The 111,966-nt window shown below is 60.3% G+C and carries 117 protein-coding genes and 1 pseudogene (2 of these 118 cut by a window edge); 63 read left to right on the forward strand and 55 right to left on the reverse strand.

Features of this window, described 5'->3' with window-relative positions:
• From KX729_RS16390 to KX729_RS16405, 4 genes are all read left to right on the forward strand, one after another.
• Window positions 1-625 carry the 3' end of a DUF4159 domain-containing protein gene (locus KX729_RS16390; RefSeq protein ID WP_219743739.1) on the forward strand. Its footprint begins 2,237 nt before the window's first position, so only the last 625 of its 2,862 coding nucleotides appear in the window; its start codon lies off the left edge, out of view; the stop codon is at window positions 623-625.
• A gap of 301 nt (window positions 626-926) precedes the next feature.
• Complete coding sequence (locus KX729_RS16395; protein WP_219743537.1) at window positions 927-2,993, forward strand: hypothetical protein; 2,067 nt, start codon at window positions 927-929, stop codon at window positions 2,991-2,993.
• Window positions 2,994-2,997: 4 nt separating this feature from the next.
• Window positions 2,998-3,414 (forward strand): GNAT family N-acetyltransferase, encoded by a 417-nt coding sequence (locus KX729_RS16400; RefSeq protein ID WP_219743538.1) that lies wholly within the window; start codon window positions 2,998-3,000, stop codon window positions 3,412-3,414.
• 59 nt (window positions 3,415-3,473) lie between these two features.
• Window positions 3,474-3,887, forward strand: a complete 414-nt coding sequence (locus tag KX729_RS16405) for a GNAT family N-acetyltransferase (RefSeq protein WP_376775989.1) — start codon at window positions 3,474-3,476, stop codon at window positions 3,885-3,887.
• A gap of 109 nt (window positions 3,888-3,996) precedes the next feature.
• Here KX729_RS16405 and KX729_RS16410 read toward each other — a convergent pair whose 3' ends face one another.
• Window positions 3,997-5,310, reverse strand: coding sequence for an MFS transporter (locus tag KX729_RS16410; RefSeq protein ID WP_219743540.1), 1,314 nt, complete (start codon window positions 5,308-5,310; stop codon window positions 3,997-3,999).
• Between the two features lie 128 nt (window positions 5,311-5,438).
• On the reverse strand, window positions 5,439-5,960 hold the full coding sequence (locus KX729_RS16415; RefSeq protein ID WP_219743541.1) for a GNAT family N-acetyltransferase: 522 nt from the start codon (window positions 5,958-5,960) through the stop codon (window positions 5,439-5,441).
• Window positions 5,961-6,242: 282 nt separating this feature from the next.
• Here KX729_RS16415 and KX729_RS16420 point away from each other — a divergent pair, with 282 nt between their 5' ends.
• Entirely contained in the window at window positions 6,243-7,232 is a 990-nt protein-coding gene (locus KX729_RS16420) for a glutathione S-transferase family protein (protein ID WP_219743542.1), read from the forward strand.
• 4 nt (window positions 7,233-7,236) lie between these two features.
• Here KX729_RS16420 and KX729_RS16425 read toward each other — a convergent pair whose 3' ends face one another.
• A complete protein-coding gene (locus KX729_RS16425) occupies window positions 7,237-7,725 on the reverse strand; it encodes an NUDIX domain-containing protein (protein ID WP_219743543.1) in 489 nt (162 codons plus the stop codon).
• Between the two features lie 65 nt (window positions 7,726-7,790).
• On the opposite strand from KX729_RS16425, the gene KX729_RS16430 reads away from it, so the two are divergent.
• From KX729_RS16430 to KX729_RS16445, 4 genes are all read left to right on the forward strand, one after another.
• Window positions 7,791-8,744 carry a metallophosphoesterase family protein gene (locus KX729_RS16430; RefSeq protein ID WP_219743740.1) on the forward strand — a complete coding sequence of 318 codons (954 nt, stop codon included), beginning with the start codon at window positions 7,791-7,793 and terminating at the stop codon, window positions 8,742-8,744.
• A gap of 99 nt (window positions 8,745-8,843) precedes the next feature.
• Window positions 8,844-9,320 carry a sigma factor gene (locus KX729_RS16435; protein ID WP_219743544.1) on the forward strand — a complete coding sequence of 159 codons (477 nt, stop codon included), beginning with the start codon at window positions 8,844-8,846 and terminating at the stop codon, window positions 9,318-9,320.
• A gap of 4 nt (window positions 9,321-9,324) precedes the next feature.
• Window positions 9,325-10,170: an anti-sigma factor family protein gene (locus tag KX729_RS16440; RefSeq protein ID WP_219743545.1), complete on the forward strand. Its 846-nt coding sequence runs from the start codon at window positions 9,325-9,327 to the stop codon at window positions 10,168-10,170.
• A gap of 67 nt (window positions 10,171-10,237) precedes the next feature.
• On the forward strand, window positions 10,238-10,390 hold the full coding sequence (locus tag KX729_RS16445; protein ID WP_219743752.1) for a hypothetical protein: 153 nt from the start codon (window positions 10,238-10,240) through the stop codon (window positions 10,388-10,390).
• 178 nt (window positions 10,391-10,568) lie between these two features.
• Here KX729_RS16445 and leuA read toward each other — a convergent pair whose 3' ends face one another.
• Window positions 10,569-12,278, reverse strand: coding sequence for a 2-isopropylmalate synthase (gene leuA, locus KX729_RS16450; protein WP_219743546.1), 1,710 nt, complete (start codon window positions 12,276-12,278; stop codon window positions 10,569-10,571).
• A gap of 327 nt (window positions 12,279-12,605) precedes the next feature.
• Window positions 12,606-13,790: a benzoate/H(+) symporter BenE family transporter gene (locus KX729_RS16455; protein ID WP_219743547.1), complete on the reverse strand. Its 1,185-nt coding sequence runs from the start codon at window positions 13,788-13,790 to the stop codon at window positions 12,606-12,608.
• A 273-nt stretch (window positions 13,791-14,063) separates the two neighbouring features.
• On the opposite strand from KX729_RS16455, the gene KX729_RS16460 reads away from it, so the two are divergent.
• The 3 genes and pseudogenes from KX729_RS16460 (at window position 14,064) to KX729_RS16475 (ending at window position 18,962) form a co-directional block, all read left to right on the forward strand.
• Window positions 14,064-15,011, forward strand: a complete 948-nt coding sequence (locus KX729_RS16460; protein WP_219743548.1) for a sensor domain-containing diguanylate cyclase — start codon at window positions 14,064-14,066, stop codon at window positions 15,009-15,011.
• Between the two features lie 369 nt (window positions 15,012-15,380).
• Window positions 15,381-17,825 (forward strand): annotated as a pseudogene (locus KX729_RS16465) (bifunctional diguanylate cyclase/phosphodiesterase).
• 102 nt (window positions 17,826-17,927) lie between these two features.
• A complete protein-coding gene (locus KX729_RS16475; RefSeq protein WP_219743551.1) occupies window positions 17,928-18,962 on the forward strand; it encodes a MerR family transcriptional regulator in 1,035 nt (344 codons plus the stop codon).
• Between the two features lie 6 nt (window positions 18,963-18,968).
• Here KX729_RS16475 and KX729_RS16480 read toward each other — a convergent pair whose 3' ends face one another.
• Both KX729_RS16480 and KX729_RS16485 read right to left on the reverse strand, forming a co-directional pair.
• Window positions 18,969-19,451: a cupin domain-containing protein gene (locus tag KX729_RS16480; protein WP_219743552.1), complete on the reverse strand. Its 483-nt coding sequence runs from the start codon at window positions 19,449-19,451 to the stop codon at window positions 18,969-18,971.
• Between the two features lie 74 nt (window positions 19,452-19,525).
• Window positions 19,526-20,116, reverse strand: coding sequence for an ATP-dependent Clp protease proteolytic subunit (locus KX729_RS16485; RefSeq protein ID WP_312991092.1), 591 nt, complete (start codon window positions 20,114-20,116; stop codon window positions 19,526-19,528).
• A gap of 217 nt (window positions 20,117-20,333) precedes the next feature.
• Between KX729_RS16485 and KX729_RS16490 the strand changes: the two genes are divergently transcribed.
• The 3 genes from KX729_RS16490 to KX729_RS16500 all read left to right on the forward strand — a co-directional run bounded on the left by KX729_RS16490 (window position 20,334) and on the right by KX729_RS16500 (window position 22,509).
• Window positions 20,334-20,921 (forward strand): HupE/UreJ family protein, encoded by a 588-nt coding sequence (locus KX729_RS16490; protein WP_219743554.1) that lies wholly within the window; start codon window positions 20,334-20,336, stop codon window positions 20,919-20,921.
• Window positions 20,922-21,033: 112 nt separating this feature from the next.
• The gene (locus KX729_RS16495; RefSeq protein ID WP_219743555.1) at window positions 21,034-21,825 is read left to right on the forward strand and encodes a DUF2076 domain-containing protein; all 792 of its coding nucleotides are present in this window, start codon (window positions 21,034-21,036) and stop codon (window positions 21,823-21,825) included.
• A gap of 99 nt (window positions 21,826-21,924) precedes the next feature.
• On the forward strand, window positions 21,925-22,509 hold the full coding sequence (locus KX729_RS16500) for a hypothetical protein (RefSeq protein ID WP_219743556.1): 585 nt from the start codon (window positions 21,925-21,927) through the stop codon (window positions 22,507-22,509).
• Between the two features lie 25 nt (window positions 22,510-22,534).
• On the opposite strand, the gene queF is transcribed toward KX729_RS16500, so the two are convergent.
• Together queF and KX729_RS16510 are read right to left on the reverse strand one after the other, a co-directional pair.
• Window positions 22,535-22,999 (reverse strand): preQ(1) synthase, encoded by a 465-nt coding sequence (gene queF, locus KX729_RS16505; protein WP_219743557.1) that lies wholly within the window; start codon window positions 22,997-22,999, stop codon window positions 22,535-22,537.
• Entirely contained in the window at window positions 22,996-23,928 is a 933-nt protein-coding gene (locus tag KX729_RS16510; protein ID WP_219743558.1) for a cation diffusion facilitator family transporter, read from the reverse strand. Before KX729_RS16510 ends, queF begins: the two co-directional genes overlap by 4 nt.
• Before the next feature lie 297 nt (window positions 23,929-24,225).
• On the opposite strand from KX729_RS16510, the gene KX729_RS16515 reads away from it, so the two are divergent.
• Window positions 24,226-24,543: a hypothetical protein gene (locus KX729_RS16515; RefSeq protein ID WP_219743559.1), complete on the forward strand. Its 318-nt coding sequence runs from the start codon at window positions 24,226-24,228 to the stop codon at window positions 24,541-24,543.
• A gap of 11 nt (window positions 24,544-24,554) precedes the next feature.
• On the opposite strand, the gene KX729_RS16520 is transcribed toward KX729_RS16515, so the two are convergent.
• From KX729_RS16520 to KX729_RS16530, 3 genes are read right to left on the reverse strand one after another with little or no spacing between them, the layout of a single operon-like run.
• A complete protein-coding gene (locus KX729_RS16520; protein ID WP_219743560.1) occupies window positions 24,555-25,061 on the reverse strand; it encodes a GNAT family N-acetyltransferase in 507 nt (168 codons plus the stop codon).
• On the reverse strand, window positions 25,058-25,489 hold the full coding sequence (locus tag KX729_RS16525; protein WP_219743561.1) for a hypothetical protein: 432 nt from the start codon (window positions 25,487-25,489) through the stop codon (window positions 25,058-25,060). The genes KX729_RS16520 and KX729_RS16525 overlap by 4 nt, the downstream gene beginning before the upstream one ends.
• Window positions 25,489-27,678, reverse strand: coding sequence for an anthranilate synthase (locus KX729_RS16530; protein WP_219743562.1), 2,190 nt, complete (start codon window positions 27,676-27,678; stop codon window positions 25,489-25,491). Before KX729_RS16530 ends, KX729_RS16525 begins: the two co-directional genes overlap by 1 nt.
• A gap of 307 nt (window positions 27,679-27,985) precedes the next feature.
• Between KX729_RS16530 and KX729_RS16535 the strand changes: the two genes are divergently transcribed.
• Window positions 27,986-29,185 (forward strand): extensin family protein, encoded by a 1,200-nt coding sequence (locus KX729_RS16535; protein WP_246617631.1) that lies wholly within the window; start codon window positions 27,986-27,988, stop codon window positions 29,183-29,185.
• On the opposite strand, the gene KX729_RS16540 is transcribed toward KX729_RS16535, so the two are convergent.
• From KX729_RS16540 to KX729_RS16555, 4 genes are all read right to left on the reverse strand, one after another.
• Entirely contained in the window at window positions 29,182-30,237 is a 1,056-nt protein-coding gene (locus KX729_RS16540) for an acyltransferase family protein (RefSeq protein WP_219743563.1), read from the reverse strand. The genes KX729_RS16535 and KX729_RS16540 overlap by 4 nt on opposite strands.
• Before the next feature lie 203 nt (window positions 30,238-30,440).
• Window positions 30,441-30,827, reverse strand: coding sequence for a VOC family protein (locus tag KX729_RS16545; RefSeq protein WP_219743564.1), 387 nt, complete (start codon window positions 30,825-30,827; stop codon window positions 30,441-30,443).
• Between the two features lie 248 nt (window positions 30,828-31,075).
• Entirely contained in the window at window positions 31,076-31,369 is a 294-nt protein-coding gene (locus tag KX729_RS16550) for a hypothetical protein (RefSeq protein WP_219743565.1), read from the reverse strand.
• A 90-nt stretch (window positions 31,370-31,459) separates the two neighbouring features.
• Complete coding sequence (locus KX729_RS16555) at window positions 31,460-33,139, reverse strand: formate--tetrahydrofolate ligase (protein WP_219743566.1); 1,680 nt, start codon at window positions 33,137-33,139, stop codon at window positions 31,460-31,462.
• A gap of 302 nt (window positions 33,140-33,441) precedes the next feature.
• Between KX729_RS16555 and KX729_RS16560 the strand changes: the two genes are divergently transcribed.
• Together KX729_RS16560 and KX729_RS16565 are read left to right on the forward strand one after the other, a co-directional pair.
• On the forward strand, window positions 33,442-35,715 hold the full coding sequence (locus tag KX729_RS16560) for a TonB-dependent hemoglobin/transferrin/lactoferrin family receptor (RefSeq protein ID WP_219743567.1): 2,274 nt from the start codon (window positions 33,442-33,444) through the stop codon (window positions 35,713-35,715).
• A 128-nt stretch (window positions 35,716-35,843) separates the two neighbouring features.
• A complete protein-coding gene (locus tag KX729_RS16565; protein WP_219743568.1) occupies window positions 35,844-36,359 on the forward strand; it encodes a TIGR00645 family protein in 516 nt (171 codons plus the stop codon).
• A 57-nt stretch (window positions 36,360-36,416) separates the two neighbouring features.
• Here KX729_RS16565 and KX729_RS16570 read toward each other — a convergent pair whose 3' ends face one another.
• Window positions 36,417-37,343 carry a COG3904 family protein gene (locus KX729_RS16570; RefSeq protein WP_219743569.1) on the reverse strand — a complete coding sequence of 309 codons (927 nt, stop codon included), beginning with the start codon at window positions 37,341-37,343 and terminating at the stop codon, window positions 36,417-36,419.
• Window positions 37,344-37,912: 569 nt separating this feature from the next.
• Between KX729_RS16570 and KX729_RS16575 the strand changes: the two genes are divergently transcribed.
• Window positions 37,913-38,578: a helix-turn-helix transcriptional regulator gene (locus KX729_RS16575; protein WP_312991094.1), complete on the forward strand. Its 666-nt coding sequence runs from the start codon at window positions 37,913-37,915 to the stop codon at window positions 38,576-38,578.
• A gap of 33 nt (window positions 38,579-38,611) precedes the next feature.
• Entirely contained in the window at window positions 38,612-39,073 is a 462-nt protein-coding gene (locus tag KX729_RS16580) for a PAS domain-containing protein (RefSeq protein WP_246617632.1), read from the forward strand.
• A 12-nt stretch (window positions 39,074-39,085) separates the two neighbouring features.
• Here the strand turns inward: KX729_RS16580 and KX729_RS16585 are convergent, their stop codons facing one another.
• The 5 genes from KX729_RS16585 to KX729_RS16605 all read right to left on the reverse strand — a co-directional run bounded on the left by KX729_RS16585 (window position 39,086) and on the right by KX729_RS16605 (window position 42,774).
• A complete protein-coding gene (locus KX729_RS16585) occupies window positions 39,086-40,243 on the reverse strand; it encodes a DUF2333 family protein (RefSeq protein WP_219743571.1) in 1,158 nt (385 codons plus the stop codon).
• Between the two features lie 126 nt (window positions 40,244-40,369).
• Window positions 40,370-41,305 carry a hypothetical protein gene (locus KX729_RS16590; RefSeq protein WP_219743572.1) on the reverse strand — a complete coding sequence of 312 codons (936 nt, stop codon included), beginning with the start codon at window positions 41,303-41,305 and terminating at the stop codon, window positions 40,370-40,372.
• Window positions 41,306-41,386: 81 nt separating this feature from the next.
• The gene (locus KX729_RS16595) at window positions 41,387-41,845 is read right to left on the reverse strand and encodes a pseudoazurin (protein ID WP_025602778.1); all 459 of its coding nucleotides are present in this window, start codon (window positions 41,843-41,845) and stop codon (window positions 41,387-41,389) included.
• 124 nt (window positions 41,846-41,969) lie between these two features.
• Window positions 41,970-42,557, reverse strand: coding sequence for a thymidine kinase (locus KX729_RS16600; RefSeq protein WP_025602780.1), 588 nt, complete (start codon window positions 42,555-42,557; stop codon window positions 41,970-41,972).
• A 13-nt stretch (window positions 42,558-42,570) separates the two neighbouring features.
• Complete coding sequence (locus KX729_RS16605; RefSeq protein ID WP_219743573.1) at window positions 42,571-42,774, reverse strand: hypothetical protein; 204 nt, start codon at window positions 42,772-42,774, stop codon at window positions 42,571-42,573.
• Here KX729_RS16605 and KX729_RS16610 point away from each other — a divergent pair.
• The 7 genes from KX729_RS16610 to KX729_RS16640 all read left to right on the forward strand — a co-directional run bounded on the left by KX729_RS16610 (window position 42,767) and on the right by KX729_RS16640 (window position 49,090).
• Window positions 42,767-43,708 carry a choline ABC transporter substrate-binding protein gene (locus tag KX729_RS16610; protein ID WP_219743574.1) on the forward strand — a complete coding sequence of 314 codons (942 nt, stop codon included), beginning with the start codon at window positions 42,767-42,769 and terminating at the stop codon, window positions 43,706-43,708. The genes KX729_RS16605 and KX729_RS16610 overlap by 8 nt on opposite strands.
• 73 nt (window positions 43,709-43,781) lie before the next feature.
• On the forward strand, window positions 43,782-44,645 hold the full coding sequence (gene choW / locus KX729_RS16615; RefSeq protein WP_219743575.1) for a choline ABC transporter permease subunit: 864 nt from the start codon (window positions 43,782-43,784) through the stop codon (window positions 44,643-44,645).
• Window positions 44,642-45,688, forward strand: a complete 1,047-nt coding sequence (gene choV, locus KX729_RS16620) for a choline ABC transporter ATP-binding protein (protein ID WP_219743576.1) — start codon at window positions 44,642-44,644, stop codon at window positions 45,686-45,688. Before choW ends, choV begins: the two co-directional genes overlap by 4 nt.
• Window positions 45,689-45,781: 93 nt before the next feature.
• On the forward strand, window positions 45,782-46,567 hold the full coding sequence (locus KX729_RS16625; protein WP_219743577.1) for a HugZ family pyridoxamine 5'-phosphate oxidase: 786 nt from the start codon (window positions 45,782-45,784) through the stop codon (window positions 46,565-46,567).
• Between the two features lie 122 nt (window positions 46,568-46,689).
• A complete protein-coding gene (locus tag KX729_RS16630) occupies window positions 46,690-47,010 on the forward strand; it encodes an ArsR/SmtB family transcription factor (RefSeq protein ID WP_025602790.1) in 321 nt (106 codons plus the stop codon).
• A gap of 342 nt (window positions 47,011-47,352) precedes the next feature.
• Complete coding sequence (gene aptA, locus KX729_RS16635; RefSeq protein WP_219743578.1) at window positions 47,353-48,678, forward strand: omega-aminotransferase AptA; 1,326 nt, start codon at window positions 47,353-47,355, stop codon at window positions 48,676-48,678.
• A gap of 61 nt (window positions 48,679-48,739) precedes the next feature.
• Window positions 48,740-49,090, forward strand: coding sequence for a DUF2185 domain-containing protein (locus tag KX729_RS16640; protein ID WP_025602794.1), 351 nt, complete (start codon window positions 48,740-48,742; stop codon window positions 49,088-49,090).
• Between the two features lie 25 nt (window positions 49,091-49,115).
• Here KX729_RS16640 and KX729_RS16645 read toward each other — a convergent pair whose 3' ends face one another.
• Window positions 49,116-49,613, reverse strand: a complete 498-nt coding sequence (locus tag KX729_RS16645; protein ID WP_219743579.1) for an RICIN domain-containing protein — start codon at window positions 49,611-49,613, stop codon at window positions 49,116-49,118.
• A 235-nt stretch (window positions 49,614-49,848) separates the two neighbouring features.
• Here KX729_RS16645 and KX729_RS16650 point away from each other — a divergent pair, with 235 nt between their 5' ends.
• Window positions 49,849-50,595 carry a sulfite exporter TauE/SafE family protein gene (locus KX729_RS16650; RefSeq protein ID WP_219743580.1) on the forward strand — a complete coding sequence of 249 codons (747 nt, stop codon included), beginning with the start codon at window positions 49,849-49,851 and terminating at the stop codon, window positions 50,593-50,595.
• Between the two features lie 63 nt (window positions 50,596-50,658).
• On the opposite strand, the gene KX729_RS16655 is transcribed toward KX729_RS16650, so the two are convergent.
• Window positions 50,659-51,498 (reverse strand): alpha/beta fold hydrolase, encoded by an 840-nt coding sequence (locus KX729_RS16655; protein ID WP_219743581.1) that lies wholly within the window; start codon window positions 51,496-51,498, stop codon window positions 50,659-50,661.
• A gap of 278 nt (window positions 51,499-51,776) precedes the next feature.
• On the opposite strand from KX729_RS16655, the gene KX729_RS16660 reads away from it, so the two are divergent.
• Window positions 51,777-52,217, forward strand: a complete 441-nt coding sequence (locus tag KX729_RS16660) for a MarR family winged helix-turn-helix transcriptional regulator (protein ID WP_219743582.1) — start codon at window positions 51,777-51,779, stop codon at window positions 52,215-52,217.
• A 303-nt stretch (window positions 52,218-52,520) separates the two neighbouring features.
• On the forward strand, window positions 52,521-53,627 hold the full coding sequence (locus KX729_RS16665; RefSeq protein WP_219743583.1) for a branched-chain amino acid ABC transporter substrate-binding protein: 1,107 nt from the start codon (window positions 52,521-52,523) through the stop codon (window positions 53,625-53,627).
• Window positions 53,628-53,821: 194 nt separating this feature from the next.
• On the opposite strand, the gene KX729_RS16670 is transcribed toward KX729_RS16665, so the two are convergent.
• Window positions 53,822-54,352 carry a dihydrofolate reductase family protein gene (locus KX729_RS16670; protein ID WP_219743584.1) on the reverse strand — a complete coding sequence of 177 codons (531 nt, stop codon included), beginning with the start codon at window positions 54,350-54,352 and terminating at the stop codon, window positions 53,822-53,824.
• A 137-nt stretch (window positions 54,353-54,489) separates the two neighbouring features.
• Window positions 54,490-54,951 carry an Lrp/AsnC family transcriptional regulator gene (locus KX729_RS16675; protein ID WP_219743585.1) on the reverse strand — a complete coding sequence of 154 codons (462 nt, stop codon included), beginning with the start codon at window positions 54,949-54,951 and terminating at the stop codon, window positions 54,490-54,492.
• Between the two features lie 99 nt (window positions 54,952-55,050).
• On the opposite strand from KX729_RS16675, the gene KX729_RS16680 reads away from it, so the two are divergent.
• The 3 genes from KX729_RS16680 to KX729_RS16690 all read left to right on the forward strand — a co-directional run bounded on the left by KX729_RS16680 (window position 55,051) and on the right by KX729_RS16690 (window position 58,045).
• The gene (locus tag KX729_RS16680; protein ID WP_219743586.1) at window positions 55,051-56,010 is read left to right on the forward strand and encodes a threonine ammonia-lyase; all 960 of its coding nucleotides are present in this window, start codon (window positions 55,051-55,053) and stop codon (window positions 56,008-56,010) included.
• Window positions 56,011-56,092: 82 nt separating this feature from the next.
• Entirely contained in the window at window positions 56,093-57,787 is a 1,695-nt protein-coding gene (gene ade, locus KX729_RS16685; RefSeq protein WP_219743587.1) for an adenine deaminase, read from the forward strand.
• A gap of 57 nt (window positions 57,788-57,844) precedes the next feature.
• Window positions 57,845-58,045, forward strand: coding sequence for a hypothetical protein (locus KX729_RS16690; protein ID WP_219743588.1), 201 nt, complete (start codon window positions 57,845-57,847; stop codon window positions 58,043-58,045).
• Window positions 58,046-58,295: 250 nt separating this feature from the next.
• On the opposite strand, the gene KX729_RS16695 is transcribed toward KX729_RS16690, so the two are convergent.
• Window positions 58,296-58,664 (reverse strand): Atu4866 domain-containing protein, encoded by a 369-nt coding sequence (locus KX729_RS16695; RefSeq protein WP_219743744.1) that lies wholly within the window; start codon window positions 58,662-58,664, stop codon window positions 58,296-58,298.
• Window positions 58,665-59,011: 347 nt separating this feature from the next.
• On the opposite strand from KX729_RS16695, the gene KX729_RS16700 reads away from it, so the two are divergent.
• The 4 genes from KX729_RS16700 to KX729_RS16715 all read left to right on the forward strand — a co-directional run bounded on the left by KX729_RS16700 (window position 59,012) and on the right by KX729_RS16715 (window position 61,546).
• Window positions 59,012-59,914: an AraC family transcriptional regulator gene (locus KX729_RS16700; protein WP_219743589.1), complete on the forward strand. Its 903-nt coding sequence runs from the start codon at window positions 59,012-59,014 to the stop codon at window positions 59,912-59,914.
• An 81-nt stretch (window positions 59,915-59,995) separates the two neighbouring features.
• Window positions 59,996-60,412 (forward strand): ArsR/SmtB family transcription factor, encoded by a 417-nt coding sequence (locus KX729_RS16705; protein ID WP_219743590.1) that lies wholly within the window; start codon window positions 59,996-59,998, stop codon window positions 60,410-60,412.
• Window positions 60,409-60,945, forward strand: a complete 537-nt coding sequence (locus KX729_RS16710; RefSeq protein ID WP_219743591.1) for an SRPBCC family protein — start codon at window positions 60,409-60,411, stop codon at window positions 60,943-60,945. Before KX729_RS16705 ends, KX729_RS16710 begins: the two co-directional genes overlap by 4 nt.
• Before the next feature lie 184 nt (window positions 60,946-61,129).
• Entirely contained in the window at window positions 61,130-61,546 is a 417-nt protein-coding gene (locus tag KX729_RS16715; protein WP_219743592.1) for a GFA family protein, read from the forward strand.
• Between the two features lie 24 nt (window positions 61,547-61,570).
• Here the strand turns inward: KX729_RS16715 and bglA are convergent, their stop codons facing one another.
• On the reverse strand, window positions 61,571-63,232 hold the full coding sequence (bglA, locus tag KX729_RS16720) for a beta-galactosidase BglA (protein ID WP_219743593.1): 1,662 nt from the start codon (window positions 63,230-63,232) through the stop codon (window positions 61,571-61,573).
• Between the two features lie 143 nt (window positions 63,233-63,375).
• On the opposite strand from bglA, the gene KX729_RS16725 reads away from it, so the two are divergent.
• On the forward strand, window positions 63,376-64,290 hold the full coding sequence (locus KX729_RS16725) for a sugar kinase (RefSeq protein ID WP_219743594.1): 915 nt from the start codon (window positions 63,376-63,378) through the stop codon (window positions 64,288-64,290).
• Window positions 64,291-64,314: 24 nt separating this feature from the next.
• Here KX729_RS16725 and KX729_RS16730 read toward each other — a convergent pair whose 3' ends face one another.
• Together KX729_RS16730 and KX729_RS16735 are read right to left on the reverse strand one after the other, a co-directional pair.
• A complete protein-coding gene (locus KX729_RS16730) occupies window positions 64,315-64,743 on the reverse strand; it encodes a type II toxin-antitoxin system VapC family toxin (protein ID WP_376775975.1) in 429 nt (142 codons plus the stop codon).
• A complete protein-coding gene (locus KX729_RS16735) occupies window positions 64,743-64,988 on the reverse strand; it encodes a type II toxin-antitoxin system VapB family antitoxin (protein ID WP_219743596.1) in 246 nt (81 codons plus the stop codon). The genes KX729_RS16730 and KX729_RS16735 overlap by 1 nt, the downstream gene beginning before the upstream one ends.
• Before the next feature lie 174 nt (window positions 64,989-65,162).
• Here KX729_RS16735 and KX729_RS16740 point away from each other — a divergent pair, with 174 nt between their 5' ends.
• Window positions 65,163-66,227 (forward strand): glycosyltransferase family 4 protein, encoded by a 1,065-nt coding sequence (locus tag KX729_RS16740; protein WP_219743597.1) that lies wholly within the window; start codon window positions 65,163-65,165, stop codon window positions 66,225-66,227.
• Window positions 66,228-66,556: 329 nt separating this feature from the next.
• Here the strand turns inward: KX729_RS16740 and KX729_RS16745 are convergent, their stop codons facing one another.
• From KX729_RS16745 to KX729_RS16755, 3 genes are all read right to left on the reverse strand, one after another.
• On the reverse strand, window positions 66,557-66,889 hold the full coding sequence (locus KX729_RS16745; RefSeq protein WP_219743598.1) for a hypothetical protein: 333 nt from the start codon (window positions 66,887-66,889) through the stop codon (window positions 66,557-66,559).
• A 102-nt stretch (window positions 66,890-66,991) separates the two neighbouring features.
• Entirely contained in the window at window positions 66,992-68,419 is a 1,428-nt protein-coding gene (gene der / locus KX729_RS16750; RefSeq protein WP_219743599.1) for a ribosome biogenesis GTPase Der, read from the reverse strand.
• Window positions 68,420-68,450: 31 nt separating this feature from the next.
• A complete protein-coding gene (locus tag KX729_RS16755) occupies window positions 68,451-69,122 on the reverse strand; it encodes a tetratricopeptide repeat protein (protein ID WP_219743600.1) in 672 nt (223 codons plus the stop codon).
• Between the two features lie 220 nt (window positions 69,123-69,342).
• Here KX729_RS16755 and KX729_RS16760 point away from each other — a divergent pair, with 220 nt between their 5' ends.
• The gene (locus tag KX729_RS16760; RefSeq protein WP_246617633.1) at window positions 69,343-70,338 is read left to right on the forward strand and encodes a polysaccharide deacetylase family protein; all 996 of its coding nucleotides are present in this window, start codon (window positions 69,343-69,345) and stop codon (window positions 70,336-70,338) included.
• A gap of 372 nt (window positions 70,339-70,710) precedes the next feature.
• Here the strand turns inward: KX729_RS16760 and sbmA are convergent, their stop codons facing one another.
• Window positions 70,711-72,009 carry a peptide antibiotic transporter SbmA gene (gene sbmA / locus KX729_RS16765; protein WP_219743601.1) on the reverse strand — a complete coding sequence of 433 codons (1,299 nt, stop codon included), beginning with the start codon at window positions 72,007-72,009 and terminating at the stop codon, window positions 70,711-70,713.
• A gap of 195 nt (window positions 72,010-72,204) precedes the next feature.
• Window positions 72,205-73,380, reverse strand: a complete 1,176-nt coding sequence (locus KX729_RS16770; RefSeq protein WP_219743602.1) for a YbfB/YjiJ family MFS transporter — start codon at window positions 73,378-73,380, stop codon at window positions 72,205-72,207.
• A 280-nt stretch (window positions 73,381-73,660) separates the two neighbouring features.
• Between KX729_RS16770 and KX729_RS16775 the strand changes: the two genes are divergently transcribed.
• A complete protein-coding gene (locus KX729_RS16775; RefSeq protein WP_219743603.1) occupies window positions 73,661-73,879 on the forward strand; it encodes a hypothetical protein in 219 nt (72 codons plus the stop codon).
• A 30-nt stretch (window positions 73,880-73,909) separates the two neighbouring features.
• On the opposite strand, the gene KX729_RS16780 is transcribed toward KX729_RS16775, so the two are convergent.
• The 5 genes from KX729_RS16780 to KX729_RS16800 form a co-directional block, all read right to left on the reverse strand.
• Complete coding sequence (locus tag KX729_RS16780) at window positions 73,910-74,365, reverse strand: GNAT family N-acetyltransferase (protein ID WP_312991103.1); 456 nt, start codon at window positions 74,363-74,365, stop codon at window positions 73,910-73,912.
• 22 nt (window positions 74,366-74,387) lie between these two features.
• Window positions 74,388-75,143 carry a type I methionyl aminopeptidase gene (map, locus tag KX729_RS16785; protein WP_219743604.1) on the reverse strand — a complete coding sequence of 252 codons (756 nt, stop codon included), beginning with the start codon at window positions 75,141-75,143 and terminating at the stop codon, window positions 74,388-74,390.
• Window positions 75,144-75,227: 84 nt separating this feature from the next.
• Complete coding sequence (locus KX729_RS16790) at window positions 75,228-76,307, reverse strand: LLM class flavin-dependent oxidoreductase (RefSeq protein WP_219743746.1); 1,080 nt, start codon at window positions 76,305-76,307, stop codon at window positions 75,228-75,230.
• Window positions 76,308-76,455: 148 nt separating this feature from the next.
• Window positions 76,456-76,935 carry a nuclear transport factor 2 family protein gene (locus KX729_RS16795; RefSeq protein ID WP_219743605.1) on the reverse strand — a complete coding sequence of 160 codons (480 nt, stop codon included), beginning with the start codon at window positions 76,933-76,935 and terminating at the stop codon, window positions 76,456-76,458.
• The gene (locus KX729_RS16800; protein ID WP_219743606.1) at window positions 76,932-77,549 is read right to left on the reverse strand and encodes a pyridoxamine 5'-phosphate oxidase family protein; all 618 of its coding nucleotides are present in this window, start codon (window positions 77,547-77,549) and stop codon (window positions 76,932-76,934) included. Before KX729_RS16800 ends, KX729_RS16795 begins: the two co-directional genes overlap by 4 nt.
• 118 nt (window positions 77,550-77,667) lie before the next feature.
• On the opposite strand from KX729_RS16800, the gene KX729_RS16805 reads away from it, so the two are divergent.
• On the forward strand, window positions 77,668-78,597 hold the full coding sequence (locus tag KX729_RS16805; protein ID WP_219743607.1) for a LysR family transcriptional regulator: 930 nt from the start codon (window positions 77,668-77,670) through the stop codon (window positions 78,595-78,597).
• An 85-nt stretch (window positions 78,598-78,682) separates the two neighbouring features.
• Window positions 78,683-79,855, forward strand: coding sequence for a sensor domain-containing diguanylate cyclase (locus tag KX729_RS16810; protein WP_219743608.1), 1,173 nt, complete (start codon window positions 78,683-78,685; stop codon window positions 79,853-79,855).
• A 107-nt stretch (window positions 79,856-79,962) separates the two neighbouring features.
• Here the strand turns inward: KX729_RS16810 and KX729_RS16815 are convergent, their stop codons facing one another.
• From KX729_RS16815 to KX729_RS16825, 4 genes are all read right to left on the reverse strand, one after another.
• The gene (locus KX729_RS16815; protein WP_219743609.1) at window positions 79,963-80,325 is read right to left on the reverse strand and encodes a response regulator; all 363 of its coding nucleotides are present in this window, start codon (window positions 80,323-80,325) and stop codon (window positions 79,963-79,965) included.
• Between the two features lie 4 nt (window positions 80,326-80,329).
• Window positions 80,330-81,355, reverse strand: a complete 1,026-nt coding sequence (locus tag KX729_RS33530; protein WP_312991104.1) for a sensor histidine kinase — start codon at window positions 81,353-81,355, stop codon at window positions 80,330-80,332.
• Window positions 81,352-81,774: a hypothetical protein gene (locus KX729_RS33535; protein WP_246617634.1), complete on the reverse strand. Its 423-nt coding sequence runs from the start codon at window positions 81,772-81,774 to the stop codon at window positions 81,352-81,354. The genes KX729_RS33530 and KX729_RS33535 overlap by 4 nt, the downstream gene beginning before the upstream one ends.
• A gap of 326 nt (window positions 81,775-82,100) precedes the next feature.
• Entirely contained in the window at window positions 82,101-82,574 is a 474-nt protein-coding gene (locus KX729_RS16825) for an SRPBCC family protein (RefSeq protein WP_219743610.1), read from the reverse strand.
• Between the two features lie 166 nt (window positions 82,575-82,740).
• Between KX729_RS16825 and KX729_RS16830 the strand changes: the two genes are divergently transcribed.
• Complete coding sequence (locus KX729_RS16830) at window positions 82,741-83,040, forward strand: DUF1905 domain-containing protein (protein ID WP_219743611.1); 300 nt, start codon at window positions 82,741-82,743, stop codon at window positions 83,038-83,040.
• A gap of 168 nt (window positions 83,041-83,208) precedes the next feature.
• Here the strand turns inward: KX729_RS16830 and KX729_RS16835 are convergent, their stop codons facing one another.
• From KX729_RS16835 to KX729_RS16845, 3 genes are all read right to left on the reverse strand, one after another.
• Window positions 83,209-84,462: an RNA polymerase sigma factor gene (locus KX729_RS16835; protein ID WP_219743612.1), complete on the reverse strand. Its 1,254-nt coding sequence runs from the start codon at window positions 84,460-84,462 to the stop codon at window positions 83,209-83,211.
• Entirely contained in the window at window positions 84,459-84,848 is a 390-nt protein-coding gene (locus KX729_RS16840) for a YciI family protein (protein WP_219743613.1), read from the reverse strand. The genes KX729_RS16835 and KX729_RS16840 overlap by 4 nt, the downstream gene beginning before the upstream one ends.
• Before the next feature lie 77 nt (window positions 84,849-84,925).
• Window positions 84,926-85,789 (reverse strand): helix-turn-helix domain-containing protein, encoded by an 864-nt coding sequence (locus KX729_RS16845; protein WP_219743614.1) that lies wholly within the window; start codon window positions 85,787-85,789, stop codon window positions 84,926-84,928.
• A 135-nt stretch (window positions 85,790-85,924) separates the two neighbouring features.
• On the opposite strand from KX729_RS16845, the gene KX729_RS16850 reads away from it, so the two are divergent.
• From KX729_RS16850 to KX729_RS16870, 5 genes are all read left to right on the forward strand, one after another.
• Window positions 85,925-86,764: an N-acyl homoserine lactonase family protein gene (locus KX729_RS16850; RefSeq protein WP_219743615.1), complete on the forward strand. Its 840-nt coding sequence runs from the start codon at window positions 85,925-85,927 to the stop codon at window positions 86,762-86,764.
• A 121-nt stretch (window positions 86,765-86,885) separates the two neighbouring features.
• Window positions 86,886-87,593, forward strand: coding sequence for a glutathione S-transferase N-terminal domain-containing protein (locus KX729_RS16855; protein WP_219743616.1), 708 nt, complete (start codon window positions 86,886-86,888; stop codon window positions 87,591-87,593).
• Between the two features lie 67 nt (window positions 87,594-87,660).
• A complete protein-coding gene (locus tag KX729_RS16860; RefSeq protein WP_219743617.1) occupies window positions 87,661-88,113 on the forward strand; it encodes a GFA family protein in 453 nt (150 codons plus the stop codon).
• Between the two features lie 90 nt (window positions 88,114-88,203).
• Complete coding sequence (locus KX729_RS16865; protein ID WP_219743618.1) at window positions 88,204-88,632, forward strand: VOC family protein; 429 nt, start codon at window positions 88,204-88,206, stop codon at window positions 88,630-88,632.
• 126 nt (window positions 88,633-88,758) lie between these two features.
• The gene (locus KX729_RS16870; RefSeq protein WP_219743619.1) at window positions 88,759-89,310 is read left to right on the forward strand and encodes an SH3 domain-containing protein; all 552 of its coding nucleotides are present in this window, start codon (window positions 88,759-88,761) and stop codon (window positions 89,308-89,310) included.
• A 7-nt stretch (window positions 89,311-89,317) separates the two neighbouring features.
• On the opposite strand, the gene KX729_RS16875 is transcribed toward KX729_RS16870, so the two are convergent.
• Both KX729_RS16875 and glpK read right to left on the reverse strand, forming a co-directional pair.
• Window positions 89,318-90,568 carry a D-alanyl-D-alanine carboxypeptidase family protein gene (locus KX729_RS16875; RefSeq protein ID WP_219743620.1) on the reverse strand — a complete coding sequence of 417 codons (1,251 nt, stop codon included), beginning with the start codon at window positions 90,566-90,568 and terminating at the stop codon, window positions 89,318-89,320.
• A 109-nt stretch (window positions 90,569-90,677) separates the two neighbouring features.
• Complete coding sequence (gene glpK / locus KX729_RS16880; RefSeq protein ID WP_219743621.1) at window positions 90,678-92,171, reverse strand: glycerol kinase GlpK; 1,494 nt, start codon at window positions 92,169-92,171, stop codon at window positions 90,678-90,680.
• A gap of 221 nt (window positions 92,172-92,392) precedes the next feature.
• Between glpK and KX729_RS16885 the strand changes: the two genes are divergently transcribed.
• Complete coding sequence (locus tag KX729_RS16885; RefSeq protein WP_219743622.1) at window positions 92,393-93,301, forward strand: GGDEF domain-containing protein; 909 nt, start codon at window positions 92,393-92,395, stop codon at window positions 93,299-93,301.
• A gap of 245 nt (window positions 93,302-93,546) precedes the next feature.
• A complete protein-coding gene (locus KX729_RS34265; RefSeq protein ID WP_219743623.1) occupies window positions 93,547-96,129 on the forward strand; it encodes a calcium-binding protein in 2,583 nt (860 codons plus the stop codon).
• 175 nt (window positions 96,130-96,304) lie between these two features.
• On the opposite strand, the gene KX729_RS16895 is transcribed toward KX729_RS34265, so the two are convergent.
• Entirely contained in the window at window positions 96,305-96,763 is a 459-nt protein-coding gene (locus KX729_RS16895) for a hypothetical protein (protein WP_219743747.1), read from the reverse strand.
• Window positions 96,764-96,863: 100 nt separating this feature from the next.
• The gene (locus KX729_RS16900) at window positions 96,864-97,211 is read right to left on the reverse strand and encodes a YidB family protein (protein ID WP_219743624.1); all 348 of its coding nucleotides are present in this window, start codon (window positions 97,209-97,211) and stop codon (window positions 96,864-96,866) included.
• 201 nt (window positions 97,212-97,412) lie between these two features.
• Here KX729_RS16900 and KX729_RS16905 point away from each other — a divergent pair, with 201 nt between their 5' ends.
• The 5 genes from KX729_RS16905 to KX729_RS16925 all read left to right on the forward strand — a co-directional run bounded on the left by KX729_RS16905 (window position 97,413) and on the right by KX729_RS16925 (window position 103,504).
• A complete protein-coding gene (locus tag KX729_RS16905; protein ID WP_219743625.1) occupies window positions 97,413-98,213 on the forward strand; it encodes a 3-hydroxybutyrate dehydrogenase in 801 nt (266 codons plus the stop codon).
• Between the two features lie 153 nt (window positions 98,214-98,366).
• Window positions 98,367-99,851: a xanthine dehydrogenase small subunit gene (gene xdhA / locus KX729_RS16910; RefSeq protein ID WP_219743626.1), complete on the forward strand. Its 1,485-nt coding sequence runs from the start codon at window positions 98,367-98,369 to the stop codon at window positions 99,849-99,851.
• 265 nt (window positions 99,852-100,116) lie between these two features.
• Window positions 100,117-102,453 (forward strand): xanthine dehydrogenase molybdopterin binding subunit, encoded by a 2,337-nt coding sequence (gene xdhB / locus KX729_RS16915; RefSeq protein WP_219743627.1) that lies wholly within the window; start codon window positions 100,117-100,119, stop codon window positions 102,451-102,453.
• A gap of 109 nt (window positions 102,454-102,562) precedes the next feature.
• On the forward strand, window positions 102,563-102,994 hold the full coding sequence (locus tag KX729_RS16920) for a hypothetical protein (protein WP_219743628.1): 432 nt from the start codon (window positions 102,563-102,565) through the stop codon (window positions 102,992-102,994).
• Between the two features lie 9 nt (window positions 102,995-103,003).
• Window positions 103,004-103,504 carry a GNAT family N-acetyltransferase gene (locus KX729_RS16925; RefSeq protein ID WP_219743629.1) on the forward strand — a complete coding sequence of 167 codons (501 nt, stop codon included), beginning with the start codon at window positions 103,004-103,006 and terminating at the stop codon, window positions 103,502-103,504.
• Between the two features lie 3 nt (window positions 103,505-103,507).
• Here KX729_RS16925 and KX729_RS16930 read toward each other — a convergent pair whose 3' ends face one another.
• Window positions 103,508-104,422, reverse strand: coding sequence for a DMT family transporter (locus KX729_RS16930; RefSeq protein ID WP_219743630.1), 915 nt, complete (start codon window positions 104,420-104,422; stop codon window positions 103,508-103,510).
• Window positions 104,423-104,605: 183 nt separating this feature from the next.
• On the opposite strand from KX729_RS16930, the gene KX729_RS16935 reads away from it, so the two are divergent.
• Together KX729_RS16935 and xdhC are read left to right on the forward strand one after the other, a co-directional pair.
• The gene (locus tag KX729_RS16935) at window positions 104,606-105,310 is read left to right on the forward strand and encodes a DUF899 family protein (RefSeq protein ID WP_219743631.1); all 705 of its coding nucleotides are present in this window, start codon (window positions 104,606-104,608) and stop codon (window positions 105,308-105,310) included.
• Window positions 105,311-105,381: 71 nt separating this feature from the next.
• Window positions 105,382-106,218: a xanthine dehydrogenase accessory protein XdhC gene (xdhC, locus tag KX729_RS16940; protein ID WP_219743748.1), complete on the forward strand. Its 837-nt coding sequence runs from the start codon at window positions 105,382-105,384 to the stop codon at window positions 106,216-106,218.
• On the opposite strand, the gene KX729_RS16945 is transcribed toward xdhC, so the two are convergent.
• Window positions 106,192-106,440 carry a hypothetical protein gene (locus KX729_RS16945; protein ID WP_219743632.1) on the reverse strand — a complete coding sequence of 83 codons (249 nt, stop codon included), beginning with the start codon at window positions 106,438-106,440 and terminating at the stop codon, window positions 106,192-106,194. The two genes, xdhC and KX729_RS16945, sit on opposite strands and share 27 nt — an antisense overlap.
• Window positions 106,441-106,550: 110 nt before the next feature.
• Between KX729_RS16945 and KX729_RS16950 the strand changes: the two genes are divergently transcribed.
• A complete protein-coding gene (locus tag KX729_RS16950) occupies window positions 106,551-107,480 on the forward strand; it encodes a LysR substrate-binding domain-containing protein (protein ID WP_219743633.1) in 930 nt (309 codons plus the stop codon).
• A gap of 15 nt (window positions 107,481-107,495) precedes the next feature.
• Here the strand turns inward: KX729_RS16950 and KX729_RS16955 are convergent, their stop codons facing one another.
• A complete protein-coding gene (locus KX729_RS16955; protein WP_219743634.1) occupies window positions 107,496-107,723 on the reverse strand; it encodes a hypothetical protein in 228 nt (75 codons plus the stop codon).
• 96 nt (window positions 107,724-107,819) lie between these two features.
• Between KX729_RS16955 and KX729_RS16960 the strand changes: the two genes are divergently transcribed.
• On the forward strand, window positions 107,820-108,734 hold the full coding sequence (locus KX729_RS16960) for a LysR substrate-binding domain-containing protein (protein WP_219743635.1): 915 nt from the start codon (window positions 107,820-107,822) through the stop codon (window positions 108,732-108,734).
• 57 nt (window positions 108,735-108,791) lie between these two features.
• Here the strand turns inward: KX729_RS16960 and KX729_RS16965 are convergent, their stop codons facing one another.
• Window positions 108,792-109,148, reverse strand: a complete 357-nt coding sequence (locus tag KX729_RS16965) for a hypothetical protein (protein ID WP_219743749.1) — start codon at window positions 109,146-109,148, stop codon at window positions 108,792-108,794.
• 322 nt (window positions 109,149-109,470) lie between these two features.
• On the opposite strand from KX729_RS16965, the gene puuD reads away from it, so the two are divergent.
• Window positions 109,471-110,697: a urate hydroxylase PuuD gene (gene puuD, locus KX729_RS16970; RefSeq protein ID WP_219743636.1), complete on the forward strand. Its 1,227-nt coding sequence runs from the start codon at window positions 109,471-109,473 to the stop codon at window positions 110,695-110,697.
• Window positions 110,694-111,966: the 5' portion of a guanine deaminase gene (guaD, locus tag KX729_RS16975; protein ID WP_219743637.1), read on the forward strand. The gene runs 44 nt beyond the window's last position; only the first 1,273 of its 1,317 coding nucleotides appear in the window; the start codon lies at window positions 110,694-110,696; its stop codon lies off the right edge, out of view. The genes puuD and guaD overlap by 4 nt, the downstream gene beginning before the upstream one ends.

Here is a 111,966-nt window from a genome sequence, read left to right on the forward strand (position 1 = left end):
GACGACGCTCGAACCCGGCGCCCCTGTCGGCCTCGATATCACCAAGGACGAACTGTCCTTCTTCCCGATCATCTACTGGCCGATCTCTGCCACGGCCCCGATGCCGTCGCAGGCCGCGATCTCGCGCATCGACGCCTATATGCGCAATGGCGGCACGGTTCTGTTCGACACCCGCGACCAGTATTCCTCGCTCGATGCCGGCGGCACCAGCCCGAACAGCCAGCGCCTGCAGGCGATCCTCGCCAATATCGACATTCCACCGCTGGAGCCGACGCCGCAGGATCATGTCCTGACCCGCTCCTTCTATCTGCTCAACAATTTCCCCGGCCGCTATACCGGCAGCCCGCTCTGGGTCGAGGCCCGGCAGGACGCCCGCACCTCCGGCGCCAAGCTCACATCCTCCGGCGACGGCGTGACGCCGCTTTTGATCACTGGCAACGACTTCGCCGGCGCCTGGGCGATCGATCAGCAAGGCGGTCCCGTCCTGCCTACGGTGCCGCCCGATGAAATGCAGCGCGAATACGCCTACCGCTCCGGCGTCAACATCATGATGTACATGCTGACCGGCAACTATAAGGCGGATCAGGTGCATGTGCCGGCGCTGCTTGAACGACTTGGGCAGTGAGGGGGATGACAATGATCTCTCACCACTCATCTGCTTCTGATTTCGTACCGTTCGTAGCCAAGAGCGTTGCCTGTTGGCAAAGCGGTGCTCCCAGCCAATCTCCCCCCTTGAGGGGGAGATGCCCGGCAGGGCAGAGGGGGGTGTCCAGGGCGCTCACGTCGACCGTTTCCATTCGCGGCAAGCGCCGCATACCCCCCTCTGTCACTCACGTGACATCTCCCCCTCAAGGGGGGAGATTGTTTGGAGCATGCCGCGCCCTCTCCCGGCAAACGGCACCCTCGACCCATAGAGGGAAAACCTCATGACCATCGAATTCGCCCCCTTCTTCTCCTGGCCGATCATTGCTGCACTCGGCGTGCTCGCCATCATCCTCGCCGGCCTCGCCTTCTGGCGCGGCGTGCGTGGCGCGACACTGCGCACACTGGCGCTGGCCGCCCTGCTGCTGGCGCTCGCCAACCCGACTCTGCTGCAGGAAGACCGCGAACAGCTCTCTACCATCGTGCCTGTCGTCGTCGACCGGTCGCAGAGCCAGGATACGGCCCAGCGCAAACAGCAGACGGATCAGGCGCTCACTGAACTCAACGCGCGTTTCGCCCGTTACCCCCGTATCGAGACCCGCGTCGTCGAAGTCGCCGACGATGCGGATTCCGACACACCGTCGACCAAGCTTTTCACCGCCTTGCGTTCGGCAATTTCCGACGTTCCGCCGGCCCGGATCGGCGGCGCGATCTTCCTGACCGACGGCCAGATCCACGATCTCCCGGGCGTCAATCAGGATCTCGGCTTCAACGCCCCGGTCCATGGCCTGATCACCGGCCAGCCGAACGAATTCGACCGCCGCGTCGAAGTCGTCCGCGCCCCCCGTTTCGGCATTGTGGGCGAAGAACAGGAACTGACCCTGCGGGTCTTCGACGACGGTCGCCAAGGCGGCGGCAATGCGCAGGTGACGATCAAGATGAACGGTCAGCCGATCGCCACGCTGCAGGCCCGTCCGGGTGTCGAGACGCCGTTCTCCTTCACCGTGCCGCGCGGCGGCAACAACGTCATGGAATTTTCGGTCGCCGAGCTTCCCGGCGAAGTGACGACCGCCAACAATCGCGCAGTACACGTCATCGACGGCATCCGCCAGAACCTGCGCGTCCTGCTCGTCTCCGGTGAACCGCATGCCGGCGAGCGCGCCTGGCGCAACCTGCTGAAATCCGATGCATCGGTCGATCTCGTCCACTTCACCATCCTGCGCCCGCCGGAAAAGCAGGACGGTACACCGATCAACGAACTGTCGCTGATCGCCTTCCCGACCCGCGAACTTTTCGTCGAGAAGATCAAGGATTTCGACCTGATCATCTTCGACCGCTACAAGCACCGTGGCGTGCTGCCGATCCTCTATTACGATTACATCGCCCAATACGTGAACAATGGCGGCGCGCTGTTGATCGCAGCCGGCCCCGAGCATGCCGGCGAGGATTCGATCGCCTCGACGCCGTTGGAACAGGTCCTGCCGGCCGCCCCGACCGGCGATATCCATAGTGCCGCCTTCTATCCGCATCTGTCGGAGGCCGGTCAGAAACACCCGGTCACCCGTGGCCTGGACGGTTCCAACCAGAACCCGCCGGCGTGGGGCCGCTGGTTCCGCACTATCGACGTCGATACGCCACAGGGCCAGACGGTGATGGAAGGCGATGGCAATCGTCCCCTCCTCGTCCTCAACCGTCAGGGCCAGGGCCGCGTCGCCATGCTGTTGTCCGACCAGGGCTGGCTCTGGGCGCGCGGCTTCGAAGGCGGCGGCCCGCATGTGTCGCTCTATCGCCGCATCGCCCACTGGCTGATGAAAGAGCCGGAACTCGAGGAAGAAGCGCTGACCGCCCGCGCCGTTGGTCGCACGCTGGAAGCGACGCGCCAGACAATCGGCGACGACCCCGGTCCTGCGACGATCAAATACCCGTCCGGCCGCTCGGAAATCGTGCCGATGACGGCAGCCGGCCCAGGGCAATACAGGCTGGAGCGTCGCACGGAGGAAACCGGGCTGTTCGAGGTCACGAACGGCGAGTTCTCGACATTGGTCCATGTCGGTGCGGTTGATGCGCCGGAATTCAAGGCGATGATTTCTACCGAGAACACGCTGAAGCCCTATGCCGACAAGACGCGCGGCCTCGTCACCCGTGTGGCATCCGGTGACAGCGTATCGCTTCCGGATATCTTGCCCGTTCGCGGCGAAGTCCGCGTCAACGATCCGGGCCGGATGGTGATCCGCCTGACCGATGAAACCGTGCTACGCGGCATCAACACGCTGCCGCTGTTTGCCGGTTTTGCCGGACTCGGCGTGCTTCTGCTTGCCGTCTCGGCCATGTGGTGGCGCGAGGGCCGATAATCGTATGACGCAATTGCAGGTAACAGCCTCGCCCTCCCCCGAGGAACTGGCCGTCATCGCGGAAGGCCTCACGGCTTTCAACGATGCCGATGTCGGCCCATCCGGCCGCCAGCTGCTCGTCGTGCTGATCCGCGATATCGAGGGCAATGTCATCGGCGGGCTGAACGGTTATACCGCCTGGGGCTGGCTCTTTACCCAATTGCTGTTCATTCCCGAAGCTTTGCGCGGCAATGGCATGGCGGGCAAGCTGTTGACCGAGGCGGAAGCGGAAGCCCGCAATCGTGGCTGCCACGGCGCCTGGATCGACACGTTCAGCCCTGTTGCCCGCAAGGCCTACATGCGCCAGGGTTATGAAATCTTCGGCGAATTGCCGGAATTTCCGAAGGGCCGCACCCGCACCTTCCTCAAGAAGATGCTTTAGTTTATCCATTCGCTTCAATGCATCTGCAGTGTCGTAAAGCGTAGACGGTTTGCATGGACATCGAGTTGAAACTAACCGAGGGCGTCTCCCCCGAAGACGAGGATATCATCCTCGAACATCTGAAGGCCTACAACGTTGCGACCTTCGGACAGAGCGACCGGCGGGAACTCGCGATACCGATCTACGACGAACACAACAATCTGCTCGGCGGGCTGACGGGCTACACTGGCCGTGGCTGGCTCTATATCGGCATGCTGTTCGTGCCGGAAGAGATGCGCGGCAAAGGCTTGGCCGCACGCATGCTCGACATGGCGGAACAGGAAGCCCGCGCCCGTGGCTGCATCGGCGCCTATATCGACACGATGAACCCGGATGCGCTGAGCGTCTACCTCAAGCAAGGTTATATCGAGATCGGCAGATTGAAGGGTCTCGCCCGAGGCCATGATGTGACCTGGCTGGAAAAGCGCTTCTAGGAGCGTTCCAAACGCCCGAAATACGAGCCGTCCCATCAACAAGAACAACTGGTTAGGCGAGCCACCTGATTCGATCCGAGAGCGGCTCGCCATGTCTTCGTGTTTTACATCAGGCCAGCGATGCCTGACGGGTTTCCGCATTGATCATGAGACCCGCAACGGCGGCGACCACCAACAGGCCGGCAAAAATGCCGATCGTCAGTTCAAGGCCATGGACCACGACGTACCCCATGAGCGACGGCGCAAGCAGCCCGCCGAGGCGTGCCATCGCACCGGCGGCCCCCATTCCGGTAGCGCGCGTCGTCGTCGGATAGAGCTCGGGCGTATAGGCGTAAAGCGCGCCCCAGGTGCCGAGCAACGCGAAGCTCATCAGAAGCAGTGCGGCCCCAACCAGGACGGCGCTCCATGCCAGCACGAAGAGCAGGCAGCCCAGCGCCGAGAGCAGGCAGAATCCTACCAGTGTCGGCTTGCGGCCCCACTTTTCAACGCCGTAAGCGGCCAGCGCATAGCCCGGAATCTGAGCCAGTGCGACAAGCACCAGGAAACCATAGCCGCGCACGAAACCGAACCCTTCGCCCGCCAGCCTAGCCGGCATCCAGGTGAAGACACCGTAATAGGAGACCGAAACCAGGAACCAGATCGCCAGGATCATGATGCTGCGCTGGCGCAACTCGCCGGAAAAGATACCGGTTGCCGTCACCGTTTTCGGCGAGGCGAGGCTGGTGCCGGGGGCAAGCTGCGGGTGACCGTTGACGACCAGCATGCGATCGACGATCGCCCTCGCCTCGTCGCCGCGGCCCGAGCGCAGCAGGTAAAGCGGCGATTCCGGCACGAGGAAACGCAGGCCGATACCGGCCAGCGCCGGGATAGCGGTGACCGCGAAAATGTAACGCCAGGCATCCGCGACGCCTGCAAGGCTCGCACCCCAGGCGGCCAGTGCCACGATCAGCGTACCGATGGCCCAAAAACCTTCCAGCAGGACCAGCCAACGTCCGCGGTTCTTCGCCGGCAGGAATTCCGCCATCATCGCATAATCGACCGGCAGCGTGCCGCCGACGGCAGCGCCGGTCAGGAAACGCAGCACGAGAAGGATTTCGAAATTCGGTGCGAAGACGGAAAGCGTCCCGAACACTGCATCGCAGGCAACGGTGACGATCAGCACACGACGGCGACCGATCCGGTCGGCCAGCTTGCCGAAGCCGATGGCACCGAGCAGCATTCCGAGAAAGAACAGCGTTCCCGTCTGCAGTGCCTGCGGCACCGTCAGGCCAAATGTCGCGGCGATCGAGGCAGCGGTAAATCCAACCGCCAGAACCTGCATCGCATCCGCGGTCCAGACCAGACCGAATATGCCCATCAGCCGTCGCTGATAGGACCCAGCCCCGGCGCGATCAAGCGCTTCATCCATAGTGATTGCCGTCATGCACCCCATCCCCCGAGTACCGCATGTGCCGAAGACATCACTCATGTGCCAGGCAGATCATGCGTAAGACACGAATCGCGCCGACAGTCATCGCCGGCGCCAAGCAGGGTTGGCTTAACGGACTTGTTCTATTCGCGCCAGCCAATAGTTCCTTTGAGACGCGGATGAACATCCTCGCCGATTGGAACGACAAGGACACGGCCCGGATCGACCGGCCCGGGGAAATCCAGCGCGTTATAGGCAACCTTCTGGAAGCCGAGCGGGCCATAATACGGCGGGTCGCCGACCAGGATCACCGCTTCCGATCCCTTGCGCCTCGCCGCTTCGATGGCAATCCGCACCAGCTCGCGGCCGATGCCCATGTTCTTGTGCGACGGCCGCACGGCGAGCGGCCCAAGCAGATGACCTTTGACACCTCCGGCCAGAACCGGGGTCATCCGCACCGACGCGATCGTCTCGCCGTCATCGGCGCAGATAAAGGAAAGCGAGCGGTCATGGGCGCCCTGCTCACGGATGCGTGCTGCGGCACGGGTATGCCGCCCGGGGCCGAAAGCCTCGGCATTGATCAACTCGATGACGTCGTCATGCGATGCGTCTTCGGTGAGATAGACGAGTTCGTGCTTGTAGAGGTGCTGATGCTGCTGAGACATAGGGAGACTGAAGCCGTAGAAAATGAGCGGACAGGACAAGGCATCTCGTTGGCGCCATTCAAGGCGCCTTCATCGAAGATCAGCGTCGTCGCAGTGCCCGTGCTTCAGTCATGGAAAGCCTTGGTCCCCAGAATTGTGACAAGCGACGTAGCAGGAAAATTTTATCGCGTCCAATCCAAAACGCAGCGTTCATAAAAACTTGCCTCGCATTCTTTTCGCCCTGTCGTATCTATGGCGTCAAGGACACACCTCGCCCTTCAAGGGCGCACCAAGGAGATGAACATGGGCATGCTCGTCGATGGAAAATGGCAGGACGTCTGGTACGATACCAAGGCGAGCAAGGGTCATTTCAAGCGCAGCGAATCGCAGTTCCGCAACTGGCTGACGGCGGATGGCTCTGCCGGACCGACCGGCAAGGGCGGCTTCAAGGCGGAAGCCGGGCGTTACCACCTTTATGTTTCCTACGCCTGTCCCTGGGCGCACCGCACGCTGATCTTCCGCAAGCTGAAAAAGCTCGAGGACCTGATCTCAGTTTCCGTCGTGGACTATCTGATGCTGGAAAACGGCTGGGAGTTCAAAACGCGTGATGGCGCCACTGGGGATGACCTCTATGGCCTCGATTATCTCTATCAGCTCTATCTGAAGGCCGATCCGAATTATACTGGCCGCGTCACCGTGCCGATCCTGTGGGACAAGCAGGAGCAGACGATCGTCTCCAACGAGAGCGCGGAAATCATCCGCATGCTCAATACCGCTTTCGACGACCTCACCGGATCGACGGCGGATTATTATCCGGAAGCGCTGCGCAGCGAGATCGATGCGCTCAATGCAACGATCTACGACACCGTCAACAACGGCGTCTACAAGGCCGGCTTCGCCACCACGCAGGACGCCTATGAGCAGGCGATCGGCAAGCTTTTCGAAACGCTGGATACGCTGGACAAGCGCCTTTCCGCCAGCCGTTATCTTTTCGGAGATCAGCAGACGGAAGCCGATTGGCGGCTATTCACCACGCTGCTTCGCTTCGATCCGGTCTATGTCGGCCACTTCAAATGCAACATCCGCCGGATCGAGGACTATCCGAACATTTCCGGATATCTGCGCGACCTCTACCAGCATCCCGGCGTGGCTGAGACCTGCAATCTCCTGCATATCAAGAACCACTATTACCAGAGCCACAAGACGATCAATCCGACCGGCATCGTGCCTGTCGGCCCCATGATCGATCTCGATGCGCCACATGGGCGGGAGAATATCCGGCAGGCAGCCTGAAGGCCTACCATTCGTCGGACTTCGCGGCCTCGCCGCTCAGTTCCTTCAGGCGCCGGACGGTCGCGCTCGTCACCTCCTTCGGGAGAGCGTCGAGCGCGAAGAACCCGCTTTCGGCGATCTCGCGATCCGGCTTCCGCGGCGCCGTCTGCTCCACCGTCACGCGATAGAAGATCACATGGTCGCGCTTGCTGACGCGCCGATTGTAATAGACGTGGAAAAGCTGCGGCTCGCCGATGATTTCCAGGTTGCCCTCCTCGCGCAGCTCCTTGCGAAGCGCGCCGATCGCCGTTTCGCGCAGCTCCATGCCGCCGCCCGGCATATACCAGCCCGGCACATAGGTATGGCGTACCAAGAACACGCGGCCCTCGCGATCGAAACAGGCCGCCCGCACCCCAAGCGTCATGCCCCGCAGAATGAAGAAGGCGCGGTGCAGCAGCCAGGTGACGATCCTCGTCCAGGGACCACGGATTTCCGGGATTCCTTGTTCGCTCATTCATAACTCCGGGAGCCGCCAGAAATTCGATAACGATTTACCGGCTTATGCGTTATGTCTGCGCCATGTTCAAATTCGCGCATATTTCAGACATCCATCTCGGGCCACTTCCAAAGCTGACGCTCAGGGAACTCTTTTCCAAGCGGATCACCGGCTTTGTGAACTGGCACCGCAACCGGCGCAAGCATCTTTTCGTCAATACGCTCGACCTGCTGTTGAGCGATCTGAAAATGCACGAACCGGACCAGCTCGTTATTACCGGCGATCTCGTCAATCTTGCGACCAAGATCGAGACCCGGCTGGCGGGCGAATGGCTGCGCACCATCGGCGATCCGCATGACACGACCGTCGTCCCCGGCAATCACGACGCCTATGTGCCGGGCGCCCACGACAAGTCCGTCAACGAATGGTATCCGTTCATCAAGAGCGACGACGATCCGGCAGAATGGCCAGAAGACGACCATATCTTTCCGACTATGCGACGCCGCGGACCGCTCGCCATCATCGGTTGCTCGACCTCGAACGCCACCCTGCCCTTTTCCGCATCCGGCTATTATGGCTCGAGGCAGGCGCGCGAAACCGTCAACCTCTTGAAGAAGGCCGGCGAAGAAGGCCTCTTCCGCGTCGTGCTGATCCATCATCCGCCGATCCGCGGTGCGGCATCTTCTCACAAGCGGATGCTCGGCATCCGCCGTTTCGCTGCAGCGATTTCCACCGGCGGCGCCGAGCTCGTGCTGCATGGCCACACCCATCTCAACACGCTCTATTGGCTGAAAAGCCATAGCGGTCAGGTGCCGGTAATCGGCATCGCATCCGCCTCCCAAGGGCCTGGCGGTCACAAGCCGCGCGCCGCCTACAATCTTTTCACACTCTCCGGTGAACCGGGCGCCTGGAACCTGCTCTGGGATCGCCACAGCCTGACGGAAAGCGGCGATGGGGTAGCGCTCGACAACAGCCGGCTTCTGTCCGGTGAAATTCCTGCGCCCATGGCGATTCCCGAAGCGGCCAGAATGTTGTAGAATATTGGCTGGGATTGTTGCGGTATCGCCACATTCCCGTCATAGCTGATATAGATCGACGACATCGTAACGCATATCGAGTGAAGCCGTCCCCTGTTCATGAGCCAGCCGAGCCCCACGACCGACATCCGGCGCGATATCGTCGCCCTCCTGCCGCGCCTGCGCCGGTTTGCGCTGACGCTTGCCGGAAAGGCCGCCGAGGCCGATGACCTGGTGCGCGGGGCGACCACCCGGGCGATCCAGAAAAGCCATCACTGGAAAGGCGAAGGCCGCATCGAGAATTGGCTTTTCAGCCTGATCCGCGCCACATGGGCCGACGAATTGAAGAAGCGCCGCCGGGCTGGGCAAAACACGGTCATGGGTCACGATAAGGAGGACCGCCGCGCCACGCCCTCGGCACTGTTGCTTCCCGAGGGATTTGCAAGCGCTATCCTGCTGACGGATGTCGAAGGGTTTACCTATACCGAGGCGGCCGCCATCCTGGGCATCCCCACCGATCTCCTCTCCTCTCGCCTCTGCGCCGCCCGCCTCAGCCTGGCTGCAGCCGGAAACGAGACAAGCGAGCGGAGAGCCTGAGAACATGAATGCCCTGCAACCCTCGCCGCTGGAATTGCGGCTTTCCGCCTATATCGACGGACAGGCCGACGAACAGGAAAGGCACGACCTTGAGGCTTTGCTGGTCAACGATCCGCAGGCGCGCGCATTGCATGAAGTTCTCAAACGCGGCGCCGATCTCGGCCGCCGCGTTTTCGACGACATGCTGAAGGAACCGGTGCCGCTCGATCTGGTTCGCGGCATCAAGAATGCGCCCCTGCCCCGCAAAGCGGTTCGCCTGCCGCATGCGCCCCGCCCGAACTTTGCTTTCAAACCATCCGCACCACAATTTCTGGGCGTGTGCCTGGCTCTGTTTCTGGTCGGCGGCGGCATCGGCTACGTGGTCGGGACCAATCCGATCGTTCCGGAACAGCTGAGATTTTCCGCAGCGTCTGCCAGCAACCGCGACTGGCTGGACGATATCGTCGCTCATTACCGGCTCTACTCGCGCCAGACCAACCACCTGACGGAAATCCCGGCGGACCGGCCAGCCGACATCCTCGAATGGCTGACCACCAATACCGGTGTCAGCTTCCGTATCCCCGATCTCAGCGTCAGCGGCCTGACCTTCCAGGGCGCCCGCCTGTTCGCCGCCGGCGGCGTGCCGGTCGGCCAGTTGATCTATCGCCGTAACGACGGCGACGGTGACCCGGACGTGATCGCCATCACCTTCACCAAGACGCGCCCCGAGGGCAATCGCTCGATCGAGGAAATCCGCAACGATACCGGCCTCGTCACCTGGGTCTCCCCGCTCGCGACCTACATGATCGTCGGCCCGTCTTCGGCGGCAGACCTGGACGATATTGCGGCGAAGGCTGCAGGGCTGCTCTGATTTTGCCGTAGGACAAAAACCCGGCGGCCTTTCAAAACCTCTTGCAATTTATACCGCAAATCCGCGTATGATCGGCAATCAACAAGAGGAGCGAGTGATGGCTAAAGGTCAAGTTCGGAGCAACAAGGAAACCCGCAAACCGAAAAAGGACAAGGCGCCGGCAAAAGCCAGCCCGACTCTCGGTTCGCAGGTCAAGGACAGCGACACCAAGAAAAAGTAAGCACCGGCGCATTTTCGCCGACCGGCTGAAGCGCCGGGTCACGACGTGATCCGGCGGCACGGTGTTTGGCGGGCTTGCGCGGAGAATACGGGTATTTGTCCAAAACTAAAAAGGCTGCCCTACAAGAGAGGCGGCCTTTCATATTTTTGAACACTGACGGCGCGCGCTCAGTCGCCGCTCAGCGTTTCTCTTCCAGCACCCGGTTCGCCGCCGAGACGATCGCCTCCAGCGAAGCCGCCACGATGTTCTTGTTCACACCGGCGCCGAACAGTTTTCCGCCCGGATGCTCCATCTCCACATAGGCGATGGCCGAAGCGTTCGAGCCGTGCTGCAGCGAGTGCTCCGAATAGTCGTTCACGGAGAGCTCAATGCCGAGATAGGTCGACAGCGCGTTGATAAAGCCGTCGATCGGGCCGGTTCCCTTGCCCTCGATGCGCTTCACCTCACCGCCGTCGGTGATCTCGGCAGCCACGACCCGGATGCCCCTATGGTCGGCGCCGGCCGGATAGGTGTGGTGATCGACGAATTTTAATCGCGCACCCGGCTGCTCGACATAACGCTCCATAAAGCGTTCGTAGATCTTCTTCGAAGGAAGCTCCTTGCCCTCTTCGTCGGTAATCCGCTGGATTTCCTCACGATACTCGACCTGCAGGTTGCGCGGCAGGTTCAAGCCGTAGTCTTCCTGCAGGATATAGGCGATGCCGCCTTTGCCGGACTGCGAGTTGATACGGATGATCGCCTCGTAAGACCGGCCGACATCGCGCGGATCGATCGGCAGGTAAGGCACTTCCCAGACCGGATGATTGGCGACCTTGATCGCCTTCATGCCCTTGTTGATCGCATCCTGGTGGGAGCCGGAAAACGCGGTGTAGACCAGCTCACCGACGTAAGGATGACGCTCCGGAATGACCATTTCGTTGGAATATTCGTAGACGGTCTTGATCCGCTCGATATCGGAGCAATCCAGTTCCGGATCGACGCCTTGCGTGTACATGTTGAGCGCCAACGTCACGACGTCGACATTACCGGTGCGCTCGCCATTGCCGAATAGCGTGCCTTCGACACGATCCGCACCCGCCATCAGGCCAAGCTCGGTCGCGGCAATGCCGGTGCCGCGGTCGTTATGGGGATGCAACGAGATGATGATGTTTTCGCGGTTGTCGATCTGTCGGCACATCCACTCGATCTGGTCGGCGTAGATGTTCGGCGTCGCCATCTCGACGGTCGACGGCAGGTTGATGATCAGCTTGTTGTCGGCGGTCGGCTTCACTTCGGCGATGACCGCATTGCAGATTTCCAAAGCCACTTCCAGCTCTGTACCGGTAAAGCTCTCCGGCGAATACTGGAAACGGTAACCGCCGCCAGCCTTTGCTGCCATGTCGGTGATCATCTTGGCAGCATCCACCGCGATCTGCTTGATGCCATTGACGTCCTTGGCGAACACCACGCGGCGCTGCAATTCAGACGTCGAATTGTAGAAGTGGATGATCGGCTTGTGGGCGCCCTGCAACGACTCGAACGTCCGGGTGATCAGCTCGGGCCGGCACTGAACCAGCACCTGCAGGGAAACATCCTCCGGCACGCCGCCCTCTTCGACGCACCAGCGGGCAAAGTCGAAATCGGTCTGCGAGGCCGACGGAAAGCCGATCTCGATTTCCTTGAAGCCCATGTCGAGCAACAGCTTGAACATGCGGGCCTTGCGGTCGTGGCCCATCGGGTTGACCAGCGACTGGTTGCCGTCGCGCAGGTCGACCGAGCACCAGATCGGCGCTTTGTCTATGACCTTCGAAGGCCAGGTGCGGTCGGGAATGTTGATGGTCGGATAGGCGCGATATTTCATCGCCGCGCTGGGCATGCCGGATTTCTGGGAGGAGTTGTTGGCGTCCATGGTCGTCGTCTCTTCTCGCTTCACGCGTCGAACGGCACCCATCAAGGGAAAAAGCCGTCGCTGACACGGACCTTTATCGGTCTAGTATAGCAGGGTCTTGAATGTTCGTGAGAGGAGCTCTTACGCCGGGCGGGCTTTTCGGCCGCCGGGCGCTCCTCAACGGACCCGGCAACCGCGCGTAAGGTCGAGGCTAAGAAGCGAGGAAAGCGCAAAGAACCGTACCCCGGCCGCGGTGCGGCTGGTGAAGGAACGGTCAGACATGATTGCGCCTGTCATGATCATGGCAGGATGTATAGCCGTGGCCGAAAAACGTGGCAAGCCCTTGGTTCACGTTTTCGCCGGCCGGATGAAACGTGTGAGCGCCATCATAAGCCCGCCGGCAACCAGCCCCCAGAAAGCCCCGGAAACACCGGCGAATGAGGTTCCGGAAGCAGTGACGAGGAAGGTGATCGCCGACGCCTCCCGCGTTTCCGGCTCCCTATAAGCGGCAAACGCCGCATTCGAAAACGCCCCGATCAGGCCAAGGCCTGCGACCGCCTGCAGGAGAATCGGTGGCGCCAGAGACACGAAGGCGATGATGCCCCCGGCGATCAGACCCAGCACGATATAGCCAAAGCCGCCGACAATCGCTGCCCAGTAGCGTTTGGCCGGATCAGGGTTCGCGTCGTCGCTGCAGCACATCGCCGCCGTGATCGCCGCCATATTGACCGGCACGCCGCCGACCAGTCCGCCGAGAATCGAGAACATGCCCGTTCCGGCAAACAGCACGCCGGGTGGCGGCTCGTAATGATGCACCTTCAGGATGGCGATGCCGGGAATGTTCTGCGAGGCCATGGTGACGATAAACAGCGGGATCGCCACCGAGATCGCTCCATGGATCGTGAAGACCGGCGCAATGAACGTCAGATCCGGGTGGATCGCGGCACCGATCTGCGCCATCGCATCCGGTGGCAGATCGACGCCGAAGATCAGCACGAGGATCAGGGCGCCGAGCGAAGCCGGTACCGCCCAGAGCCGCCAGCGGGCGACGACCACCATCCAGGTCAGCACGATCGGCAGACCGAGCGCCGCATTGAAGGCGACCGCCTTTACCGGCGCCAGGCAGAGGCTGAGCAGGATGCCGGCCAGCATGGCATTGGCGAGTGGCGCGGGAATTGCCCGGATCGCCCGCCCGAGCGGCCGGAACAGGCCCGACAGGACGATCAGCGCGCCGCAGATGACGAAGGCGCCGACAGCCGCCGGAAATCCGCCTTCGATCATGCCGATACCGGAAAGCAGCGCCGCTCCGGGCGTTGACCAGGCGATGCTGATCGGCATGCGCAGCCAGCTTGAAAAGACGATCGCCAGAAGGCCCATCGACACCGACTGTGCTAACAACGCCGAGGCGATTTCAGGCGCGCTCGCACCCATCGCCTGCAGGCCCTGCATGATGACGGCGAAAGAGCTGATGAAGCCGACGAACGCGGTGAGAAGCCCCATCATCAGGGCGGAGACGGAAAAATCCTTGAGCATGCCGAGAACTCGTCAATTCGAAAGTCCGCATGGAGCATAAGGCTGCGGCGAAACGCAAGGTGTTACCGGGGCAATTCGGTTCGCTTCCAGCCATGCTTCTGGACGGTGGCAATCGGCGCTTGTAGAACTGCGGGAAACACTTGGAACATTTCTTCGAATATTCGCATACGTTGATACTTTCGAAGTAAGTTTATTCCATCCTCCTGACAAAGTTCGTGCCGGCCGGCTGCGTTACTCGCGCCGCATTGGCACAACCACAGCCCGGGACCAAAGATGAGCCTACCGACAGGTCGACTTGAAAAGATCGAAATTGCGCGGGAATCCGATTTTTCCCATCAGCAGCTTTATTTCATTCTCTCAGCGCTGCCCGATCCCTGTTTCATCCTCACCCGCAGCGGCCGCTATGCGGCGATTTTCGGCGGCAAGGACAGCCGCTTTTATCACGACGGCAGCAGCCTGATCGGCCGCAACATCCACGACGTCCTGCAATACGAAAAAGCCAATCGCTTCGTGCGTGAGATCGACAAGGCGCTCGCTTCCCGCACCCTGCACATCGTCGAATACAGTCTTTCGGGCAGTGACATCAAAGGACTGGAAAGCGCCGGGCCGGGCAATGCCATCTGGTTCGAAGGCCGGGTGCAGGCCCTGGATTTTCCGGTTGACGGCGAGGACGCCGTCATCTGGGTGGCCAGCAACATCACCGAGAAGAACGCCGTCGAAAACCGGTTACGCCATCAGAGCGAAACGGATGCGTTGACGGGTTTCTTCAATCGCCGCAAGCTGATGGACGTGCTGGCGCTGAAATTCGAGCTTTTCCAGGAAGAACACATTCCGACATCCGTGCTGATGTTCGACATAGACCACTTCAAGACCGTCAATGACGAACTCGGCCACGCCATGGGCGACGCGGTGCTGCAGGCGATCGCCGATGTCTGTCGGCGCGAGCTGCGCAAGACGGATTTCCTGGCCCGTCTCGGCGGCGATGAATTCGTGGTCGTCATGCCGGCGACGCATCGCGAACATGGCATCGTCATCGCCAACCGGCTTCGTCAGCGTATCGCTGCGGAGATCGGCGATACGCTGAAACACCATTCAACGATCAGCGGCGGGCTCAGCGAATTCGAGCGCAGCGACACCTCATTCGAGGACGTCATGAAGCGGGCGGACGACGGGCTTTACCGCTCGAAGCGGGCCGGTCGCAACCAGATTTCGACAATCTGAGCAATGCTCGCGTTTGTATTCTTGTCCGACATTGCAAATGCAAATTAGATAATCTTAAAGTTTCTGGGCCATATTTTTCGGGCACCACCGGAAACACCAATGACGTCATTGCCTTTCATCAGGAAGTTCCAGTCCTCCCGCCCAAATCTTCTCGGCCTTAGCTACTTCATCCCAGCTATCCTTGCTGTGGCGGGCGTGCTGATCGGTGTGGTCCGCGCCGACATCGAGAAGCGCGAGCAGTTTCATGTCGCCCAGCAGGTCAAGGCGGCCGAACAACTTGCCAAGGTCGCGGCCAGCCTGGAAACCAACATTCACGGCAACGTCAACCTGATCTACGGTCTCGTCGCGGCGGTTGCAGCCAATCCGAACATGACGCAGCCGCAGTTCTCGGCTCTGTCCGAACGTATTCTCGGCGTTCCATCACAGCTCAGAAACCTTGCCGGGGCGCAGGATCTGGTCGTCAATCTCGTCTATCCTGACGAGGCGAACCGCTCGACCATCGGCCTCGATTATCGCGCGAACGAGGCCCAGCGCGACGCAGTCAACAAGGCGATCGAACGGCGCACCCTTATTATTACCGGCCCCGTTAACCTCGTGCAGGGCGGCACCGGGCTGATTGCGCGCTATCCGGTCTTCACGCTTTCCAGCGGCCGTTTCTGGGGCATTATTTCAGCCGTCATCGATCTCAACCGGCTCTACACCGACAGCAATGTCAACACGCAGCGCCAGACGCTCGATATCGCCATCGCCGAGCGCCCGATACCCGGTGAAAAGGACATTTTTCTCGGTGATCTCAAGGTGTTTTCCGACGATCCCGTCAAGAGCCGCATCGAACTCGGTTACGACACCTGGTATCTCGCAGCCCGGCCGAAGGGCGGCTGGGAGGCATTGCCGTCCGATATCATCAGTTTCCGCCTGACTGCGCTTCTGATCACCATTTCTATCGTTGCCCCGCTCATCTGGGCGGGTATCCTGATGAAACAGCGTCACCGCAACATCATCACCCTGCAACAGCGCGAAGAACAGCTTGAAACCCTTTCGCAGCGCCTGGAAATGGCGCTGGAATCATCGTCCGTTGGTGTCTGGGAATACGAACCTTCCACCAATACGCTCATCTGGGATCGGCGAATGCGCGATCTGTATGGAGTGCCACCGGAGAAGGCGGTCTGCGACTACAGCGACTGGCGCAAGGCCCTGCATCCCGATGACCTCGAAATAGCGGAAGCGGATTTTGCGAGGTCGGTGCGTGAAGAAGTAAGCTATCTTACCGAATTCCGCATCGTAACGCCGGAAGGCCACATCCGTCATGTCCGCGCCCATGGCGCGACCTATCGCACCACGAGCGGCGTCAAGCGCGTCGTCGGCGCCAATTGGGACGTCACACATGACGTGACGCTGAACACAGAACTTCGCAATGCCCAGGCCAAGGCCGAGCGGCAGAACGACGAACTGCGCTCCGCCCGCCGCACCCTGGAACACCAGTCGCTTCACGATGCCTTGACCGGCCTGCCGAACCGCCGTTTTCTCGACCAGTTCATGACCTCGGAAGAGGCCGCCCCCTCCGATCACCGTCTGGCGTTCATCCATATCGATCTCGACCGCTTCAAGGAGGTCAACGACACGCTCGGCCATGCCGCGGGCGACGCCGTGTTGCGCGCAGCGACCGCGCGCCTTCTGAAACTGATCGGTCACGACGAGTTCGCCTCCCGCATCGGCGGCGACGAATTCGTGGTGGTAACGGGCGGCAAGGAGCCGCTGGAGCGGGCGCAACATCTCGCACAGGCGATCGTCAAGGCGCTGGCAAAACCGATCGACATCGACGACCACCACTGTCGGATCGGCTGCAGCGCCGGCATCGCCTGCCAGTCTTCGCCGGACGAAAACCTCGCTCAGCTGCTGATCAACGCCGATATCGCGCTGTATGAAGCCAAAAAGCATGGCCGCAACCGCGTCGAAATCTTCTCGGAGAAACTGCGGTCGGCCGCCATCCTGACCAAACGGCTTTCCGACGAATTCCTGACGGCGCTGGAACACGACGAGATCATCCCTTATTTCCAGCCGCAATTCGATGCCAACTCCCTGGCGATCGTCGGCGTCGAAGCGCTGGCCCGTTGGGACCACCCCACCCGTGGAGTGCTGTCGCCGGACAAGTTCCTGGGTATTGCGGAAACCCTGCATCGTGCCGGCGATATCGATACCGTCATTCTCGAAAAAGCTCTTTTCGAGAAAGCCCAGTGGCAGGCAGCGGGTCTCGATATCCCCCACCTCTCGGTCAATATCTCCGCACAGCGCCTGAAGGATTAGCGGCTGTTCAAGCGGCTTGCCGAATTGCCGATCCTGCCCGGCACGCTATCCTTCGAACTGCTCGAATCCATCTCGTTCGAAGGCCAGGACGAGAGCCTGAAAAACGCTATTCTCAAGCTCAAGTCCTTCGGCATCGACATCGAGATCGACGATTTCGGCACCGGCCATGCTTCGATCGTCAGCCTGCTGGAGCTCGGCCCGAAGCGTCTGAAGATCGACCGCAAGCTGGTCGCCCCGCTCGAAGCCTCCGGATCTCAGCGCCGGCTGGTTGCCTCGATCGTCGAAATCGGCCGCTCGCAGGGCATCGAGATCGTCGCGGAAGGTGTCGAGACGGCCAATCACGTGGAAATCCTGCGCAGCCTCGGCTGCCACGTTCTGCAGGGTTATGCGTTTGCCAAGCCGATGTCGCCAAAGGATCTCGTCGCATTTGCAAGCAATTGGCAGAGGGGCGAACGAACATTCGCCGATCTCTCCCCTCCCGCGAAATCGAGCCGCCGCAAGATCGCCTGATCCGCCGGCACTGACTTCGAACGCTCTCGCCAAAAACCTCTTGACCCGGCCCCTGGGACCGCGCCGATAAGGCATGCGGTCAACAACCGAAGAGGTGATTCCTTGAGTTCTTCCGCACGCTATCTCAACCCGTCCGAAGCCGCCGAGCGGCTTGGGATTTCGCAGAAAGCCCTGAGGCTTTACGAAAAGCAGGGGCTTCTGACGCCAGACCGGACCGCAGCGGGCTGGCGGACCTATGGTCCAGCCGAAATGGCTCGGGCCACGGAGATCGCCGCCCTCAGGGCACTCGGCCTCAGCCTTGCCCAGGTGAAACGCGTCCTGAACGGTGATCCGCAGTCGCTTGCGCCAGCGCTTGCCGCGCATCAGAAAAAACTTGAAGAAGAGCTCGGCCGGCTTGCCACAGCCGTTGCCACCGTACGCGACCTGCGCAGCAACCTCGCCGACGGCCATCCGCCGCGGATGCACGAACTTTCGCGCCTCGCCCGGCCGGCCTCCGAAGCGCTCGCCACCTTCGATCTTCCCTGGCCTTGGGGCGGCGAACGTTTCGAGCTCCGTGACGTGAAGCCGCTCAACTTCATCATCGGGCCGCTCGGCTCCGGCAAGACGCGACTTGCCCGGGCGATTGCCGACAACCTGCCGGGCGCCGTTTTCATCGGCCTTGAAAGAGGCGCCGACGGTGGTGCCGGAGCGCTCGCGCGCATGGCGGCGGATCCGGACCTCAAGGCCCGCGTCGAACAGACGATCGCCTGGCTTGTGGAGGAAGGCGCTACGACATCCAGCGACCTCACAGCCCTCGTCGTGACGCTGGAAACGAGCCGCGAGGAAACCGCGGTCATCGACATGATCGAGCAGGGTCTCGACCAGGAAACACAGGAGGCGGTGATTGCCCATCTGCGCCGTCGTGGCGCGGGAGCAAGGCCGATCTTCATGCTGACCCGCTCCTCGGCAATCCTCGATCTCGCCGAAATCGGCGCAGACGAAACGATCACGCTCTGCCCGGCCAATCACAGTCCGCCGACGCGTGTCATGCCGATACCCGGCGCACCCGGTTACGAAGCGGTGGCGACGTGCCTTGCCACACCCGAAGTCCGGGCCCGCACGGAAGGCGTGATCGCCTTCAGGCCGCAGATCGCCTGAGCCTGATCAGGCTTCCTCAACAGGAACCGAAAGTGGCGGGCCGAGAAATTCGACCTGCCATTTTTTCGCGAAAGCATTCAGCGCCTCCGTATCCGGACGGCCGTCGCGCATCACGTCCGCAAGCCCGGTGAAGAAGCTTTCCGCATCAAGCCCCGGCTGGATGAGGATATACTGGCGAGCTGGTTTATCTGTAACATTGACGAAGGCATGCACCGCACCGCCCGGCACGGTAATCACGTCCCCCTCCTCCGCATAGAACTGCTCTCCATCGACCTCGAAAAGGTATCGGCCCTCCATTACGCGGAACACTTCGGTTTCCGTATGGCGATGACGCGGCGGGCCGAAACCCGGCGCATTCACCGTATCGATGAAGCAGAACTCACCGCCTGTGGTGGATGGCGCGACACGCACCTTGAGATCGAGCCCGATCGCTGGGATCAGAATGCTGTCTTCGCTGGCCTTGGAATGAGATTTGGGAATGGTCGTCATGGGCAAAATTCCTGCAGGCAAAAGAAAACCCCCGCCGAAGCTCGGCGGGGGTTTGTTGTTTCAAGAGATCGTTCTCAGATTTCGCTCTGGGACGTGACGATCTTCGAGACCAGACCGTAGTCCTTCGCCTCTTCGGCGGAGAGCCAGAGGTCGCGGTCGATGTCCTTGGCGATCTTTTCTTCCGACTGGCCGGTGGCCTTTGCATAGATCGCGATCAGGCGCTTGTTCATCTTGATGATTTCGCGGGCCTGGATCTCGATATCGGAGGCCATGCCGCGCGTGCCGCCGGACGGCTGATGGATGAGGAAGCGGGTATTCGGGAGCGAGATACGACGCTCCTTCGGAACCGCCACATAGATCAGCGAGCCCGCGGAAGCGACCCAGCCGGTACCGATCATCCAGACCTTCGGCTTGATGAACTTCACCATGTCATGGATCGAATCGCCCGATTCGACGTGACCGCCAGGCGAGTTCACGTAAACGCGGATGTCTTCGTCGCTGGCCGCGGCAAGCGCCACAAGCTGCGTATTGACCTTCTGCGCCAGTTCCTGGGTGATCGGCCCATAGATGAAGATCGAACGCGACTTGAAAAGGTTCGCCTCCGTTTCCTTGCCGAGCGGCAGTTCCTTGGTCTTGTCGTCCTTGTCGTCTTCGTCGTCGAGCACGGTCAATGTCTCCTGCATCAGATTCATATACGGGACATAATGTGTTCGCGGCCGTAAAACAATGGAGACGAGGTCTAAGACGGCAACCTTCCAGAGACTAAGGTGAATGACGTAGTTACCAGCCGGACTGCAATGCCGTTGCGTGTGGACAAGCCCAATCCGCCTGCCCTATCTTTCCTTCATTCCGCATGATGGAAAAATAACAAGGGGACCCAAGATGCTGAAACGCCTTCCACTCGCCGCCGCCGTGTTCGCGGCCGCTGCTGCGCCCGCCTTCGCCCATCTCAATCCGGAAGAGCACGGATCGTTCATGGCCGGTGTCTCGCATCCGCTGTTCGGTTTAGACCATATTCTGGTCATGGTCGCCGTCGGCCTCTGGGCCGCTCAGATCGCCGCCGGCGAGAGCAGCCGCAAGGCACTGTTCCTCGTTCCGACCGCTTTCGTCTGCATGATGGCTTTCGGCTTCTTCCTTGCCGTCTCCGGCACTGAACTTCCCTTCGTCGAACCGGCGATCCTCGCCTCCGTCATCGCCCTCGGCCTATTGGTCGCCATGGCCACCCGCCTGCCGACCGCGGCCTGCGCTGCCATCGTCGGCCTTTTCGCGCTTTTCCACGGCCATGCGCATGGCGGCGAACTCGGCTCGGCCGGTGCCATGCAGTTCGGCATCGGCTTCATGATCGCAACCGCCTTCCTGCATGTCGCCGGCATCGCGCTCGGCCTCGGCATTGCCCGCTTCAGCCCCTATGTCGCCCGCATCCTCGGCGGCATCACCGCACTGGCCGGCCTGTCGCTCGCCTTCAGCTAAGCCATCGCATTACCGAAATGTAAGGGATTCCCGCTTTGAAAAGCGGGAATCCCATCCTACTTCCTTGATGACACCAACCTGTTGAAACAGACAGGGCGCCAAGGAGGCACACATGTCACCGGAAGAACGCCAGCTTCTCACCACGCTCTTTGATCGTGTCCGCACCGCATCAGCCACGCCGCGCGATCGCGACGCGGAAGCCTTCATCGAGCAAGGCACCCGTGAGCAGCCCTACGCGACCTATTACCTGGCCCAGGCCGTGATCGTGCAGGAAAAAGGTCTGGAAGCGGCCGCCAACCGCATCCGCGAGCTTGAAGAGCGTGTCCAGCAGCTCGAAGCAAACGAGAGTGAACATCACCGCGGCGAACAGAGCGGAGGTTTCCTGAGCTCCATCTTCGGCTCCGGTCAGTCGCAGCAGAGCGCTTCCGCCAATGCGTCCGGCCCATGGGGCAGTCACGAGCCGCGGCAAAGCTACCGCACCGGCAGCGACTATAACGACAGCTATCGCGCGCCTCCCCCACCGGCAGGTCCCTGGACCCAGCAGGCCGCGCCGTCTGCCGGGGGCAGCTTCCTGCGCGGCGCACTCGGAACGGCCGCCGGCGTCGCAGGCGGCATGCTGCTTGCCAATTCGCTTTCCAGTATTTTCAGCAGCCACACCAATGCACTCGGCTGGGGCTCCCCCTTTGCCGGCAGCAATCCCTTCGGCACGCCTGAAGCTCCGGCGCAGGAAACCGTCATCAACAACAACTATTTCGGCGATGATGCGGTTCGCGAAGCCGCAGGCGACAGCAACGATCGCTCTGGCTCGAACGACAACGGCGGCTGGCAACAGGCCGATTATGACGACAACGGCCAATCGGACAACGGCGATTTCGGCGGCGGCGATGATTCGTTGAATGTCTGAAGGACGTGTGGCGACCAACGGAGAATCCAAAACCTATTGCAGTATTCCCGTCGTGCGCCGTACACCGCTACGAAACCTGACGCGGGAAGAAGGTGTTTGATGGGGGCTTTCTATGTGAACTGCTGCGTTCGAGGCGCAATTTCGCAGGAGATTTTAGATTTTTTACGCCGTCATGACCGAAGCGGATATGTAGGGCCGACCGAAAACGGCTGGGCTGCATTTGTAGCAAGTGATCTGGAAAAACAGAACGACCGGATCACAACAAGCTATGGCGAAGCGATCACACATGACACCGATCGCATCGCCGTAGTCTTTCTTTGCCACGATGAAGACCTTTTAAAGATCACCCTTTTTGCCAGAGGCAAGAAATTGGGCGAGTTCGATTCCAATCCCGCTTATTTTTACGATCACGGGGAATTTAATCCAGACACGATGACCTTCTCAAATCCGCCACCTAGCGAGGAACAGTCGAAGCCAAAGCTAGATGGCGCTGATGAATTCGCACGGTTTTTTGAACTCGATGGAGATGTCATCGAGCAGCTCTCAACGCCGAACTTGATCGAAGGGGCGATTGAACTGCATGCCCGTTGGGCTGAGGCTATCGGTGTGCCCGCCTACTCCGTAGGTATGGGTTTTCGATATGTTGAAAGAGCTGAGAGCGATGTCGAATGGACCCGAAGGTAAGCCGCCAACATAGACGTGTGTTTTCTCACCCACGTCCCCGATAGGTCGCCACCCCCTGCTCCGGCAGCCAGACGCCCTTCGGAGCCTCACCCGTCTGCCAGAACACATCGATCGGAATACCGCCGCGCGGGTACCAGTAGGCGCCGATCCGCAGCCATTTCGGGTCGAGAAGATCGACGATCCGTTTGGCGATATAGATCGAGCAATCCTCGTGGAAGGCACCGTGGTTGCGGAAGGAATGCAGGAAGAGCTTCAGCGACTTCGATTCCACCAGAAACCCGTCCGGAATATAATCGATGACGATATGCGCGAAATCCGGCTGGCCGGTCATCGGGCAGAGCGAGGTGAATTCCGGCGCGGTGAAGCGCACTACATAATCTGTGCCCTGGTTGCCGTTCGGCACCTTTTCCAGCACCGCCGTTTCGGGGCTCGCCGGAGCCTCGACCTGATTGCCGAGCTGCGACAGCCCGCTGACATCCGTCATCGTCATTTGCCCATTCCTTCCAAACCTGTCAGTCCTTCGACGTCGACCTTCTGTCCATGGGCGTGCTCCGTTTCAGGTTCCACATGGATGGCCAATGTGGCGCCCGGAATAATCCCTTTGATCGCATCTTCCAAGCGGTCGCAGATATGATGCGCCTCTTCGACCGTCATATCCGCCGGCACGACAAGGTGGAAATCGATAAACGCCGCGGCCCCGGCCCGGCGCGACTTCAGGTCGTGGACGCCGAGAGCACCGACCGAGTGCAGGGTAATCGCCTCGCGCACCGCCGCTTCCTCGTCCGGCTCCAGCGCCTTGTCCATCAGCCCGCCCAGCGAGTGTGAGATGACCTTGTAACCCTGCCAGATGATATTACACGCGACCAGAATGGCGAGGATCGGGTCGAGCACCGCATTGCCGGTGATCAGCACCAGGATCAGGCCGATAAGAACACCGGCCGAGGTCACGACATCCGACATGATGTGCCGCCCGTCAGCTTCCAGGGCGACAGAACGATGCTTGCGCCCCTCGCGGATCAACGTCTGCGCCCAGACGGCATTGATGACGGCGGCGATCGCATTGATCCCGAGACCCAGAGCCGGGGCTTCCGGCAGCTTCGGCGACACCAGCCCCTGCCAGGCCTCGTTGATGATCAGCATCGCGGCGATGACGATCAGCACGCCTTCGACCACCGCAGACAGATATTCTGCCTTGTGATGGCCGAACTGATGGTCGTGATCGGCCGGCCGCTGTGCATAACGGATCACGAAATAAGCCATCACGGCCGCAGCAACGTTGACGATCGATTCCAGACCGTCCGACAGCAGCGCCACCGAGCCCGTCACCCACCATGCCAGCATCTTCAGTGCGATCACGACGATCGAGATAGGAATGCCCCAGAAGGCCAGTCGCTCAATGATGTTGCTGTCTTTCGTCACGTTTTCATTCCTTGTTGCGCGTGCGAACGATTTGCAAAACGCAAAGCCCAAAACGACGAAACCGCCGCGGCGAGAAGCATCTCGCCGCGGCGGTTTCGGATGGCGTGCATATGACTCAGATCCTTCCGGTTGTCAAAGAGAAGAATGAGCAAAACCTAAAGCACGATGTGCCGACTTTGCGACACGCCGTCAGCCTTAAAATTTAACGTTAAGCCTACCTTCAGGAAATCCAGCAGGACGCCACTTCCGTATATAGATTAGACAAAACTAAATCGGGGTCGGGAGGAGCGTACCACCATGAAGTTCTTCGTCGAAATCGACCGCGAGACGATCAAGCAGATCGACGTCACCATGCAGCCGGGGCCTGTTTTCCGCGCCCGGATCAGCCTGCTTCTCGATCGGGGCCGGCAAGCAGGCATCTCCCTGACCGAACTGAAGGGAACCCCGGCACTCCGCAACTTCCTCGAAAGTCAGGGCGTCGCGGAAGAAGCGATCATTGCGGAATTGGGCGAAAAGCCGCAGAGGACCAGCCATCGCTGGCATCTCTCTGCGACAACGCTCGCCTGCTTCGTTCTGGCAGGCGGAAGCATGGCGCTGGCGCATTACTGGATGTGAGGGAAACTCCCCTATCCGAAGATCACCGCCATGCCGATACTGTCGATGAACTGGCCATCGATCTTCACCTCGTCGCGCGCCACGCCCTCACGCACCAACCCCACCTTCTCGTAAAGCGCGATCGCCCGCGTATTCGTCGCATAGACCTGCAACTGCACCCGGTGGAAGCCCCGCTCCTTCGCTAGATCGAGCGCCGCGATGATGAGCCGCGTACCAAGCCCCTTGTCGCGATAACCCGGAATGATGCCCATGCCGAGCGTGCCACAATGCGCATGCGTCGGCCGATCGCTGCGGCGAATGTCACACCAGCCAACCACCTTGCCGCCGTCCACGGCCACCACTTGCGGATGGCCGCCGCTGATCATGTCCAGCACGAAAGGCCGCACATTCTCCAGCGGCGGCGCTTCGAGGAAGCTCAGATATTTGCGCTCGCGCGAGACCGTATCGAGAGCATGGTGGAAGCTCTCGATATGCTCTTCACGGATATGTTCGATCGCAATTTCATCTCCTGAAATCATCTGCCATCTCTTATGAATTCAATCTTCTCAATGCCGGCTTTTATCGAGCCGTAAGCTCCATAACATTGGCCGAAAAAGAGTTCCAAATCACTAGGCGAGTTTGTGTCACTATCCTCGCCCTGACGTAAATGGGGGCGAGAAATAACCAGTCGATTGATGACGTTCTGATGGCCGAAATCCTTGAGGTCGATGTCGATCCATGGCTTCAGGCTGAAAGCAAAAGTTGCCCATCGGTCTCCGTCAGTGACAGCGAGGACGAGCTTGCTGCCGCTGGCGTAATCGAGCGTCAGGCTGACGATCTCCGCATCATGGAAACCCGCCCAATCCTTCAAAAACGTCAGGACAGCATCTCCGCCGGGTATTTCCTTCAGCAAAGCTGCCGTCTGGGCTCTCTCGCGCTCTTTTTCGGCCTGGATGTCCGCATCCATCACGCCGCCTTCGTCTCGCGCTTCCTGGAAAGATGCGCCACGACATTCTCGATCATCCGCATGCCAGCATCACCGCCGAGCGTCATGATCGATTCCGGGTGGAACTGCACCGCCGCGATCGGTTCCCGGGCGTGCTCGAAACCCATGATCGTGCCGTCTTCGCTTTCCGCCGTGATGATGAAATCGGCCGGCAGAGTCGTGGGGTCGGCAAAGATCGAGTGATAGCGGCCGACGGTGACTTCCTTGGCGAGACCGGAGAACACGATGCCCGGCTCCAGCACGCGGATGCGTGACGGTTTGCCGTGCATCGGCAGCGCCAGATGGCGAAGCTCGCCGCCATAGGCTTCGGCAATCGCCTGCAGGCCGAGGCAGACGCCGAAGATCGGCAGGTTTCTCGCCCGCACCTTCTTGATCGTTGCCTTGCAGTCGAAATCCTTCGGATTGCCGGGGCCGGGCGACAACACGACGAGGTCCGGATCGAACTGGTCGAGCACCTCTTCCGCGACCGGCGAGCGCACCGTCGAAACTGTCGCCCCCGTCTGGCGGAAATAATTGGCGAGCGTATGGACGAAACTGTCCTCGTGATCGACGAGCAGGATTTTGACGCCGAGCCCGACGCGTGCCACGTCGCGGCCGGCCTTGCCGGTATTACCGGAGCGGGCATCGCGGATCGCGGCAATCATTGCCGAAGCTTTGAGTTCGGTTTCGGCCTCTTCCTCGTGGGGATCGCTGTCGTTCAAAAGCGTCGCTCCTGCCCTTACCTCTGCAATGCCGTCCTTGACGCGAATGGTGCGCAGCGTCAGGCCGGTATTCATGTCGCCGTTGAAGCCGACCATACCGATCGCCCCGCCATACCAGGCGCGCGGGCTCTTCTCATGGCTTTCGATGAAGCGCATCGCCCACAGCTTCGGAGCACCGGTAACGGTGACCGCCCAGGCATGGGAGAGGAAGCCATCGAACGCATCCATATCCGGCCGCAAACGGCCTTCGATATGGTCGACCGTGTGGATGAGGCGCGAATACATCTCGATCTGGCGGCGGCCGATCACCTTGACGGAACCCGGCTCGCAGACGCGCGATTTGTCGTTGCGATCGACATCCGAGCACATGGTGAGTTCGGATTCGTCCTTCTTCGAGTTCAAAAGCTTCAGGATCTGCTCGCTATCGGAAATCGCATCCTCGCCGCGTCTGATCGTGCCGGAGATCGGGCAGGTCTCGATACGACGGCCCGAGACACGCACGAACATTTCCGGCGAGGCACCGACCAGATATTCCTGTTCGCCTAGGTTGATGAAGAAGGAATAAGGCGACGGATTGATCGCCTTCAGCCGGTTGGAAATCTCGGATGGCTTCGAGTCACAGCGCTCCATGAACTTCTGACCGGGCACGACCTCGAACAGGTCACCGCGACGAAAACTTTCCTTCGCTTTGGTGACGAGAGCGGCATATTCGCCCGGCTTGTGATCGCCCTTAGGCGGGATCGTATCGGTGCGTTTGAACGGATCGGGCGCGATCTCGGTCGATTGGCCGTCCGTCGTCACGTCACCCTTGGAAAAGTCGTAACGGTCGATCCAGGCCTTGGCGGCATGGTGGTCGACGACGAGGATTTCGTCCGGCAGGTAAAGCACCATGTCGCGCTGGTCTTCCGGGCGCTGCATGGAGAGCTTGATCGCGTCGAACTGGAAGGCCAGATCGTAGCCGAATGCACCGAACAGGCCTATCGCCGAATCCGCTTCCGAATAGAAGAGATCGACCACGGCGCGCAGCACGGTAAACACCGTCGGCATCTTGGAGCGCTCTTCCTCGGTGAAGATGCGCGAAGGCTCGTTGACGGTAAGGTCCAGCCGCCGCGACGTCTGCTGACCCAGAGTCAGGTCGGCGACGGTCTTCAATTTGTCGGCGACAAAGCCGAGCAACACTTCACCGCGGCCATTATAAGCATCGATCCAGACCTTGCGCCCGTTGGAGGAAAAGCCCAGCGGCGGATCGGCGATGGCCGTATCCCAACGGGTGTAACGGCCCGGATATTCGTAATTGGAGGAGAAAACCGCGCCACGGCGCTCATCCAGCCGGTCGACATAGGAAGAGATCGCAGTCGCATAATCTGCCGCGCGCCGCTGACGGCTGACGGTGAGCCCGCCCCTGGTCTCGTAGGTTTCCGAACCGTCATCCCGAATGATCGTTACCATTTGTCCTGCCTCTTCGATCGTATGGTCTCAAGCCCGATCCCTGAGCGGCCAACAAAAAAGCCGCCTCGGGTTTCGGGCGGCTTTGGTCTTGTCGATGGACATGACTGGTCAAGGCCGCGTTGAGCGTGCCGGCCACCAGTTGCCAATGTTCATCGAAATCGTCATGGGCGAAATTGTTAGCCGCACTGCGGGCGCCACGCAAGCGATTTTCTTGGGGTACCGATGCGACCAAATCCGGGTCTTCCGCGTTGCCTATCCGCCAAACCGCCCCGGAGACTATCGGCATGGGGGGCGAGAGGAGGCCAGGATGATGAAGCGATCCCTCTGCCTGCTTGCGATCACCGCACCTCTGCTGCTGAGCGCGGCCCTACCGCCGTTGAGGCCTATTCCTCATGAGCGGCCGTCAGATATCGTGCAGGTGAACTTCCTCACCCGTTTGCTGGAAGGCAATACGGGAAACCGTCGCTCGTCATCTCATCGCCGCGCGAACCGTTCCTCCCAGGAACGCGCCGCGACGCCCCAACCACCGGCTCCAGCAAACGTTCCTGTTCCGCTGCCCAAGCCGACGGAACAGGCACAGGCAAATACCGATGCGCCGAAAGACAATGCCATTCAGCCCGACGACAAGACCAAGGATTTGACTGTCGAGAAGGCTCAGGAGGAAAAGAAGTCTCCCCCAGCCCCGATCGCCCCGGTAGAACCGCAACGACAAGCAAAGGCGCCGAAGGACGAACAGCCGCGGAAGGAAGAGGCGCAAGCTCCCGCCCCCGACAACGCCGAACCACAGGCCAATCCGCCGGCCATCGCCGAAGTGCCGGTACCGCAGTCGAAACCCGCGACACCGGAGCAACCGGTAACCGCAGCGACGGATATCGGCCCCAAGCCGGATGGCAAGGAAATCGAGGAGCAGAAGGCCGAAGCCCCGCCACCACCTCCCCCGCTGGTCAAGGAAAACCCGGAGGAGCTGAAAGCCTGCCTCGCCGAACTTACCACGCTCGGTGCAAAATTCGAGCCGACCGACCCCATCGACGACGGCAACGGCTGTGGCATCGAGCACCCGATCGATGTCGACGAGGTGCTGCCCGGCGTCAACCTCGGCGGCGCGACGATGCGCTGCAAGACGGCCGTCACCATGGCCCATTGGCTGAAGGATACTGTCCAGCCGGCCATGAACATCGCCATGCCCGGTCGAAAGATCGTCGGCCTCGTGCCCGGCTCCACCTATGCCTGCCGCCTGCGCAACAGCGCGGCAACCGGCAAGATCTCCGAACACGCCCGCGGCAACGCCTATGACGTCGCCGCTTTCAAGCTGGATAATGGGGAGCGCATGGAAATGAAGCCGCGCGTCGAGGATTCGACGATCGAAGGCGCCTTCCAGCGCACCGCCACCGCCGGCGCCTGCCTGCACTTCACCACCGTCCTGTCACCCGGAAGTGACGCTGCGCACGAAACCCATCTGCATCTGGATGTGCTGGAGCGGAAAGGTGGGTATCGGTATTGCCGTTAGGCCCGCGAGCCCGCGGCCGCACGCTCTCCACTTTCGTCGAGAGATGCTGCAGGTCTGCGCCCGACCATATTGTTGAGATACCGGCGGCACGGCTGTTCAATAATATAGAAGCTGCAAAGGCCTACTATCACGGTACCGGACACTGCGAGTGCCACGCCGATCATATCCGCCGCCAGATAGAAAGGCTGCTGCCACAGATAAAGTGAGTAGGAAAGCGTTCCGAGATATACCATCACCCGCAGGCTGAGCGCCCGACGCAACACCGGCAGAGCTACGTCGAGGGCGTTGATTGCAACGGCGAGAAGCAATGTTGCGACAGAATATTTGAGCCATATCGGGAAGATATTGAGATTGAGCACGACCGCGCCGACCAGACATGCCGGCGTGAGCAACCCGATGATCACGTTTCCTGCTCTGGCCTCAAGCCATGGCTTGAGCAGAAGATAGAAGCCGAACGAAAAGAACACGGAAGCAGCGCGGACATCGGTTCGCCAATAAAGCTCATGTTCGCTTTGGTTCGTATAGATACCCTGCAGAATACCGGAAAGCATCATCGCCGCCGCTACTGCAATGGCAATGATTGCGGATGTTTTTAAATTGCGGGAACTCAGCACCGCAATGACCGCCAAAATCGCATAGGAATGCTCTTCAACGCTCAACGACCAGATGTGTTCGAGAACCGTGGTCATTCCCAGAAGAGAGGTCGTGTAGTTCATCAGAAAGAATACGGCGGCCAGAAATTCGGGCAATCCCACAGCCTTCGGCACGTGTTTACCCACAACCGACGCCGCCACTGATACCAGCAGCATAGCCAGGCAGAAAGCGAACAGTGCCGGGAAAATTCTTGAGAAGCGGCGCCAGAAGAACAGCTTCAACGGCGTCTGTCTCCGGATGAGGATTTCCGCCATCAATCGTCCGCTCAAGACGAAGAAAAGCTCGACGCCGAACGGTCCCAGATTGAGAGCACTAAACTCACCGAAATGCCCCAACAAAACAGCGGCAATTGCCAAGCCGCGCCATCCGTCAAGATAAGGAATATGATCGTGCTTCATGAAAACCTCTGCCCGCTCTACCGGTTTATCAGTGGCCACAAACAACGATATCTTGCAATCGCTTATTCCCTTAATGGTGAATTACTGCGCGACTGCGTGCAAAAAGCCACCAAGCGAAGCATTGACCTGAACGACAAATAACAAACCAGAAGTATTGAATGAAATAGAAGATTTCCAAAAGTTGCAGTGATTTCGACTGGGCCCTATACGGGACTTGATCGCCATCCCACCTCGATCAGCACCCGGCCCGGCGCCAGGCAATAGAACAGATACCCGCCTCGCATCTCGCGCGGCTCGCCGACCAGTTCGGCATCGCTTTCCTTGAGTTCGCGGTAAAGCCGATCAACCTCTTCCAGTTCCGTCTGGATGAAACCAAGATGGTAGGTTACCAGCCCAAGCGCCTGCTGTTCGCTGCCGCCGAATTTTTCAATTGGATGGCTGACGACGATTTCGAGGCCTGCATCGTCGTCAAGAATGGCAAGCCCGCCTGCCCCGCGCATCTCCCGCAGAGTCAGGCCGAAATGGCGCACGAGAAAGTTGCTCGTTGCCGCAACGTCAGGCACATGGATATCGATATGGTTCATTCGCATCATTCATTCCTTCAAGGTTAGTCGGCGGAATGCGATGCATGACGCGCACGGAATCCGCCGAGAGCGGCGCGGGATGCGCCGTTTCTCGTCGCGGGTTCTCACTGCACTTTGAAGTAGCTGCGGATTAGAGCTTCCGAATGCGCCCAAGCGCTTTTGCGGAAGGGGCCGTGCTTACCATATCCGACCCTGCCTTTTTCGACGCCTGACGTTTACCACCCGCGAGACGGTCGAAGCAAGCAGGCAGAACCTTAGAGGTCGGGCGAAAGATCGAGCGGCTTGAAGCAGACGTCGACAAACTTGACGATATTCGGCTCGGTCACCTTCAGGGTCTGGCACTCGCGAACGACACGCCGCACATACGTCGTGCGGATGACCCGCGGCCGCTCGCGCTGCACATAGACCCGGTGTGGCCGCTCCGCATAATAACCGCGAACCGGATCGGCCGCCTGAGCCGGCGCCTGGAAGGCCAGTATCGCAGTAACACCGCCAAGAGCGAGGATAGAGGTTTTCGTCATCAGGGTTTTCGTCGGGGCAATCGGCATCGGGCTTCTCCGCGCGTGAGGTCCAGAAAGCAGCCATTCCAGCCACTTCAGCGGAACATCAATTCGCGAATGGGCCCAATGTTCCCGCCCCTAGAACAACCCTTCGACAAACCCGTCTTCGTTGAGAAAAATCCGCTCTGCCGAAGGCACGCTCGGCAGGCCAGGCATGGTCATGATCTCGCCGGTGATCGCCACGACGAAGCCGGCACCGGCCGAAAGCCGCACCTCTCGGACATGCACCACATGCCCTTCCGGTGCGCCGCGCAGATTGGGATCGGTCGAGAAGGAATATTGCGTCTTCGCCATGCAGACCGGCAGGTCGCCATACCCCTGCTCTTCCCAGGCCTTCAGCTGGTCGCGCACGCCCCGGTCGGCCGTCACCTCGGCGGCATGGTATATCTTCGACGCGACGATCTCGATCTTCTCCATCAGCGGCAGCCTGTCGGCATAAAGCGGCTGGAATTTCGCCTGGCCGCTTTCGGCAAGTTCGACCACCTTCTGCGCCAGTTCCTCGATGCCGGCCGAGCCATCCGCCCAGTGCCGGCAAAGGATCGCATCCGCGCCATGCCGCGCCACATAGTCCTTCACAGCAGCGACTTCGGCCTCCGTATCGGAGGTGAAATGGTTGATCGCCACCACCACCGGCACGCCGAATTTCCGGACATTGGCAATGTGACGTCCGAGGTTCGAACAGCCGCGCTGCAGCGCCTCGACATTTTCGGCGCCGAGGTCTTCCTTCTTCACGCCGCCATTCATCTTCAACGCCCGCACGGTCGCAACGATGACCGCGGCATCCGGCTTCAGCCCCGCCTTCCGGCATTTGATGTCGAAGAATTTTTCAGCGCCGAGATCGGCGCCAAAGCCCGCTTCCGTCACCACATAGTCGCCAAGCTTCAAGGCGGTCCGCGTCGCGATCACCGAATTGCAACCATGCGCGATATTGGCGAACGGGCCGCCATGCACCAGGGCCGGATTGTTTTCCAGCGTCTGCACCAGGTTTGGCTGCATGGCGTCCTTCAAGAGCACGGTCATCGCCTTATGCGCCTTCAGATCGCGCGCAAAAACCGGCGAGCGGTCGAAGCGGTAACCGATGACGATATCGCCCAGCCGCCGCTCGAGATCGGCCAGATCGGATGAAAGACAGAGGATCGCCATGACCTCCGACGCCACGGTGATGTCAAAACCGCTTTCACGCGGAAAACCGTTGGAGACGCCGCCGAGCGATGTCACCACCTGGCGAAGTGCGCGATCGTTCATGTCCATCACCCGCCGCCAGCTGATGCGGCGCGTATCGATATTCTCCTTGTTGCCCCAGTAGATATGGTTGTCGATCATCGTCGACAGGAGATTGTGGGCCGAGGTGATGGCGTGGAAATCGCCGGTGAAATGCAGGTTGATATCTTCCATCGGCACGACCTGCGCATATCCGCCGCCGGCCGCCCCACCCTTTACGCCGAAACAAGGACCGAGCGACGGCTCGCGCACGCAGATAACCGCCTTCTTGCCGATTCGGTTCAAACCATCACCGAGGCCGACCGTCGTCGTCGTTTTCCCCTCACCCGCGGGTGTCGGATTAATGGCCGTGACGAGGATCAGCTTGCCGTCTTTGCGATCCGAGAGGGAGGCGATGAAGTCGGCACCGATTTTAGCCTTGTCATAACCATAAGGCGCCAGCGCCTCGGGCGGGATGCCGAGCTTCGCTCCGATCTCCGCAATCGGCTTCTTCACTGCCGCGCGTGCGATTTCGATATCCGATTTGACGGCAGCCATACCCACTCTCCTTACCCTTCACGGGTCTCGAAACATGCCCGTTCGGTTATGAATAGCCAAGGAAAAGCAATGTGTGAATAGGTCCGACTGGAACATATCTACCACAGTCGGGGATAAGCGAAATTTACGCATAATAACTTGACTAAAAAACTCAGATTCAAACTTGACTCTTTTTGTTGAGATTTTTAATTGTCCTGATCGGGGCTGCCGCTGGGGCGGAAATCAGCACTTCAAAACTCTTCCACGCGCGCTCGGAAGCCGGGTCGCGCGACGTTATCGCATGTCTTTTTGAGGGGACTTTCATGGTTTCAGATCCGTCACGACGCCGGCAACTTTGGGCCGGCACTGCCATTCTGCTCGCGATGAGCTTCGCATCCGCGACCCACGCACAGCAGGCCCAGCAATCCGAGCAGTCGACAGAGCTGAAACCGATCGTCCTCGACGCCAAGAAGGGTGGCCGCGTCGCTGATTCACCGCTGACCGAGACCACCGAGCGCCCGAAGATCGAGCAGCGCATGGTCACCGATTTGCGGGACTTTTCCCGCCGTATTGATGCCGGAGTGAACTTCAACAGCAATACGAAGAGCATCAACATCCGCGGCCTGCAGAACGAACGCGTGCTGACAACCATCGACGGCATCCGTTTGCCCTGGCTGAGCGATCCTCGCGACACGGCAAAGGGCGGCGGCAACGCCTTCGACTTCGACAGCCTCTCCTCGCTTGACATTACCAAGGGTGCGGATTCCAGCCGTTACGGCTCCGGCGCATTGGGCGGCGTGGTCGAGCTGAGAACACTCAATCCGCAAGACCTGATCGACGAAGGTAAAAACTTCGGCGCTCTCACCAAAAGCACCTATGACAGCAAGGACAACAGCATCGGCAGCAATGCGGCAGTTGCTGGTCGCTTCAACGATAGCTGGCTGCTTGTCCAGGGCGGTTACAAGAAGGGCCACGAAACCGAGAACCAGGGCTATATCGATGGCTATGGAGCAAACCGCACCGAAGCAAACCCGATGGACTTCGTGCAGAAGAACCTGCTGGTCAAATTCCACCAGTATATCGAAGGCGGCCATCGCTTCGGCCTGACCGGAGAACTCTACAATCGTGACGAGGACAGCAAGAACTTCCGTGGCACGACGGCCTCCTATCAGCAGGGTTCGTTCAAATCCGGCGAAGAGGTCGACCGCAAGCGGATTTCCGGCTCCTACGACTTCATCTCGCCGGACAATAGCGACGTGGTGGATCGCGCCAGCGTCACTGTCTATTGGCAGAAGGAGCAGATCAATAACACGACGGATGCAATCCGCCTTCCGAGCGCACTCGGCGGCATCATCCCCGGCGACCCATTCTTCTATGGACGTCCGTTCGGTGTCTACAAGCGAGACAACATGATCGAGCAGACCTCGTATGGTCTGACCGGAAACGCCTCCAAGGAACTCGATCTGGGCGGCGTGAGCCACGAGTTACGGTTCGGCGGCGAGCTGTACTGGCAAGACACGCACCAGTATTCCGCTGGCGTCGACAATTGCCCCGATGTGGACTGGACGACCATTCCGCAGCCTTTCGGCCCGCAGGCATGCCGCTTTCTGCACACGAACTCATCGGATATGGCCGACGTCAATGCAGTCATGTTCGGCGCGTTCGTCGAAGACGACATCAAGCTGATGGACAATCGCCTGACCATCACCCCCGGCCTCCGCCTCGACTATTATAGCTACGATCCGAAATCGACGGCCGCCTTCGAACGCAGCCCGGCTTATGACCAGGCCTACCTCAAGTCCAACGAGGACTTCGGCATCTCGCCAAAACTGCGGTTCGCATGGCAGGCGACCCAGGAGCTGGAACTCTACGCCCAATATGCGAGAGGCTTCCGTGCGCCGACGGTGATGGAGCTTTACCAGAACTATGGTCAGCCGGGCTCCTATCGCAGGATCGGCAACCCCAACCTCGATACGGAAACGAGCAACGGCTTCGAGATCGGCGGAAAATATGAGGCGGCCGACTACACGATCGCAGCCACGGTCTTCAACAATTATTACCGCAACTTCATCGACACTAAGCCCTCTATCGATCCCACCGGCGAATATCCGCTCGGCATTACCGAATATCTGAACGTCAACAAGGTCCGGATCTACGGTATCGAACTGTCCGGCGAATGGCGCTTTGACGAGAATTGGCGCACCTGGGGCTCCGTTGCATGGTCCAACGGCCGAAACACCGGAAACGGCGCCTACCTGAATTCGGTTGCGCCGCTGCGCGCCATTGTCGGTCTCGGTTACGCCCAGGAAACCTGGGGGGCAGACGTCTCGCTGACCGCGGCGGCCACCCGCAACAGGACGAATGGCGGCTTCAGGGCTCCAGGTTACGGCATTGTCGACCTCTCCGCATGGTGGGCACCGGAAAAGATCGGCGACGTTGACGTTAAGGGCCTGAAGATACAGGCAGGCGTCTTCAACGTGTTCGATGAGAAATATTGGGATGCCGTCAGTGTTCCCGATACAACGACGATCGCTCAACGCGACTATTTCAGCGAGCCTGGCCGTACCTTCAAAGTGTCCGTCAGCAAAAAGTTCTAATCATTCCTGCCCAAGACTGAAAACGCCGTATCCGAAAGGGTGCGGCGTTTCTTTGTTATGAATGTCTTGCCGCGGTCACCTTCGCCGATTATGTGAGGCGGCCCTGAAAAACCTGGAGAATGAGGATCATGAAGTCGTTGGAATTGCTGGTCGAAAAAATCATCCTGTCGAGCCGGTGGATTCTCGTCGTCTTTTACCTCGGCCTGGTCGCGGCGCTTGCCGTCTATGCTCTCTCCTTCGCATTGAAATTCTGGAAGGTTGCCCAAGGCGTCTTCACGCTTGGCGAGTCCGAGATGATCCTCGCCATGCTCGGCCTCATCGACGCCGCACTGGTTGCGAGCCTGATCGTCATGGTGATGATTTCCGGCTACGAAAATTTCGTCAGCCGCTTCGATGAGACGGAAGCCGACGTTTCCTTCCTCGGCAAGCTCGATGCCGGCAGCCTGAAGATCAAGGTCGCCTCGTCGATCGTTGCAATCTCCTCCATCCACCTCCTGCAAATCTTCCTGAACGCCGCCCAATACGATGACCGTCACCTGATGTGGTACACGATCATCCACATCGCCTTCGTCGTTTCCGCCGTCATGCTCGGCTGGCTGGAGCGCATCATGGCGAAGACCAAGGCGGAGAAGCACGAGGAATAATTCGAAGCGACCGACGGCACTACGGTCGACGCCGTATCGGGCTTTCCGCAAAGGCTGCTAGACGGGACCTGGAGCCGCCTTAGGCGCGGCGCGGCGATGGCAGAGCGCGTCGGCGGAGTCGCTTTCCCTGCAAAGCGACATGCCCGGCCACTCCCGCTGGATCAGGATATCGGTGATGAGGCCGAGCTTCAGGGCTTCGGCGGAAGGCACGATCCGCATATCGTCCGGCGGCGTGCTCATCATCACATCGATTGCATCGGGGCTGATGCCCATTTCCCTGAGATAGGCCGTGAGTTCGGCCTTGTCCTTCTTGTTCAGCGTCGTGGAGGTTCTCCTGCCCTGAACCTTGCGGCCAATCTCCTTGCGGGAAACTTCCTTCCTTCTGCCGTTCACCATCGCATATTCGACTTCATAGGAAACCCTGACGCGTCTGTAGGTCACGGTGATCTGGTGAAGACCGATATAGGTCCAGCGTGATAGGGCACGTACCGTGCCGCCGGCCAGCACCAGCGGACAGGCGGAAAAGCAGCCCGCCCGGAACGGATGGCTGTAACCCGTCGATCTCCCGTCCTTGCCTATACCGGCCTTGCAGCGCTTGTCCTGCGGCGGGCAGTCGTTCAGCCAGGTGTGGCCCACCGTGGTTTCCAGTCCTGCCTTGCGGATCATCCGGCCCATCTTGTAGGCGGCATCGACATCGCCGCCGGGAGAGTTGAGGACAACCGGCATCTTCTGCTTGCCAATGGCCTTCAGCACCTTCTTGAGAAGTGCCGGCGTAGCGGAGGTAATCTGCCCCTCCGCCGATATCCATTCCGGACAGGTATCGGAACAGCGCAGGTCCCGCACGACCACGAAGGTCATCGGCGGATCCTGCTTCTCCTTTTCGGCAGCAGCGATTTCGGTGGAAAAGAGAGAGGCAAAAACAAGGAAAGAAAATAGAAACAGGGCAAGCAAACGGCCCGCCAGATAGGAAATTGCAAACTGCACAGCTGACCGCCCCGGTTGCGCTCCCACTACGCTTAGCAGCCGAACCAGAGAGCCGCAACTATCGCGCGGCCGCCTCGACTTGTCGGACAGCTGACTTCCTATCGCCTCCTTCTGTCAGCGCATCCGGGCGCCTAAAGTATGAAAGACTATACTGACGCTTATGAGGCCTTCGCTGCCGCGATCAAGCACAGTGCCGACGTGATGGAATGTCATATATCTGGCACACGTACGCGTAACAGAGATGCACGCGCCGAAGCTCCGCCGCGAAGTGATTCTCCGGTTTTCGAACGGCCAAAAACCTCAAACCTCCCGGTAATGCGGAGGATGACGGGAACAGGATACCTCCCTGTGTGACCTAAAAAACCCGGCCCGCGATGAGCCGCTTCAAAACACGACTAAATATCGGATTTCTTAGGGATAAGTATTGCACTGCACGAAAATTTGCTGGCTATTCAAACAGGTTCGTATATTTATTAACAGTAACATAAATATTTGTCAGTTTTAGCTGTATGATAACCCTCGAGCGGCAATCCATTTTAAATAGCGAGATCTCCGCAGCGGATTCGCGGGTGCAGATTTTCGATGCGATGAAACGGCTGGCCCATGAGTTCGGCTTTCGTTATGTGACGCTTTTCGAAGCCGGCTCTCCCGATGAAGTCTTGATGGCAAGAATGATCGTCGAGACGACTTTGCCGCAGGCTTATATCCAGGAATTCGACCGTAAAAGGCTTTTGAAACTCTGTCCGGTCGCGCCGATCATCTCACGCTCTGTCCTGCCCTGCTGCTGGTCGCTGAACGATAGCGATAACGTGCGCGGGTTTTCCATACCGGCCGTCATGGAAGAACTACAGCGCCGCTTCGAATTGCTGACATCCGTGGCGATGGGCCTGAACTCGATCGATGGCGACCGCTTTCTGGTCCGCTTCGATGGCGTGCGCCCCCGCCTCAGCCAGGGCGAACTGAACGAAATCGGCATGATCGTGCTGCACGCATTCGACGTGTTCGACAAGATACGCCGCAGCGCCAAGGTTGCAGCTTCAGGCCCGCTTTCCACGCGCGAACTGGAAGTCGTCCGCTGGACGGCACAGGGCAAAACCTCCGCCGAGATCGCCAGGATCCTGTCCCTTTCGGATCACACGATCAATGCCTACATGACCAACGCGATCAAAAAACTCGATTGCGTCAATCGAACCCAGTTGGTAGCTAAGTCGTTGAGGCTTAGGCTGATCAGCTAGCCGGAACCTTTTTCCGGCGTCACGAGGTCGATATTGCCCCCATGGGTCCAGCACACCGAAAAACGCTCCAATACGCAGTATCTTGAGGTCGGCCTGACTGCCGACGAGATGATCGAACTCGTCACGGCCTTCCGCTATTACGGCTTCTGGCGCATCGATCTGGACAGCGGCCATTTCTTCGCGACTGAGGATGTTTTTCACATATTCGGCATGGAGCCGACGGATGGCCCCGTCAATCTCGTCGAGATGACGGGTCGCATTCATCCGGAAGACATGCCGCAAATCCTGGAAGTCTACGAGCGGGCCAGCAGTGCTCGCCTGACCTATCATAATATCTACAGGGTGAAGGCTGACGCCGAGGATTACAAATACGTCCGCACGGTTGGCAAGTTCCGCGACAAGCCCGGCACGAGCGGCGAAGTCGTCGGCATGACCTACGAATTCTTCGAGCGCCGACCCGGCGTCACCTTTTTCCTGGACGAGACGGAAAGCTGACCGGAAATCCGGTCAGCGCTCAAGCACCGAACGCACCTCGACGAGGTTCGAACGCACCATCAGCGTATGGAAGCCCATGACCGCAAGATGGCTCGGCATCACGAAACCGTCCTCGGCACCGTTGGAGATGATCAACGGCTGGATACGCAAAGCCGCGCGGAAACGGTTCAGCGTGTCGCCCCAGAGTTGGGTCAGGTTGCGCTCGCGGATCACCTGCGAGAAATCCGCACCGGCACCGGAAAGCACCGCATAATACCCATAAAGTTGCCCGTAGGCGAACCAGAAGCGGTCGTCAGCGCGCGTATCGAACCAGCCGGCGTTGAAGTTCTCGGAACGCTCTCGCAGGATTGCCGAGGTACCGCCAAGATCGTTGGCGATCCGGTCTATGAACTGGATGAGATTGTCGACCCGGCTGTCGAAGGTTGCGTTGCACGAGGTCAGATCCCGGTTGAAGGCGTGCAGCTTTTCGATAGCGGTTCGGTAATAGGAAGGCGTCGGCGTTTTCGGACCGAAAGGATCGAGCCCGAAATACCAGGAATATTCATCGAACTGCAGCGCGCCGCGCGCATCCTGAAGATTGTTGTTGACGCCGGACGTGCCGCGGACACGACCCAGCGTATCGACAAGCTCGGACGCAGTACGCCGCACCGCCTGGTTCACACCGCGCTGGAAAGACGCTTTGTTGTCGAGGAAGGGCGTGTGATCCCAATCGAGCCCGAACAAGCCCAGCCGGTAGAGCAGCATGGACGAAATCCAGGCATTCTGGTTGACGTTCATGTCGGTCAGGTCAGCCGCCGCATCGACGATCGCCGAGGACTGGCACTGTTTGGCGCCGACGGCGGCGGCACTTGCAGGAGCATTGGCGCCGGCGGGTGCCGTCGTCTTCGGTAATTCCTGCCCGGCCGGCACGGTGCGTTCGGACCAGCGATAGGCATCAACGAAATTCGGATTGAACCCTGTCCAGACCTGCGTCTGCCAGAAGAAGTAACCGTAGAGACCGAAAAGCACGACGAGGATCGCAATGATCGGCCCCTTCACCATCCAGTGGCGCCGGCCGTACCAGCCATGTGCCGCCATGAACGGCCACACCAGCCACGCGACCAGAAGTCCGATCCCCCTCCCCACGGCCTGGCCGATTGTCTGGAAGAAGGCTTTAATCCGGTCGAGCATCGCTGTCTCCTGGTGAAGCGGGGGGCATCCGATTGGTCAGAGCCTCACATATGTGCTCCAGCCGCAGATCACAACCGGCCGCAGCGTTTCGCCGCAATCCCGCGCCCGCTTTGAGAAGAGCAGCTGTCAAGACTGGGCCGGTTTGAGTGCATTTCGAAGCGGATGGCTGGCTTTCGCCGGCGAAAACTCTTCCCCGGATGTCGCGGCCTTCAATTCCGGGAACCGCTCCTCAAAGGCGAGGTTGGCCTTCTGCCGACGAGCGGCAAGTCCCTGGATCGTCAGCATGCCCTGCGCGAAACGGTCGATTTCCGCAGAGAGATGCGGGAAACGCTCCCGATCGAAGGAAACGCTGCCATTCCTGCGCAAGGCGGCGAAAACGACCTGGTAGAGGATCAGCAGATCTTCCATGTCGGTGAGCAGCTTGTGGCGGAGGATATTACAGGCCACGATTTGTGCGTTGAGTTCGGTCACGAAGCGATTGAAGACGGAAACGGCGCGTTCCACCTTCGCAGAAGCCTCGACGCCGGTCATCGCGCTTGCGTCTTCGCCGCGCAGGTCTTGTATCATGTCGCTGCGGTGGTCGATCAACGTGCCAAGATCGACCTCGCCCTCCTTCCGCTCCTTTATCAGCGCGCTGCGCTCGCCTTCGAGCAATCCGGCAAGCGCGTCGCCGCGCCCCAGCAATTTCTCGATATGCGCCAGCGCGGCGGGGCTTGCGGCCCGCGCTTCGATCCGGCTTCGCATTGCAGCCCTGGAAAGATAACCAATCAGCCTTTCGCCACGGGTCGGCTGCTCGCGCTCATCGAACTCCCGTTTTCGGAGAGCAATATCGTCCGCGAGCCGCGAAACCAGTCGAGCCAACGCGACCTCCACGGCCCGGCGCTCCAGAACCTCGTCCGCATGGCGCTCATCTTCGGCGGCGAGCCGGTCTTCATCAGGAAGCAGCGATTTATCCGCCGTTTCCGCAAGCAGCTTCAGCACAGGCTTTGCCGCCTCGCGCATGGCGGCGAATATGCCGTCGATCCGTCCGAACTCTCTGTCGAAACCGTCCGCTGCCGCCACGCCTGTCCTCCCGCAACCTGACGGCAAGATAGCGCCGCCGCAGCAGATTGCCACGACGGTCACGCGCGGGAAACGGGAAAATCAGAGGCCGAGTTTGGTAAGTTCGGCCGTCAGCCGGTCCTTGGCCATTTTCGGCATCTTGGCATCCTTGACGGCGGCGAGATTGGCAGGTGCGTCACCGACGACAACCAGCGCCACCATGCCCATGCCGAAATGCGGCGTGCACTTGAAGACATAGGCGCCCGCCTTGTCGGCAGTGAACGAAACTTCCTGGCTGATCTTGCCCTTGATCTCGGCCACCCCTTCCGGCAGCAGGCCGGTCATCGAAACGACGTCATGTCCCTTGTCCTGCGGCACAAACTTGATCGTATCACCCGGCTGCGCTTTCACGGCAGCGGGTTCGAAGACCATGGCCTGACCGTCGCTGCCCTTGTTGAGCATCTTGATCTCGATTTCGGCACTGACGGCCGGCCCCGAAAGAATAGCGAAAAAGGAAAGCGAAGCGGCAAGAGTAAAGGTCTTGGCGGTGTTCATGCGCATGGGAAAACTCCTGAAAGGCAATACATGACGGCTATTGCTTTAGGTATCTGCCTCTTGCGCGGCTTTGACCAGCGTCAATCGATAGCGCACGGCGCGGCGATCCGTCCCATCTAGGAGTAGCGGCTCAGACCTCGTGGCAGCGCATTCGTTCTTCCCAATGACGACGGCAGAGCGACACATATTTTTCGTTACCACCGACGTCCACCTGCGCACCTTCGCGCACCAGATTGCCGCTTTGATCGAGCCGGACGACCATGGTCGCCTTGCGGCCGCAATAGCAGATGGTGCGCACTTCGCGCAGCTCGTCGGCGATCGCCAGAAGCTCCAGCGAACCGGGAAACAGTTTACCTTGGAAATCCGTCCGCAACCCGTAGGCCATCACCGGGATGCCGACACGATCGGATACCCGCGCCAGCTGCCAGACCTGTTCGGCGGTCAGGAACTGCGCCTCGTCCACGAACACGCAGGCGATCGGCTCCTCACGGTGCATCCTGTCGATTGCCGCAAAAAGATCATCGCTCAGGCCAAACGGAATGGCATCCGAGGAAAGCCCGATCCGCGAGGCGACCTTGCCCGCACCGGCGCGATCATCCAACGCGGCGATGAAAATCGCCGTGCGCATGCCGCGTTCCTGATAGTTGTACGACGCCTGCAAGAGCATGGTCGACTTGCCGGCATTCATCGTCGCGTAATGGAAATAGAGCTTGGCCATGTCCTGCTTTTGATCAAGAATCACCTGCGAGAAAAGCGGCGAGGATCGAAAACCACAGGAAACTAATGTGACGGCGGCTCACCGAAGCCGGGATGAGAATTGTCACAAAATGTCGCAAATCCATATCAAAGCGCGCCGCGAATGCACATGCTTGCCCCGCCGCAGAAGATATTGATAATGGCGGGAACATATAAAAACGGGAGCTAATCATGCGCATGAAGTCTACCCTAGCCACAGCCGTCTCCTTCCTCGCCCTTACATCCGCAGCGCTCGCCGCAGAACCGGAAGCCTGCGGCACCGTTCGTTTTTCCGATGTCGGCTGGACGGACATCACCGCCACGACCGCCACCGCCAGCGTACTTTTGAAGGCGCTCGGCTATCAGACGGACGTCAAGGTCCTCTCAGTGCCGGTTACCTACAGTTCGCTGAAGAACAAGGATATCGACGTCTTCCTCGGCAACTGGATGCCGACCCAGGAAGCCGACGTTCGCCCTTATCTCACGGACAAGTCGGTCGAATCCTTCGGCCCCAACCTCGTCGGCGCCAAATACACGCTGGCCACCAATGCCAAGGGCGCCGAACTTGGCATCAAGGATTTCAAGGATATCGCCACCAAGAAGGATGCTCTCGAAGGCAAGATCTATGGCATCGAGCCCGGCAATGACGGCAACCGTCTGATTCTCGACATGGTCGAGAAGAACACGTTCGGCCTCAAGAGCTTCGAAGTGGTGGAATCTTCCGAACAGGGCATGCTGGCGCAGGTCGCCCGTGCCGACAAGGCGGGACAGCCGGTTGTGTTCCTCGGCTGGGAGCCGCACCCGATGAACAGCAATTTCAAGCTCACTTATCTCGCCGGCGGCGATGACGTTTTCGGCCCGAACTACGGCGGTGCCGAGGTCTATACCAATGTCCGCGCTGGCTACACCCAGGAATGCGCCAATGTCGGCGCCTTCATCAAGAACCTGAAGTTCTCGCTGACCATGGAAAATCAGGTCATGGGCGGCATCCTCAACGATGGCGACGAGCCGGAAGCAGCCGCCACCAAATGGCTGAAGAAGAACGGTTCCGCCATCGAGCCCTGGCTTGCCAACGTCACCACCAAGGACGGCAAGCCCGGCGCCGCCGCCGTCAAGGCCAAGCTCGGCCTCTGAGTGATCGAGGGCCGGGAAACCGGCCCTTTGTATTTCCGGCGATAGTTTTTCTCAGAAACAGGCAGGCAAGGGCGTGAACGGGTTTCCCGAATGGCTGGTGGATTCCAGCGGCAAGATACGCATCGGCAACTGGGCCAAGGACGGCGTCGACTGGCTGACCCATAACGCGGACTGGTTTTTCAACTGGCTGTCGATGGTGCTGTCGTCCGTTATCAACGCGATGCTCTTCGTGCTGCAATGGCCGAACCCTTTCGTGCTGATCGCGCTTTTCACGGCGTTGGCCTGGTGGCTCAGGCGCTCGATCGGCGTCTGTCTGTTCACCGCCTTCGGCCTGCTCCTCATCTATAACCAGGGCTACTGGAAAGAGACGACGGAAACGCTGGCGCTGGTTCTGGCCGCCACCGCCGTCAGCATGGCGATCGGCATTCCGGTCGGCATTGCCGCTGCCCGCCGCGCCTGGCTCTATGAGGTGCTGCGGCCGATCCTCGACCTGATGCAAACGATCCCGACCTTCGTCTACCTCATTCCGGCGCTAATCCTCTTCGGCCTCGGCATGGTGCCGGGCCTGATCGCAACCGTCATCTTCGCCATCCCCGCCCCGATCCGCCTCACCCGCCTCGGCATCATCTCGACGCCGGATGCGCTGACGGAAGCGGCCGTTGCCTTCGGCGCCACACCGTCGCAGGTGCTGCGCAAGGTGGAACTGCCCTATGCCATGCCGCAGATCATGGCCGGCCTCACCCAGACCATCATGCTGTCGCTCTCCATGGTCGTCATCGCCGCGCTGGTCGGCGCCAACGGGCTCGGCGTACCGGTGGTGCGCGCATTGAACACCGTCAACATCGCCCGCGGCTTCGAGGCGGGGCTCTGCATCGTCATTCTGGCGATCATCCTCGACCGCATGTTCCGCACCGCCGAGCCGGGGAAAAAGTCATGAGCGATTGCGTCACCTTCGACCGTGTCGACATCATCTTCGGCGACAAGCCGGAACGCGCGCTTTCCCTGGTGGACCAGGGCAAGACCCGCGATGAGATCAGCGCCGAGACCGGCATCGTGCTCGGCGTCGCCAATGCGTCATTGACCATTCACGAGGGCGAGATCCTGGTCCTGATGGGCCTGTCCGGCTCCGGCAAGTCCACCCTGCTGCGCGCCGTGAACGGCCTCGCCCCGGTCGTGAGGGGCAATGTGCAGGTTGCCACGCCCGATGGTCCCGTTGATCCCTACAAGGCGAGCCCGAAAGTGCTGCGCGATCTGCGCATGCATTCGGTCTCGATGGTCTTCCAGCAGTTTGGCCTGCTCCCCTGGCGAACCGTCTCCGAAAATGTCGGCTTCGGGCTTGAGCTTGCCGGCATGGCGGAGCCTGAGCGCAAGAAGCGCGTCGATGAGCAGCTGGAACTGGTCAACCTGGCAAAATGGGCTGGCCGCAAGGTGGGCGAACTTTCCGGCGGCATGCAGCAGCGTGTGGGCCTCGCCCGCGCCTTCGCCACCGGTGCGCCGATCCTGCTGATGGACGAGCCCTTCTCTGCCCTCGACCCGCTGATCCGCACCCGCCTGCAGGATGAGCTTCTGGAATTCCAGCGACGCCTGAAAAAGACCATCCTCTTTGTCAGCCACGATCTCGACGAGGCTTTCCGCATCGGCAACCGCATCGCCATCATGGAAGGCGGGCGGATCATCCAGTGCGGCACGCCGCAGGAAATCGTCCGGGCACCGGCCGACAAATATGTGGCCGATTTCGTCCAACACATGAACCCGATCACCATGCTGACCGCAAGCGACGTGATGCGTCCCGGCACCGGCCAGGCGGCAGCAGGTGTCTCCGGCACTGCGCTCGCCACGACGCCCCTCGTCGATATCCTCGACGCACTCGCCCGCCAACCAGGCGCGATCGGCGTCGTCGACAATGGCACGGTGATCGGCTCGATCTCCGCCGACGACGTGATCGCCGGCCTGACCCGCCATCGCCACCGCGAAGCCTGAAAGGTCGGACGGATAACCTGAAGCATCGACTCCGCTTTCTCTGCCGGGCCGCCGGTGTTATGTCCAATCAGGCATAGCAGAGAGGGACGAGAGATGCAGGACGAGCCGCAAGAAACTCCGGCAACCGGAGAGGCCGCCGTAAAACCGGCCGACAAGCCGCAGGTCCTTCGCGATACCGACGACGAGGCCCGCCGCCTCGCTCGCACGCTTGTCCGCGGCGCCCGGCACATGGCGCTGGCAGTGCTCGATCCCGAGACCGGTTTCCCATCTGCAAGCCGGGCGCTGACCGGCACCGATGTCGACGGCGTACCGGTCATCCTCGTCTCCGGCCTTTCCGCCCACACGAAGAGCCTGCTGGCAGACCCGCGCTGCTCGCTGCTTGCCGGCGAAACCGGCAAAGGCGATCCGCTCGCCCATCCCCGCATCACGGTTCAATGTCTGGCGGAAACCGTCACCCGCGACACCCCGGAGCATGAACGGATTCGGACCCGTTTTCTGGACAGGCACCCCAAATCTGCATTGTATGCAGATTTCCCGGATTTCCGGTTTTTCCGAATCAATCCGCAGACTGCTTCGCTCAATGGGGGATTCGGCCGTGCATATGTCATGCCCGGTGCGGATTTGGTGATTCGTGATCCGGGAATCACTCCCGCGTGGCTCGATCTGCAACAAAATTTAAAAAATATGACAGAGGCCGCAACTGCCTTTGCGACGCTAACTGGCACGGAAAACGGGAAAAACTGGCGATTCGGGGGAGTGGATAGAGGTGGAATCGACCTAATTGCGGGAGATTTTCAACTCAGGCACGAATTTCCCGCACTAATGGACTTACCGGAGGCCGTACTTGATTATATTTTTGATACAGCTAAAGTATGCTAAGCCGGTTACCCGAAATTTAGGGATATACAATCCCTTTTGCTCCTTGTTAATTTTCACCCCTAGGACGACGGGCGAATTTTAAAGCGGGGGGCCGCTTTGAGATACGAGGGGAATTGTAACTGATGGACACGATGGCACTATCCGAACACTCCAACGCGGCGGCAGGTTTGCTGTCTGCCATGGCCAATCCGAAGCGATTGATGATCCTGTGCTGCTTGGTAAAAGGAGAGGTCGCCGTCGGCGCACTCGCTTCCCAGGTCGGGCTCAGCCAGTCTGCGCTTTCGCAGCATCTTTCCAAGCTGCGCGCGCAGAAGCTGGTGAAAACCCGCCGCGACGCCCAGACGATCTATTATTCCAGCTCCTCGGAATCTGTTCTGAAGGTTCTCGAAACGCTGGAAGACATCTACTGCACTCCGGAGCAGGCCAAGTCTGCCGCCGCTTGAAATTGACAGTGCTGACATGATGTCACCGCTGACTTGAGCCCAGCCGAGGCATGCATTGCCGTCGGCTGGGCTCTTTCTTTGCCGCGATGGACAATCTGCGCAGGTCCGCGATCTTGGGCTGTCGGGTCGTCTTGCCCGTATTGTCGTCGGCTGCTGCGCATTCCAGCAAGCGCGTGACGCAAATCCGATATTGCCATGTTGCTGCCAAGCGCTGCCGCTCGGAAAGCCGGTTGACGGCCGTGTTCCCCCTGATAATTTGACCATGCAGTCAAAAAACCGGCGCAAAGCCGCCGATCGGGAATGGCCCTCGGAAACAGCCGAAAATGGCCAGTGGAGAACAGCATGTCCAACCGCCTCAACACGCCAAACGACCTCCGCGCTTTCTGGATGCCGTTCACGGCCAACCGCCAGTTCAAGCAGGAACCCCGCCTTTTCGTCAGCGCCAAGGATATGCACTACCAGACGCATGACGGCCGCCAGGTGCTCGATGCCACCGCCGGCCTCTGGTGCGTCAATGCCGGCCACTGCCGCCCGAAGATCACCGAGGCGATCCGCGAACAGGCCGGCGAACTGGATTATGCACCCGCCTTCCAGCTCGGCCATCCGAAGGCCTTTGAGCTCGCCAACCGGCTGGTCGATATCGCCCCGGAAGGCATGAACCACGTCCTCTATACCAATTCCGGCTCCGAATCCGTCGAGACTGCGCTCAAGGTGGCGCTCGCCTATCATCGGGTGAAGGGCAACGGCTCGCGTACCCGCCTGATTGGCCGCGAGCGCGGTTATCACGGCGTCAATTTCGGCGGCATCTCGGTGGGCGGCATCGTCGCCAACCGCAAGATGTTCGGCACGCTTCTGACCGGCGTCGATCACATGCCGCACACTCACCTTCCGGGCAAGAACGCGTTTACCCGTGGCGAACCGGAGCATGGCGGCGATCTGGCAACCGAACTGGAACGCATCGTCACCCTGCACGATGCCTCGACCATCGCCGCCGTCATCGTGGAGCCGGTCGCCGGCTCCACAGGCGTGCTGATCCCGCCGAAGGGCTATCTGCAGAAGCTGCGCGAAATCTGCACCAAGCACGGCATCCTGTTGATCTTCGACGAAGTCATCACCGGTTTCGGCCGTCTCGGCGCGCCGTTCGCCGCCCAGTATTTCGACGTGACGCCGGATATCATCACCACCGCCAAGGGCCTGACCAACGGCGTCATCCCCATGGGGGCCGTCTTCGTTACCTCGGAAATCCACGACGCGTTCATGACCGGCCCCGAGCACATGATCGAGTTCATGCACGGCTATACCTATTCCGGCAACCCGATTGCTTCGGCCGCAGGTCTCGCGACGCTGGAAACCTACAAGGAAGAAGGCCTGTTCGAACGCGCCCGCGACATCGCCCCCTATTGGGAAGATGCACTGCACTCGCTGAAGGACGTCAAAAACGTCATCGATGTCAGAAATATCGGCCTGATTGGTGCGATCGAGCTCGACCAGATCGCCGGCGAACCCACCAAGCGCGCCTTCACCGCCTTCCTGAAGGCCTATGAAGACGGCCTGCTGATCCGCACCACCGGCGACACGATCGCCATGTCGCCGCCGCTGATCGTCGAAAAGCATCAGATCGACGAGATCGTCGGCAAGCTGCGCGAGATCCTGACGAACGGCATTTGATCTTGTATAGCCGGCCCGGCTCTGGTTTCAGAGCCGGGCCGTTCAACGACAGGATTTCATCATGACCAAACAATTTCGGATCAAGGCTGACGACATCAAACCGCTGGCGACCGGCCATGGTGGGTGCCTGGCCACCGACATGATCACCGTCGAAGGTTATCCGGTACGCTTCATGTATCGCGAACCGCCGGACCACGAACTCGACAGCGGCTGGCGCTTCCTGTCTGGATTCGAGAGTGAAGACTACATGGACAACGCCGAAAACCACGGCGCCTATGACGTCAACACCATCGCCAATTACGATCCCAGCATCATCCCGTTTCTCGAAGAGCCTGAAGGCAGCGTGTTTGAGAGGCCGGCGGAGACTGAACAGTTCGTCCCTGTCGAGAATTGGGAGCCGCGCGACGATTGACGGCGGAGAGGGCCGCAGACGCCGATCAATCAATCCGCCAGAGCTGTCCCGAATAATTGCCGCAGGCCACCAGATGGGCCATGCCGTCCTGCGCCCCGCCATTGACGATGTCGAGGCACATCTTGTCGCCGCGGAATTGCGTCGTCAGGCGATACCAGCCCTTTTCGCCGGTTTCCGAAAGCTTCCAGGACTGGCCGGAAAAGTCGCCGCAGGGGGTCAGGCTGACGAAATTGTTGAGATCGCCGCCATTGTCGACATCCAGGCACATCTTGTTGCCGCGGAACTGCGTCGTCAGGCGATACCAGCTGCCGTCCTTGGTGATCTTCCACATCTGGCCGGAGAAATTGCCCTTCTTGGCAAGATGGGCATAGTTGTTGGTATCACCGCCATTAAAGATATCGAGCGGCATGCCGGCGCCTTTCCATTGAGTGGAAAGGGAATGAAATTCCTGGGCTTGGGCAGCCGGTGCAAGACCGAAAAGCATCGTCACGGCAACGGAAAAGCCGGCCAGCGTCATTTTCATGAATTTGTCCTTTGGACGGAGAGAGGAAACGTTGGGACATTACGAATTGCTCATTAACAATACGTACGCAATACCTGAAAAAGCCCATTTATACCCGGCCCGGCTCTTTTCAGTGACGCCAGTTTTTCAGAACGCTTGAAGCAATCCCGGATATCGTCTTGTCTGGCTTTTGCAGGCCACCTGATTCAAGTCTGTCATCTGTTTCAAATCGCCGCCGGCCACACGGAAAGACGGAATGGACAATCAGCTCATGCTTTTTTCGGCGATCGCCGCCACCTTCGTGTTTGCCGGCTTCGTCAAGGGCATAACGGGCATGGGATTGCCGACCGTGGCCATGGGTGTGCTCGGCGCAATGATCTCGCCGCTCGCCGCGGCAAGTCTGCTGATCGTGCCGTCCCTGGTCACCAATATCTGGCAGCTCTTCTCAGGCCCGCATTTCGGCACGGTGCTGAAGCGGCTGTGGCCGATGATGCTCACCATCCTGATCGGCACGATCGCCGGATCGTCGCTCCTGACCGGCGGCAATACCAGCGTCACCACGACCGCACTCGGCGCCGCGCTGGTGATCTATGCCGTCTATACGCTGTTTGCCCGCCAGCTGCGGGTCCCGCCCCATATGGAGCCGTGGCTGTCACCCGTCATCGGCCTGGTGACCGGCGTCGTCACAGGCGGCACCGGCGTCTTCGTCATTCCGGCCGTCCCTTATCTGCAGGCGCTGGGGTTGGAAAAGGACGACCTCATCCAGTCGCTCGGACTATCCTTCACAATCTCAACGATCGCGCTGGCGGCAGGCCTGGCGCTACGCGGCGCATATGATCCGGGAAATCTCGGCATGTCGGCGCTGGCGCTCGTCCCTGCCCTCATGGGCATGTGGATCGGCCAGATCGCTCGCGACAGGATTAGCCCACCGACCTTCCGCCGCTGGTTTCTGATGGCACTGCTGGTGCTCGGCACGGAAATGCTGCTCCGCCCGCTGTTCTGAATACCTGAATTGAAAAAAGGCCCGCCGTGATACGGCGAGCCCTCTTTTCGATCTGTGCAAATCTTAGGCCTTGAAGAAGGCCAGCAGCTCGGCATTGACGGTGTCGGCATGGGTGGTTGCCATGCCGTGCGGCAGGCCTTCCAGAACCTTCAGCGTGCCCTGCTTCAGCAGCTTGATGGCGAGCATCGCGGAGTCGGCGATCGGCACGATCTGGTCGTCGCTGCCGTGCAGGACGAGAACCGGAACTTCGATCGTCTTCAGGTCTTCGGTGAAATCGGTTTCCGAGAAGGCCTTGATGCAATCGTAATGGGCCTTGGCGCCGCCCATCATGCCCTGACGCCACCAATTCTGGATGACGCCTTCGGAAACCTGGGCACCTTCGCGGTTGAAGCCGTAGAACGGGCCGGCCGGAACATCACGGAAGAACTGGGCGCGGTTGGCGGCAAGAGCGGTGCGGAAACCGTCAAACACTTCGAGCGGCAGACCGCCCGGATTATTTTCCGTCTTCAGCATGATCGGCGGTACGGCGCCCATCAACACTGCCTTGCCGACGCGGCCATTGCCGCCATGCTTTGCGACGTAGCGGGCAACTTCGCCGCCGCCGGTCGAGTGGCCGACATGGAAGGCATTCTTCAGGTCGAGATGCGCGACGACGGCTGCGACGTCGGCCGCATACGTATCCATCTCGTTGCCGATATCGGTCTGGCTGGAGCGGCCATGGCCACGGCGGTCATGGGCGACGACGCGATAACCCTGGCCGAGGAAGTAGATCATCTGGGCGTCCCAGTCGTCGGCGGAAAGCGGCCAGCCGTGATGGAAAACGATCGGCTGGGCGTCCTTCGAACCCCAATCCTTGTAGAAGATCTGCGTGCCGTCCTGGGTGGTGATGAAGTTACTGCTCATGGTCTTTTTCCTCTCAAAGTGATCTCTGAACGATGTCGACGTGATGGACTGGTTCTGCTGCGCGATCGCGACAGGCCCGCCATTTGGCTGTGATAGCCGCCTTCGATGTCGCCTCTTTGAACGACGCCTCTGGATAATCCGAATTTCTTTATCTCGATATTTGTTATCGCGATAATCAAAAGCTAGCGCAGCTTTTAACCCTTGTCTACAAAAATCTTTATCGCGATAATATTTTTATGTTAGAAGCATTCCAGAAAACGGACCGCACGAGACAGACCATGCCGGACAATAAGCCCTATCCACTCGATGAACAGCTGTGTTTTTCGCTCTATGCAGCCAACATCGCCATCAACCGCACCTACAAACCGATGCTTGATGCAATGGGCATAACCTACCCGCAATACCTCGTCCTGAGCACGCTGTCGGAAAATGATGGCAGCACGGTCGGCACGATCGCAGACCGACTGTCGCTGGAATCGAGCACCATCACCCCTCCGGTCAAACGGCTCGAACAAGCGGGCTTCGTTGAACGCAGCCGCAGCAAAGAAGACGAGCGTCAGGTGCATGTCTGGCTCACAGAAGCCGGCCACGCGCTGGTCGACCAAAGCCAGTGTCTCGGACAGGCGCTGCTGGAGCGGTCGGGCATGAGCCTGAAGGAATTCTCCACCTTCAACCGCCAGGTCCAGGCTCTGATCGGAGCACTTGAGGGCAGTTCATAAGAATTGCCTGAAACGCGTGATTTTTAGAGTTCTCGTCCGATCCAGCGCGACAACCCACGGCATTTTCACAAAAACGATAAAAATCGATGCCGGATTGATATCTTCTTGCGGAATCCCGGCCGAATTTTTACACAGTTTGCTGCCGCCCACCGAAAGCCAAATATGGCTCGGCACGGCATCGTCCGCATCGCTTGCTTCGTTTTTGGCGCGAACCCAGGGAGGAACTCTTGGGGCTCGGAAGACGGCAGGTTCGAGATGCGACGTTGACCGCGGGCTTTTCCGGCCCCACCCAAGGAGACCAAAATGAACCTCAAGACATTTCTGGGCGCCACTGCCCTCGCCTCGCTTTCCTTCGCTTCGCTGGCGCATGCCGATATCGTCATCGGCCTCATCGCGCCGCTGACCGGCCCGGTTGCCGCTTATGGCGACCAGGTGAAGAACGGCGCCGAGACGGCGATCGCCGAAATCAACAAGAAGGGCGGCATTCTCGGCGAGAAGGTCGTGCTGAAGACCGCCGATGACGCCGCCGAGCCCAAGCAGGGCGTTTCCGCCGCCAACCAGATCGTCGGCGAAGGCATCCGCTTCGTGGTCGGCCCGGTCACCTCGGGCGTCGCCATGCCGGCTTCCGACGTGCTGGCTGAAAACGGCGTGCTGATGGTCACCCCGACCGCGACGACCCCCGCCCTCACCACCCGCGGCCTGACCAACGTGCTGCGCACCTGCGGCCGTGACGACCAGCAGGCCGTGGTTGCCGCCAACTATGTCGTGAAGAACCTCAAGGGCAAGAAGGTCGCCATCATCAACGACAAGGGCGCCTATGGCAAAGGCCTCGCAGACGCTTTCAAGGCCGCAATCAATGCCGGCGGCGTAAAGGAAGTCGTCGACGATGCCGTCACCGCTGGCGATAAGGATTTCAGCGCTCTGACGACCCGCCTGAAGTCCGCGGGTGTCGAAGTCATTTATTTCGGCGGTTACCATCCGGAAGGCGGCCTGCTCGCCCGCCAGCTCTCCGATCTCGGCGTCAAGGCGACGATCATCGGCGGCGACGGCCTGTCGAACAGCGAATATTGGAATATCGGCACCAAGGCCGCCGCCGGCACGATCTTCACCAATGCATCCGACGCGACCAAGAACCCGGATTCCAAGGCTGCAGCCGAAGCGCTCGCCGCCCGCAACATCCCGGCCGAAGCTTTCACGCTGAACGCCTATGCCGCCGTCGAAGTCATCAAGGCCGGCATCGAGAAGGCCAAGAGTGCCAAGGATGCCGACGCCGTCGCCAAGGCGCTGAAGGGCGGCGAAGCCATCCCAACCGCCATCGGCAAACTCACCTACGGCGCAACCGGCGACCTTACCTCGCAGAGCTTCTCACTCTTCAAGTGGGAAGACGGCAAGATCGTCGCCGCCGAGTAAGATCGTTCAGATCGCAAAAAGAGCGGGCGCCTTCGGGCGCCCGTTTTATTTCCGGTGACGCCTGTAGCATCCTCCTCCGTCATGCTCTGTCTTGTACCGGGCATCTGTCCACATCAAACGTGGTTAGATCCTCACCAGAGGGGCGAGAATGACGTCGAACAAACCCGCCCAAGCCCGCTCCGCTCTGGCGCCCCCTATGCCGGAACGTATGTCAGCCGGATCACGTCCGCGCCAAACCGGTCGCTCGCCACAAGCCGTAGCGGCGGTCGCGGACCGGCGAAGAACGGCTTGCCGTGACCGACGACATAGGGGTGAATATAAAGACGGTATTCATCGACAAGGCCAAGCTCAGTCATGCCTTGCGCCAGTTCGGGTCCGGCAACTTCGATCTCGCCATCCAGCCGATCTTTCAAACCGCGCACCGCTGTCTCAAGATCGTCAGAGATCAAGGTGGCGTTCGGCCCGACCGATGTCAGGGTGCGCGACACGACCCATTTCGGCTGCTTCCGCCACGCTATCGCATACTCACGCCGTTCCTCGTCCCATTCGGGATGTTCTTCGTCCCAATAGCGCATCACCTCATACATGCGGCGGCCATAAAGGCAGCCGGCCAAACTGCTTATGTCTTCGATGAAATGGCGAAAGAGCAAGGGATCCGGTGCGAATGCCGTATGATCAACATAACCATCCAGCGACTGATTCAAAGCGAATACGAGCTTTGCCATGTTGCAGGTTCTCCTCCCAAAGACCTTGCCGAAGCTACGCAGAAACGAAGCCGGTTACAATCTTGCAGGCTTCATCACCGACTAAACTGCTGAAGCCTCCCGCTTGGCCAACCTCCCGATCGCGGTCGACACTCTCGTCACTCGACATACACCGCCAATGTCCGCTTCAGCGTCTTCAACACGACGCTCGTCGTGAACTTCCGGATATTCGGGTTCATCTCCATCATCCGGTCCGCCAGCGCATCGAAATGTTCGACCGACTGAACGAGGATAACCAGCGTAAAATCGCCCCGTCCGGATGTACCCCAGGCCTCTTGCACTTCCGGCGTATCGGATACCCAGCGCAGGAAGGGCGGCATCAGTTCCGGCCGGTCGCGCTCCAGCTCCACCTCGACCAGCATGGATACCGCCGCGCCGACCTTTTTCGGATCGACGATCGAGACATCCCGCAGGATCACCTTGTCTTCCCGAAGTTTCTGGAGCCGTCGCTGCGCGGAGGATGGCGACAGGCCGACACGCTCGGCAAGTTCGTTCAGCGTGATCGTCGCATCCTGCTGCATTAGCTTGAGGATTTCGCGATCGGCCTTGGTTAGCGCCATGAGAAAAGTTCCTGGTTTTGAAATACTCATCGGGAAATATTCCTGATCAAAGGCACAACTTCGGGAATCTCACCGGATTTTCGCTGGCATCTTAACGCCATGACACAGAACCAGCCACACCCTACCGCTGACGGTATCCTCGCTGCCTCCAGAAGCATCAATCCCGTCTTTTTGAACAGCCCGCTGATCGAACAGCAGACGGCCAATACCGCGCTCGGCGTCCGTCTCTTTGCCAAAGTGGAAACGCTGAACCCGATCCGATCCTTCAAGGGACGTGGCACGGACTGGTGGATGCAGAACGAGCCACTGGGAGATCATCCGGTAGTCTCCGCCTCCGCCGGCAATTTCGGCCAGGGCCTCGCCTACGCCGGACGGGCACGCGGCCGCAAGGTGGTGATCTTTTCCGCCACCACCGCCAACCCCGGCAAGGTGGAAGCGATGCGTCGGCTCGGTGCCGAAGTGCGACTGGAAGGCAGCGACTTCGATGCCGCCAAGGCAGCCGCCCGCGCCTATGCCGAAACACACGGCTGCCCCTTCGTGGAAGACGGCGCGCTGCGCCCTATAGCCGAAGGTGCAGGCACGATCGCGCTGGAAATCACCGAACGCCTCGACCGCCAGGCCATCAACCTCGACGCCATCCTCGTGCCGCTCGGAAACGGTGCCCTGCTGACCGGCATCGGCACCTGGATCCGCGCCAAGGCGCCGAACTGCAAGGTGATCGGCGTCGTCGCCTCCAATGCACCGGCTATGAAACAGTCCTGGGAAACCGGCCGGCTGATCTCCACCGAAACCGCCGCCACCGCCGCCGACGGCATCGCCGTGCGCGAATGCGTGCCTTATGCGCTGGACTGCATGAAAACCACGGTCGATGATGTCTGGGAAGCGAGCGAGGCGGCAATCCGTGAAGCGCGCGATTTCTGCCGCATCCACTATGGCCTCGTCGTCGAGGAAGCCGGTGTCGCCGGCATTGCCGGGCTTCTGGAAAACGGTGCTCCCCTCAAAGGCAAAACGGTCGCCACCATCCTTTGCGGCGGCAATGTCCGCGCCGGTATCGCCTGATCTCCCGCACCTATCAATCGCCTCTCCCAGTTTTTACACTGAACAGCTAGGTTAGGCGATTGATTCAGCGCGAGGAGCCGCCATGACCAACCGCCTCGAAACCCTTATCGACCAGGGCACCGGCCGCGAACCGGCCGATATCGTGCTGAAATACGGCCGGTTCTTCGATCTGGTGACCGGAGAAATGATCACCTCCGACATCGCCATCTGCGGCGACCGGATCGTCGGCACCTGCGGTACCTACAAGGGCAAGACCGAAATCGACATCTCGGGAAAGATCGTCGTGCCGGGTTTCATCGACACGCATCTGCACATCGAATCCTCGCTCGTCACCCCGCATGAATTCGACCGCTGCGTATTACCCTATGGCGTGACGACCGCGATCTGCGATCCGCACGAGATCGCCAATGTCATCGGCGCCGAGGGCATAAAATTCTTCCTGGAGTCCTCGCTCGAAACCATCATGGATATCCGCGTTCAGCTCTCCTCCTGCGTACCCGCCACGCATCTGGAAACCGCTGGCGCCGACCTGCCGATCGAAAAGCTGCTGCCCTTCCGTAACCACCCAAAGGTCATCGGCCTTGCCGAGTTCATGAATTTCCCGGGCGTCATCCACAAGGATCCGGTCTGCCTCGCCAAGCTGGACGCCTTTTACGGCGACCATATCGACGGCCACGCCCCGCTGCTTCGCGGCAACGACCTGAACGGTTATCTCGCCGCCGGCATCCGCACCGAGCACGAATGCACCACCGCCGAAGAAGCGCTCGAAAAGATCCGCAAGGGCATGCATATCCTGGTGCGCGAAGGATCCGTCTCGAAAGACCTGCACGCCCTGATGCCTATTATCACCGAGCGCCTGTCGCCCTATCTGGCGCTCTGCACCGACGACCGCAACCCGCTCGACATCGCCGAGCAGGGTCATCTCGACTATATGATCCGCACCGCGATCAAGAACGGCATCGAGCCGTTGGCGATCTATCGCGCCGCTTCGATCTCGGCGGCAAAAGCCTTCGGCCTGCGCGACCGCGGCCTCGTCGCCCCCGGTTGGCGGGCCGATCTTGTTGTCATCGATACGCTCGCCAACTGCAAGGCGGAGATGGTCTTTTCCGCCGGCCGCAAGGTGACACCGGAACTGTTCGACACCCGCAAGCCCGTCGCGCCCGTCGGCCTCGACAGCGTCAAGGCTCGACCGGTTCAGGCTATGCATTTCGGCGTGCCGACGACCGAAGGCGAGACGCCGGTCATCGGCGTCATGCCCGGCAAGATTATCACCGAACACCGCCGCTACCGGCTTCCCTCGAAGGGCAACCAGACCGACCTCGATCTTTCCCGCGACATCATCAAGGTCGCCGTCATCGAGCGGCATGGCAAGAACGGCAACCATGCCAATGGTTTCGTTCAGGGTTTCGGGCTGAAGAAAGGCGCTATCGCCTCCACCGTCGGGCATGACAGCCACAATATCTGCGTCGTCGGCGTCAACGAGGACGATATGGCGCTGGCGGCCAATCGGCTTGGCGAAATCCACGGCGGTTTTGTGGTGGTGGAAGACGGCAAGGTCACCGGCGAAATCGCCCTGCCCATCGCCGGCCTGATGAGCCTCGAGCCCTACGAAGTGGTCCGCGACACGCTGCACCACTTGAGAAAGGCGGCTTATGCCCTTGGAACACAACTCGAAGAACCGTTCCTGCAAGTCGCCTTCCTGCCGCTGCCGGTCATCCCGCACCTGAAGATTTCCGACAAGGGCATGGTGGATGTCGACCGGTTCATGCTGATTTGAGACTGCTTTGCGATTGGCGACTGACCGATTATATTCGTCGCGAACGAGGTCAGACCCATGACCAAGCTTGAGCAGATCGAAAAATCAGTCTCAGAACTCGCCCCGAAGGAATTTGAGGCCTTTTCTGCATGGTTCGAAGAATTTCAGGCAGCCCGCTGGGATGAGCGGATCGCAGCCGACTCGGGCGCAGGCAAACTCGACGCATTGGCGGATAAGGCCCTTGCCGATTTCCGCGCAGGAAAGACGCGGTCGTTGTGAAACACCACGCAACGGTCGCGTTCTGGGACGAATACGACCGGCTGCCGCAGCACATTCAAAAACTCGCCGATGACAATTTCGAGCTTCTGAAAAGCGATCCGAGACCCCCATCCCTGCATTTCAAACGAATCGGCCGTTTCTGGTCGGCCAGAGTTGGAAAGTCCTGGAGGCTTTGGCCATCCAGAACGGAGAGGATTTCATCTGGTTCTGGATCGGCTCTCACGCCGATTACGACAGGCTGATCGGCTGACTACCTCCGCCGAAATACCATGCCTCCGTGATACAGCACGCCGTCGCGGAAATCGCCGTCGGCGGTGAAGCCGGTATCGTCCTTGTAGTCGATATGGTCACCCTTGACCCAGTATTGACCCTCATAGGCCCGCTCGCGAGTGCCGCGTGCCTCGACATATCGTCCGTTCGGCAGGAGCTCGTGACGGACATGATTGTCATCCGTCACCCACATGCCGGCATAGGGATGGTCGCTCATGATCTTTTCCTCGTCTTTTATGTCGTGCGCGAAGGCCGTCAACGTCGCGATGAATGTGATGGAAGCCGCAAGCGCTGCGAATGTCAGCAGGCTGCGCGCGCCACGGCTCGCCGGAAGCGCGCGCCTAACCATTGAGATAGGTCCGGCGAAGCGTCCGTCGCGGCGGGAATGCTTCATCTTGGCCGGGCCGTTGAGATAGGTGAGAACCTTGTGATCCCAATGGGCAAGCCACCGGAAGGGGCTTTCAAGCAGGTGCTGGAAGTTCGCCATGACCATCTCCTTTTCCGTCCGTCTTTCTCGATTGGACGCGAGGGAATATGGGGGAAGGCTTCGATCATGCGGTAGATCAGTCCTCCGGCATGACTGCACAATCCTCCGAAGCCGATTTGAAATGCTGGCGCGAGCCACTTATCTGATCCATACCACAGCACAGAAATCGCTGCTTTCCAGAGGCATTGCGGAACCGTCAGGAGTTTCAGATGGACAGGCTCGCTCAGCTCGCCAGCTTGATTGCACAAAACACCGATGAGGACGGCGTCTTCGAAACCGCAATACCGCGCCTGTCGGTGATCCGCATGTCGACGCCGACCGAGCCCCTGCATGTCCTTCACCAGCCAGCCGTCTGTATCATTGCGCAGGGTGCCAAACAGGTCATGCTGGCCGACGAGATCTTTCGCTATACGCCGGGCCAGTATCTCGTCGTATCGGTCGATATGCCGGTCACCGGCCAGGTTCTGGAGGCGACGGAGGATGAGCCCTATCTCTGCCTCCGCCTCGATCTCGACTTGAAGCTTTTAAGCGACATGCTGGTCGAGATGCCGGACGCCTTCAACGCCCCGGCCAGCCGCTGCAAATGCATCGGCCTCAGCCACACGACGACGGAATTCCTCGACGCCGCGATCCGCCTGGCCCAGCTTATGGAGCGGCCGGACGAGATCGCCTTTCTTGCCCCGCTCATCGAACGCGAGCTGATGTTCCGGCTGCTGCGCGGCGGTCAGGCGCAGATGATCCGCCAGATCCTTTCGCCGGAAAGCCGGCTGCAGCAGGTCAATCGAGCGATCGCCTGGATTCGGCAGAATTACGCCGGCTCGTTCTCCATCGAGCAGGTGGCGAGCGAAGCGCGCATGAGCACTTCTTCCCTGCATGAGCATTTCCGTCAAGTGACCGCCATGAGCCCGCTGCAATATCAAAAGCAGCTTCGCCTGCAGGAAGCCCGCCGGCTGATCCTCGGCGGCGCCCTGGATGCCGCCACCGCCGCCCACCAGGTCGGTTACGACAGTCCTTCCCAATTCAGCCGCGAATATCGTCGCCTGTTCGGCGCTCCCCCGATCCAGGACATCACCCGCCTGCGCAACGAACCGGCACGCTACGCCCAGGCCTAAAATCACCAGCTCATCGCTTTCCACGAAAAACATTCAACCAATCGGTTGACAATCGAAATCCATATCTGCATATTCAACCACATGGTTGAATTACGCACACAACAGATCGACACAGTCTTCCACGCGCTCAGCGATGCTACCCGTCGTCGCATGCTGCGTGAGCTTGCGGATGGCGAACGCACCGTGAGCCAGCTGGCTGAGCCGCATGAAATGTCGCTCGCCGCCGCTTCGAAACATATCAAGGTGTTGGAAGGCGCCGGCCTGATCCGCAGGGAGATCCACGGCCGCACCCATCTCTGCCGTCTCGAGGCAGCCCCACTCGCCACGGCGCACCAATGGCTCGCCTTCTACGAACGTTTCTGGACCAACCGGCTCGACATCCTCGAACGCCTGCTTCGCGAGGATGCTCGCAAGGACGCCGAGGCGAAGGCCAGCAAATCCACCGCCCCCCAGACCTCTGAAACCGAACCCAAACCAAAAACAGGAGAAGACCAATGAACGACATGACGTTGTCCAATGGCTTTGGTGTCGTCACCGAGCCCCTTACCCTTCAAATCCAGCGCCGGTTGCCCGGCACGATCGAGCACGTCTGGTCCTATTTCGCCGACAGTGAGCTGCGCCGCCGCTGGCTGGCCTCCGGCATCATTCCGGAAGCTCCGGGCGGTTCCTTCGAACTGACCTGGCGCAATGACGAACTGACCGGCACGGCCGAAGGCAAGCCGGAAGGTTTTCCCGACGAGCACAAGATGACCGCCGAGCTCCTGGAACTCGATCCGCCGCACCGCCTCGTCTTCACCTGGCCGCCACGTGGCGAGGTCTCATTCGAGCTTAAACCGGTCGGCTCCGAAGTCCTGCTGACCGTTACCCACAAGCGCATTTCCGATCGCAAGAACATGATCATGGTCGGCGCCGGCTGGCACATGCATCTCGACATCCTCGTCGCCCGCGTGAGCGGCAAGACGCCGGAAGCGTTTTGGACGGGGTGGTCGCGTCTGAAGGAAGATTATGACCGGCTCATTCCCGCGGAGTGATCCTCGTTGCCGCGATCTCCCTTCTTCCCCCTTGCGGGGAAGATGTCAGCGGAGCTGACAGATGGGGGTGGTGCCACATACTCGACGTTAGAAAGCGCTGAACCACCCCCCTCTGTCGCCTCTGGCGACATCTCCCCCCGCAAGGGGGGAGAAAGGAGATCAATAAAACCCTCGGAGAAACTTCATGACCAGACCCTTCACAGGCGGCTGCGCCTGCGGCGCTGTGCGCTACCAAGTCTCAGGCGAACCCATCGCCATGCTGGATTGCCAATGCCGCCAGTGCCAGCGGGAGAGCGGCACCGGCCACGCCTCCCACCTCACCTTCGCCAATGCAGAGGTGAAACTCGAAGGCCAACCGACCTGCTGGGAAGCGACCGGCGACGGCGGCACGGTCAAGCGCCGCGCCTTCTGCCCTACCTGCGGCTCGCCGGTCTACATGTCCTTTCCCGCCGCGCCCGACTATTTCGTCATCCGCGCCGCGAGCCTGGACGAACCCGAGCGCTACCAGCCGAACATGGTCGTCTGGACCGATGCGGCCTGGGCCTGGGACCATGTCGATCCGACGTCAACGAAGTTTGCTCGCATGCCACCGGCGGGCTGAGCGCCCGCCTCACATCAAGATGCATCAAACCCGGGCGCAGAACACGTCCAGCGCATCGAGTTTCACGGCTCCCTTTTCCATCTTCGACACGAAGCCCGGCAGGTTGACCGGCAGAATTTCGCCGAGCCGTTTCGGCAGGGTAAAATCCTGTGCTTGGCGGGTCAGGTTGAAGACGAATAGCAGCTTTTCGCCGCCCTTCTCGCGCACGAAGGCGAGCAGGTCCTGATTGGTATCGAGGAAGGTCATGTCGCCGTCGATCAGCGGCGGGTGCGCCTTGCGGAAGGCGAGCGCCGCCCGATAGTGCTCCAGCACGGAGCCGGACACGCCCTCCTGCGCATCGACGGCGCGGTTGGCGTGATTGCTCGGCACCGGCAGCCATGTCTTGGAACCGGTCGTAAAGCCCGCATGCGGCTCGTTTGCGTCCCACACCATCGGCGTGCGGCATCCGTCGCGCCCCTTGAAGGCCGGCCAGAAGCGAATACCGTAAGGATCGCGCAGATCCTCGAACGAAAGCTCCGCTTCCGTCAAGCCAAGCTCCTCGCCCTGGTAAAGGCAGATCGAGCCGCGCAGCACGGAAAGCAGCGTGATCGACAGCTTCGCAACGTGATCCTGCTCGTCCGGCGTCTCGATGAACCGGGTCACATGGCGGATGACGTCGTGGTTGGAAAACGCCCAGCAGACCCAGCCGTTCGAAACCGTGTCGGCCACCGTCGTCATCACCTTGCGGATATAGCCCGCATCGAAGGCCGGTCCGAGGAAGTCGAACGTGTAGCACATATGCAGCTTGTCATTGCCGGTCGTATAGAGCGCCAGCGTCGACAAGGATCGCGGACCGTCGCCCACTTCACCGACCGTCGCCCTGCCCTCATAGGTATCGAGCAGCGCGCGCAGCCGCTTCAGAAAGCCGATATTTTCCGGCTGGGTCTTGTCGTAGAGATGGTTCTGCATGGAATAGGGATTGGTGTCCGTCTCCATGCCCGCGCCTTCGGTGTCGTAGACCATCGGCGGATTGCTGCGTAGCTGCTTGTCGTGGAAATAGTAATTCACGGTATCGAGCCGGAAACCGTCGACGCCGCGGTCCATCCAGAATTTCACGGCATCCAGCACCGCGTCCTGCACTTCCGGATTGTGGAAGTTGAGATCCGGCTGCGAGATCAGGAAGTTGTGCATGTAATATTGCTTACGCACGCCATCCCATTCCCAGCCCGGACCGCCAAAGATCGACAGCCAGTTGGTCGGCGCCGTGCCGTCCGGCTTCGGATCGGCCCAGACATACCAGTCGGCCTTGGGATTGGTGCGGCTCGCCCGGCTTTCCACGAACCACGGGTGCCGGTCGGATGTGTGCGAGATGACCTGGTCAATGATCACCTTGAGGCCGAGGCGGTGCGCCTCCTGCATCATCTCGTCGAAATCCTCGAGCGTGCCGAACATCGGATCGACGTTGCAATAATCCGAAACGTCATAGCCCATGTCGGCCATCGGCGAGGTGAAGAAGGGCGACAGCCAGATGGCGTCGACACCGAGCGAAGCGACATGCGGCAGGCGCTGGGTAATGCCCTTGATATCGCCGAGCCCGTCGCCGGTCGTATCCTGGAAGGACCGCGGATAGATCTGATAGATCACCGCGCCGCGCCACCAGTTCGCATCAACGTCAGCCTTGGCCGCCTTTGCCGCTTGCGTCGCCATGTTCGACTCTCCTTGCCTCTTTTGTTCCAAGCCCAACCTAGAGCCGGAACATTAAAAGACAACGCAAAAACAAGGCATGACACGCCCTTGTCACGGGCTTCGCTTCGGCCTATGCGATTTTGGCAAGCACTGGAGGAATGTCATTGGGCGGAAAGCTTCTTTCGATCGGCGAATGCATGGTGGAACTGTCGCAGGCCGGCGAAGGCCTGCTGCGCAAGGGCTTTGCCGGCGATACGCTCAACACCGCCTGGTATGCCCGCGCCTGCCTGCCCGATGATTGGTCGGTCGATTATTTCACCGCCGTCGGTGATGATCCGCTGTCTTCCGAAATGCTGGAGATGATGCAGGGTGCAGGCATCGGCACTGGCCATATCCGCCGCATCGCAGGCAAGACGCCTGGCCTTTACCTGATCACCCTGAAAAACGGCGAACGCACATTCAGCTACTGGCGCGATACCGCCGCCGCCAAGAAGCTCGCCGACGACGCCGATCATCTGCGCACCGCGGTGGAGACCGCCGACATCGTTTATTTCTCCGGCATCACGCTTGGCATCCTGGCACCGGAAGCGGTCGAGACGCTGCTCTCGGAACTGCGCCGCGCCAAGGCCGCCGGCAAGACGGTTGCCTTCGACCCGAACATCCGCCCGCGGCTGTGGCCCAACAAGGATTACATGCTGAAGACGATCGAAGACGGCGCTCGTGCCGCCACGCTCGTCCTGCCGAGCTTCGACGACGAAACCACCCATTTCGGCGACAAGACGGTTGCCGAGACCATCGCTCGTTATCATGCGCTCGGCGTCGAGAACGTCGTCGTCAAGAATGGCGCGGAAGGCGCGACCCTGAGCTTCGGCGGCACGGCGGCTACCCACGCTCCGGCAGTCAAAACGGCCCAGGTGGTGGATACCACCAGCGCCGGCGACAGCTTCAATGGGGGTTTTCTCTCTCGCCTCGTGCGCGGCGCCCCCCCCGCCGAAGCCGCGGCCTACGGCGCTTCGGTCGCATCGGTGGTGATCGGCCACCATGGTGCGCTGATCAACCCGGAGCTTTTGCCGCAGTAAACAACTGCCACAAGCGCCCCCGAACTACGCCATATCGGTGTGTATGAAATCCTCGCCCTTGTACGCGATCTTCTGCCCAACGCTTGCAGCACAGGCATAGGTGAAGCAATCACCGAGATTGAGCTTTGCCTTGTGCCCAACAAGCTTGCCATAGCGCATGGCGACGTGGCGCGCTGCCAGACCGATTTCGGGTGATATCGAAACCTCTTCGGCTGCCAGCGCTTCGATAAACTGATCGACTGCCGCTCCCGCCTGAAGCAAAATATCGGCAGTCGGTCGGCTGTCTTTGCGAGTTGCTTCGGCCTTCGCGCGTGCCAGCGAAAGGCTGGCCTCCATCCTTACCATCGGCGAGACATAGAATTGCCCGCGGACGTCATCGAGGCGGGCCATCCACTGATCGGCATCCTCTTCCGGCTTCAGGATTGCGACGATCACCGAGGCATCGAGAAACATCAAAGATCATCCCAGAGTTCGTCGGAAAAAGCCTTCTGATCGAAATTCGGACTGGACGGACCAATCGCGTCAGCCATCGCTCGCGCCTTCGCCAGACGCTCGCGAACTGGCACAGCGCTCCTCGCGCGCTCCAGTTCATGCCGAAGCGCCACGCGTAAAGCCTCAGTCTTGGTCGGCGCTCGTAACAGCTGCTGGAGCTCTATCGTCATTTCGGCGATTTCTTCGTCGCGTACGAAAAGAGGCATGTGATATCTCCTGTGGCGAGTTGAGATATCACGAGCCCGGCCAGTCAACAACATCGCTGGATGAGCTGCGCCCTACTTCATCATCTTCCTGTTACAAACTTTTCTCATAGAAGGCTGAAAACGCTTCTGAAGGCGCGAGTCGCCAGCGGGCGGTAACGAGGCTCGGTTCGTCGCATGACCAGAATCACCATCGTCACGGATGCCTGGTATCCTCAAGTGAACGGTGTCGTCCGCTCGATCGAGAACACCAATCGCGAACTGGCCACCATGGGCGTCGACGTGGTCATGGTGACGCCGCAGGAGTTTCACAGCGTCCCCTGCCCCACCTATCCAGAAATCCGCCTTTCGGTCACCACCTACGGCCACGTGGCCGCCGCGATCGAGGCTTCGCAGCCGACGGCGGTGCATATCGCCACCGAAGGCCCGCTCGGGCTTCTCGCCCGCCGCTGGTGCGTCAAGAACAACATCGCCTTTTCGACCAGCTACCATACCCGCTTCCCGGAATATGTCGCGGCCCGCCTGCCGGTGCCGATCCGCTGGCTGCAGGCCTTCGTCCGCTGGTTCCACAATGCCGGCAACGGCTGCATGGTGGCGACCGGCAGCCTGGAGCGTGAACTGTCCAAACTCGGCATCAAGAACCTGCTCCGCTGGAGCCGCGGTATCGACCAGACGGTCTTTCATCCGATGGAACTCGACGAGCGCCCGTTTGACCTGCCGCGTCCGATCTTCATGACAGTCGGCCGCGTCGCAGTGGAAAAGAACCTGCCGGCCTTCCTCGACCTCGATCTGCCCGGCTCCAAGGTCGTCGTCGGCGACGGCCCCGCCCGTGCCGACCTGCAGAAGCGTTATCCGAATGTACTCTTCACCGGCATGAAGACCGGCGAGGATCTTGCACGCGCCTACGCCCAGGCGGATGTTTTCGTCTTCCCGTCGAAGACCGACACGTTCGGCAATACGATCCTCGAAGCGCTGGCGAGCGGCGTGCCGGTTGCAGCCTATCCGGTCACCGGACCGGTCGATATCATCGAAGAGGGATCGGGCGCCGGTGCGCTCAACGACGACCTGCGCGAAGCCTGCCTTACGGCGCTCGATTGCTCTCGCGACAACGCGCGCAAGCTGGCCCGCAACTTCACCTGGGAAGCAGCGTCGAAACAGTTCCTGAACAATGTGATGATCGCGCAGGGCCGCAGAACGGCACTGCCGAACCCGGCAAAACGCATCCGGCCTTCGACGGTCTAAGATCTCGGCAACGATGGAAAAATGGTTATTCCGGCCTATCCGAGCTTGCTGTCACGCCAGACGAAGAACGCGACGCAGCTGGCGCCAAGACAGATGGATGCCACGAGACCGGCAATGATCATGAAATTTTCCTCCCGACGCGGCTCCCGACCGCGCTTTAATGCCGCACTCGAACACGTCGAGTGAACAAAATCAATGCCGCATGCGCGTTTGCACCACGGTTACCGGGAAACGATGAGAGAAATAGCAGGATGGAAGGCACGCGCTATCCTGCAGCGAAACTCAGCCGCACGCTTTTGCAAATACGCTCGCGATAAAAAGCCGTCAGTTCAGACGTAGAGGTAGCGATCGCCAAATTCGACTTGGTCGGAAAGATTGCCCGAACCGATCCGGTCGCTTTCGCCGGAAAGCTGGGCAGTGCCGCCGGCAGGTGCTGCCTGGCCACCGGATTTGGCGGCATCCAGCTTCTCCAGCTGCGCTTCGAGCGCATCGATCTCGCTCTGAAGCGATTGCTTCGCTGCCTCGTCCTTCGATTGAGCGAGCTCGGCCTTCTTGGCAGCGATCTGCGCCTCGACATCCGATGCACTCGACGACGAGGATGATGTCGAGGAAACCGATCCGAGAAGCGTGGATGCGGCAGAGGAGGAAACGGCGCTGACCATGATGGACTCTCGTGTTTGAGCCCGCCGACAAGACCACCAAATGGTTAATGGCGTCTTATCAGATTAGAATTCCGGCAGATAATGACATCTGCCGGATGAAACTCAGCGCTTTTTCTTGCGTCCTTCGAACGGGTTCTCACCCGCCTTGAAATGGATGCGGATCGGCACGCCCGGGATCTCGAAATCGGCGCGCAATCCGTTGGTCAAATAGCGCACATAACTTTCCGGCAGGGCATCCGGCCGCGTACAGGAGACCATGAAGGCCGGCGGACGCGCCTTGACCTGGGTCATGTATTTGAGCTTCAGCCGGCGGCCGGAAACAGCCGGTGGCGGATGCTGGGTCTGGACGCTGTCGAGCCAACGGTTGAGCCGCGCGGTCGAGATACGCTTGTTCCACACCTTGTCGGTGTCGATAATGTTCTGCATCAGCCGGTCGAGCCCGTAGCCCGTCTGGCCGGAAATCGGCACAGCGCGAATGCCGCGCGCCTGCGGCAGCAACCGTTCGGTCTTTTCGCGCAGATCGGCCAGCACCGCCTGCGGATCTTCGACCAAATCCCACTTGTTGAAGGCAAGCACGGCGGCGCGGCCTTCGCGCAGCACCAGGTCGACGAGCTGCAGATCCTGCTTCTCGAACGGGATCGTCGCATCGAAAACGATTACCACCGTTTCCGCAAAGCGGATCGAGCGCAGCGAGTCGGCGACGGACAGCTTTTCGAGCTTTTCCTGGACGCGCGCCTTGCGGCGCATGCCGGCCGTGTCGAACATCTTGATCGTGCGGCCGCGCCAGTCCCATTCGACCGAAATCGAATCGCGCGTGATCCCGGCTTCCGGACCAGTCAGCAGCCGGTCCTCGCCAAGAAAGCGATTGATCAGCGTCGACTTGCCGGCATTCGGGCGTCCAATAATGGCGACGCGAAGCGGTTTGGTTTCGTCATATTCCGGCTCGATTTCGTCGGCCTCGTCGCCGATCACCGAGTCGCGAACGTCGATATTCGTTTCGGCCTCGTCCTCGCCGTCTTCGGGAAAGGCGCGATCCTTGCCGATCGCCTCGACGATCGCGTCACGCAGGTCGATCATGCCTTGACCGTGTTCGGCCGAGATCGGCACCGGTTCGCCAAGACCGAGCGTGTAAGCGTCATAGAAACCGCCGTCCGAACCGCGCGCTTCGGACTTGTTAGCGACCAGCACGACCGGCTTGCCGCTGCGGCGCAGAAGCTCGCCGAATGTCTTGTCGAGCGGCGTCAGGCCCGACTTGGCATCGACCACGAAAAGCGTCAGTTCCGCTTCGTCGATCGCCGCTTCCGTCTGGGCGCGCATACGGCCTTCGAGCGTGTCCGCCCCGGCCTCTTCCAGGCCTGCCGTGTCGATGATGGTGAAACGCAGATCGACGAGCTTGGCGTCGCCCGGGCGACGGTCGCGGGTAACCCCCGGTGTGTCGTCGACAAGCGCCAGCTTCTTTCCAACCAGACGGTTGAACAGCGTGGACTTTCCGACATTGGGGCGCCCGACGATGGCGACGGTGAAGCTCATCCTGTTTCCTTAAATCCCGTTCGGCCAGGCGTCAGGACGCCTTGCCGGTGGCGGCAATGTTATCGAGCATGATCTGCGCGCGGTTGGCGACGTTGCGCGGCGCGCCGGCATCGTTGGCGATCTGCTGGAACCAGTCCTTCGCCTTCTTCATGTCGCCGGACTTGTAGGCCGAGAGACCGAGCGCCTCACGCGCTGAGTTGGCAAGCGGATTGGCCGGCACGGCCATGACTTCCACCTCGGCGGAAACCTGCTCGTAGGTTGCGGTATCGATCATCAGCCAGGCGGCGCGCATCTTGGCGAGGTCACGCATCGCCTGCGGCGCGCCGTTATCCTTGCCGATGGCGGAGAAGGCGGCGATCGCGCCGGCCGCATCGCCCTTGGCCTGCTGGATGGAAGCGGCACGCATCTTGGCCAGCACTGGATAGGCGCCCGTGCCGTCCTTTTCCAGCGCAGCGAAAGCGGCAAGCGCCTCGTCGTTCTTGTTCTGCTCGGCAAGCTGCAGAGCAGCCAGGAACTTGTCGCCCGAAGCGGACGAATTGTTCTTGGCCCACCAATTGTAGGTTTCACGGCCAATCGCCCCGCCGACAATCAGCACCACGAGCCCGATCACCAGCGGCCGGAAGCGCTTCCAGGCGTATTTCACCTGGTCGGAACGCAGTTCCTCGTTTACCTCGCGGATAAAGCTGTCGTCACTATTCGCCATCAAAGTCTCCGGCCCGAGCGGCCAATCTATATAAGAATGCGCCTAATAGCCTATTTTCCCTGAGATGTAAGGCCCCTCACGCGAATCTGCGGCGGACAATCCCGATAAGTTCGTTAACACACGGCCGCTAACATTCACGCTTTCGTGCGGCTTACCCAAGCTTCGCCTTATTCGCCGCTGACAACACCGGCTTGTTCTCCATGTGATTCAGGTTCCTCATATGCATCCGCTTGCCCGCCCGCTATCGCTGTCCCTCGCCCTCTGTCTCGCGTCAGGCTCGACAGTGCAGGCAGCCGACAAGCCGAAACAGCTGGTGATGATTTCCTTCGACGGTGCCGGCCCAAACCAGCTCTGGCAGCGCAGCCGCGACCTCGCAAAGCGGGTAAACGCGCATTTTACCTACTTCCTATCCTGCACGCTGGTCATCCAGCGCACCAATGCGAAATCCTATCAGGGGCCGGGGCAGAAGCCCGGCAAGTCGAATATCGGCTTTGCCCAGAGTGCTGCCGAGGTTCAGGGACGGCTGGGGCATATCTGGCAGGCGCATCTGGAGGGGCACGACATTTCCAGCCACACCTGCGGCCATTTCGACGGCAAGGACTGGACGGCGGCCGACTGGAGCGCCGAATTCAAGACCTTTCACAGCGTGCTGACCGATGCATGGAAGGCCAATGGCGTCGGCGAACAGGAGCCCGCCGGCTGGAAGGATTTCGTCGCAAACGGCATCAACGGTTTTCGCGCACCATATTTCTCGACCAGCCCCGGCCTGGTAGAGGCGGAAAAGCAGGCCGGCGTTCGTTATGACGCGAGCCTCGTCACCAAAGGCCCGATGATGCCGGAGAAAAAGGACGGGCTGATCCGCTTCGGCCTGCCCCTGATCCCCGAAGGCCCCTCCAACCGGCCGATCATCGCCATGGACTACAACCTTTTCATCCGCCATTCCGCCGGCCTAGACAACCCGAGCCAGTCGGCCGAATTCGAATCCCGCGCCTACACCGCCTTCCGCGCCGCGTTCGACAAGCAATACGCCGGCGACCGCATCCCCCTGCAGATCGGCCTGCATTTCGTCGAAATGAACACTGGCGCCTATTGGCGCGCGATGGAGCGGCTGGTGACGGAAGTCTGCGGCATGCAGGATGTCGCCTGCGTCAGTTACAATGAGGCGATCAGCATGCTGAAGGAGCGGGAGAAACGACAGGAAGCGTCAGGGCTGTAAGGCTCTCGCCTTCCTAATGGGGACGTTCAAGGTACCGGTCGAAGATTTTCGTTCGATACTTCAATACCTTGTCTCCCACGCGACGCCCTGTTTATCCCCGCCCCCACAGAACAGAGAATAATCCTCCCGTCATCGAATGGGAAACCGGGTTCGCGAACCGGCATCCTCCCGGATTGTCGAACTTCGGTTTTCGATGATGGCCGTGAATGTGGTGAGCGAGAACTGACAACTCTCGGAAGACCGCAGGAACCGGTCGAGGCAGGCGGACAGCCTGAACACCCAACACCCGAAATACCCCGCCTGCCTCACTCCCAAAACAAAACCGCGCCGGACTGACATCCCGGCGCGGCCAGACGTGTTTGTCGAAAGAGATTAAGGCTTGTTGGCAGACATCTCTCCGTCGGTTTCCTCACGCTCGAGGTAACGCTGATCAATCGACGGCAGGGGCTGGTCGTTGAGCGTCGCCTCGAATGCCTGGAGGCGCTTGTAGATGGACATCAATTCAACGATCGTAGGCCACGCATTGATCAGGTACTGAAAGGATCCACGAACCTGGTCGAAAACATTTCCGACCTGCTGATAAAGGCCCAAGGTAACCTTGCCCGCAGCAAGCGAGGGGATCAGCACGATCAGGCTGTAGAGGTTATCGGCCTGTAGGTAAAAGATCCGGGCAATATTGAAATAGAGGTAGTGGAAATAAAGCCGGAAGTAACTTTTCCTCACGTTGTCAAAAAGCTCCGCCACCGTCGCTGGCTCGGCCCGATCAGCATGATCTTCGCCATAGACAAGCTCTTTGCGAAGAGCAGCCTCAACACGCTGATTGCGAAATTCGAGACCCGGCAGTTTGATTCCGACCAGCGCCAGGAAAGCGGTGCCGAATAAAGCCCAGAGCACAGCCGCCCAAACCAGCGCATGCGGAACTTCGCCGATGATGGGCAGCGTGTTGATTTTATCGGAAAAGGTAAACAGCACCGGCATGAAGGCAATCAGCGTCATGAGGGCTCGCACGAAACCAACCCCGAGGCTTTCCATGGTCGAGGAAAATCGCATCGTGTCTTCCTGCACGCGCTGCGAAGCGCCTTCGATATGGCGGAGCTTCGACCAATTCGCCATGTAGAAGTTGTTCATCGCCGTGCGCCAGCGGAAAATGTAGTGGCTGACAAAGAACAGGTTGAGCACACCGACCGTGACGGCCAGAAAAAGAATCCCAGTCACACCGAGAAGGCCCAGGTAAAGTTGTTCGGCCGTCACCGGATCCGCGGGGGGGGTGGCCTGCGGCATGGCCTGCTGCATGGCTTTCTGCACGAGGTCGAAATAAGGCCCGTACCAGGCGTTCAGAGCGACATTCACCTGAACCGAAAAATAGGTCGCAAAGATAATGAGGGCAGTACCCAGGATCGACCAGTTTTGCCAGGGATGCGGTGAAAACTTGAACCAGAAGCCCGCAAAAAGACCAACTGCAACCGCGTAGTAAATGTAGAACCAGATGAACGGTGCGGACCAGAACAGCGAAACGCCAATCGGCGCCTCCTCACCAGGCGGCAGGGGCGATAGACCGATCACAGTCCCTAGAGCGTTGCCACCCGCATACCACGAGGCGACGACCAGAATGCTCCAAACGAATGCTGAGATGAAGAACAGTTTCGGTCGAGGGAAGAAGGAATGGAACACGGAGCTTGAGCTTTCCTGAGTTCGAGTGTGCTTGCGCATGCGATTGGGAGTCGCGCACGACTATTGAACCGGAAACTAAGGCAGTTCCAAGGGAGCAGCAATGGCCGCACGCCATTGTTACGCATTTGTAAGCACGGGATTTTGCGATCGCGGGCCAGTTTCATGGCGCGGTTTGACGAAGCGCAAACTTCGGGATCACTTGGCGTGTCGCAAAACCGGCAGTGCCAGAACCACGCAAACCAGAAGCGCCGCCGCGGCGATCACGGTCGGCAGAGCGAAACTGCCGCTGCCCTGGGCGAGCCAGCCGGCGCCCAGCGGGCCGATGATCTGGCCGGTGCCGAAAGCGGCCGTCATCACGGCAAGCGCCCGGCGCGGGCTTTCGGGTGAGAGTTTCCGGCCGATCTGCAGGCCGTAGGCGGTGACGACCATGAAGGTCGCGCCTAGCAGCAGCCCGCCGAAAAGCGCCCCCGGCGTCGGCGGCAGCTCCACGGAACCAAGCACCCCGACCGCCTGCAGGCCGAGCGCTGCCACATAGGCTTGGCCGAGCCCGAAACGGCGAACCACGGGCCGCCAGAGCAGCAGCGACACCGCCGCTGCGGTACCCGTCAGAAACCATGCGAGGAATTCGACGACAGGCCCGGCATCGCCCATCCGCGCGATGGTGACGAGAAAGGTCGCGGTGATCACATAACCGAAGCCGAACAGGCCGTAGGACAGGATCAGCAGCGTCAGCGGCATCTTCCACTTCAACGGCGGCTCGACGACCGCTCCCGTGCCGAGCGTCTGCCGAGGCAGAAGCCAGGCGACGATCCCGGCAACGACAAGCACGATCGCCGCCCCCGCCAGCCAGTTGAAACGCCAGCCGTGCGCCGCATCGCCGGCCACGTCGTTGACCAGCAGGACCAGTGCCGAAGAAAGCGCGATCCCAAGCCCGACGCCGCCAAAATGCAGGACGTTAACGTTATCGCGGCCGACCGCATAAGGCAGCACGATCGACGACGTGAAGATCATTGCCAGCGCGCTCGCGACGCCCGCCAGGAAACGGATGATGGTAAAGGCAACGACCGATGTCGTGGCCGCCATGGCCGCAAGCAGGATAGCGGTCGCAAGCAGTCCCGCAAGCGCCACATTCCGCTCCCGCCCCGCCGCCCAGCCATAGGCGGAAAGAATGGCGCCGGCCAGATAGCCTGCGAAATTGCCGGCTGCGATATAACCGGCATCGGCCGCTGAAAGCGGAATACCGGCGATCATGCCGGGCAGGATCGGCGTGTAGAAAAAGCGCCCGAAACCCATCGCGGCGGCCATGGAAATGGCGCCGGCAAAACCGATCAGCAGGGGGCGGCTGGAAAAGCCGGTGTTCATCTGAAGCATGGCCTTTTATCGCAGCCGCATTGCGCCGCGACAAATGAGGAATTGTCATTGCTGCGATGAACGGGGCTGATGTCTCTGTCCCGAAACGGGATTTTCGACGGCCGGCAAGTCTCTGAAACTGATAGAGAATCAAATTAAGGCCCAGCGCGCCGCAATCACGCCCCGATCACGCAACTGCCGCAACGAATTGATGCAATGCAGTACGACTTTCGTCTTGTTGCTGACACGAATGAAGAGCACTTTTCCTGCGTCGTCAATCAAGGACGGCGGAGGACAAACCATGGACCAGGACCTGACCATTTCGGAAGTGCTCGTCGATCCGTTGATCGCACAGCTTCGACGGGCTGATGCCGTGGGTTATGCGGCCTTCGCCCAGCTGATGGAAAGCGCCTCGCGGGTCCATAGCCGCCAGCTCCTCGCGCATCTGCACGAAGAGCGCGTCGAAGCCTTCTATCGCAGCGCCGATGCGGCAACGCAGAAGGCAAAGACGCTCAGCTGATCCGAGCAGCATCCGGACCTTTGTCGCCGGTCAGCCAGTATGCCTTGCAGACTGTCCCCGGCGCCAGCCGGTAGGTCCGGAAACCCATCTTTTCGTATAGGCCTGAGCTTCGAGGTTGCTTTCACCGATAAAGGCTTCGATCGCTTCAAGTCCAGCATCGGCCGCAGCCACGCTCGTGACCTCGAACAGACGCGATCCGACGCCACGCCGGGCCGCCAGCGGCGATACATGCGTGCCGATAATGCCCCAGCCGACCGGCGTGCCATAGGGATTGTCTTCCGTTGCCATGACCAGAGACTGGAAACCGAGCAGGCTGCCGTCGTCGTCGACGGCCAGCGAGCAGCGTATGCTGCCGGGGCGCTCCACATAATGGCTCAGTACATAGGCTTCGTCTGCCGGCGATTTGCGCTTTCCGGCGGCCACGAGCAGCTGCAGCATTTCGCTGATGGCAGCAGCGTCGCCGCGTTCAGCCGTTCGAATTTTCATCCGCCTGCCTTTCGCAGATCCGTCAATCCACCAGCGTCAGGATGACCGGTCCATTCCGGGTCGCGACGATCGTGTGTTCGTATTGCACGGTCGGCGCCCGCGGATCGCTGTAAAGCGTCCAAACGTCGCCATTGCCGCCGTCCTCGGCCCATTCGGCGCCGAGAGACAGGAAGGGCTCGATGGTAAAGACCAGCCCCTCTTGCATCGTCCGCCGCTCGCTCTTGTCCGGCCAGGTTGGAATTTCCGTCGGCTCGTCATGCAGGGTCAGGCCGATGCCGTGGCTTGAGAGATTGGTGATCAGCGTATAGCGGTTCTTCTTGGCGAAAGTGCCGATCGCGTTGCCGATGCCGGCGAGCGGCTTGCCGGGCCTGACCTGCTGCAGGCCGGTCCACAGCGCGCGGCGGCCGTCGCGGCACAGCTTCTCGATCTCGCGCTTGACCGGCGGCACCGCGTAGGATGCGCCGGTATCGCCGAAAAAGCCGTCCTTCATCGCCGAAACGTCGATATTGACGAGGTCGCCCGCCTTGATCACCCGATCGCCCGGAATGCCGTGCGCCACTTCCTCGTTGACGCTGATGCAGGTCGCCGCCGGAAACTGGTAGCAAAGCTCCGGCGCCGACTGCGCTCCGTTGTCCTCCAGAACCTTGCGGCCGATATCGTCCAGCTCGCGGGTGGTGATCCCCGGTTCGAGCGCTTTCGCCATGTTGTCCATCGCCTGCGCGCAAAGCTTGCCGATATCCTTCAGCTTCGCCAGTTCGTATTCGGTGGAAATAACCATGAAATCTGCCGTTCTGTCTTCGGTTCTTGAAGCAATTCCGGACGCAAACCACGGCGCATCTTCGCCGGAATTGCTGTCACATATTCAGGCAGCCGGTTTCGCGCCATCCACCGGGTCCGTCAATTCCTTTTTGGCGAGACCGAGCTCTTTTCTGACGATCGGTGCCACCCTGGTGCCGTAAAGTTCGATGCCGCGCATGACCTGATCATGCGGCATCGGCCCGATCGCCATCTGCAAGAGGAACCGGTCCATGCCGAACACCTTGTGGGCCGCGACGATCTTTTCGGCCACCAGTTCGGGATCGCCGAGGAAAAGATTGCCGAGCGGGCTGCGGGACTGGTCGAAATGCGCCCGGTTGGTCGGTCCCCAGCCGCGCTCGCGGCCGATGCGGTTCATCACCTCGGCCTGCGGACCATAAAATTGGTCGGCAGCGGCCTCCGTCGTATCGGCGATGAAGCCATGCACGTTGATGCTGGTCTTCAATGTCGCCGGATCATGTCCCGCGCGACGGGCCGCCTCGCGATAGAGATTGAAGAAGGGCGCAAACCGCGGATATTCCCCACCGATGATGGCGACCGCCAGCGGCAGGCCCATGGCGCCGGCGCGAGCGACCGATTGCGGCGTACCGCCAACCGCGATCCACACCGGCAGCGGATCCTGCACCGGACGCGGATAAACGCCACGGCCGTGGATCGGCGCACGCGTCTGCCCCTCCCAGGTCACGACTTCCTGATCGCGGATGGCGAGCAACAGGTCCAGCTTCTCGGTGAAGAGCTGGTCGTAGTCGCCCAGATCGTAGCCGAACAGCGGATAGGACTCGATGAACGAGCCACGCCCCGCCATGATTTCCGCCCTACCGTTCGAAATGAGGTCGACGGTCGAGAATTCCTGGAAGACCCGAACGGGGTCATCGGAAGAAAGCACCGTCACGGCGCTGGTCAGGCGGATATTCTTGGTCCGTGCGGCAGCGGCGGCCAGCACCGTTGCGGGTGAAGAGATTACATAGTCCGGCCGATGATGTTCGCCGAGACCAAAGACATCCAAACCGACCTGATCGGCAAGCTCGATTTCTTCCAGAAGGTTCTTGATGCGGCATGCGCCCTCCGCGCCCTTATTCAGAGCGGAAGCATCGACGTCGCCAAAAGTATGCAGCCCGAGTTCCATGTTCGAAACACCCATTCGTTGATGCCCATCGCATCCTGCGCTGCAAATAGTTATTGGGCGCAGCACGCACAAAGGCGAATCTTTCGAAGGAATTGTTCGATATTTTGGATAGCCGGCGACGCTGGAGGTTCCCCCGCCGGCTCCCCGGTCAAAGACCGAGGTCGGAAAGGCTCGGATGATCGTCCGGACGACGGCCGAGCGGCCAACGGAATTTGCGATCCGTCTCCTTGATCGGAGCATCGTTGATGCTGGCGATCCGGCGGCGCATCAGGCCGTGCTCATCGAATTCCCAGTTCTCGTTGCCATAGGAACGGAACCACTGACCGCTGTCGTCGCGCCATTCATAGGCGAACCGCACCGCGATCCGGTTTTCGTGAAATGCCCACAGCTCCTTGATCAGCCGGTAATCCAGCTCCCGGTTCCATTTGCGGGTCAAGAACGCCTCGATATCGGCCCTGCCCTTGACGAATTCGGCGCGGTTGCGCCATTCGCTTTCGACGGTATAGGCGAGCGCTACGCGGGCGGGATCGCGGCTGTTCCACGCGTCTTCGGCAAGTCTTGCTTTTTGAGCCGCGGTTTCTGCTGTAAATGGCGGCAAGGGTGGGCGATCGGTCGTCTGCACTGTCATTGTCCTTCCTGGTTGATCTTTGCCTTGAGAGCGGCGTTTTCGGCCTCCAGGCTGGCGATCTTCTGCTGTAGCGCCGAAACGCCCTCTTCGATATCGGCCATGGTGAAGCGCGGGGTGATGTGCTGCGGGCAGTTCCAGTCGAAGGCGTCCAGACGGAAAACCAGCGCCCGTTCCACCTTGGCCCGGTATCCCGGCACCGAGACTTTGGCGATGATCTCCGGATCGGTGGAAATCTCCGCATGGGCGAAGATCTTCAACCGGGCGCGGTTCGGATAGTCCATCAGGATCAGCGACACGCGATCGCTGGTGCCGAGATTGCCGACGGAAATATACTGGCGATTGCCGCGGAAATCCGCAACGGCAAAGGTCTGGCTGTCCAGCACCTGCACGAAGCCCTTCGGCCCGCCGCGATGCTGCACGTAAGGCCAGCCGGTCTCTGACACGGTCGCCATATAGAAACTGTCGCGAGCCGCGATGAAGGCCGCTTCCGACGGCGTGAACCGGTCGAAAGTCCGCTCCTTGCCGGCAACCTCGAAATAATCCCGGCTGCCATTTGCTTCCTGCGCGGCCTTGACGCCCGGCGTCGAGGCAATGTCGAGAAATGTATAGGTCATGGGAGTTCCCTCGGGAGACAAATCCCGTTCAGATGTCTGGGACAGAATATAGTCTCTTTCGGATTTCCATATAATAATATAGAATTGAAAGATATTCTCTCAAATTTCGAGACAATCCATGGACCGGTTCGAAGCGATGTCGATCCTCGTCGCGGCAGCGGAAACCGGCAGCCTCACGGCCGCAAGCCGCAAGCTCAATGTGCCGCTCCCCACGATCAGCCGCCGGATCGCGGAGCTCGAAGCCCATCTCGGCACGCGGCTTCTGGCACGCACGACCCGCAGACTGGCGCTCACCGATGCAGGCGCAGCCTATTTCGAAGCCTGCAAGCGCATCCTCGACGAAGTGGGCGAAGCCGAACGCACGGCGGCCGGCGAGCAAAGCGCCCCGAAAGGCGATCTCGTCATCACCGCGCCGCTCGTTTTCGGGCGGCTGCACATCCTGCCGGTCATCACGGATTTCCTCGCCCTTTACCCGGACATCAATATTCGCCTGACACTCTCGGACCGCAACGTGGATCTGATGCAGGACGAGATCGACCTCGCGCTCCGGATCGGCAAGCTTCCCGACAGCGCAATGGTGGCGACGAAGGTCGGCGAATTGCGGCGCGTGGTCTGCGGCAGCCCAGCCTTTTTCGAGCAACACGGCATTCCAACCACGCCGCAGGACCTCGCCGGCAGGCCGGCCGTCAATCTCGACGTGTTGCGGCCAATGCCCTGGACGTTTGCGATGGTCCCGAACGGCCGGCCGCGGGACGTCGCCGTCCTTTCCCGTCTGGCCGTAAACACGGCGGAGGCGGCGCTCGATGCGGCCATTGCCGGCGTCGGCATCACGCGCGTGCTTTCATATCAGGCTGCCGATGCGGTCGGACACGGCCTGCTGCAGATCGTGCTCGACGAGTTCGAACCACCGCCGTTGCCGGTCTATCTCCTGCATTCGGTACAGGGCATACCACCCGTCAAACTGCGGACCTTCCTGGATTTCGCGGCCCCTCGCCTTCGTCGCCGGATCGGTGCAATTCTGGCGCCGGCTCGGGATGATTCGCACTGAAATGCGACACCGGCTGCAGGCGCCGCGAAAGCAAATATTAGGACAGACGGCTTAAGCTTCGCGCGCGGATAAAAGGGGATGGTGGATGACGGACGTGACGGAGCACGGCCTACGGAACGCGGATGTGCTCGCCCTGCAGATGGATGCACTCTACAAGGGCGCGCCTGCGGCCGTGCTCAGCATCTTCGGAGCGGCGTTCGGTTCCATCGCCTACTGGTCGCCGGAAAACCGGACCATGCTCATCGTCTGGCTTGCCTGCATCAGCACTGTCGCGCTCTTCCATCTGGCAACCGCCCTGCTGCGCCATTGGGGCCTTCCGAAAAGCTGGTCGCCGGTCGCCTGGTCGCATCTCGTCAAAGGCATCTATATCGCCGCCGGCCTCTCCTGGGGCATCGGCGGCGCGATACTGCTTCAGCATGGCGACGAACATCAGGCGCTGGTGATCTGCTGCCTCGCCATGGGCGCCGTCAGCGTCACCTTCCCCGTCATCGTCTATACGCCGGCCTACTGCCTTTTTCAGACACCGATCTTCCTTTCCTTCACCTACGGGCTGGCGATCAGCAATCTCGAATACGGCATGTTGCTCTCCGTCGCCGCCGCGCTGCTGAGCATGGTGTTGCTGATCATTGCCTATTCGATGGGCGGGCAGATGGTGCTGGCGCTGAGGCTTTCCCAGGAAAACCGGCTTCTCGTGGAACAGCTCGCCGAGCGCGGCATGGCGCTCGAAGCCGTCAATCGCGACCTGACCGTCCAGACATTGACCGATCCGCTGACCGGCCTTGCCAACCGCCGCCAGCTGATGGGCTTCATGCGCCGCGCGACGGGACGATGCGCCTTGCTGATCGTCGATGTCGATCACTTCAAGTCCTATAACGATACTTTCGGCCATGGCGATGGCGATATCTGCCTCGTCCTCGTGGCAGAGGCTCTGCAGCGCAGCGTCCAGGAGGCGAACGACCTCGTGGCACGGCAGGGCGGCGAGGAATTCGCGATCGTGTTGACCGATCTCGGCGAAGACCGCGCCTTCGACGTGGCGGAATTGATCCGCTCCAATGTGCAGGCGCTTTATCCGACCAATCCCCGCAAGGTCCACCGCCAGATCACGGTCAGCATCGGTTTCGCCTATCGCGACGCCGAACTGCACAAAACGACCGCAGACCTGATGGCCGAGGCCGATGCGGCACTCTACGAAGCCAAGAATTCCGGCCGCAACCGCGTCTCCATGCTCACCGACCGCCGCAATCTCGCGACCGGTTGAGGCATATTCCCGCCACCAAATAAGACTCTGGTTTCAACGGGCTGGCGATATTTTCGGATTCATCGTTCGAGCCGCCTCATGCGCCGCCTCAGCCGAAAGAGGCGCCTTCAATTGGCTAGGCGCCCCTTTACCAGCGCGTCGATCGCCGCCTTCAAATCATCGATCATGAACGGCTTGGTGAGTACCGGACGGCTGGAATAGGCGGCATCCAGGCCCGCACCTCCGTAGCCGGTGGCAAACACATAAGGTATGCCGCGACCGGAGAGAATGTCGGCCACGGGAAAGGACTTTCGGCCGTCGAGATTGACGTCGAGTACCGCCAGATCAAAATCCGCCTTGCTCGCCGCATCCTCTGCCTGCGGCAGGCGCATGGCGAGATCGATCACTTCGTGGCCGAGTTCAATCAGCATGTCCTCGATCATCAGCGCAATCGTCATCTCGTCCTCGACGACCAGGATTCGCAGCGCCATGGATCTAGCGCCCGCCATACAGATCACTGGGCGCATCGATCGTGCAGACGAGCCCGGTCGGCTGGAAATCGAGCTTGACCTTGCCGCCCATCTCCCGCGCCAGACCGCGTTCGATCAGCACCGAACCGAAACCACGCCGTGAGGGTGGCGACACCGGGGGACCGTCGCTTTCGCGCCATTCGATCTGCAGACGGGCTTCACCACCCTCGCCGTGCCCTCTCGCCCAGGTGACGCGAATCCTGCCATCGGAATTCGACCACGCGCCGTATTTCAGCGCGTTGGTTGCCATCTCGTGCATGGCAAGGGTCAAAGCCAGCGCCGTCTTGGGCGATAGCTGCACATCCTCCTCGCCTTCGATCAGGCAACGGCTCTCATCCGGACAATGCGACCGGATGGCCTGCTCGATCGCGCCCCTTAGCGAAGCGCCGACCCAGCGCTCCCCGGTTAGCAGGTCGTTGGCCTGGCCGATTGCCACCATTCGGGCGGAGAACCGTCTTTGTGATTCCTTGATATCGTCCACGTTGCGAAAGGTCTGGCCTGCAATCGCCTGTGTCATCGCAAGATTGTTCTTCACACGATGATTGAGTTCGTGGACGACGAGCCGCAGATGTTCTTCGTTGCGCCGCCTTTCGGTCACATCCGATGCCGCCCCGAACCATTCGATGATCTCGCCATGATCGTCGAAGATCGGCACTGCGCGTGACAGCGTCCAACCGGCGACACCATCGGCCTGCCGGACGCGGTGCTCGTGCTGGAAGACGCTTTTGGTGCGGATCGCTTCATCGATGACGGCCTGAATGCCGGCTACGTCCTCCGGAAAAAGATACAGGCCCTGCCAGGCAATGCTTGGATTGTCCATGTCCGGAAGGAACCCGCGTCCGTCGAGCGCACGCATTTCCTTCCAGTCCGGGCTCATATGATAGACGACGTCCGATGTCGCGTTGGTGAGCGCCCGGAACCGTTCTTCGCTCTCCCGCAGGCGCCTCTCTGCCAGCACCTGCTGCGTCGTCTCCACGACGATGGCGATCACGCCGGCCGGCCGGCCGCTTTCGTCGAGAACCGGCGAATAGTCGAGGTTATCCAGACCGGCTCCGGCTTGCCGTGCCGGATCAGCGTCAGCTCCTGGTTCTTGTAGGCCAGCGTGCGGCCGGAAAGGCCCACCTTCATGACATTGTCGTTGAAGTCGGCGATCTCGTCCCAGCCTTCGCGCACCTTAGAACCGAGAAGTTCGGGGTGGCGCAATCCGGCAAAACCGGAATAGGCATCGTTATAAATCATGATGCCGTCTTCGCCCCAGAGCAGAACGATCGGCACGGGCGACAGCAAAAGCATGCTCGTCACAGTCTTGAGGCTTTGCGGCCAGCCGGAAATAGGCCCAAGCGGCGTCTTCGACCAATCGAAGGATCGGATCAGATCGCCGGTTTCGCCTCCTCCCACGGGAAATTGCATGATGTCATCTTGTCGGGCCGGATGCGCAATCAATCATCGCTCCAGATATGTTTATATCATCAGAGTCGGATGTAGAACCTGCATCGAGTTTGTCTATGGGGAGGATGAGTGATTTGGAGACTTCGTCAAATTCTCCTGCTCCGCAAGCCGTTGATGCGGCATGCAGGAAAAGACTTCGGCCGACATGGATTGTTATGCCCGCGAGGCCGGTGACGACGTGCTGAAGACTATTGCCGGCGTCCTTTCAGCGTCGAGAGGCTGGATAGCCTCTCGACGGCATTGGCATGAAGTCAACGCTGACCGGACATGACCCGGCAGCGGGATAGTCAGAACGTCTTGGCAATCGCCTCGAGCTGATCGGCAACGATGCCCCAGCCCGCTTCGAAACCCATTTCCTGATGGGCCTTCATGTCCTCTTCCTTCCAATGCAGCGCGGTGGCGATGTATTTGGTGCGGCCGTTGCCGAGGTCTTCGAATTCGATGATGCCCGTGAAGAACGGCTTCTCCGCCGGCACCCAGCCAGCCGCCTTGTAGGCATCGGTAAAGACGATCTTCCGGTTCGGCACGATTTCCAGATAGACGCCATGGTTCGGCATCTTCTCGCCGTTCGGACCTTCCATCAGGATATAACTTTCGCCGCCCGGGCGCAGGTCGGAGCGCGCCTCGGTCACCGTCCAGGGCTTCGGGCAGAACCATTCCCCGAACCGTTCCGGCGTTGTCCAGGCCTTGAACAGCTTGTCGGCCGGCGCATCCATCTCCCGAACCAGCTGCAATGCATAAGCGGCGGTATTGGCGGTCATTTTCGTCTCCCTTTGGTTTTGACAAACATCTCACCCGATGTTGAACCTAGGACGCAAGAGGGAAACCGGAACCGACACGGCGCACGGAATTTTTTCGAAATTCAGTCGAAAATTCTGAAACCGTGGCTGGATACGTCAGCCTGAGTAAAGCGAACAAGGAGAGCCGATGCAGACTTTCAGCTTCGAGGCGGACGTCATCCACTGGCGCGGCCCCTCACCTTATTTCTTCGCGCCATTGCCGCGGGAAATAGCGGAAGAGATCCGGCGACTGTCGAAGCTTCTGAGTTATGGCTGGGGGATGATCCCGGTCGATGTAATGATCGGCGGAATGGAGTTCTATACGGCGCTCTATGCGAAGGATGAGACGTATTACTTGCCGCTGAAGGATGCCGTGCGGAAGAAGACGGGGATTACGGCGGGTGACAGGATATCGGTGGAGATGACGATGCGGGAGCCGAAGCGGTAGCGCCGAATCCATCTCTCCCCCTTGCGGGGAGAGATGCCCGACGGGGCATAGTGGGGGTGGTTCAGCAAATGCTACCGTCGGGTATGTGGCACCACCCCATCTGTCAGCTCCGCTGGCATCTTCCCCGCAAGGGGGAAGAAAGGTGGTTGCCGCACCGTCGTCCGAGCCTCAACCCACCGGCACTCCCACCTCACCCAGCTTATCAATCTGCTGCCGGATATGCGCACATTCCGCGGGCGAATTGGCCAGCGCGATTGCCCGGTCGAACGCCTCGCGCGCCTCGGCTTTCCGCCCGGACTGCATCAGCAGCCCGCCCTTCACGCCATGGAAATAGAAATAACTCCCGAGCGCATCGGCGAGCGGCACCAGCATATCCAGCGCTGCGTCCGGCCCGCGCAGTTTTGAGACCGCCACCGCCTTGTTGAGGCTGACGACCGGCGACGGATGTAAACGCTCCAGCAGACTATAGAGCAGCGTGATTTCCGCCCAATCGGTATCTTCCGGCTTTGCGGCGCGAGCGTGCAAGGCCGAGATCGCCGCCTGCACCTGATAGGAGCCCGGCTTGCGATGGCGGATCGCCTTGTCGAGCAACGCCAGAGCCTCATTGATCTGCCGGCGGTCCCAGAGCAAGCGGTTCTGGTCTTCCAGAAGCACGATCTGCCCCTGCCCGTCGAAGCGCGCATGCGCCCGGGAATGCTGCAACAGCATCAGCGCCAAGAGGCCCATGATCTCCGGTTCGCCTGGAAAAATGCGCAGGAGAAGCCGTGCCAGCCGGATCGCTTCGTCGCAGAAGGCGGCGCTGTCCTTGTTGGTAATGCCGGCCGAATAACCCTCGTTGAAAACGAGATAGATCATCGACGAGACGATGCCGAGCCGTTCGGCTCGTTCCTCCGCGCCCGGCGTCTCGAACGGCACCCCGGCTTTGGCGACGCGCGCCTTGGCGCGGGTAATGCGCTGCTCCATGGCGCTTTCGCCGACCAGAAACGCCCGCGCGATCTGCGGCACTGTCAGCCCGGAAACGATCCTGAGCGCCAGCGCGATCTGCTGGGTGTTCGGCAGGTCCGGATGGCAGCAGATAAACATCAGCCGCAGGATGTCGTCGCGGTAATTGGAATTGTCGAGCCGGTCGGCGATATCGTCTTCAGCATCGGATAGATCGGAAAAGGCCTCCTCTTCCGGCAGCGGATCGTTCTTCGAGCGCTTGCGGACCTGGTCGATGCCGCTATTGCGGCCGACGAAGATCAGCCAGGCGGTCGGATCACGCGGCGGTCCCTTGTCGGGCCAGGTGCGGATCGCCCGCAGGCATGCTTCCTGGAAAGCCTCTTCTGCGATGTCGAGATCGCGGAAGTAACGCAGCAACGCGCCAAGCGCCTGCGGCCGGGCCGCCGTCAGCGCAAGTTCGATCCAGGCGATATCTGTCATGTCTTGCTCTCGCTATTCTTCATGTCACCGGGATGGAAAACGTAGAAGGGGCGGATTTCATAGGAACTCGAACCGGGATTGACGGCCGAAAGCTCCTTGGAAAAGGTCACGGCCTCGTCCAGCGTGTCGAATTCGGCCGTATAGAAACCGAGCAGCACTTCCTTCGTTTCCGCAAACGGCCCGTCGATGACGAGCGCTTCGTCCTTGCCCTTGCGCACGGTAGTGGCCGCCGTCGTCGGCATCAGCCGCCCGACGGGGCCGAGCTTGCCGGCTTTCGCATAAGGCGCCTGAACCTCGAGCAGCTTCGCCATGACGGCGTCTTCCTCGTCCTTGGACCAGGCGAAGACGGTCTCCTCGTGGGCGTAGCAAAGGATGGCATACAGCATGTTTCTCTCCCTCTCACATGAATGACGAAGGAGTAGCCGCTCAGCCGACAGGTCGCAGCAACTTTTTTCGGGATTGCTTATCGACGCCCGGAGGGGCTGGTGCCGAAAGTCTCGCGGAAGCGGCGCGAAAAATGCGACCGCGAGGCATAACCGGCGGCTTCCGCCGCAGCGATGGCCGATGCGCCGGATGCGATGGCGTTCTGCCCGGCTTTCAGCCGCTCGCGGCGGAGCACCGCCCGGAACGATGTCCCCTCGGACGACAGCCGCCGTCTCAGAGTCGAAGCCCCGATGCCAAGCTCTGCCGCCACCTCGGCAACGCTCCAGGCCTCCGAGGGCGCCGTAGCGATCAGCCAGGCGATCTCTTCCGAGAGGCTTTGGCGGAAAAGCGGCCGGGCTTCCGGCAGGGGCCGGAGCAGCGCCAGCACTTCCGTCATCCGTAACCGCTTGATGGTTTCGGAAACGGCGCCATCGGCAATCGTCGCAGCCGCATGGCAGAGCGCCTCGACCAGATCCTCTCCGAGCGGCAGGCCGAAACAGCCGGTCGCCCCGCCTTCCAGCCGCTCGGCGGTCGAGAGCGGTGCAATCCCTTCCGGCAGGCCGGCCACGTCGAGGCGCAGCGCCACGTAATATCCTGTCGCTTCGTCGGGCGCGTTCACCGCATCCAGCGCCACCCCCGCAGGCAGCACGAAGACGGATCCCGGCCCGAAGGCCTGCATGCGGTCGCCAAGCCAGACTTCCTTCTGGCCATAGACCACGATGCCGACCATCGGATGTTCGAGCTCGAGCGCCTTCACCTTCTCCCGATCGAAGCAGCAATAGATGAAGATCTGCTCGGCATATTCGTTCATGCCGGGCTTCAGCTTGCCGGCCACCATCGGCCGCAGCCGGTCGAGCAGGCGGCGGGAAAGATCGGGAAGGCGTTCTCTGAGGACAAGGTTCATGGGGACACTATAGCGCATGATGATGAGCGAAAAATATCCCCGCTGAGCGTTTCGGGCTCAAGTCGGCAGAAATCCGGCACGGAGAGGCATATGATACAGGGCAGAAAGCGACGGCTTCAACAAAGGACCCCTTCCATGAAGACTTTCGCTTCGCTCATCACCACCGCCGCGGCATTGCTGGCACTCTCCGCTCCTGCCAAGGCGGCTCCAGATCTCGAACTCTGGCGGCTCGATTGCGGCACCGTGCAGGTCAAGGACATGTCGATCTTCTCCGACACCTTCGCCTATGCCGGTGAGCACGGCACGCTCACCGACAGCTGCTACGTCATCCGTCACGACAGCGATTACCTGCTGTGGGATACCGGCCTGCCGGCCGCCCTCGTCGGCCAGAAACCCGACCTCAGCCAACCGCTCGCCGTGGCGCTGGACGCCGACATCCCGAGCCAGCTTGCCAAGATCGGCATCAAGCCGGAGCAGATTGCCACGATCGGCATCAGCCACAACCATTTCGACCATCTGGGCCAGGCCGCGACCTTCCCGAGAGCAAAGCTGATGATCGGTGCCGCCGACTGGGAGACGTTCAAGAAGAAGCCGCTGCCCTTCGGCGTCGATGCGACGCTCGTCAAGCACTGGCTGGACGGCAAGGGCAAGGTCGATCCCGTTTCCGGCGACCGGGACGTCTTCGGCGACGGTTCCGTCATGATGCTCGCCATGCCGGGTCACACGGAAGGCGAGACGGCCCTCCTCGTCAAGCTGCTGCAGAAAGGCCCGATCCTGCTCTCCGGTGACGTCGTGCATTTCGAAAAGCAGATCGACAATCGCGGTGTGCCCGGCTTCAACGCCGACCGCGCCGAAACGCTTGCCTCGATGGAACGCCTGACAAAGATCGCCGACGGCCTGAAAGCGACGCTGGTCATCCAGCACGACCCGAGCCACGTTTCTCGCCTGCCGGCATTTCCGGCCAGCGCGAAGTAGGCGATAGCGCGCGGTCTGAAACACAGCGTCCATGAAACGCCACTGGCGCATCTCGCGCCGGTGGATATATTCCGCGGGAAGCCGTCCCACTGGCTCACTCCCGCACCCGAGGAATATCCGCATGGCCGACCTTTCCGCCTTCCCCATCACCTCCAAATGGCCCGCCAAGGACCCGAGCGTACTGCAGCTTTATTCGACGCCGACGCCGAACGGCGTGAAAGTTTCGATCATGCTGGAGGAGATCGGCCTGCCCTACGAGCCGCACTTCATCAATATCGGCGAGAACGAAACCTGGGGGCCGGAATATCTGGCGCTGAACCCGAACGGCAAGATTCCGGCGATCATCGATCCGAATGGCCCGGACGGTAAGCCGCTCGGCCTGTTCGAGTCGGGCGCCATCCTGATCTACCTCGCCGAAAAGACCGGCAAGCTGCTGCCTTCGGATGCCGCCAAGCGCTACGAGACGATCCAGTGGGTCTTCTTCCAGATGGCGGGTCTCGGCCCGATGTTCGGCCAGCTCGGTTTCTTCCACAAGTTCGCCGGCAAGGATATCGAGGACAAGCGTCCGCGTGACCGTTACGCCAAGGAATCCCATCGCATCATCCGCGTGCTTGAAACCCGGCTTGAAGGCCGCGACTGGATCATGGGCGACGATTATACGATCGCCGACATTTCCATGCTCGGCTGGGTGCGCAACCTTGTCGGCTTCTACGGCGCCGGTGAATTCGTCGAATACGACCAGCTGAAGAACGTGCCGTTATGGCTGGAACGCGGCCTCGCCCGCCCGGCCGTTGCCCGCGGCCTGGACATCCCCAAACGTCCGGCCTGAAACTCTAAAAACGCCTGACAATATCACGGCGTCACGCTATCTCCTTGTGCGTCACAAGGAGATAGCCATGCCGAAACCTTCCCTCCCGCTCGAAGGAACCTGCCGTTGCGGTCAGGTTCGCCTGAAGATCAGCGCCCAGCCGCTTTTCACCGCCGCCTGCCATTGCCGCGGCTGTCAGAAGATGAGCGGCAGCGCCTTTTCCTGCACGGCTGCCGTCCCGGCCGCCGGTTTCGAGGTTATCCAGGGTGAACCGGTGATCGGTGGCGTGCACGGTGCCGAAATCCAGCACTACCATTGCCCGAATTGCAAAAGCTGGATGTTCACGCGGCCGGTCGGTATGGATTTCGTCAATGTGCGCCCGACCATGCTCGAAGACTATTCCTGGTTCGCCCCGTTCGTCGAAACCTACACGTCCACTAAATTTCCCTGGGCCGAAACGGGTGCCGCTCACAGCTTCCCGGAATTTCCGCCGATGGAGAGTTTCGGACCGCTGCTGCAGGAATTTGCCGAGCGCGGCTGATTTTTTAGATAACGCCTGTCGGCTCCGCCAGTTCTCCTTCGTCCTCGGTTCGGCTCCAACGGAACCGACAACCACGAAGGAGGAATTTTCATGGATACGACTGCTCAGGCGAGCGAAACCAAGGCACCGTCCCCGGTTCTCGGCGGGATCGTGCCATACCTGCAGGTCGATGGCGCGATAAAGGCTGCCGAACTCTACCAGAAGGCCCTAGGCGCCAGCCTGGAAGACTTTCACCCCGTCGATGAAAAGGGGCGCACGATGCATGTGCACCTCTACATCAACGGCGGCTCGGTCATGCTGAACGATCCCTATCCGGATTATGGTCACCCTTACGAGGCGCCGGCCGGTTTCACCGTGCTTCTGCCGGTAGTCGATATCGACATGTGGTGGAAACGCGCCATCAATGCCGGCATGACCGTGGTCATGGATCTGCAGGTGATGTTCTGGGGCGACCGTTATGGCCAGCTGCGCGATCCGTTCGGGGTCATGTGGTCGATGAACGAGCCGGTAAAAAGCTAAGGCCTATAACCCCATCGTGACTATCCGTGTCCAGGTTGCCGGCCGGCATTAACCGGTCGGTTACCCTGCGTAAGGCCAATGAAGACCGTCCGGCCATGACCGCCCGACGAAAACTGCGGCTGATCGATGAAGACCATTACCATTCTTGCCACCGCGCTTCTGGCGCTTTCCCTGCCCTTATCGTCGGCCGTGGCGCAGGGAGATGGAGAGAAACCCACTTTCAGCGCCGGCTGGAAGAAGGGGCGCGAAACCGGTTTTCCCATACCCCGATTCGTTTCGCTGCGATCCGAAAAGGCCAACATGCGCGTCGGCCCCTCGACCGACTACCCGACGAAATGGGTCTACTCCGTCCGGGGCCTGCCGCTGGAAATCACCGAGGAATATGGAAACTGGCGGCGCGTGCGGGATCAGGAGGGCGTTACCGGCTGGATGCTGGCGCCGCTTCTCTCCAGTCGCCGGACGGCGGTTGTCGGACCCTGGCTGACATCGCCTGTGGCACTCCATGCATCCGCCTCGGCAAAAGCCAGAACCGTCGCAACACTTTCTGCCCGCGTGCGGCTGGAGATCGCTCATTGCGACGGTAAATGGTGCAGGGTGACCCTTACCGAGCGCCGCATCAGCGGCTTTGTCGAACAAAGCGCGCTCTGGGGTGTCTATCCCGGCGAGACCGTCGAGTAACGAAAGCTCAACGCACCACGAAGCAGTTCATCGATTTCGCCTGCAGTGCCGCACACGCGCGGCCTGCTGCGCCGGCATCGGCAAATCCGAGAAGCCGTGCGCGAAAATACTGCTTGCCGCCTTCCGCGTAATTTTCAACGCTCGGCGCCAGTCGGCCGTAATTTCCCGAAAGCACCGGCAGTGCCTGCTCAAGCAGAGCAGTGGCGGCTTCGCGTGTGCCGGCAGCGGCGATCTGGACGCCGACGATCGGGCCGACAGGCTGCTGTACGATGGGCTGCTGCGGCTGAGCTGTGGCATAAAGATTGGTCATCGAGGCGCGGGCGGGCGCCGCTGCCGTGCCGAGAGTGATTTCCTTGCGCGGCGTCGGTGTCGGCGTGGCCATGGCGAGTGCCGCTGCGGCGCCCTCACCCGGACGCTTCTGCTCTTCGTAGGCGACGAGCGCGCCATCCGCCGGAGCGCCGTTGCCCGGCACATACTGGTCGAGAAGCGCAGCCATCCGGTCGTCACGGATGCGTGCCGTTTTGCCGCCCATCACCACGCCGATATAACGGCGGCCGTTGATATTGACCGCGCTGGCAATGTTGAAACCAGAGGCCTTGATGTAACCCGTCTTGACGCCGTCCATGCCCGGATAACGGTACATGAGGTTGTTGTGGCCACGCAGGCGCTTGCCGCGGAATTCCATGTTCTTGGCCGAAAACATTGCATATTCGCGCGGGAAATCGCGGATCAGCGCCAGCGCCAGCACCGCCATGTCGCGGGCCGTGGTCACCTGCGCATCGTCCGGCAGGCCGGATGCATTCTTGAAGACGGTGCGGCTCATGCCGAGCGCCCGTGCCCGCTTGGTCATCATCTCGCCGAAACGCTCTTCCGTGCCGGCAAAATAATCGCCCATGGCAGCCGCCGCGTCATTGGCGGAGCGCACGATCATGCCGTTGACCGCCTCGCGCACCGTGATCGTCTTGCCTTCCGGCACGCCGAGCTTGGACGGAATCTTGGACGCCGCATTCGGAGTGATGAGGATGTCCTGGTCCCAGCTGATCCGCCGATCGCGCAGCGCCTCGAAGGTCATGTAGAGCGTCATCATCTTGGTGAGCGAGGCCGGATGATTGAGCTCGTCCGCGCCGTCCTGCGTCAGAACCTTGCCGCTTTTCACATCATAGATGAAATGCGCGTAATCGGCTTGTGCCGTCCTGCCGAATGCCAGGCTCGCCCCCAAAAGGACAATCCACGCCACAACCCGCGAAATCCGAAACATCAGGTACCCTCTAGAAGATCGGCGGACAATATGACACCAAAGATGGTGCGAAAATGACGTACGTGAGTTTTTGCTCAAGTTTTTATCGCGCACCTGTCAAAACAAGAACTTAGGACGTCGTCAGCGTGCGCCGCACGGCATCCTTCCAGCCCCGGATCTTGGTGGCGCGGGTCTTTTCGTCCATCTCCGGCTCGAAGCGACGCTGCCGCGCCCAGCTTTTCGCGAACGCCTTCCTGTCGGGCCAGACGCCCGCACTGGAGCCCGCAAGCCAGGCAGCGCCCAGCGCCGTCGTCTCCAGAATGGTCGGCCGGTCGACCGGCGCGTCGAGCAGATCGGAGAGCCGCTGCATCGTCCAGTCGGACGCGACCATGCCGCCGTCGACACGCAGAACCGTATCGCCGTTCGAGTTCTTCCAGTCCTTCTGCATGGCGTCGAGCAGATCGCGGGTCTGGTAGCAGACCGCCTCCAGCGCCGCGCGGGCAAATTCCGCCGGGCCAGTTGCGCGGGTCAGTCCGAAGATCGCGCCGCGCGCTTCTGCATCCCAATGCGGCGCACCAAGCCCCGTGAAGGCCGGCACGAGATAGATATCCTGATGCGGATCGGCATCGGCCGCCAGATCGCCGGATTGCGACGCCTTCTCGATGACGCCGAGCCCGTCGCGCAGCCATTGCACGGCGGCACCGGCGATGAAGATCGAACCTTCCAGCGCATAGGTCGTCTCGCCATCCAGGCGATAGGCGATCGTCGTCAGCAGCCGTTTCTTCGAGCGCACCATGTCGGCGCCGGTATTCAGCACCGCAAAGCAGCCGGTGCCGTAGGTGGATTTCAGCATGCCGGGCTCGAAACAGGCCTGGCCGATCGTCGCCGCCTGCTGGTCGCCGGCGACACCGAGGATCGGGATAGCCGCACCGAAAAGGCTTTCTTCGGTAGTGCCGAAATCGGCGGCGCAATCCTTCACCTCCGGCAGCATCGCCGCAGGCACGCGCAGGATCTCCAGAAGGTCCTCATCCCATCGATTCTCGCCGATATTGTAGAGGAGTGTGCGCGACGCATTGGTCGCGTCGGTGACGAAACTCTTGCCGCCGGTCAGGCGCCAGATCAGGAAGGTGTCGATCGTCCCGAAGCAGAGTTCGCCCTTGGCCGCCCTCGCCCGCGCGCCCTTCACGTTGGCAAGCATCCAGGAAAGTTTCGTGCCGGAAAAATACGGATCGAGCAGCAGGCCGGTGCGGCGGGTGAAGAGCTTTTCGAGGTCCTGCTTCTTGAGCTTTTCGCAATAGCTCGCCGTGCGGCGGTCCTGCCAGACGATGGCGTTATGGATCGGCTTGCCGCTTTCGCGCTCCCAGACCACGACCGTCTCGCGCTGGTTGGTGATGCCGATCGCCGCGATATCCTTCGCCTCGACACGGGCTTCCTTGAAAGCCTGTTTGACGGACCACAGAACACTTTCCCAGATTTCCTCCGGATCATGCTCGACCCAGCCGGATTTCGGGAAGATCTGGGTGAATTCCTTCTGGCCGATGCCGGCGATCTTCATGTCGCCATCGAAAACGATCGCCCGGCTGGACGTCGTCCCCTGATCGATCGCCAGAACATAACCCGCCATGCCATTCCTCCTCTTCGCACGTCGGCTGTTTTGAGCAGAAGCAGCGGGAGGGGTCAAACAAAATTGGCCGGCAAAATGATCAAGGCCGGGCGGAAGAGGCCTAACCCGGTTATCCACCGCGCTCTCCCAGAAAGATAAAATTTTAACGATTCGATTTACGCCCTCTTCGGGAACCGTGCCTAGCTTCCGGCTCGCTCGAACTGTTCAGAAGGGAGGTCGGAATGAATCCGATATCGTCAACTGTCCTCGGCGTCTTCAGCACGTCGCTGACGGTCAAGGTCTTCACCATCTGCTTCGTCTCCGTGCATGTGCCGCTTATCGTCTTTATCGCCTACCTGGCCAGCGGTTTCGAGGCCCGCCCAGGCCCGGTCCTCGGCCTGTTGATCGGCGCCACCGTCGTCGGCACCGGCATGTGCCTGTCATCCCTCTGGTGGCTGATCCGCCCGCTACGCAATCTCGTCGCCGCCGTAAAAACCTATCACGTCGACAAAACCCCGATCCGCATGGACCTGCGCCAGCGTGACGAGATCGGCCTCCTGGCAACCGCCGTCACCACCATGGTGGCGGAAATGGAAACGATGGTGCATCGCCTTCGCCATCAGGCAATGACCGACCCGCTGACCGGGCTCGGCAATCGCCGCTGGCTCGGCGAACGCACGGCAGAGGAGCTCGCCCGTGCCGATCGCCAGTCCGAACCGGTATCCATCGTTGTTTTTGACCTCGACCGCTTCAAGGCAATCAACGACAATCACGGCCACGACGTCGGCGACAAGGTTCTTGTCACGGCGGCAGAGGTGATCCGAGGCTGCATCCGCTCCGGCGATCTTGCAGCCCGCATCGGCGGCGAGGAATTCTGCATCCTCATGCCCCGCGCCGGCCGCGCGGAAGCGACCGCGATCGCCGAGCGGCTGCGTGAAGCACTGGCGAGAACCGAAGTGAAACCGCTGCCGCCCGGCCGCATGACCGCAAGCTTCGGCGTCTATCAAGCCCTTCCCGGTGATGGACTGCAGCAGATGCTCCGGATGTCCGACAAGGCGCTCTACGAAGCAAAAGCCTCCGGCCGCAACTGCGTGCGGCAAGCCTATCAAGAGACGGAAAATCAGCCCGACTTTTGGACGAAGAAGGCTTGACCCCGAAGCCGCGGCACAAGGCAAATCCGGAGAGGTTCATCCTCATCCGGATGTACCTCACACCATGCTAATTCATTCAGAATACAGATTTTTCAGCCGCATCCCACCTTTCTGCAAGATATGCGGAACTCCTACTCAAAATTGTATGTCGCCAGCTCTCACGTGATCTGGCGGCCCACCATATTTGTTGCTACGTATGGCTGAACACCACCTGCATTCGCATAGTTCATGATAAAAGGTTCAGCATGTCGTCTAGCGTGAAAATGAAAGCCGGAACCAGAGGTAACGACAAGATCACCGCTCTCCCTGGCGACATCGTCGATGGCGGCGCCGGTAACGACATCATCACAGGCGCCATTGGCGCAACGATGCGCGGCGGCGCAGATACCGACAAGCTTATTTTCAGTGCAGAGGGGCAGAAACAGGCGATCAAGCTCACGCTGACGGAGCAATTGAAGGGCGACGTCACGCTACTGCCGAAAACGGTCATTTCCGGATTTGAGCGCTTCGATTTCACGTTCGGCAGCGGTGCCGACACGCTTGATGCAAGAAGCGCTGGATTTGTTGTCAGTAAAGGCATTGAGCACGACAGATTTTCTGGAGGCGCGGGCAATGATACATTGCTCCTGAATGGAGATAATTACGGGAATTTACAAATCTTCGAATTTGAAAATATCAATATAGACTTATCAAAAATAAAAACTGCAGCTTCATTCAACGGAGCGACACTTAAGTACGGTAATTTTAACGGAATTATCTGGGATGCGTACAATCTCACCCTTCGGGGCGGATTGGGGAACGACAAGATAACGAATATCGGGTTCGACGGACTAGCCAAGATTTATGGTGGCGCGGGGAATGACGAGATCGGTTGGTCGAGCAATGGCGATGACAACTCATTTGTCGGCGACATTTTTGATGGCGAATCCGGCAACGACGTCATATACGGCCATAAGGGAGCCACAATGCGTGGCGGCAGCGGCTTGGATGATCTCAGGATCGGATTGGGCGACGCCAAGGATAATATCTATTTTCGCCCGGCCGACCAACTTACCTCGGAGCTGACGCTCGCTGAAAACACCAGGATAAGCGGTTTTGAACATTTCAACGTGAATCTTGGGCAGGGAAATGACACCCTCGATGTGAGGGGAATGCATTTTGGTACAAGGTTTTACACCGGTTCCACGGCCGATGACTTTTTCAGCAATTTCTCGGGAGGCTCAGGAACCAATACGATCCTATTGGACGCTTCGTTTTCGGGGTACATCTCCGTCTATTCTTTCGAAAAGATGAAAGTCGACTTTTCCGGCAGCGATATCCCTGTGGTCGTCTCGAGCGGCAATGTTGAATTTAACGGCTCCTCGGTCAACGGATTTAGGGGATCGCTCGACTTTATGGGAGGACGAGGAAACGACAATGTCGATGCAGGCTACGACAACGACCGATTGAATGGCGGGGGAGGTGCGGATATCCTGCATGGCTTCGGTGGAAACGACACCTACATCATCGACGCCGATGACGAGGTATACGAATACGGCGACCACGGCATCGACACCGTCCAGATTTCCACCAGCTATCGCCTCCTCCAAAATTTCGAGAACCTCACGTTGACTGGTAAAGCCTCGATAAACGGCACCGGCAATCGCGAAGACAATGTCATCAAGGGCAATAGCGGAGACAACATTCTCGACGGCTTGGAAGGGTTAGACACGCTCATCGGCGGCGCGGGAAACGACACCTATAAAGTCGACGCCCTTGGGGATGTGATTATCGACAGTTCGGGTGTCGATAAAATCTCCGCGTCCGTGAGCTACTCGCTTGAGAAATATCTGGACATCGAAAACCTGACGCTTGCCGGAAGCGCCAATATCAACGGGACGGGCAATGCCTTATCCAATACGATATTGGGAAACAGCGGGAACAACACGCTGAACGGCGGACTTGGCGCCGACATCCTGAACGGCGGCACCGGCAACGACAGATATATTCTGGGTGCGGAGAACGATACCGTCATTGACGCCGCAGGCACAGATACGATCATCTCGACGATCAGCCGTTCTCTGGCTTCATACGCGACGATCGAAAACCTGAAGCTTGAAGGGACGCAAAACCTGAAGGCGACCGGCAACAATCTCAAAAACACCATCTGGGGCAATAGCGGCGACAACATTCTCGATGGCGGACTAGGCAACGACAACCTGATCGGTGGCAACGGTAACGATACCTATGTTCTGGGAGCCGAACACGACATCGTCACGGAAGACGGCGGCATCGACACGATTACCTCCACGATCACCCGCAGCCTCAATGATTATCGGCAGGTGGAAAATCTGAAGCTTCTCGGCTCGGCCCATATCAATGGGTCGGGTAACCATCTGGATAATGCGATCTGGGGCAATACCGGGAATAACCGATTGTCGGGAGGTGACGGCCGCGACCATTTGTTTGGAGGCGTAGGTAATGACACTCTCGCGGGCGGTAACGGCAACGACATGCTGGTAGGTGGTGCCGGGGCCGACAGTTTCGAGTTCAATACCAAACTAGGCCTGGCGAACATCGATGAGATCGGTGATTTCGATACTTCGGAAGATTTAATCCAACTCAAACGCAGTTGTTTCGCAGAAGTCGGGGCAATCGGAAAACTCTCCAGCTCCGCGTTCTGGACAGGAACAAAAGCCCATGACGCGAATGACCGCATCATCTACGACAAAAGCACTGGCAAGCTTTTCTACGATGCAGATGGCACAGGAGCCAAGACTGCGGTGCAATTTGCAATCCTCGACAAGAACCTGCCTCTCAGCTTCGCCGATTTCGACATCATCGCATAACGGATAAGGCGCATTCCATATGGATGCCGACTAGGCTAAGCGCAGACCTGTTGTCTGCCGTTGGCCTAGTCGGACATCTCAAACAGGTCAGGACCGTTTGCCGATGATGGCAAAAGAGCGCCCGAGACCGTTGCCGCGGGCGCCCCTCTCCTCAGATCGCGCTGAATCTGTTTAATCAACCGGCCTTGAGCGCCGTGTTGCACAGGCTCCAGTAGCCGCCGCCCTTCTGGATCCACTTCAGGTCTTCCAGCGTGCCGGCTTCCTTGTTGGCGCGGTAGTTGTCGACGCAGGTGTGGAGACGCTGGCGGGCCGGGGTTTCGGTGGCGTATTTCTTGTCGACCACCTTCGGGAACTTGACGCCCTTCGGAGCCTTGACGGTGGCAGCAGCCTTTTCCGGCTCCTTCTCGTCCGTCTTGGCGATGTCGGCTTCGTCTTCCTTGTCGGCGGCCGCCGCATCGGCGCCGCAGTTCTTGGCGCGGAAGTCGTTCCACTTCACGTCCTTGGCCGAACCATCGGCCTTGGCAGCCTGATACTTGACGCTGCATTCCTTCATCGTCAGCGCGCTGGCGGGAGAAGACATGGCGAGTGCCGCAAGGAGCGTGCCGGCGGCGACAATGGTCAGTTTTCCATACATCTTCGTGTACATGGGGATTTGCCTGAAGCTAGGTTGCCAAAAGGGTTTACGCCTCAGAATCATGCGCCTGAGGCATTCAGAAAGTGCCTGGATGCCCCCGTCAGGACGGGAGAACCCCGTTCGGGCTTGCCTTGTCCACTGCGTGCGGCAGATGCTGGGCAAGAAGCTGCGGCAGGCTGTCGAGATCGACGCCGAAGGCGTTCGCGAGGCCGCGCAGTTGTTCGTTGGACAGAGCGGATTTGATCTGCTCCGGAGAAACCGGCAGGTTGCCGCCCGTACCGATCCAGGATTTCACCTGATCGCCGAGCCCGGCCTGCTGAAGCTGGTTGAGAATTCCGTTCACGCCGCCGGCGTTCTGGAAGAGATCTTCCGCCACGGCGAGAATATTGATCGGCCGGCCGTTCAGCGCGTCGGTCACAAGACTGCCAAGACCATCGAACAGACCCATTTCATCCTCCCGGAAACCTGTCCGCACTTAATAAATCCTTCATATCACTTCGCGTTTTGCCTGTCATCACGGATCGATGACGTGATCGTTGGTCGGAAAGCCCGCATTCCAAGTCCCCGATTGCCAGCCCGACCGATTTTCGCATAACCTGCACGAGAGTTTGCGGCGCACAAGAACGCCATACTGCAGGGAGATTTGCGCATGACCGGAACCGTTCCCAAGGTCGCCCCCAGAACCGTCGTCGTTACAGGCTCGACCAGCGGCATCGGGCTCGGCATCGCCAGGGCTTTCGCAGCCGAAGGCGCCCATGTCATTACCAATGGCTTCGGGCCGTCCGATGCGATCGAGGCGACACGCCGGGAACTGGATACCCTCGGCTCCGGCACCGTCCTTTACCACGGCGCGGACATGACCAAGCCGGCCGAAATCGACGACCTGATCGGCACGGCGGTCAGGTCTTTCGGAACGGTAGATGTGCTGGTCAACAATGCCGGCATCCAGCATGTGGCGAAGATCGAGGAATTCCCGCCGGAAAAATGGGATCAGCTGATCGCCATCCTTCTTTCTTCCGCCTTCCACACTATGCGCCATACGATCCCGCTGATGAAAAAGAGTGGCAAGGGCCGCATCATCAACGTCGCTTCCGCGCACGGCCTCGTGGCTTCGCCCTTCAAATCCGCCTATGTCGCGGCCAAGCACGGCATTATGGGCCTCACCAAGACCGCCGCCCTCGAGCTTGCCGAATTCGGCATTACCGTCAACGCCATCTGCCCCGGCTATGTGATGACCCCGCTGGTGGAAAAGCAGATCCCCGATCAGGCGCGCGAAAAGGGCATTAGCGAAGCTGAAGTAAAAGACCAGATCATGCTGCGGCTGCAGGCGACCAAGGAATTCGTCGCAATCGAGGAAGTGGCCGCGACCGCGATCTACCTTGCAAGCGATGCGGCAAGGAGCGTCACCGGCACACATATCTCCATAGACGGAGGCTGGACCGCGCAATAAGATGCGCGGTTAAAGACTTTAAAGCATGTCGCGCAAAGCGTGCCGCGGTTTCGCAGCAACGATATGCGAGCGGCAAAAGAGCTAAGGCGCATGCAGCGGATCTGAAGGATCGCGACGCGCTTTCAGGCCGGAAACGGCAGACGAAGGAGAGAAATGAGCGAAGCCATCCGCTTCATATTGAACGGAGAAGAGGTCACATTCAAAGACTTCGGTCCTACCGAGACCCTTCTCGACTATCTGCGCCTGAAGCGGCGGCTGACGGGAACCAAGGAAGGCTGTGCCGAGGGCGATTGCGGCGCCTGCACGGTGCTGGTCGGCCGCCTGACGGACCAGGGTCTTCGCTACGAAAGCGTCAATGCCTGCATCCGCTTCATGGGCTCGCTGCACGGCACCCATGTCGTCACCGTCGAGCATCTGGCCGGCAAGGATGGCGCACTGCATCCCGTACAGCAGGCGATGGTCGACTGTCACGGCTCGCAATGCGGCTTCTGCACGCCCGGCTTCGTCATGTCGCTCTACGGCCTTTGGCTCACCACCGAACGCCCGACCCGGGCCGAGATCGAAAGCGCATTGCAGGGCAATCTCTGTCGCTGCACAGGCTATGAGCCGATCGTCAAGGCGGCCGAACAGGTCGCCGCCAACCGCCCGAGTTCGCTGTTCGATCCGCTGGAGCGCGACCGCATCCAGATTATGGCGAAACTCTGGGCGATCCAGGCGGAGAACGACACCATCGTGGTCGAGAAAACCGAGACGAACGGGACGGCGCGTTCCATCGTACCCGGCTCGGTCGCGGCATTCGCCGATATCCTGGCCGAAGAGCCGGATGCGACCATCGTCGCCGGTGCCACCGATGTCGGGCTGTGGGTCACCAAGCAGATGCGGGTGTTGAACCCGGTCATCTTCATCAACCACCTGGGCGAACTGCAAACCGTAGAAACCTCGGAAACCGGCGTCACCATCGGCGCCGGCGTCAGCTATACCCAGGCGCTGCGCACGCTTTCGACCGAAATCCCCGCCTTCGGCCGGCTGATCGACCGTATCGGCGGCCAGCAGGTGCGCAATATGGGCACGATCGGCGGCAATATCGCCAACGGCTCGCCGATCGGCGACACACCTCCGGCGCTGATTGCGCTGGGCAGCGAGCTGACGCTGCGCACCCATGCCGGCCGGCGCACTATTCCGCTGGAAGACTATTTCATCGCCTATGGCAAGCAGGACCGGCTGGCCGGCGAATTCGTCGAAAGGGTATTCGTGCCGCGCCCGGCCGAAGACAACCACTTCGCCGTCTACAAGATTTCCAAGCGCCGCGACGAGGATATTTCGGCGCTGTGCGGCGCCTTCTATCTGGCGCTCGACGGCGACGGCAAGGTGGCGATGATCCGCATCGCCTTCGGCGGCATGGCGGCAACGCCCAAGCGGGCGAAACACGTCGAGGAAGCACTTCTTGGCCAGGTCTGGAACTGGGACCTGGTTTCGGCGACGCGGGACGCATTCGACGAGGACTACCAACCGCTGTCGGACTGGCGCGCGACGGCCGAATACCGCAGCCTGACAGCCAAGAACCTCCTCACCCGTTTTTTCCTGGAAACCGCCGGCCAGAGCCACGAGCTGCGGCGGTTTGAAGTGGAGGAAGCGTGATGTTGGGGGCGTCATTTCAGAATAATGCAACGGTGAATTGGCACGGGAAGCGGCAAGGCACCCTCCAAATAATCTCCCCCCTTGAGGGGGAGATGTCACTGAAGGTGACAGAGGGGGATGGCAACGTTCCCGCTAAGTACAAGTTTGCGGATGTGCCCCGCCATCCCCCCCTCTGCCCTGCCGGGCATCTCCCCCTCAAGGGGGGAGATCGGCTTGCGGAGCTCTCCATCCGCCTCAATCACCCTCGCACCGGAGGGACCCTCTGATGGACAAATCCACCTTCGAAACCAAACCGATCATCAACGGCCGCATGCATGTCTCGCTGAAACATGATTCAGCACACAAGCATGTCACCGGAAGTGCCGAATATATCGACGATATCCAGGAACCGATCGGCACGCTGCACGGCGGTCTTGGCCTCTCCGACCGGGCGCATGCCGAAATCGTCTCGATCGACCTTTCCGCCGTCAAGGCCGCCCCCGGCGTCGTCCATGTCCTGACCGCTGCCGATATCCCCGGCTTTAACGACGTCGCCTCCACCGGCCAGCATGACGAGCCGCTGCTCGCCACAAACAAGGTGGAATTCCACGGCCAGATCATCTTCGCCGTCATTGCCGAGACCCGCGACCAGGCCCGCAAGGCGGCAAAGCTCGCGAAGATCGAATATAACGACCTTCCCCACTGGACCGATATCGACAGCGCCCGCGAAAACGGCGGCAAGCTGGTCGTCGAGCCGATGACGCTGAAGCGCGGCGAGCCGGAAACGGAAATCGAAAACGCGCCAAAACGCATCCAGAACCACATGTATATCGGCGGCCAGGAGCATTTTTATCTGGAAAGCCATATCGCCATGGCGATCCCTGGCGAGGATGACGAGGTCACCATCTGGTCCTCCACCCAGCATCCGAGCGAAGTGCAGCACATGGTGGCGCATGTGCTCGGCTGCGCCAACAACGCCGTCGAAGTGAAGACCCGGCGCATGGGCGGCGGTTTCGGCGGCAAGGAAACCCAGGGCAACCAGTTCGCGGCACTTGCGGCGGTGGCCGCCAAGAAGCTGAAACGCGCCGTCAAATTCCGCCCGGACCGTGACGAGGACATGTCCGTCACAGGCAAGCGGCACGATTTCCGCGTCGATTACGACGTCGCCTTCGACGAGGAAGGCCGCATCCAAGCGGTCGACGCCACCTATGCGGCCCGCTGCGGTTTTTCCGCCGACCTGTCCGGCCCGGTCACCGACCGCGCGCTTTTCCATGCGGATTCCAGCTATTTCTATCCGCATGTGCATCTGACCTCGCAGCCGCTGAAGACGCATACGGTCTCAAACACCGCTTTCCGCGGTTTCGGCGGCCCGCAAGGCATGCTCGGCAGCGAGCGGATCATCGAGGAAATCGCCTATGCCGTCGGAAAAGACCCGCTCGAAATCCGCAAGCTGAATTTTTATGGCCAGCCGGGCTCCGGCCGGACGCTGACGCCCTATCATCAGGACGTCGAGGACAACATCATTGCCCGCCTCGTCGAGGAGCTGGAGACCTCGTCCGATTATCAAGCGCGGCGGCAGGCGATCCTTGAGTTCAATGCAGCGAGCCCGGTCATCCGCAAGGGCATCGCCCTGACGCCCGTAAAATTCGGCATCTCCTTCACCATGACCGCCTACAATCAGGCCGGCGCGCTGGTGCATATCTATAATGACGGTTCGATCCACCTGAACCATGGTGGCACCGAAATGGGCCAGGGCCTCTATACCAAGGTGGCCCAGGTCGTGGCCGATACGTTCCAGGTCGATATCGACCGGGTAAAGATCACCGCGACGACGACGGGCAAGGTGCCCAACACCTCCGCCACTGCTGCCTCCTCCGGCACCGACCTCAACGGCATGGCCGCTTACGACGCCGCCCGCCAAATCCGCGAACGGCTGATCGACTTCGCCTGCCGGCAATGGAAGGTGAACCGCAGCCAGGTCGAGTTTCTGCCCAACCGCCTGCGCATCGGCAGCGAGATCGTCCCCTTCGACACCTTCATCCGCGCCGCCTATTACGACCGCGTGCAACTCTCGGCCGCCGGCTTCTACAAGACGCCAAAGATTCACTGGGACCGTAAGGCGGGCCGCGGAAGGCCGTTCTATTATTTCGCTTACGGCGCCGCCGTCTCGGAAGTCTCGATCGACACGCTGACCGGCGAATACATGGTCGACCGCGCCGATATCCTCCACGACGTCGGCAAGTCACTGAACCCGGCAATCGATATCGGCCAGGTGGAAGGCGCCTTCGTGCAGGGCATGGGCTGGCTGACGACGGAAGAACTCTGGTGGGACGCCAAGGGACGCCTGCGCACCCACGCCCCCTCCACCTACAAGATCCCGCTCGCCTCCGACCGCCCGAAGATCTTCAACGTCAAGCTCGCCGAATGGGCGGAAAACGCCGAACACACGATCGGCCGCTCCAAGGCCGTCGGTGAACCGCCCTTCATGCTGGCGATCTCTGTGCTGGAAGCGATTTCCATGGCGGTGGCGAGCGTGGCCGATTATGCGGTCTGCCCGAGGCTCGACGCGCCGGCGACGCCGGAGCGGGTGCTGATGGCGGTGGAGCGGTTGAAGAGTGAGTAGCGGTCGGCGAAGCCGAAGCAATTGATCCAGTGAACCAATTGCAGCTACGAACGCCCTGAGCCCATACAAAAGACCGGTCGGTCAATAAGACTGAACCTCGGGAACCGTGATGATCTACAAGCGCAACGAACTCGGCTTCATGATCGAGCCGGATTTTCACGATGGCTATCTGACCGGTATCCGAACGTTCGACAAGACAGTCGAACTGACGATGAAGCACCTGGTCAAAGGCGCCTTCCAGATACTCCTCCTGGAGGTTGAAGAACTGCAAGCCGATGAATTCAAACTGGGCAACATCGTCATGAATGTCAGGCTAACCAGCGGCACCCGCCCGTCACCGGAAGACTTGAGCATCCTCCATCCTCACCCGCATCCGGCGGTGCCGAAATATGTGCATGATCAACATGCCGATTTCAGAGAACGACAGATATCCAGAATTGCGCAGCGGGAGGTCATCCTGTTTCAAATGTCAGCGAGCTATGGCTGCGACCTTTCCGCCATTTGTAAAAAAGTCGAAATTCAAACGCTCGAAACCCACTGACGGTACAACATGAATATACGCTCCGAAGGCCCCGGCGACGAAGATACAATCTACGAGCTGACACAGGCTGCTTTCGCGCCGATGCCCTATAGCTCAGGTACCGAAGGCCCGATCATCCGCGCATTGAGGGCCTCCGGCGATCTCACTCTGTCGCTGGTCGCGGAGGAGGACGGCGTCATCGTCGGCCATATCGCGTTCTCACCCGTCTCTATTGGCGGCATGTCCGGTAGCTGGTTCGGCCTTGGACCAATTTCCGTCAGAGCGGATCGGCAGAAACAGGGGATCGGCAAGGAGCTTATCCGCGAGGGTCTGACGCGGCTGAAAGCCATGGGCGCAAAAGGATGTGCCTTGATCGGCAATCCGAATGTCTATCGAAGCTCCGGCTTCGAAGCGGATGGACAGCTTTCCTATGGCGATCTCGACCGGAAATATATCCAGCGAATTATATTTTCCGGTTCGACTCCAAAGGGCGAGTTGACCTATTCACCGGCTTTCGACGTCACGCACTGAGCCTCACGGCACCCCATCCTGATGCGGCAGCGGCACGTTCGCCACCTTCGACCTCTGCCATGGAAACAACCCCAGCACCATCGTGCAACCTAAAATGATCACCGCCGCGCCGACAAACTGCACCGGCGACAGCGGCTCCTTCAGGATCACCGCGCCGACCAGCACGGCCACCACCGTCACCACGAACTCGACGCTGATCGCCTTGGTCGCGCCGATCGAGCCAACGAGGGTGAAGTAAAGCACATAGGTCGTGGCACTCATCACGCAGGCGGAGACCAGAAGATAGAGGATATCGATCGCACCAGGCACGCCCGGGATCGGCACTACGACGAGGAACGGCAGGGCGATCAGGCCTCCGAACAGGAAGGAGCCGGTGGTCACCTCCCAGGAGCCGGCGTGCTTCAACTTGTGGCTGGCATAATTGCTGCCGAAGGCCGCGAAGAAGCAGGCGCCGAGAGCCGCCGCACAGCCAAGGATGAATTCACCCGTCACCGGCACCGCCGGAAAGCCGACCAGCAGCACGATGCCGGCCACGCCGAGCGCGAGCCCCAGCAAGCCGCTCGGCCGCATCTTTTCCAGCCCCCAGACCTGGCTGATGACCATGGAAAACAGCGGGATGGAGGCAACGATGATCGCCGCCATCGCAGTGCCGATCAGCGGCGTCGCATAGGAAAGGCCAAGCAACTGGCCCGCCACGGTCGTGGCGCCAACCACGAAGAACGGCCACCATCCGGCGCTGAAATCGAGCCGCCGGCGGGTAATCTTGGCCAGCAGGAACAGCGTGGCGCTAGCGACGAAGGCGCGGATCGACACCGCCGCCACCCAGCCGAAAGCGGCCACCACCTTCAGGACGACGAGAAAGGACAATCCCCAGGCAGTGGCGAGGAAAATGTAGATGGCGAGATCGCGAGGCTTCATGGATGTCTTCGGTTTCGGATGGGAATGCGCGGATTGGACGTTACAGGTCGAAACATCCTTGGGCAGGCCTATATGCGTCGCGGCTGTAACGAGCGGCGATGGCGAAAGCAAGCGCATCCGGAGACCGTTGCAACGACCTCTCCGGTTTGGCGTTACAGGCTTTGACCACGGGAGGAGATGATCATGGATTTTTCCAGCCTGAAGCCCGCAGCCGAACTCGCCAAGCTCAGACAGCCACCCTTTCCCGGCGAAAGCGCCGATTATGCCAAGGCGCGGCAGGATCTGCTGAAGGCGGAGATCGAGTTCCGCCGCCAGATGACGAAGCTGACCGAGCAGCGCATGGCGCTGCCGCCCGGTCCGGTCATCGAAAAGGATTACCGCTTCAAGGACGAAACCGGCGCCGAGCATCGGTTGATCGATCTGTTCGACGGCAAGGATGCACTGGTCATCTATTTCTGGATGTACGGCCCGCAGCGGGAGCGCCCCTGCCCGATGTGTACCAACTGGCTGGGTTCGGTGAATGGCAATGCCGCCGATATCAAACAGCGCGTCGCGCTGAAAATCATTGGCCGCAGCCCGGTCGATCGCCAGCTTGCCTTCGCAGCCGAGCGCGGCTGGAAGGATCTCGATTTCGTCCAGACTGTCGGCGACGATTTTGCTCGCGATCTGCATCTGCTCAACGATGACGGCAGCGAGAACCCGGTTTTCGGCGTGTTCAAGCAGGACGGCGACAAAGTGCGGCTGTTCTGGGCCGCCGAAATGCCGATGGAGGCGGCCGATCCCGGCCAGGACCCGCGCACCGCCCCGGATATTGCCTCGCTCTGGTCTATGCTCGACCTGACACCCGAAGGCCGTGGCACCGACTGGTATCCGAAGCTCAGCTACTGAGCGGCTTGGTGGCTTGGTGGCTTACGAAGAAGGGCTTGAAAGCCACAGGATTTGGTGTGCAATCTGACGATATGCACGACCACCTGCCACTTGCCGCCTTCATCGCCCTCCATCCGCGCGCCATCCTGATCGAGATCAGCCAGGCAAAGGGATCGACGCCGCGTGAAGAAGGCACGTTCATGCTGGTGTCGAACACGGCCATCTGGGGCACGATCGGCGGCGGACAGTTCGAATATATGGCGATCGACAATGCCCGCGCGATGCTCTCCGGCAGCGGCATGCCGGTGATGGACATCCCGCTTGGCCCGGAGATCGGCCAATGCTGCGGCGGTCGCACGAAGCTTTCGTTTAGGCCGGTCACATCAAAGGTCGCCGAACGGCTTGAGCGAAAGCTGCGCAACGAGCAAGACGAAAGGCCGGCGATCTTCCTGTTCGGTTCCGGCCATGTGGGCCAGGCGCTTGCCAAGGCACTGTCGCCCCTGCCCTTTGCCGTAACCGTGATCGAAACGCGTTCCGAGGCGCTGGAAGACCTGCCCGATGATGCGGCGAAACACCTGACCGCCATGCCGGAAGCCTTCGTCAAAGCCATCCCGGCCGGCGGTGCCGCGATCATCCTGACGCATGATCATGCGCTGGATTTCCTGATCGCCAGGGAAACGCTTGCCCGCCAAGACCTCGCCTATGTCGGCATGATCGGTTCGCTCACCAAGCGTGCGACCTTTTCTCATTGGCTGAAGCGCGAGGGCGGCAATGATGCGATGCTGTCCCGCCTCGTTCTGCCGATCGGCGGCGATACGGTGAAGGACAAGCGCCCGGCCGTCATCGCGGCGCTGGTCGCCGCCGAGTTGCTGGAGACCTATGCGGCAGCGGAGCAGCAGGCTTCAAAGCGGCAGGTCTCGAGCCTTTGAGCGATGCCGCCCGTTCCAGAAGGCAGCCTCGCGATCGAAGGGAAGGCCTTCGGCAAATCCGACATCGGCATGTAACTCCTCCGGCAAGGCCGGCGCCCGGCGCGGGCCGCGCCTGACAACCCGCAGAAGGAAACGGCCGAGCGATCGCCAGAAGCCATCCAGTCCGCTGGACTGCAACGGATCGGGTTTCAGAGACACGGCTTGAGCGTTTGCGGACAGCATGATTTGCTCCACATCCATAAATAACATTGCTTGCGTGAGATGATGAATGCGCCGGATTGCCGGCGATTTCCAATTCAATTACGGTAGGCCACGATAAAGAGAGCTTATCGATGAAATTGTCGCGTCGTTTTCCATTGAATGCACTTAGGGTCTTCGAGGTGGTCGCCCGCCTTGAAAATTTTACCCGCGCGGCGGAAGAGCTGGGCATGACCCAGACAGCCGTCAGCTATCAGATCAAGCTGTTGGAAGATTATCTCGGTGACGCGGTGTTTCTCCGCAAGCCGCGGGCGCTGCAACTAACGGAAACCGGCCGCAATCTGCTGCCGAAAGTGGCCGAGGCTTTTTCCCTTTTGTCGGAAGCAATGCAGGAAGCGCGCGGCACGACGGAAGAGACATTGGAAATCTACTCCCCGCCGACCTTTGCATCTCATTGGCTGGCACGGCATATCGGCGAATTTCAGCTTGAACATCCGCATATTGCCGTGCGGCTCGTGCGCAGCGATGCCCACGACGGGGAATATCCGCAACCGACCGATGTGGCGATCCGCATTGGGGCAAACCCTTGGGACGGCTTGATCTGCCATCCGATATTACGCCTGACCTATGCGCCCATGCTCAATCCGCAACTCGCCGAAAGCGTTGGCGGCATCGCGACGCCCGCCGACCTGATGAAGCCGCCATGGATTTCGAACGGCAAGGGCCTTTGGAACGACTGGTTCCAGGCCGCTAGCCTCGATCCGGTCGGCATCAGGCAGATGCAGCTCGACGTATATGGGGCGCTGGACCTTGAAGCGAATGCCGCGATCGCCGGCCATGGCGTCGCAATGCTCAGCCCCTTTCTCTTCAAGGCGGAACTGACCTCGGGTCGCCTCGTGCAGCCTTTCGATCTCGCCCTCAGCGATACCAAGACCTATTGGCTTTGTTACCCACCAGCGCGCAAGAATGCGGGGAAGGTCAAAGCCTTTGCCGCCTGGATCCAGGCGGCCGTAGCTCGTGAACTGGCACTGGCGCCGGGCCAGCTCGCCCCGCCCTTGGCCTGACGCTCTTCGCATCGCCTACAGGCTTCGTTGAGTATAGATCATCCGGGCCACTCGGAACGAACCTTCTTCCGGAGCACCGCGCCGGTCCCGTCCGTCGAGCATGCCGACATCGCGCTGCCAGCTTTCCGGCATCTCTTCCATCTCGACGCTGTTTTGATGCTTCCGGAGCAAGCGATTAAACAGTTCAGCCAGAGAGACATGCGGAAAAAGCCGCCCGAAATGCATATGGGTTACCGAAAACATTGTTGACCTCCAACGGGATAAACCCGTTTCCATAGGTTCGTTGTGGAGGTAATGTGCGCCTCGGGATGACGGTTATCCAATCGAATAACCGTATCCATGCATCAAGAGAACTCATCCATGAAAATGTCGAAACAGTTCCCGTTGAATGCCTTGCGGGTGTTCGAATCCGCCGCGCGGCAGATGAGTTTCACCAAGGCCGGCGAGGAACTGGGGCTGACCCAGACCGCCGTCAGCTATCAGATCAAGCTCCTTGAAGACACACTGAAGGAACAGCTTTTCCTGCGTCGTCCGAGGCAGGTTTCGTTGACCGAGGCCGGCGAGCGGCTGGCGCCGAGGCTGACGGAAGCTTTCGCCATCATGGAAAGCGCCGTTTCGAGCCTCAGCAATGCCGCCGAAAGCACGCTGATCGTTCATTCGACGGCAACCTTCGCCGCGCAATGGCTGGCGCGGCACCTTGGCGCCTTCCAGCTCGAAAACCCCGGCATTGCCGTGCGGCTCGAAACATCGCAGGACATGATCGATTTCAGCCGCGCGCAGGCGGATGTCGCGATCCGCAGCGGCAAGGGCGATTGGCCGGGCCTCAACCAGCATTTCCTGATGCGCAACCATTTCACGCCGATGCTGAGCCCGGATCTGGCCGCCACGATCGGCGGCGTGAAAACGCCGGAAGACATCCTCAAACTGCGGATCATCGATCCGGGCGATCCGTGGTGGCCGTGCTGGCTCGCCGCGGCGGGATTGCCCGATGTCGACCTGACAGGCCGGCCGGTGAGCAAATACGGGGTGCAGACGCTCGAGGCATCCGCCGCGATTGCCGGGCAAGGCGTTGCGATCCTGCAGCCGGAATTCTACGCCGCCGACATCGCGCTCGGAAGGCTGATCCAGCCGTTCGACATTCTCGGCAACGACGGCAGCGACTATTGGCTCGTTTATCCGGAGGCCCGCAGGAATTCGAAGAAAATCCGCGCTTTCCGCGACTTTCTTCTGAAAACCATGCCGGCCTCCGGATAACAGTCGGTTTTTAATCCGCCGCATTCCTGGACGAAAAACCGCCTGCGCTTCGAACTCTTAGTAACTCATATCCGGCGCATAAAAGCAGCGCAGGGTATCCTCGGTCGGATAGAGGCAGATGTGATATTCCTCGTCCTGGCTGCGTCGCGCCTGGCTCTGCTGCATCATGAAATGATGCGGCTTGGTGATCATTCTATGATCGCCGGGTCCGAGCGAGATGTCATAACCATCCTTGGTGACCTTGACGTTTTTCGTCGAGATCATCTGACAGTCTCCGGTATGGTTGTCGCCGTTGCAGCAGAAGCCGTCATATTTCCATGTGACCCCGCTCGGGCTGTGCGCCTCGTGCGCTTGGGCCGGAACGGATACGCAGGACGCGTACGCAATCATCACACCTGCTACAATACCACGCATATTCCTGGGCATGAGCTTAATCTCCGTTGATGAATGCCATTCAACGGCGAGCGTGCCACGCAAAACCCCGGCACCCGCCGGTCACTTGCAATTGTCACGATACGTGAGTCGCCTTAGCCGGCTAACTCCGATTTATTGCGATGCACAATTAAGTACATTCGACAATTGTCAACTTCTAAGGTTGCGCGAGAATGAACTCGTGGGAAATGTTCCCGGTTCCACCACGGGAACAATTTACTTGTGGAGAATGCGCCCTTCCCTCGGCGAGGTTTTTTTCGCAAAGTGACGAGTCGGGGGACAAAGGTGGACGAAGGGGACCTGAATGTATGAATATGCCGTCGCCTGGGAATGGCTGAGTTTTGCCGCGCGCTGGTTCCATGTGATCACCGGCATCGCGTGGATCGGCTCGTCCTTCTATTTCATCGCGCTCGATCTCGGGCTGGTGAAACGTCCGCATCTGCCCGTCGGCGCCTATGGCGAGGAATGGCAGGTGCATGGTGGCGGGTTCTATCACATCCAGAAATACCTGGTGGCGCCGGCCCAGATGCCGGAGCACCTGACCTGGTTCAAGTTCGAAAGCTATTTCACCTGGCTTTCCGGTTTCCTGATGCTCTGTATCGTCTATTACGGCGGCGCCGATCTCTTTTTGATCGACCGTTCGGTGATGGATCTCGCGCCCTGGCAGGCAATCCTGATTTCGCTGGCATCGCTCGCCGTCGGCTGGGTCTTCTACGACCAGCTCTGCAAGTCACCGATCGGCAAGAATACCTGGGGCCTGATGGCGGTGCTCTATGTGGCGTTGGTGGTGATGGCCTGGGGTTATACGCAGGTCTTCACCGGCCGTGCAGCCTTCCTGCATCTCGGCGCGTTTACCGCGACGATCATGTCGGCCAACGTTTTCTTCATCATCATCCCCAACCAGAAGATCGTCGTCGCGGATCTGATCGCCGGCCGCACGCCGGACCCGAAATACGGCGTCATCGCCAAGCAGCGCTCGCTGCACAACAACTACCTGACGCTGCCCGTCATCTTCTTCATGCTGTCGAACCATTATCCGCTGGCCTTCGCCACCCAGTTCAACTGGGTGATCGCCGCGCTGGTCTTCCTGATGGGCGTCACCATCCGCCATTGGTTCAACACGACGCACGCGAGAAAAGGCAGGCCGACCTGGACCTGGCTGGTTACGGTTCTGCTGTTCATCGCCATCATGTGGCTGTCGACCGTGCCGAAAGTGCTGACCGGCGAGACAGAAATCTCCATGTCGCCGATGAGCCAGAAATTCGCATCGAACACCCATTTCAAGGCGGCGAAGGATGTGGTGCAGGCCCGCTGTTCCATGTGCCATGCGGCAGAACCGGTCTATGAAGGTATCCATTTCACCCCCAAATCGGTGAAGCTGGAAACGGATGCGGAAATCGCCGCCCATGCACGGGAAATCTATATCCAGGCGGGCCGAAGCCATGCCATGCCACCCGGCAATGTCACCGCCATTTCACCGCAGGAGCGCAAGCTTTTGACGGCGTGGTACGAAAGCACGATATCGCAATGACTGATAAATTGATCCGTGGCCGCTTGCTCTCTTTCAAGCGCGCACCGCTCTCGCTGACCGATACGGAAAGCTATCTCTACGAGAGTGATGGCGCATTGTTGGTCGTAGATGGCAAGATCAAGGCCGCCGGCGACTATGCGGCCGTGAAGGCTCAAGCTCCTGATGGCGTCGAGGAGATCGATCACCGCCCGCATCTCATCTTGCCGGGCTTCATCGACATGCACATGCATTTTCCGCAGATGCAGGTCATCGCCTCCTATGCCGCCAATCTGCTCGAATGGCTGAACACCTACACGTTCCCGGAAGAATGCCGCTTCGTCGAAAGCGAGCACGCAGCCCGCATCGCCACGCATTTCTACGATGAGCTTCTCCGCCATGGCACGACCACCGCCGTCGCCTATTGCTCCGTCCACAAGACCTCGGCCGACGCCTATTTCGCGGAAGCCATGCGGCGCGGCATGTGCATGGTCGGCGGCAAGGTGATGATGGACCGCAATGCCCCGCAGGGCCTGCTCGACACGCCGGAAATGGGCTATGACGAAACCCGTCAGGTGATCGCCGACTGGCACGGCAAGGGCCGCAACCACGTCGCCATCACGCCGCGCTTCGCGATCACCTCGACGCCGGCTCAGATGGAGGCGACGCAGACGCTGGCGCAAGAGTTTCCCGATCTCTTCATCCAGACGCATCTTTCCGAAAACCACGACGAGATCCGCTACACCTGCGAGCTTTATCCGGAAGCGTTCGACTATACGGATATCTACGCCCGCTACGGCCTGCTGGGCAAAAAGACCCTGCTCGGCCACGCGATCCACCTTTCCGAGCGTGAGGCGGACGTGCTTTCCGAAGCCGGCGCGGTCGCGGTCCATTGCCCCACCTCCAACCTTTTCCTCGGCTCCGGCCTCTTCCCGATGAAGGCCCTGATGCGGCGGGAGAAGCCGGTGCGCGTTGCGGTCGCCACCGATATCGGCGGCGGCTCCAGCTATTCCATGCTGAAGACGATGGATGAGGCCTACAAGATCCAGCAATTGCTCGGCGAACGCCTCAACCCGCTCGAAAGCTTCTACCTGATGACCAGAGGCAATGCCGAGGCGTTGTCTATGGCGGACGACATCGGCACGCTGGAGCCTGGCACAGCTGCCGACCTCGTGGTGCTGAACGCCGCCCCGACTCCGGCGATGAAGCTGCGCATGGAGACCGTCAAGACGCTGGCGGAAGAACTCTTCCTGTTGCAGACCATGGGCGATGATCGCGCGGTAGTGGAAACCT

It is taken from the genome of Neorhizobium populisoli, assembly GCF_019430945.1.
Taxonomy (GTDB): domain Bacteria; phylum Pseudomonadota; class Alphaproteobacteria; order Rhizobiales; family Rhizobiaceae; genus Neorhizobium; species Neorhizobium populisoli.

Coding starts and splice junctions, on each gene's coding strand:
- KX729_RS16395 (WP_219743537.1), top strand. CDS start 927: ATGACCATCGAATTCGCCCCCTTCTTCTCCTGGCCGATCATTGCTGCA.
- KX729_RS16400 (WP_219743538.1), top strand. CDS start 2,998: ATGACGCAATTGCAGGTAACAGCCTCGCCCTCCCCCGAGGAACTGGCC.
- KX729_RS16410 (WP_219743540.1), bottom strand. CDS start 5,310: ATGACGGCAATCACTATGGATGAAGCGCTTGATCGCGCCGGGGCTGGG.
- KX729_RS16415 (WP_219743541.1), bottom strand. CDS start 5,960: ATGTCTCAGCAGCATCAGCACCTCTACAAGCACGAACTCGTCTATCTC.
- KX729_RS16420 (WP_219743542.1), top strand. CDS start 6,243: ATGGGCATGCTCGTCGATGGAAAATGGCAGGACGTCTGGTACGATACC.
- KX729_RS16425 (WP_219743543.1), bottom strand. CDS start 7,725: ATGAGCGAACAAGGAATCCCGGAAATCCGTGGTCCCTGGACGAGGATC.
- KX729_RS16430 (WP_219743740.1), top strand. CDS start 7,791: ATGTTCAAATTCGCGCATATTTCAGACATCCATCTCGGGCCACTTCCA.
- KX729_RS16435 (WP_219743544.1), top strand. CDS start 8,844: ATGAGCCAGCCGAGCCCCACGACCGACATCCGGCGCGATATCGTCGCC.
- KX729_RS16440 (WP_219743545.1), top strand. CDS start 9,325: ATGAATGCCCTGCAACCCTCGCCGCTGGAATTGCGGCTTTCCGCCTAT.
- KX729_RS16445 (WP_219743752.1), top strand. CDS start 10,238: ATGATCGGCAATCAACAAGAGGAGCGAGTGATGGCTAAAGGTCAAGTT.
- leuA (WP_219743546.1), bottom strand. CDS start 12,278: ATGGACGCCAACAACTCCTCCCAGAAATCCGGCATGCCCAGCGCGGCG.
- KX729_RS16455 (WP_219743547.1), bottom strand. CDS start 13,790: ATGCTCAAGGATTTTTCCGTCTCCGCCCTGATGATGGGGCTTCTCACC.
- KX729_RS16460 (WP_219743548.1), top strand. CDS start 14,064: ATGAGCCTACCGACAGGTCGACTTGAAAAGATCGAAATTGCGCGGGAA.
- KX729_RS16480 (WP_219743552.1), bottom strand. CDS start 19,451: ATGACGACCATTCCCAAATCTCATTCCAAGGCCAGCGAAGACAGCATT.
- KX729_RS16490 (WP_219743554.1), top strand. CDS start 20,334: ATGCTGAAACGCCTTCCACTCGCCGCCGCCGTGTTCGCGGCCGCTGCT.
- KX729_RS16495 (WP_219743555.1), top strand. CDS start 21,034: ATGTCACCGGAAGAACGCCAGCTTCTCACCACGCTCTTTGATCGTGTC.
- KX729_RS16500 (WP_219743556.1), top strand. CDS start 21,925: ATGGGGGCTTTCTATGTGAACTGCTGCGTTCGAGGCGCAATTTCGCAG.
- queF (WP_219743557.1), bottom strand. CDS start 22,999: ATGACGATGACGGATGTCAGCGGGCTGTCGCAGCTCGGCAATCAGGTC.
- KX729_RS16515 (WP_219743559.1), top strand. CDS start 24,226: ATGAAGTTCTTCGTCGAAATCGACCGCGAGACGATCAAGCAGATCGAC.
- KX729_RS16520 (WP_219743560.1), bottom strand. CDS start 25,061: ATGATTTCAGGAGATGAAATTGCGATCGAACATATCCGTGAAGAGCAT.
- KX729_RS16525 (WP_219743561.1), bottom strand. CDS start 25,489: ATGGATGCGGACATCCAGGCCGAAAAAGAGCGCGAGAGAGCCCAGACG.
- KX729_RS16530 (WP_219743562.1), bottom strand. CDS start 27,678: ATGGTAACGATCATTCGGGATGACGGTTCGGAAACCTACGAGACCAGG.
- KX729_RS16535 (WP_246617631.1), top strand. CDS start 27,986: ATGATGAAGCGATCCCTCTGCCTGCTTGCGATCACCGCACCTCTGCTG.
- KX729_RS16540 (WP_219743563.1), bottom strand. CDS start 30,237: ATGAAGCACGATCATATTCCTTATCTTGACGGATGGCGCGGCTTGGCA.
- KX729_RS16545 (WP_219743564.1), bottom strand. CDS start 30,827: ATGCGAATGAACCATATCGATATCCATGTGCCTGACGTTGCGGCAACG.
- KX729_RS16550 (WP_219743565.1), bottom strand. CDS start 31,369: ATGCCGATTGCCCCGACGAAAACCCTGATGACGAAAACCTCTATCCTC.
- KX729_RS16555 (WP_219743566.1), bottom strand. CDS start 33,139: ATGGCTGCCGTCAAATCGGATATCGAAATCGCACGCGCGGCAGTGAAG.
- KX729_RS16560 (WP_219743567.1), top strand. CDS start 33,442: ATGGTTTCAGATCCGTCACGACGCCGGCAACTTTGGGCCGGCACTGCC.
- KX729_RS16565 (WP_219743568.1), top strand. CDS start 35,844: ATGAAGTCGTTGGAATTGCTGGTCGAAAAAATCATCCTGTCGAGCCGG.
- KX729_RS16585 (WP_219743571.1), bottom strand. CDS start 40,243: ATGCTCGACCGGATTAAAGCCTTCTTCCAGACAATCGGCCAGGCCGTG.
- KX729_RS16595 (WP_025602778.1), bottom strand. CDS start 41,845: ATGCGCATGAACACCGCCAAGACCTTTACTCTTGCCGCTTCGCTTTCC.
- KX729_RS16600 (WP_025602780.1), bottom strand. CDS start 42,557: ATGGCCAAGCTCTATTTCCATTACGCGACGATGAATGCCGGCAAGTCG.
- KX729_RS16610 (WP_219743574.1), top strand. CDS start 42,767: ATGCGCATGAAGTCTACCCTAGCCACAGCCGTCTCCTTCCTCGCCCTT.
- KX729_RS16605 (WP_219743573.1), bottom strand. CDS start 42,774: ATGCGCATGATTAGCTCCCGTTTTTATATGTTCCCGCCATTATCAATA.
- choV (WP_219743576.1), top strand. CDS start 44,642: ATGAGCGATTGCGTCACCTTCGACCGTGTCGACATCATCTTCGGCGAC.
- KX729_RS16625 (WP_219743577.1), top strand. CDS start 45,782: ATGCAGGACGAGCCGCAAGAAACTCCGGCAACCGGAGAGGCCGCCGTA.
- KX729_RS16630 (WP_025602790.1), top strand. CDS start 46,690: ATGGACACGATGGCACTATCCGAACACTCCAACGCGGCGGCAGGTTTG.
- aptA (WP_219743578.1), top strand. CDS start 47,353: ATGTCCAACCGCCTCAACACGCCAAACGACCTCCGCGCTTTCTGGATG.
- KX729_RS16640 (WP_025602794.1), top strand. CDS start 48,740: ATGACCAAACAATTTCGGATCAAGGCTGACGACATCAAACCGCTGGCG.
- KX729_RS16645 (WP_219743579.1), bottom strand. CDS start 49,613: ATGAAAATGACGCTGGCCGGCTTTTCCGTTGCCGTGACGATGCTTTTC.
- KX729_RS16650 (WP_219743580.1), top strand. CDS start 49,849: ATGGACAATCAGCTCATGCTTTTTTCGGCGATCGCCGCCACCTTCGTG.
- KX729_RS16655 (WP_219743581.1), bottom strand. CDS start 51,498: ATGAGCAGTAACTTCATCACCACCCAGGACGGCACGCAGATCTTCTAC.
- KX729_RS16660 (WP_219743582.1), top strand. CDS start 51,777: ATGCCGGACAATAAGCCCTATCCACTCGATGAACAGCTGTGTTTTTCG.
- KX729_RS16665 (WP_219743583.1), top strand. CDS start 52,521: ATGAACCTCAAGACATTTCTGGGCGCCACTGCCCTCGCCTCGCTTTCC.
- KX729_RS16670 (WP_219743584.1), bottom strand. CDS start 54,352: ATGGCAAAGCTCGTATTCGCTTTGAATCAGTCGCTGGATGGTTATGTT.
- KX729_RS16675 (WP_219743585.1), bottom strand. CDS start 54,951: ATGGCGCTAACCAAGGCCGATCGCGAAATCCTCAAGCTAATGCAGCAG.
- KX729_RS16680 (WP_219743586.1), top strand. CDS start 55,051: ATGACACAGAACCAGCCACACCCTACCGCTGACGGTATCCTCGCTGCC.
- ade (WP_219743587.1), top strand. CDS start 56,093: ATGACCAACCGCCTCGAAACCCTTATCGACCAGGGCACCGGCCGCGAA.
- KX729_RS16690 (WP_219743588.1), top strand. CDS start 57,845: ATGACCAAGCTTGAGCAGATCGAAAAATCAGTCTCAGAACTCGCCCCG.
- KX729_RS16695 (WP_219743744.1), bottom strand. CDS start 58,664: ATGGTTAGGCGCGCGCTTCCGGCGAGCCGTGGCGCGCGCAGCCTGCTG.
- KX729_RS16700 (WP_219743589.1), top strand. CDS start 59,012: ATGGACAGGCTCGCTCAGCTCGCCAGCTTGATTGCACAAAACACCGAT.
- KX729_RS16705 (WP_219743590.1), top strand. CDS start 59,996: ATGGTTGAATTACGCACACAACAGATCGACACAGTCTTCCACGCGCTC.
- KX729_RS16710 (WP_219743591.1), top strand. CDS start 60,409: ATGAACGACATGACGTTGTCCAATGGCTTTGGTGTCGTCACCGAGCCC.
- KX729_RS16715 (WP_219743592.1), top strand. CDS start 61,130: ATGACCAGACCCTTCACAGGCGGCTGCGCCTGCGGCGCTGTGCGCTAC.
- bglA (WP_219743593.1), bottom strand. CDS start 63,232: ATGGCGACGCAAGCGGCAAAGGCGGCCAAGGCTGACGTTGATGCGAAC.
- KX729_RS16730 (WP_376775975.1), bottom strand. CDS start 64,743: ATGTTTCTCGATGCCTCGGTGATCGTCGCAATCCTGAAGCCGGAAGAG.
- KX729_RS16735 (WP_219743596.1), bottom strand. CDS start 64,988: ATGCCTCTTTTCGTACGCGACGAAGAAATCGCCGAAATGACGATAGAG.
- KX729_RS16740 (WP_219743597.1), top strand. CDS start 65,163: ATGACCAGAATCACCATCGTCACGGATGCCTGGTATCCTCAAGTGAAC.
- KX729_RS16745 (WP_219743598.1), bottom strand. CDS start 66,889: ATGGTCAGCGCCGTTTCCTCCTCTGCCGCATCCACGCTTCTCGGATCG.
- der (WP_219743599.1), bottom strand. CDS start 68,419: ATGAGCTTCACCGTCGCCATCGTCGGGCGCCCCAATGTCGGAAAGTCC.
- KX729_RS16755 (WP_219743600.1), bottom strand. CDS start 69,122: ATGGCGAATAGTGACGACAGCTTTATCCGCGAGGTAAACGAGGAACTG.
- KX729_RS16760 (WP_246617633.1), top strand. CDS start 69,343: ATGCATCCGCTTGCCCGCCCGCTATCGCTGTCCCTCGCCCTCTGTCTC.
- KX729_RS16770 (WP_219743602.1), bottom strand. CDS start 73,380: ATGCTTCAGATGAACACCGGCTTTTCCAGCCGCCCCCTGCTGATCGGT.
- KX729_RS16775 (WP_219743603.1), top strand. CDS start 73,661: ATGGACCAGGACCTGACCATTTCGGAAGTGCTCGTCGATCCGTTGATC.
- KX729_RS16780 (WP_312991103.1), bottom strand. CDS start 74,365: ATGAAAATTCGAACGGCTGAACGCGGCGACGCTGCTGCCATCAGCGAA.
- map (WP_219743604.1), bottom strand. CDS start 75,143: ATGGTTATTTCCACCGAATACGAACTGGCGAAGCTGAAGGATATCGGC.
- KX729_RS16790 (WP_219743746.1), bottom strand. CDS start 76,307: ATGGAACTCGGGCTGCATACTTTTGGCGACGTCGATGCTTCCGCTCTG.
- KX729_RS16795 (WP_219743605.1), bottom strand. CDS start 76,935: ATGACAGTGCAGACGACCGATCGCCCACCCTTGCCGCCATTTACAGCA.
- KX729_RS16800 (WP_219743606.1), bottom strand. CDS start 77,549: ATGACCTATACATTTCTCGACATTGCCTCGACGCCGGGCGTCAAGGCC.
- KX729_RS16805 (WP_219743607.1), top strand. CDS start 77,668: ATGGACCGGTTCGAAGCGATGTCGATCCTCGTCGCGGCAGCGGAAACC.
- KX729_RS16810 (WP_219743608.1), top strand. CDS start 78,683: ATGACGGACGTGACGGAGCACGGCCTACGGAACGCGGATGTGCTCGCC.
- KX729_RS16815 (WP_219743609.1), bottom strand. CDS start 80,325: ATGGCGCTGCGAATCCTGGTCGTCGAGGACGAGATGACGATTGCGCTG.
- KX729_RS33535 (WP_246617634.1), bottom strand. CDS start 81,774: ATGCAATTTCCCGTGGGAGGAGGCGAAACCGGCGATCTGATCCGATCC.
- KX729_RS16825 (WP_219743610.1), bottom strand. CDS start 82,574: ATGACCGCCAATACCGCCGCTTATGCATTGCAGCTGGTTCGGGAGATG.
- KX729_RS16830 (WP_219743611.1), top strand. CDS start 82,741: ATGCAGACTTTCAGCTTCGAGGCGGACGTCATCCACTGGCGCGGCCCC.
- KX729_RS16835 (WP_219743612.1), bottom strand. CDS start 84,462: ATGACAGATATCGCCTGGATCGAACTTGCGCTGACGGCGGCCCGGCCG.
- KX729_RS16840 (WP_219743613.1), bottom strand. CDS start 84,848: ATGCTGTATGCCATCCTTTGCTACGCCCACGAGGAGACCGTCTTCGCC.
- KX729_RS16845 (WP_219743614.1), bottom strand. CDS start 85,789: ATGAACCTTGTCCTCAGAGAACGCCTTCCCGATCTTTCCCGCCGCCTG.
- KX729_RS16850 (WP_219743615.1), top strand. CDS start 85,925: ATGAAGACTTTCGCTTCGCTCATCACCACCGCCGCGGCATTGCTGGCA.
- KX729_RS16855 (WP_219743616.1), top strand. CDS start 86,886: ATGGCCGACCTTTCCGCCTTCCCCATCACCTCCAAATGGCCCGCCAAG.
- KX729_RS16860 (WP_219743617.1), top strand. CDS start 87,661: ATGCCGAAACCTTCCCTCCCGCTCGAAGGAACCTGCCGTTGCGGTCAG.
- KX729_RS16865 (WP_219743618.1), top strand. CDS start 88,204: ATGGATACGACTGCTCAGGCGAGCGAAACCAAGGCACCGTCCCCGGTT.
- KX729_RS16870 (WP_219743619.1), top strand. CDS start 88,759: ATGAAGACCATTACCATTCTTGCCACCGCGCTTCTGGCGCTTTCCCTG.
- KX729_RS16875 (WP_219743620.1), bottom strand. CDS start 90,568: ATGTTTCGGATTTCGCGGGTTGTGGCGTGGATTGTCCTTTTGGGGGCG.
- glpK (WP_219743621.1), bottom strand. CDS start 92,171: ATGGCGGGTTATGTTCTGGCGATCGATCAGGGGACGACGTCCAGCCGG.
- KX729_RS16885 (WP_219743622.1), top strand. CDS start 92,393: ATGAATCCGATATCGTCAACTGTCCTCGGCGTCTTCAGCACGTCGCTG.
- KX729_RS34265 (WP_219743623.1), top strand. CDS start 93,547: ATGTCGTCTAGCGTGAAAATGAAAGCCGGAACCAGAGGTAACGACAAG.
- KX729_RS16895 (WP_219743747.1), bottom strand. CDS start 96,763: ATGTATGGAAAACTGACCATTGTCGCCGCCGGCACGCTCCTTGCGGCA.
- KX729_RS16900 (WP_219743624.1), bottom strand. CDS start 97,211: ATGGGTCTGTTCGATGGTCTTGGCAGTCTTGTGACCGACGCGCTGAAC.
- KX729_RS16905 (WP_219743625.1), top strand. CDS start 97,413: ATGACCGGAACCGTTCCCAAGGTCGCCCCCAGAACCGTCGTCGTTACA.
- xdhA (WP_219743626.1), top strand. CDS start 98,367: ATGAGCGAAGCCATCCGCTTCATATTGAACGGAGAAGAGGTCACATTC.
- xdhB (WP_219743627.1), top strand. CDS start 100,117: ATGGACAAATCCACCTTCGAAACCAAACCGATCATCAACGGCCGCATG.
- KX729_RS16920 (WP_219743628.1), top strand. CDS start 102,563: ATGATCTACAAGCGCAACGAACTCGGCTTCATGATCGAGCCGGATTTT.
- KX729_RS16925 (WP_219743629.1), top strand. CDS start 103,004: ATGAATATACGCTCCGAAGGCCCCGGCGACGAAGATACAATCTACGAG.
- KX729_RS16930 (WP_219743630.1), bottom strand. CDS start 104,422: ATGAAGCCTCGCGATCTCGCCATCTACATTTTCCTCGCCACTGCCTGG.
- KX729_RS16935 (WP_219743631.1), top strand. CDS start 104,606: ATGGATTTTTCCAGCCTGAAGCCCGCAGCCGAACTCGCCAAGCTCAGA.
- xdhC (WP_219743748.1), top strand. CDS start 105,382: ATGCACGACCACCTGCCACTTGCCGCCTTCATCGCCCTCCATCCGCGC.
- KX729_RS16945 (WP_219743632.1), bottom strand. CDS start 106,440: ATGCTGTCCGCAAACGCTCAAGCCGTGTCTCTGAAACCCGATCCGTTG.
- KX729_RS16950 (WP_219743633.1), top strand. CDS start 106,551: ATGAAATTGTCGCGTCGTTTTCCATTGAATGCACTTAGGGTCTTCGAG.
- KX729_RS16955 (WP_219743634.1), bottom strand. CDS start 107,723: ATGTTTTCGGTAACCCATATGCATTTCGGGCGGCTTTTTCCGCATGTC.
- KX729_RS16960 (WP_219743635.1), top strand. CDS start 107,820: ATGCATCAAGAGAACTCATCCATGAAAATGTCGAAACAGTTCCCGTTG.
- KX729_RS16965 (WP_219743749.1), bottom strand. CDS start 109,148: ATGCGTGGTATTGTAGCAGGTGTGATGATTGCGTACGCGTCCTGCGTA.
- puuD (WP_219743636.1), top strand. CDS start 109,471: ATGTATGAATATGCCGTCGCCTGGGAATGGCTGAGTTTTGCCGCGCGC.